Source organism: Rhizobium sp. BK112 (genome assembly GCF_014193215.1).
Lineage (GTDB): Bacteria > Pseudomonadota > Alphaproteobacteria > Rhizobiales > Rhizobiaceae > Rhizobium > Rhizobium anhuiense.
Genome location: NZ_JACHYZ010000012.1, coordinates 32,385 through 147,727, shown reverse-complemented (window position 1 = coordinate 147,727; position 115,343 = coordinate 32,385). Strand labels below are relative to the sequence as shown.

Annotated in this window: 99 protein-coding genes (1 of these 99 only partly in view); 65 read left to right on the top strand and 34 right to left on the bottom strand. The window is 59.9% G+C overall.

Annotation, left to right across the window (positions count from 1 at the left end; all coding sequences use genetic code 11):
- The 11 genes from FHT75_RS28120 to FHT75_RS28070 all read left to right on the top strand — a co-directional run.
- On the top strand, positions 1 to 296 hold the final stretch of the coding sequence (locus tag FHT75_RS28120) for an ABC transporter substrate-binding protein (RefSeq protein WP_063473716.1). Its footprint begins 1,033 nt before the window's first position; the window shows 296 of its 1,329 coding nt (coding positions 1,034-1,329); its start codon lies off the left edge, out of view; it ends in the stop codon at positions 294 to 296.
- Complete coding sequence (locus FHT75_RS28115) at positions 296 to 1,234, top strand: carbohydrate ABC transporter permease (protein ID WP_047619046.1); 939 nt, start codon at positions 296 to 298, stop codon at positions 1,232 to 1,234. The genes FHT75_RS28120 and FHT75_RS28115 overlap by 1 nt, the downstream gene beginning before the upstream one ends.
- Positions 1,234 to 2,049 (top strand): carbohydrate ABC transporter permease, encoded by an 816-nt coding sequence (locus FHT75_RS28110; RefSeq protein WP_027664817.1) that lies wholly within the window; start codon positions 1,234 to 1,236, stop codon positions 2,047 to 2,049. The genes FHT75_RS28115 and FHT75_RS28110 overlap by 1 nt, the downstream gene beginning before the upstream one ends.
- A gap of 18 nt (positions 2,050 to 2,067) precedes the next feature.
- A complete protein-coding gene (locus FHT75_RS28105; protein ID WP_047619043.1) occupies positions 2,068 to 3,054 on the top strand; it encodes a sugar kinase in 987 nt (328 codons plus the stop codon).
- A 305-nt stretch (positions 3,055 to 3,359) separates the two neighbouring features.
- Positions 3,360 to 4,682, top strand: coding sequence for a sn-glycerol-3-phosphate ABC transporter substrate-binding protein UgpB (gene ugpB / locus FHT75_RS28100; protein ID WP_028758677.1), 1,323 nt, complete (start codon positions 3,360 to 3,362; stop codon positions 4,680 to 4,682).
- A 65-nt stretch (positions 4,683 to 4,747) separates the two neighbouring features.
- A complete protein-coding gene (gene ugpA / locus FHT75_RS28095; protein WP_048338469.1) occupies positions 4,748 to 5,632 on the top strand; it encodes a sn-glycerol-3-phosphate ABC transporter permease UgpA in 885 nt (294 codons plus the stop codon).
- Between the two features lie 12 nt (positions 5,633 to 5,644).
- Positions 5,645 to 6,493, top strand: coding sequence for a sn-glycerol-3-phosphate ABC transporter permease UgpE (gene ugpE, locus FHT75_RS28090; RefSeq protein WP_028758675.1), 849 nt, complete (start codon positions 5,645 to 5,647; stop codon positions 6,491 to 6,493).
- A gap of 1 nt (position 6,494) precedes the next feature.
- On the top strand, positions 6,495 to 7,541 hold the full coding sequence (locus FHT75_RS28085; protein WP_047619035.1) for a sn-glycerol-3-phosphate import ATP-binding protein UgpC: 1,047 nt from the start codon (positions 6,495 to 6,497) through the stop codon (positions 7,539 to 7,541).
- Between the two features lie 55 nt (positions 7,542 to 7,596).
- On the top strand, positions 7,597 to 8,346 hold the full coding sequence (locus tag FHT75_RS28080; RefSeq protein WP_047619032.1) for a glycerophosphoryl diester phosphodiesterase: 750 nt from the start codon (positions 7,597 to 7,599) through the stop codon (positions 8,344 to 8,346).
- A 9-nt stretch (positions 8,347 to 8,355) separates the two neighbouring features.
- Positions 8,356 to 9,141: a DeoR/GlpR family DNA-binding transcription regulator gene (locus FHT75_RS28075; protein WP_047619028.1), complete on the top strand. Its 786-nt coding sequence runs from the start codon at positions 8,356 to 8,358 to the stop codon at positions 9,139 to 9,141.
- Positions 9,138 to 9,932 carry an HAD-IIB family hydrolase gene (locus tag FHT75_RS28070; RefSeq protein WP_048338470.1) on the top strand — a complete coding sequence of 265 codons (795 nt, stop codon included), beginning with the start codon at positions 9,138 to 9,140 and terminating at the stop codon, positions 9,930 to 9,932. The genes FHT75_RS28075 and FHT75_RS28070 overlap by 4 nt, the downstream gene beginning before the upstream one ends.
- A gap of 88 nt (positions 9,933 to 10,020) precedes the next feature.
- Here the strand turns inward: FHT75_RS28070 and FHT75_RS28065 are convergent, their stop codons facing one another.
- The 3 genes from FHT75_RS28065 to FHT75_RS28055 all read right to left on the bottom strand — a co-directional run bounded on the left by FHT75_RS28065 (position 10,021) and on the right by FHT75_RS28055 (position 13,147).
- On the bottom strand, positions 10,021 to 10,866 hold the full coding sequence (locus tag FHT75_RS28065; protein ID WP_028758670.1) for a carbohydrate ABC transporter permease: 846 nt from the start codon (positions 10,864 to 10,866) through the stop codon (positions 10,021 to 10,023).
- A 5-nt stretch (positions 10,867 to 10,871) separates the two neighbouring features.
- A complete protein-coding gene (locus tag FHT75_RS28060; protein WP_028758669.1) occupies positions 10,872 to 11,810 on the bottom strand; it encodes a carbohydrate ABC transporter permease in 939 nt (312 codons plus the stop codon).
- Positions 11,811 to 11,899: 89 nt separating this feature from the next.
- Positions 11,900 to 13,147, bottom strand: a complete 1,248-nt coding sequence (locus FHT75_RS28055; protein ID WP_063473714.1) for an ABC transporter substrate-binding protein — start codon at positions 13,145 to 13,147, stop codon at positions 11,900 to 11,902.
- A 545-nt stretch (positions 13,148 to 13,692) separates the two neighbouring features.
- Between FHT75_RS28055 and FHT75_RS28050 the strand changes: the two genes are divergently transcribed.
- Positions 13,693 to 14,727, top strand: a complete 1,035-nt coding sequence (locus FHT75_RS28050) for a LacI family DNA-binding transcriptional regulator (RefSeq protein WP_047619020.1) — start codon at positions 13,693 to 13,695, stop codon at positions 14,725 to 14,727.
- A 37-nt stretch (positions 14,728 to 14,764) separates the two neighbouring features.
- Here FHT75_RS28050 and FHT75_RS28045 read toward each other — a convergent pair whose 3' ends face one another.
- A complete protein-coding gene (locus FHT75_RS28045) occupies positions 14,765 to 15,700 on the bottom strand; it encodes an alpha/beta hydrolase (protein WP_183845293.1) in 936 nt (311 codons plus the stop codon).
- Positions 15,697 to 16,845 carry a Gfo/Idh/MocA family protein gene (locus FHT75_RS28040; protein ID WP_047619015.1) on the bottom strand — a complete coding sequence of 383 codons (1,149 nt, stop codon included), beginning with the start codon at positions 16,843 to 16,845 and terminating at the stop codon, positions 15,697 to 15,699. The genes FHT75_RS28045 and FHT75_RS28040 overlap by 4 nt, the downstream gene beginning before the upstream one ends.
- Positions 16,846 to 17,104: 259 nt before the next feature.
- Between FHT75_RS28040 and FHT75_RS28035 the strand changes: the two genes are divergently transcribed.
- Complete coding sequence (locus FHT75_RS28035) at positions 17,105 to 17,923, top strand: sugar phosphate isomerase/epimerase family protein (protein WP_097596095.1); 819 nt, start codon at positions 17,105 to 17,107, stop codon at positions 17,921 to 17,923.
- A gap of 92 nt (positions 17,924 to 18,015) precedes the next feature.
- On the opposite strand, the gene FHT75_RS28030 is transcribed toward FHT75_RS28035, so the two are convergent.
- Positions 18,016 to 18,777, bottom strand: coding sequence for a DeoR/GlpR family DNA-binding transcription regulator (locus FHT75_RS28030; protein ID WP_028758619.1), 762 nt, complete (start codon positions 18,775 to 18,777; stop codon positions 18,016 to 18,018).
- Positions 18,778 to 19,008: 231 nt separating this feature from the next.
- Here FHT75_RS28030 and FHT75_RS28025 point away from each other — a divergent pair, with 231 nt between their 5' ends.
- From FHT75_RS28025 to FHT75_RS27990, 8 genes are all read left to right on the top strand, one after another.
- Positions 19,009 to 19,809 (top strand): class I fructose-bisphosphate aldolase, encoded by an 801-nt coding sequence (locus tag FHT75_RS28025; protein WP_063473712.1) that lies wholly within the window; start codon positions 19,009 to 19,011, stop codon positions 19,807 to 19,809.
- A gap of 3 nt (positions 19,810 to 19,812) precedes the next feature.
- Entirely contained in the window at positions 19,813 to 20,754 is a 942-nt protein-coding gene (locus FHT75_RS28020) for a PfkB family carbohydrate kinase (protein ID WP_047619006.1), read from the top strand.
- Between the two features lie 322 nt (positions 20,755 to 21,076).
- Positions 21,077 to 22,222, top strand: a complete 1,146-nt coding sequence (locus tag FHT75_RS28015) for an ABC transporter ATP-binding protein (protein ID WP_063473711.1) — start codon at positions 21,077 to 21,079, stop codon at positions 22,220 to 22,222.
- Positions 22,223 to 22,249: 27 nt separating this feature from the next.
- Positions 22,250 to 23,326, top strand: a complete 1,077-nt coding sequence (locus FHT75_RS28010; protein WP_097596094.1) for a Gfo/Idh/MocA family protein — start codon at positions 22,250 to 22,252, stop codon at positions 23,324 to 23,326.
- Positions 23,326 to 24,171 carry a sugar phosphate isomerase/epimerase family protein gene (locus FHT75_RS28005; RefSeq protein ID WP_063473709.1) on the top strand — a complete coding sequence of 282 codons (846 nt, stop codon included), beginning with the start codon at positions 23,326 to 23,328 and terminating at the stop codon, positions 24,169 to 24,171. The genes FHT75_RS28010 and FHT75_RS28005 overlap by 1 nt, the downstream gene beginning before the upstream one ends.
- Positions 24,168 to 24,977, top strand: a complete 810-nt coding sequence (locus FHT75_RS28000; protein WP_097543801.1) for an alpha/beta fold hydrolase — start codon at positions 24,168 to 24,170, stop codon at positions 24,975 to 24,977. The genes FHT75_RS28005 and FHT75_RS28000 overlap by 4 nt, the downstream gene beginning before the upstream one ends.
- 4 nt (positions 24,978 to 24,981) lie before the next feature.
- The gene (locus tag FHT75_RS27995) at positions 24,982 to 25,683 is read left to right on the top strand and encodes a ribulose-phosphate 3-epimerase (protein WP_097596093.1); all 702 of its coding nucleotides are present in this window, start codon (positions 24,982 to 24,984) and stop codon (positions 25,681 to 25,683) included.
- Between the two features lie 14 nt (positions 25,684 to 25,697).
- Positions 25,698 to 26,663 (top strand): ROK family protein, encoded by a 966-nt coding sequence (locus FHT75_RS27990; RefSeq protein WP_097596092.1) that lies wholly within the window; start codon positions 25,698 to 25,700, stop codon positions 26,661 to 26,663.
- Between the two features lie 30 nt (positions 26,664 to 26,693).
- Here the strand turns inward: FHT75_RS27990 and FHT75_RS27985 are convergent, their stop codons facing one another.
- Positions 26,694 to 27,707 carry a substrate-binding domain-containing protein gene (locus FHT75_RS27985; RefSeq protein WP_028758610.1) on the bottom strand — a complete coding sequence of 338 codons (1,014 nt, stop codon included), beginning with the start codon at positions 27,705 to 27,707 and terminating at the stop codon, positions 26,694 to 26,696.
- A 268-nt stretch (positions 27,708 to 27,975) separates the two neighbouring features.
- On the opposite strand from FHT75_RS27985, the gene FHT75_RS27980 reads away from it, so the two are divergent.
- The 6 genes from FHT75_RS27980 to FHT75_RS27955 all read left to right on the top strand — a co-directional run bounded on the left by FHT75_RS27980 (position 27,976) and on the right by FHT75_RS27955 (position 34,210).
- Entirely contained in the window at positions 27,976 to 29,238 is a 1,263-nt protein-coding gene (locus FHT75_RS27980) for an ABC transporter substrate-binding protein (protein WP_097596091.1), read from the top strand.
- Positions 29,239 to 29,307: 69 nt separating this feature from the next.
- The gene (locus FHT75_RS27975) at positions 29,308 to 30,294 is read left to right on the top strand and encodes a carbohydrate ABC transporter permease (RefSeq protein WP_097596090.1); all 987 of its coding nucleotides are present in this window, start codon (positions 29,308 to 29,310) and stop codon (positions 30,292 to 30,294) included.
- The gene (locus FHT75_RS27970) at positions 30,294 to 31,124 is read left to right on the top strand and encodes a carbohydrate ABC transporter permease (protein WP_047618991.1); all 831 of its coding nucleotides are present in this window, start codon (positions 30,294 to 30,296) and stop codon (positions 31,122 to 31,124) included. Before FHT75_RS27975 ends, FHT75_RS27970 begins: the two co-directional genes overlap by 1 nt.
- A gap of 11 nt (positions 31,125 to 31,135) precedes the next feature.
- A complete protein-coding gene (locus tag FHT75_RS27965) occupies positions 31,136 to 32,161 on the top strand; it encodes an ABC transporter ATP-binding protein (protein ID WP_047618987.1) in 1,026 nt (341 codons plus the stop codon).
- Positions 32,162 to 32,225: 64 nt separating this feature from the next.
- Positions 32,226 to 33,011, top strand: coding sequence for a ThuA domain-containing protein (locus tag FHT75_RS27960; protein WP_132575455.1), 786 nt, complete (start codon positions 32,226 to 32,228; stop codon positions 33,009 to 33,011).
- A gap of 161 nt (positions 33,012 to 33,172) precedes the next feature.
- On the top strand, positions 33,173 to 34,210 hold the full coding sequence (locus FHT75_RS27955; RefSeq protein WP_047619775.1) for a Gfo/Idh/MocA family protein: 1,038 nt from the start codon (positions 33,173 to 33,175) through the stop codon (positions 34,208 to 34,210).
- Positions 34,211 to 34,352: 142 nt separating this feature from the next.
- On the opposite strand, the gene FHT75_RS27950 is transcribed toward FHT75_RS27955, so the two are convergent.
- The 5 genes from FHT75_RS27950 to FHT75_RS27930 form a co-directional block, all read right to left on the bottom strand.
- Positions 34,353 to 34,748, bottom strand: coding sequence for a DUF4112 domain-containing protein (locus FHT75_RS27950; RefSeq protein ID WP_028758816.1), 396 nt, complete (start codon positions 34,746 to 34,748; stop codon positions 34,353 to 34,355).
- 171 nt (positions 34,749 to 34,919) lie between these two features.
- Complete coding sequence (locus tag FHT75_RS27945; RefSeq protein WP_097545043.1) at positions 34,920 to 35,993, bottom strand: alcohol dehydrogenase family protein; 1,074 nt, start codon at positions 35,991 to 35,993, stop codon at positions 34,920 to 34,922.
- A 13-nt stretch (positions 35,994 to 36,006) separates the two neighbouring features.
- On the bottom strand, positions 36,007 to 37,386 hold the full coding sequence (locus tag FHT75_RS27940) for an aspartate aminotransferase family protein (protein WP_097596209.1): 1,380 nt from the start codon (positions 37,384 to 37,386) through the stop codon (positions 36,007 to 36,009).
- A gap of 30 nt (positions 37,387 to 37,416) precedes the next feature.
- A complete protein-coding gene (locus FHT75_RS27935; RefSeq protein WP_097596210.1) occupies positions 37,417 to 38,913 on the bottom strand; it encodes an NAD-dependent succinate-semialdehyde dehydrogenase in 1,497 nt (498 codons plus the stop codon).
- 120 nt (positions 38,914 to 39,033) lie between these two features.
- A complete protein-coding gene (locus FHT75_RS27930) occupies positions 39,034 to 39,528 on the bottom strand; it encodes an Lrp/AsnC family transcriptional regulator (RefSeq protein WP_063473700.1) in 495 nt (164 codons plus the stop codon).
- Between the two features lie 101 nt (positions 39,529 to 39,629).
- Here FHT75_RS27930 and FHT75_RS27925 point away from each other — a divergent pair, with 101 nt between their 5' ends.
- The 10 genes from FHT75_RS27925 to doeB all read left to right on the top strand — a co-directional run bounded on the left by FHT75_RS27925 (position 39,630) and on the right by doeB (position 49,309).
- Positions 39,630 to 41,015, top strand: a complete 1,386-nt coding sequence (locus FHT75_RS27925) for a PLP-dependent aminotransferase family protein (RefSeq protein ID WP_063473764.1) — start codon at positions 39,630 to 39,632, stop codon at positions 41,013 to 41,015.
- 122 nt (positions 41,016 to 41,137) lie between these two features.
- Complete coding sequence (gene ehuA / locus FHT75_RS27920) at positions 41,138 to 41,923, top strand: ectoine/hydroxyectoine ABC transporter ATP-binding protein EhuA (RefSeq protein WP_047619687.1); 786 nt, start codon at positions 41,138 to 41,140, stop codon at positions 41,921 to 41,923.
- A 55-nt stretch (positions 41,924 to 41,978) separates the two neighbouring features.
- On the top strand, positions 41,979 to 42,827 hold the full coding sequence (gene ehuB, locus FHT75_RS27915; RefSeq protein WP_047619777.1) for an ectoine/hydroxyectoine ABC transporter substrate-binding protein EhuB: 849 nt from the start codon (positions 41,979 to 41,981) through the stop codon (positions 42,825 to 42,827).
- Between the two features lie 152 nt (positions 42,828 to 42,979).
- Positions 42,980 to 43,639, top strand: a complete 660-nt coding sequence (gene ehuC, locus FHT75_RS27910; RefSeq protein ID WP_047619689.1) for an ectoine/hydroxyectoine ABC transporter permease subunit EhuC — start codon at positions 42,980 to 42,982, stop codon at positions 43,637 to 43,639.
- Positions 43,640 to 43,643: 4 nt separating this feature from the next.
- Positions 43,644 to 44,303 carry an ectoine/hydroxyectoine ABC transporter permease subunit EhuD gene (gene ehuD / locus FHT75_RS27905; protein WP_097545047.1) on the top strand — a complete coding sequence of 220 codons (660 nt, stop codon included), beginning with the start codon at positions 43,644 to 43,646 and terminating at the stop codon, positions 44,301 to 44,303.
- Positions 44,304 to 44,305: 2 nt separating this feature from the next.
- Positions 44,306 to 45,085 carry an ectoine utilization protein EutA gene (eutA, locus tag FHT75_RS27900; RefSeq protein WP_097596211.1) on the top strand — a complete coding sequence of 260 codons (780 nt, stop codon included), beginning with the start codon at positions 44,306 to 44,308 and terminating at the stop codon, positions 45,083 to 45,085.
- 4 nt (positions 45,086 to 45,089) lie between these two features.
- On the top strand, positions 45,090 to 46,091 hold the full coding sequence (gene eutB / locus FHT75_RS27895; protein ID WP_097596212.1) for a hydroxyectoine utilization dehydratase EutB: 1,002 nt from the start codon (positions 45,090 to 45,092) through the stop codon (positions 46,089 to 46,091).
- Positions 46,088 to 47,080, top strand: a complete 993-nt coding sequence (eutC, locus tag FHT75_RS27890) for an ectoine utilization protein EutC (RefSeq protein WP_097596213.1) — start codon at positions 46,088 to 46,090, stop codon at positions 47,078 to 47,080. Before eutB ends, eutC begins: the two co-directional genes overlap by 4 nt.
- A gap of 32 nt (positions 47,081 to 47,112) precedes the next feature.
- The gene (doeA, locus tag FHT75_RS27885) at positions 47,113 to 48,294 is read left to right on the top strand and encodes an ectoine hydrolase DoeA (RefSeq protein ID WP_097596214.1); all 1,182 of its coding nucleotides are present in this window, start codon (positions 47,113 to 47,115) and stop codon (positions 48,292 to 48,294) included.
- A 7-nt stretch (positions 48,295 to 48,301) separates the two neighbouring features.
- On the top strand, positions 48,302 to 49,309 hold the full coding sequence (doeB, locus tag FHT75_RS27880; RefSeq protein ID WP_097596215.1) for a N(2)-acetyl-L-2,4-diaminobutanoate deacetylase DoeB: 1,008 nt from the start codon (positions 48,302 to 48,304) through the stop codon (positions 49,307 to 49,309).
- A gap of 37 nt (positions 49,310 to 49,346) precedes the next feature.
- Here doeB and FHT75_RS27875 read toward each other — a convergent pair whose 3' ends face one another.
- The 9 genes from FHT75_RS27875 to FHT75_RS27830 form a co-directional block, all read right to left on the bottom strand.
- Complete coding sequence (locus tag FHT75_RS27875; RefSeq protein ID WP_097596216.1) at positions 49,347 to 51,164, bottom strand: methyl-accepting chemotaxis protein; 1,818 nt, start codon at positions 51,162 to 51,164, stop codon at positions 49,347 to 49,349.
- A 430-nt stretch (positions 51,165 to 51,594) separates the two neighbouring features.
- The gene (locus FHT75_RS27865) at positions 51,595 to 51,843 is read right to left on the bottom strand and encodes a hypothetical protein (RefSeq protein WP_047619707.1); all 249 of its coding nucleotides are present in this window, start codon (positions 51,841 to 51,843) and stop codon (positions 51,595 to 51,597) included.
- Between the two features lie 188 nt (positions 51,844 to 52,031).
- Complete coding sequence (locus tag FHT75_RS35985; RefSeq protein ID WP_063473691.1) at positions 52,032 to 53,105, bottom strand: DUF5666 domain-containing protein; 1,074 nt, start codon at positions 53,103 to 53,105, stop codon at positions 52,032 to 52,034.
- Positions 53,102 to 53,995: a DUF6502 family protein gene (locus FHT75_RS27855; protein ID WP_063473690.1), complete on the bottom strand. Its 894-nt coding sequence runs from the start codon at positions 53,993 to 53,995 to the stop codon at positions 53,102 to 53,104. Before FHT75_RS27855 ends, FHT75_RS35985 begins: the two co-directional genes overlap by 4 nt.
- Positions 53,996 to 54,148: 153 nt before the next feature.
- Complete coding sequence (locus FHT75_RS27850; protein ID WP_063473689.1) at positions 54,149 to 54,523, bottom strand: hypothetical protein; 375 nt, start codon at positions 54,521 to 54,523, stop codon at positions 54,149 to 54,151.
- Positions 54,524 to 54,533: 10 nt separating this feature from the next.
- Positions 54,534 to 55,580, bottom strand: coding sequence for a flagellar hook-associated family protein (locus tag FHT75_RS27845; RefSeq protein ID WP_063473688.1), 1,047 nt, complete (start codon positions 55,578 to 55,580; stop codon positions 54,534 to 54,536).
- A 2-nt stretch (positions 55,581 to 55,582) separates the two neighbouring features.
- Positions 55,583 to 57,043: a flagellar hook-associated protein FlgK gene (gene flgK / locus FHT75_RS27840; protein WP_047619722.1), complete on the bottom strand. Its 1,461-nt coding sequence runs from the start codon at positions 57,041 to 57,043 to the stop codon at positions 55,583 to 55,585.
- 13 nt (positions 57,044 to 57,056) lie between these two features.
- Positions 57,057 to 58,349: a flagellar hook protein FlgE gene (locus FHT75_RS27835; RefSeq protein WP_183845294.1), complete on the bottom strand. Its 1,293-nt coding sequence runs from the start codon at positions 58,347 to 58,349 to the stop codon at positions 57,057 to 57,059.
- Positions 58,350 to 58,673: 324 nt separating this feature from the next.
- On the bottom strand, positions 58,674 to 59,555 hold the full coding sequence (locus FHT75_RS27830; protein ID WP_063473687.1) for an EF-hand domain-containing protein: 882 nt from the start codon (positions 59,553 to 59,555) through the stop codon (positions 58,674 to 58,676).
- A gap of 163 nt (positions 59,556 to 59,718) precedes the next feature.
- Here FHT75_RS27830 and FHT75_RS27825 point away from each other — a divergent pair, with 163 nt between their 5' ends.
- The 4 genes from FHT75_RS27825 (at position 59,719) to FHT75_RS27810 (ending at position 67,084) form a co-directional block, all read left to right on the top strand.
- On the top strand, positions 59,719 to 60,366 hold the full coding sequence (locus tag FHT75_RS27825) for a TetR/AcrR family transcriptional regulator (RefSeq protein ID WP_063473686.1): 648 nt from the start codon (positions 59,719 to 59,721) through the stop codon (positions 60,364 to 60,366).
- A gap of 208 nt (positions 60,367 to 60,574) precedes the next feature.
- Positions 60,575 to 62,758, top strand: a complete 2,184-nt coding sequence (locus FHT75_RS27820; RefSeq protein WP_063473685.1) for a DUF1217 domain-containing protein — start codon at positions 60,575 to 60,577, stop codon at positions 62,756 to 62,758.
- Positions 62,759 to 62,977: 219 nt separating this feature from the next.
- The gene (locus tag FHT75_RS27815) at positions 62,978 to 64,765 is read left to right on the top strand and encodes a methyl-accepting chemotaxis protein (RefSeq protein ID WP_063473684.1); all 1,788 of its coding nucleotides are present in this window, start codon (positions 62,978 to 62,980) and stop codon (positions 64,763 to 64,765) included.
- A 99-nt stretch (positions 64,766 to 64,864) separates the two neighbouring features.
- The gene (locus FHT75_RS27810) at positions 64,865 to 67,084 is read left to right on the top strand and encodes an EAL domain-containing protein (RefSeq protein WP_183845295.1); all 2,220 of its coding nucleotides are present in this window, start codon (positions 64,865 to 64,867) and stop codon (positions 67,082 to 67,084) included.
- A gap of 87 nt (positions 67,085 to 67,171) precedes the next feature.
- Here the strand turns inward: FHT75_RS27810 and FHT75_RS27805 are convergent, their stop codons facing one another.
- Both FHT75_RS27805 and FHT75_RS27800 read right to left on the bottom strand, forming a co-directional pair.
- Entirely contained in the window at positions 67,172 to 67,609 is a 438-nt protein-coding gene (locus FHT75_RS27805; RefSeq protein ID WP_047619733.1) for a MarR family winged helix-turn-helix transcriptional regulator, read from the bottom strand.
- Positions 67,610 to 67,747: 138 nt separating this feature from the next.
- A complete protein-coding gene (locus FHT75_RS27800; protein WP_063473682.1) occupies positions 67,748 to 69,046 on the bottom strand; it encodes an MFS transporter in 1,299 nt (432 codons plus the stop codon).
- Between the two features lie 335 nt (positions 69,047 to 69,381).
- On the opposite strand from FHT75_RS27800, the gene FHT75_RS27795 reads away from it, so the two are divergent.
- The 5 genes from FHT75_RS27795 to FHT75_RS27775 are packed head-to-tail and all read left to right on the top strand — an operon-like array spanning position 69,382 to position 74,085.
- Entirely contained in the window at positions 69,382 to 69,885 is a 504-nt protein-coding gene (locus tag FHT75_RS27795) for a flavin reductase family protein (protein WP_047619736.1), read from the top strand.
- Positions 69,886 to 69,904: 19 nt separating this feature from the next.
- Positions 69,905 to 71,131 carry an acyl-CoA dehydrogenase family protein gene (locus FHT75_RS27790; RefSeq protein ID WP_052213517.1) on the top strand — a complete coding sequence of 409 codons (1,227 nt, stop codon included), beginning with the start codon at positions 69,905 to 69,907 and terminating at the stop codon, positions 71,129 to 71,131.
- A gap of 23 nt (positions 71,132 to 71,154) precedes the next feature.
- Positions 71,155 to 72,129, top strand: a complete 975-nt coding sequence (tsdA, locus tag FHT75_RS27785; RefSeq protein ID WP_047619739.1) for a gamma-resorcylate decarboxylase — start codon at positions 71,155 to 71,157, stop codon at positions 72,127 to 72,129.
- An 11-nt stretch (positions 72,130 to 72,140) separates the two neighbouring features.
- Positions 72,141 to 73,028 (top strand): intradiol ring-cleavage dioxygenase, encoded by an 888-nt coding sequence (locus FHT75_RS27780; RefSeq protein ID WP_047619783.1) that lies wholly within the window; start codon positions 72,141 to 72,143, stop codon positions 73,026 to 73,028.
- Between the two features lies 1 nt (position 73,029).
- Positions 73,030 to 74,085 carry a maleylacetate reductase gene (locus FHT75_RS27775; protein WP_048338505.1) on the top strand — a complete coding sequence of 352 codons (1,056 nt, stop codon included), beginning with the start codon at positions 73,030 to 73,032 and terminating at the stop codon, positions 74,083 to 74,085.
- Positions 74,086 to 74,218: 133 nt separating this feature from the next.
- Here the strand turns inward: FHT75_RS27775 and FHT75_RS27770 are convergent, their stop codons facing one another.
- Entirely contained in the window at positions 74,219 to 77,194 is a 2,976-nt protein-coding gene (locus tag FHT75_RS27770) for an NAD(P)-dependent oxidoreductase (protein ID WP_047619743.1), read from the bottom strand.
- A gap of 335 nt (positions 77,195 to 77,529) precedes the next feature.
- On the opposite strand from FHT75_RS27770, the gene paoA reads away from it, so the two are divergent.
- The 5 genes from paoA to FHT75_RS27745 are packed head-to-tail and all read left to right on the top strand — an operon-like array spanning position 77,530 to position 82,918.
- Positions 77,530 to 78,177, top strand: a complete 648-nt coding sequence (paoA, locus tag FHT75_RS27765; protein WP_088930320.1) for an aldehyde dehydrogenase iron-sulfur subunit PaoA — start codon at positions 77,530 to 77,532, stop codon at positions 78,175 to 78,177.
- Positions 78,174 to 79,124: an FAD binding domain-containing protein gene (locus FHT75_RS27760; RefSeq protein ID WP_183845296.1), complete on the top strand. Its 951-nt coding sequence runs from the start codon at positions 78,174 to 78,176 to the stop codon at positions 79,122 to 79,124. The genes paoA and FHT75_RS27760 overlap by 4 nt, the downstream gene beginning before the upstream one ends.
- Before the next feature lie 3 nt (positions 79,125 to 79,127).
- Positions 79,128 to 81,326, top strand: a complete 2,199-nt coding sequence (paoC, locus tag FHT75_RS27755) for an aldehyde oxidoreductase molybdenum-binding subunit PaoC (protein WP_063473678.1) — start codon at positions 79,128 to 79,130, stop codon at positions 81,324 to 81,326.
- A gap of 55 nt (positions 81,327 to 81,381) precedes the next feature.
- Positions 81,382 to 82,311: an XdhC family protein gene (locus FHT75_RS27750; protein ID WP_063473677.1), complete on the top strand. Its 930-nt coding sequence runs from the start codon at positions 81,382 to 81,384 to the stop codon at positions 82,309 to 82,311.
- The gene (locus tag FHT75_RS27745) at positions 82,304 to 82,918 is read left to right on the top strand and encodes an NTP transferase domain-containing protein (protein ID WP_063473676.1); all 615 of its coding nucleotides are present in this window, start codon (positions 82,304 to 82,306) and stop codon (positions 82,916 to 82,918) included. Before FHT75_RS27750 ends, FHT75_RS27745 begins: the two co-directional genes overlap by 8 nt.
- A gap of 320 nt (positions 82,919 to 83,238) precedes the next feature.
- Here FHT75_RS27745 and FHT75_RS27740 read toward each other — a convergent pair whose 3' ends face one another.
- From FHT75_RS27740 to FHT75_RS27710, 7 genes are all read right to left on the bottom strand, one after another.
- Positions 83,239 to 84,309: a GDP-L-fucose synthase family protein gene (locus FHT75_RS27740; RefSeq protein WP_047619745.1), complete on the bottom strand. Its 1,071-nt coding sequence runs from the start codon at positions 84,307 to 84,309 to the stop codon at positions 83,239 to 83,241.
- A complete protein-coding gene (gene gmd / locus FHT75_RS27735; protein ID WP_047619747.1) occupies positions 84,302 to 85,405 on the bottom strand; it encodes a GDP-mannose 4,6-dehydratase in 1,104 nt (367 codons plus the stop codon). The genes FHT75_RS27740 and gmd overlap by 8 nt, the downstream gene beginning before the upstream one ends.
- Before the next feature lie 100 nt (positions 85,406 to 85,505).
- Positions 85,506 to 87,710, bottom strand: coding sequence for a GumC family protein (locus FHT75_RS27730; protein ID WP_028757627.1), 2,205 nt, complete (start codon positions 87,708 to 87,710; stop codon positions 85,506 to 85,508).
- Entirely contained in the window at positions 87,707 to 88,849 is a 1,143-nt protein-coding gene (locus FHT75_RS27725) for a glycosyltransferase family 4 protein (protein WP_029868056.1), read from the bottom strand. The genes FHT75_RS27730 and FHT75_RS27725 overlap by 4 nt, the downstream gene beginning before the upstream one ends.
- On the bottom strand, positions 88,843 to 89,943 hold the full coding sequence (locus FHT75_RS27720) for a glycosyltransferase family 4 protein (protein WP_028757677.1): 1,101 nt from the start codon (positions 89,941 to 89,943) through the stop codon (positions 88,843 to 88,845). The genes FHT75_RS27725 and FHT75_RS27720 overlap by 7 nt, the downstream gene beginning before the upstream one ends.
- Entirely contained in the window at positions 89,940 to 90,890 is a 951-nt protein-coding gene (locus tag FHT75_RS27715; protein ID WP_029868055.1) for a glycosyltransferase family 2 protein, read from the bottom strand. The genes FHT75_RS27720 and FHT75_RS27715 overlap by 4 nt, the downstream gene beginning before the upstream one ends.
- A gap of 8 nt (positions 90,891 to 90,898) precedes the next feature.
- On the bottom strand, positions 90,899 to 91,114 hold the full coding sequence (locus tag FHT75_RS27710) for a hypothetical protein (RefSeq protein ID WP_029733089.1): 216 nt from the start codon (positions 91,112 to 91,114) through the stop codon (positions 90,899 to 90,901).
- Between the two features lie 394 nt (positions 91,115 to 91,508).
- On the opposite strand from FHT75_RS27710, the gene FHT75_RS27705 reads away from it, so the two are divergent.
- The 7 genes from FHT75_RS27705 (at position 91,509) to FHT75_RS27675 (ending at position 101,247) form a co-directional block, all read left to right on the top strand.
- The gene (locus tag FHT75_RS27705) at positions 91,509 to 92,828 is read left to right on the top strand and encodes an O-antigen ligase family protein (RefSeq protein WP_029733090.1); all 1,320 of its coding nucleotides are present in this window, start codon (positions 91,509 to 91,511) and stop codon (positions 92,826 to 92,828) included.
- Entirely contained in the window at positions 92,825 to 94,951 is a 2,127-nt protein-coding gene (locus FHT75_RS27700; protein WP_183845297.1) for a right-handed parallel beta-helix repeat-containing protein, read from the top strand. The genes FHT75_RS27705 and FHT75_RS27700 overlap by 4 nt, the downstream gene beginning before the upstream one ends.
- Positions 94,952 to 95,661: 710 nt before the next feature.
- Positions 95,662 to 96,528 carry a WecB/TagA/CpsF family glycosyltransferase gene (locus FHT75_RS27695; protein WP_029733093.1) on the top strand — a complete coding sequence of 289 codons (867 nt, stop codon included), beginning with the start codon at positions 95,662 to 95,664 and terminating at the stop codon, positions 96,526 to 96,528.
- Positions 96,529 to 96,533: 5 nt separating this feature from the next.
- The gene (locus FHT75_RS27690; RefSeq protein WP_029733094.1) at positions 96,534 to 98,027 is read left to right on the top strand and encodes a sugar transferase; all 1,494 of its coding nucleotides are present in this window, start codon (positions 96,534 to 96,536) and stop codon (positions 98,025 to 98,027) included.
- Between the two features lie 46 nt (positions 98,028 to 98,073).
- The gene (locus FHT75_RS27685) at positions 98,074 to 99,126 is read left to right on the top strand and encodes a UDP-glucuronic acid decarboxylase family protein (RefSeq protein WP_029733095.1); all 1,053 of its coding nucleotides are present in this window, start codon (positions 98,074 to 98,076) and stop codon (positions 99,124 to 99,126) included.
- A 56-nt stretch (positions 99,127 to 99,182) separates the two neighbouring features.
- The gene (locus FHT75_RS27680) at positions 99,183 to 100,163 is read left to right on the top strand and encodes a glycosyltransferase family 8 protein (protein ID WP_049813635.1); all 981 of its coding nucleotides are present in this window, start codon (positions 99,183 to 99,185) and stop codon (positions 100,161 to 100,163) included.
- Positions 100,164 to 100,257: 94 nt separating this feature from the next.
- Positions 100,258 to 101,247, top strand: coding sequence for a glycosyltransferase family 2 protein (locus FHT75_RS27675; RefSeq protein ID WP_028757615.1), 990 nt, complete (start codon positions 100,258 to 100,260; stop codon positions 101,245 to 101,247).
- 225 nt (positions 101,248 to 101,472) lie between these two features.
- On the opposite strand, the gene FHT75_RS27670 is transcribed toward FHT75_RS27675, so the two are convergent.
- Positions 101,473 to 102,237, bottom strand: a complete 765-nt coding sequence (locus FHT75_RS27670) for a response regulator transcription factor (RefSeq protein WP_029733098.1) — start codon at positions 102,235 to 102,237, stop codon at positions 101,473 to 101,475.
- Between the two features lie 552 nt (positions 102,238 to 102,789).
- Here FHT75_RS27670 and FHT75_RS27665 point away from each other — a divergent pair.
- Genes FHT75_RS27665 through FHT75_RS27640 form a run of 6 tightly spaced genes read left to right on the top strand, consistent with a single transcriptional unit; the run spans position 102,790 to position 108,321 of the window.
- Positions 102,790 to 103,296 carry an acyltransferase gene (locus FHT75_RS27665; protein WP_029733099.1) on the top strand — a complete coding sequence of 169 codons (507 nt, stop codon included), beginning with the start codon at positions 102,790 to 102,792 and terminating at the stop codon, positions 103,294 to 103,296.
- Entirely contained in the window at positions 103,293 to 104,330 is a 1,038-nt protein-coding gene (locus FHT75_RS27660) for a Gfo/Idh/MocA family protein (protein WP_029733100.1), read from the top strand. Before FHT75_RS27665 ends, FHT75_RS27660 begins: the two co-directional genes overlap by 4 nt.
- Positions 104,327 to 105,430, top strand: coding sequence for a DegT/DnrJ/EryC1/StrS family aminotransferase (locus tag FHT75_RS27655; protein ID WP_183845298.1), 1,104 nt, complete (start codon positions 104,327 to 104,329; stop codon positions 105,428 to 105,430). The genes FHT75_RS27660 and FHT75_RS27655 overlap by 4 nt, the downstream gene beginning before the upstream one ends.
- Complete coding sequence (locus tag FHT75_RS27650; RefSeq protein ID WP_029868053.1) at positions 105,420 to 106,139, top strand: acyltransferase; 720 nt, start codon at positions 105,420 to 105,422, stop codon at positions 106,137 to 106,139. Before FHT75_RS27655 ends, FHT75_RS27650 begins: the two co-directional genes overlap by 11 nt.
- On the top strand, positions 106,136 to 107,107 hold the full coding sequence (locus FHT75_RS27645) for an NAD-dependent epimerase/dehydratase family protein (protein ID WP_029868052.1): 972 nt from the start codon (positions 106,136 to 106,138) through the stop codon (positions 107,105 to 107,107). Before FHT75_RS27650 ends, FHT75_RS27645 begins: the two co-directional genes overlap by 4 nt.
- Positions 107,104 to 108,321: a DegT/DnrJ/EryC1/StrS family aminotransferase gene (locus tag FHT75_RS27640; RefSeq protein WP_029868051.1), complete on the top strand. Its 1,218-nt coding sequence runs from the start codon at positions 107,104 to 107,106 to the stop codon at positions 108,319 to 108,321. Before FHT75_RS27645 ends, FHT75_RS27640 begins: the two co-directional genes overlap by 4 nt.
- 76 nt (positions 108,322 to 108,397) lie before the next feature.
- On the opposite strand, the gene FHT75_RS27635 is transcribed toward FHT75_RS27640, so the two are convergent.
- Entirely contained in the window at positions 108,398 to 109,906 is a 1,509-nt protein-coding gene (locus FHT75_RS27635) for an O-antigen translocase (RefSeq protein WP_063473674.1), read from the bottom strand.
- Between the two features lie 79 nt (positions 109,907 to 109,985).
- A complete protein-coding gene (locus FHT75_RS27630) occupies positions 109,986 to 111,296 on the bottom strand; it encodes a polysaccharide biosynthesis/export family protein (protein ID WP_176707325.1) in 1,311 nt (436 codons plus the stop codon).
- 564 nt (positions 111,297 to 111,860) lie between these two features.
- Here FHT75_RS27630 and FHT75_RS27625 point away from each other — a divergent pair.
- On the top strand, positions 111,861 to 115,343 hold a 3,483-nt coding region (locus FHT75_RS27625), incomplete at its 3' end, for a DUF4082 domain-containing protein (protein WP_246712980.1).

The window sequence follows — 115,343 nt, the reverse complement described above, 5'->3', positions numbered from 1 at the left end:
CGCATGAAATGGGCGCCCGTCTGCTGCAGGCCGGCGCCGGCGTTCCTTTCCGGCAGTCCGTCCTCGAGGATGCGAAGGTTCGCGAAGGCGTCAAGATGCCGGGCGCGTGGCTTGATGCCGTCGTCGGTTCGGGCAAGATCTCGCAGCTCGCGCTGCCGGTCATCATTCCGGTCACCGAGTTCCGCGACATCTATGGCGTCGGTCTCACCAACATGATCGGCGGCGCTGATCCCGAAACCGAACTGAAGGCAGCGACGGCACAGTTCGAACCCGTCCTGGCGAAAAGCGAGGGATAATGGCCTCGGCAAGCATCGAAACGGCCACAGCGGCCAAGGCGTCGAAAGGAAGGAGCAAACCGGATCGGTTTGCTCCCAACTACTGGCCCTTCGTCATCCCGGCGCTCATCGTCATATCGGCCGTGATCGTCTTTCCATGGGTGTTTACCGTGTGGATGAGCGTCAACAGCTGGACGCTCGGCCAAGCGCAGGTCTTTGCGGGGTGGGACAATTATGTGCGCCTCGCCGGCGACGTGCGCTTTTGGGAGTCGCTGTGGCATACGGTGCTCTATACGACGCTCTCCGTAGTGGTTCCCCTTTTTCTGGGAACGCTCGCCGCGCTGATCTTCGATGCTCAATTTCCGCTGCGCGGTCTCATCCGCGGCATATTCGTGATGCCGATGATGGCCACACCCGTCGCCATCGCACTCGTCTGGACGATGATGTTCCATCCGCAGCTCGGCGTTCTCAACTATCTCCTCTCCCTCATCGGCATCGGTCCCCAGGAGTGGATCTACAATCAGAGCAGCGTCATCCCGTCGCTGGTGCTGGTCGAGACCTGGCAATGGACGCCGCTTATCATGCTGATCGTGCTTGGCGGCCTGGCGGCGGTTCCGCGCGAACCTTATGAAAGTGCGGAGATCGATGGCGCCAATGTCTGGCAGAAATTCCGTTATCTGACGCTGCCGATGATCGCGCCTTTCCTGATGATCGCCGTGATCATCCGCAGCATCGATGCAGTGAAAAGTTTCGACATCATCTATGCCATGACCCAAGGCGGCCCCGGCACGGCGTCGGAAACGATCAACATCTATCTCTACAACACCGCTTTCGCCTATTACGATATCGGCTATGGCTCGGCCATGGCGGTTGTCTTCTTCATCCTCATCGTCCTGCTTTCTTTCGTCCTTATGATGCTCAGGCAGCGCGTGAACTGGTCCGACGGGGAGGCACGCTGATGAAGCGCAAGACGCTCGATCGCATCGGACTGCTGTTCGTCGCCCTGGTGATGATCTCGCCGGTCGTCCTGTTCTTCCTCTGGATGATCTCGCTGTCGCTGAAGTATGAAATCGACAACGGCGCCTATCCGCCGATCTTCATCCCGGAGCGCTTGGCCTGGTCGAACTATCTGAAAGTCTTCGAGGAGAACAATTTCTTCCTCTATCTCTGGAATTCGGTGCTGGTGACGGGTGCGGCCACGCTTCTGGCGCTGCTGATCGGCGTGCCCGCCGGATATGGCATCGCCCGGCTGAAGGCGGAGAAGTCCGCGATGGTCATCATGATCGCGCGCATGACACCGGGCCTTTCCTTCCTGATCCCGCTCTTCCTGCTGTTCCAATGGCTGAACCTGCTCGGCACGCTCTTGCCGCAGATCATCATCCATCTCGTGGTCACCGTGCCGATCGTCGTGTGGATCATGATCGGCTATTTCGAGACGACCCCGATGGAGCTGGAAGAGGCTGCAAGCATCGACGGCGCGACACCCTGGCAGGTTTTCCGTCTGGTCGCCTTGCCGATCGCAAGGCCGGGCATCGTCGTCGCCTTCATCCTGTCGGTCATTTTTTCCTGGAACAATTTCGTCTTCGGCATCGTGCTCGCCAGTCGCGAGACGCGCACGCTTCCGGTCGCGGTCTACAACATGCTCTCGTTCGAACAGGTCAGTTGGGGTCCGCTCGCGGCAGCCGCATTGATCGTCACCTTGCCGGTGCTGATCTTGACGGTGTTTGCGCAACGGCAGATCGTGGCAGGCCTGACGGCCGGAGCCGTCAAGTGAGCGGGTGAGACGACGGTTTTGACGACTTCTGCCTTCGACCCGCCTCCCGGTCAGGCGCGCCGCGTTTTGTGCGTCGGCGCGGCGGTTATGGATACGTTGTTTCGTGTGCGCTCGTTACCGACCGGCCAGGGCAAATTTCTGCCCTATGATATGCTGCAGATTGCCGAGGGCATGGCATCGAGCGCCGCCTTTGCCGTTGCCCGGCTTGGCGGCCATGCCAGCCTTTGGGGCGCGGTCGGCGATGACGCCACCGGCGACCGCATCATTGCCGACCTCGGCGAGAGCGGCATAGACACGAGCGGTATGGTGCGTGTGGCAGGCGCCCGCTCGGCCGTCTCGACGATCCTTGTCGATGATCAGGGCGAACGCTTGATCGTGCCTTTCTACGATGCTGGCCTGCACGAGACGGTCAAGCCGGTCACAAAACAGGACATTTCCTCCTTCGACGCAGTGCTGGTCGACGTCCGCTGGCCGAAGCTTGCGCTGCGGACGCTGTTGGCAGCGAGAGAGGCGGGCAAGCCGGCCATTCTCGATGGCGACGTTGCCGGCGATGGCGTGGTCGAGATGCTTGCGCCGGCGGCGAGCCATATCGTGTTCTCGCAACCAGCCGCTGAGCGGCTTGCGGGAACGGCCGACCCGGTGACAGTCGTCGGCCTGCTGAAGCAAAAGTTCGAGCATGCCTTCATCAGCGTCACGGCTGGCGAAAATGGCTGCTTCTGGTTCGATGACGCAACCGGCGAAGTCTGCCATCTTGCCGCTCCAAAGGTGAGAGCGGTCGATACGCTTGCAGCCGGGGATATCTTCCATGGCGCTTTCGTGTTGGCTATCGCGGAAGGCATGCCGATCGAAGAGACGATGCGCCTGTCGTCTATGGCGGCGGCGCTCAAGTGCCAGGTCTTCGGCGGTCGCACCGGCGCGCCGACCAGAGCCGAAGTCTGCAAGGTGCTTCAAGATTGGCGCCCGGCGGTGGCGACGATGAAAGTGATCACACCGGAAGAGTTGTGACAATCCAGGCAGCAACGTCGTTAATGGTGAACGCCATGGAGGTGTTCACTTGATCACGCTTGTGCTGCCACCCAAAGGCGACCAAGCCCATGCCGCCGGGTCACGGCCCTCAATCCCATATCCTCGGCCCGAGAACCGCCCACCTCGAACCTGATGCTGTCGCCAGCATTGCGCCAGTCCGCAGGTGATCGCCGGCCGCAAATGTTCATTTGAACATTTCATTCTTGCAAAGTGAACTTCGCCTGTTACCATCGGGCTCACGTTCGTAGCGGGAGGCTTCGGACCGACAACAAGTGGGAGTGAGGATGAACAAGATCGCTTTTTTCCTGTCCGCAGGATTGACCAGCCTATCGTTATCCGTTCCGGCAATGGCAGCCACGAAGATCCAGTGGTGGCACGCAATGGGCGGCGAGAATGGCGCGAAGCTTGAACAGATCGCCAAGGGGTTCAACGCATCTCAATCTGACTATGAGATCGTTCCGGTATTCAAGGGCACCTATGACGAGACGCTGACGGGCGCCATTGCTGCGTTCCGCGCCAACCAGCAGCCCGCAATCGTACAGGTCTATGAAGTTGGTACCGGCACCATGATGGCAGCACAGGGTGCGGTCTATCCCGTTTACCAGTTGATGAAGGACGAAGGTGAGGCCTGGGACCAGAGCAAATTCATTGCTCCGGTCGTCGGTTACTACTCTGACACCAGCGGCAACGTTCTGTCCTTGCCGTTCAATTCCTCGACGCCGATCCTGTATTACAACAAGGATATCTTCAAGAAAGCAGGGCTTGACCCGGAAACGCCGCCGAAAACATGGGCGGACGTTGAAGCCTTTTCGCGGACGATCATGAAGTCCGGCGCAGCTAAATGCGGTTTCACCAGCGCCTGGATCTCCTGGATCCAGACTGAGAACCTGAATGCCCTGCACGATAAGCCGTATTCTACCAAGGCCAACGGTTTTGGCGGCTTGGACGCAGAATTCACCTTCAACAATGATCTCACGATCCGCCATTGGGGCAATCTGAAGAAGTGGCAGGACGAGGGGCTCTTCAAATTTGGAGGACCTGGCGGCGGCGATAACGCTCCTCCGATGTTCTATTCTCAGGAATGCGCGATGTACATGAATTCGTCCGCCGGTCGGGCAGGGGTCATCAACAACGCAAAGGCTTTCAAGGTCGGTTTTGCGCCGCTTCCCTACTATGACGACGTTATTCCGCAGCCGCTCAACTCGATTATCGGCGGCGCCACTCTCTGGACACTGAAAGGTCGCCCGGAAGAGGAGTACAAAGGTGTCGCGAAGTTCTTCACCTACCTGCAGAAGCCGGAAGTCCAAGCCGATTGGCATCAGTTCTCGGGCTACCTGCCGATAACGGAGGCTGCCTATAAGCTGGGCCAGGATCAGGGCTATTACGAGAAGAACCCCGGAGCAGATATCGGCATCAAGCAACTGACGCGGGTGACACCCACCGACAATTCCAAGGGCATCCGTTTCGGCAACTACGTCCAGGTGCGTGGCATTATCGACGATGAGTTTGCGGCCTTGCTGGGCGGGAAGAAGACGGCGAAGGAAGCAGTTGATTCCGTGGTCGCAAGAGGCAACGAACAGCTTCGCGATTTCCAGTCCGCCAACTAATGGGCTCCGTGACGGGGGCTGGTGAAAGACCGGCCCCCGTTTCCCATCCGTCAGTGTGAGGGCCCATGCAAACCAAACGGACCGTATTTCCCAACAAGCTTTTGCCTTACCTGCTCATCGCTCCCCAAATTTTCGTGACCGTGGTATTTTTCCTTTGGCCTGCGGGAACTGCATTCTGGCAATCTTTCCTGCGTCAGGACGCTTTCGGTTTCAAAACGACCTTCGTCTGGTTTGAAAACTACCGTCGGCTCTTTGCCGATCCGATCTACATCAATGCCTTCGGCCACACGCTCATCTTCGCCATACTCGTGACGGTCCTATCAACGTCGATTGCGCTGCTCCTGGCTGCAGCGGCAATGCGCGTGTTGCGCACCTCTCGAATCTATTCGACCTTGCTCATTTGGCCCTATGCCGTCGCCCCCGCGATCGCCGGCATTCTTTGGTGGTTCATGTTCAATCCGTCGATCGGCATCGTCGCCTATATGTTGCGGGCAATGGGAATCAATTGGAATCATCTGATCAATCCCGACGATGCCATGGTCCTGATCGTGATCGCGGCGACGTGGAAGCAGATTTCCTATAATTTCTTGTTCTTCTTGGCTGCGCTGCAATCCGTCCCACGCTCGCTTCAGGAAGCCGGGGCCATCGACGGAGCCGGTCCGATGAAGCGTTTCTGGACGATCGTGTTCCCGCTGATCTCACCGACGACTTTCTATCTGATCGTCATCAATATCGTCTACGCGATGTTCGACACCTTCGGCATCGTTCATGCAACCACCCAAGGCGGACCGGCGCGCGCGACGGAAATCCTTGTCTACAAAGTCTATTTCGACGGGTTTATCGGGCTGAATTTGGGCTCGTCGGCGGCACAGTCGGTCATTCTCATGGTGATCGTCGTCGCTCTGACGGCCGTCCAATTCCGTTTTATCGAACGCCGCGTACAATATTGAGGAATTCCAAGGATGGTTGAGAATCGCCCCTTCCTAAATTTCCTGGCGCACCTTGTCCTCATCATTGGCGTGACGATCGTGGTGTTTCCGGTCTACGTGGCTTTCATTGCATCAAGCCATGGCCCAAACGACTTCTTGTCAGGCGTCGTGCCGCTGACACCAGGTGGCCACATCATCGAGAACTATTCGACGATGCTCTCATCCGGGATGACGAGCTCCGGGGCGCCGCCGATCGGGCCGATGATGATCAACTCGTTGATCATGGCGGTTGGCGTCGCCGTCGGCAAGATCGTCATCTCGATCCTTTCGGCCTTTGCCATCGTCTATTTCCGGTTTCCGTTCCGGACCCTGGCATTCTGGATGATCTTCATCACCCTGATGTTGCCGGTCGAGGTGCGTATCGTGCCGACCTACAAAGTCGTCGCCGATCTTGGAATGCTGAACAATTACAGCGGCCTCATCATCCCGCTGATCGCCTCGGCAACGGCAACCTTCCTGTTTCGTCAGTTCTTTCTGACCGTCCCTGACGAACTGATGGAGGCCGCCCGCGTCGATGGAGCGGGACCGATGAAGTTCTTCCGGGATATTCTGCTGCCGTTGTCGATCACCAATATCGCGGCGCTCTTCATCATCCTCTTCGTACTCGGCTGGAACCAGTATCTCTGGCCGCTCATCATAACGACCGACCAGAGCTTCTACACAGTCGTGATGGGAATCCAGCGCATGGCAGCGGTTGCCGATGCCGAGCCCCGCTGGAACCTCGTGATGGCAGCGGTCATTCTCGCCGCCCTGCCACCCGTCCTCGTCATCGTCGCCATGCAACGCCTTTTTGTCAAAGGCCTGGTCGAAACGGAGAAATGAAATGGCAACGATCAACATCATCGACGTCAAGAAGAATTATGGTACCGTTCCAGCTGTCAAAGGCATCAACCTATCCGTTGCAGACGGCGAACTCATCGTCCTCGTCGGCCCCTCGGGCTGTGGCAAATCCACCCTGCTTCGCATGATTGCCGGGTTGGAAACGATCAGCGAAGGCCAGGTCGAGATTGCGGGCCGCAATGTCAATAAGGCAGAGCCGGCCGACCGCGATATCGCCATGGTCTTTCAAAACTATGCGCTTTATCCGCATATGACGGTACGCGGAAATCTCGAATATGGTTTGAAAAATCGCGGCACCGAACGGGCCGAAATCAACCGTCGTGTGGCGGAAGCCGCCGAGATCCTCGAAATCGGACCGATGTTGGATCGTAAACCTCGCGAACTCTCCGGCGGGCAGCGCCAGCGGGTTGCGATGGGGCGCGCCATCGTTCGCGAGCCGGCCGCCTTCCTGTTCGATGAGCCGCTGTCCAATCTCGATGCCAAATTGCGCGTGCAGATGCGAGTTGAAATTCGTCGGCTGCAACGGCGTCTCAAGACGACCAGCATCTACGTCACCCATGACCAACTTGAAGCGATGACCCTCGCAGACCGATTGGTCGTCATGAACGGCGGACTTGTCGAACAGGTCGGAACGCCAGTGGCAGTCTACGACCGTCCGGCAAGCTTGTTTGTCGCAGGCTTCATCGGCTCGCCGCCGATGAATCTGGTACCGATCGACGTCCTCAGGGCGGCCGACGGCGCTGGGACCCTGGCATTGCCTGCCGGTACCGACATGGTCGGGCTCCGCCCGGACGCGTTACTTGTTGCCAGGCCGGCAGAGCCTTCCGTCCGTCTCAACGCAACCGTCGAGTTGCTCGAGCCAATCGGGGGAGAAAGCCATCTGCATGTGCGATTGGGGGGGGGCCAGCAGACGGTTGTCCTGACCGTACCGGGTCGTCCGGACTTTGCCGAGAATGCGAATATCGACATCTTTGCACGTGTTGACGCGATGCACCCTTTTAATAGCGATACGGGAAAACGCACAGATTGACTCCAGTTTATTATTTCTCCATCCAACCTTCGAAGAAGACGAAAGAGATGAGACGATGACGACCGTAGAGTCGCGATCCGGGCCGAGACGCGGTGAAGTTCAGGCACATCGAGGCGCTTCTGCCGTTGCGCCTGAAAATACGATTGCTGCCTTTCGAGCGGCCGCGGACCAGGGCGCGGAATGGGTCGAACTCGACGTTGCACTTCTTGCCGACGGTACGCCGGTCGTGATCCACGACGTTTCCATCGACCGCTGTTCCTCGTCAAAGGGAAATCTGGCCAACCTCAACGCGTCGGATCTCGCGAGAATCGACGCTGGCTCGTGGTTCAGCCCAAAATTCAAAGGCGAACCGCTGCCGACGCTGGCCCGTGTCGTTTCCGCCTTGGGCGAACTCGGTCTCAATGCCAACGTCGAGATCAAGCAGCATGCTCATCACAAATCACTCGACCAGTTGGTCAAAGTCGTTGATGAACATTTGAAAGGGCGGGCGGCGCACACCAAGATCATGATCTCGAGCTTTGATGCCGCTGCGCTGAAGGGAATGCACGAAGTCGATCCAAGCTACGAGCTCGCCATGCTGTGGAGCAACCTGCCCGCGGATTGGTTGGATATCCTTCGGTCAATTCCCGCAAAGACCATCCATCTCGACTACAAGGCTCTGAGTGTCGGGTTTCTCGAGGAGGCCGTGCGTCGCGGCATCGCGGTGCGGGCATGGACTTGCAATGATCCCAAGCTGCTCGCGTCTTTCTGGGAGGTGGGTTTGACTGGGGTGATAACAGACGACCCCAGTGTCTACCTCACGTAAGGAGCGGCGATGGGGCAGCGGATCATATCGAGCCGACAACGTGAGATCCTTGCGCTGATCGAAACGGACGGTGTTCAGTACATCGAGGAACTGGCACGTCGGTACGATCTGACGACGCAGACGATCCGTCGCGATATCAATGCATTGTGCGATCTCGGGCACGCGCGCCGCTTCCACGGTGGCGTCGACCTGCCGGTCGAGGGCAGCAACATCTCGCTCAACGCTCGCGCCCAGCTCAACCGAAGGGCCAAGCGGCTTATCGCCAAGCGCGTCGCCGCCGACATAGGGGTCGACGCGACAGTGTTCCTGGGGATCGGCAGCACGGTTCGGTTCGTTGCCGAGGCGCTGCGTGATCACCAGGGCCTGACGGTGATTACCAACAACATCCACGTCGCCTTGAGCCTTTGCGATGCACCGAGTGTCGAGGTGCATTTGACGGGCGGCCTTTTGCGTCACGACGATCGCGACGTGGTGGGCACGGATGTGATCAGGTTCGTCGAAAAATTCTATGCGACTTACGCCGTCGTCGGCGCAGGCGCTCTAAGCCCGCTCAACGGTCTGATGGATTTCAGCTATAGCGAAGCCCAAATCACCAATGCCCTCCTTGAGAATTCACAAACGCAGATTCTGGCTGCAGACGTCAGCAAGTGGACGCGAAACGCTTCCGTGCGTGTGGCGCCATTCAGCAAACTCACCCGCTTTTATACGGATCGGCTGCCTGGCGAAGCGGCCGCCACCAATGCCCTCTCCGAGAGCGGCTTGGACGTGGTGACATGCAGCGAGGATATGGCATGAGCTATGTAGACCTTGCGCCATCAGCTCGTGAGTTACGGGACGTGCGCTACCTGTTCACCGACATCGACGATACCCTGACCACCGAAGGCAAGCTACTTCCGCAAACCTACCAAGCTCTCTGGGATCTCAGCCGGGCAGGCATTGCCGTCGTGCCGGTTACGGGCGGCTCCGCCGGTTGGTGCGAACACATCGTTCGTGCCTGGCCGGTGGCCGCGGTCGTCGGCGAAAGCGGCGCATATTGTGTCACCCGTAGGGACGGCGCAGTCGTCTTCGACTATTGGGAAGATGCCACCCTGCAGGCTGAGCGCCAACGCCTGCATCTCCAGTCAGTGAAAGAGCTGGTTTCGCGAAGGGGCAAGACGTTCAGAATTGCCCACGATCAGGTCTTCCGGCTGGCGGACGTCGCGATCGATATCCAGGGTCACGACCCGCATGAGGTCGAGGATCTCGCGTCCAGCATAAAAGCCATTGGCGGAACGGTTGCGATCAGCTCCATTCACATCAACACGTGGATCGGCAATTACGACAAGCGGTCGATGAGCGAACGCGTCTTAACCGAGATATTCGGTATCGACCCGGCTGAAACTCCCGCCGTTACCGCCTTCGTCGGCGACTCTCGAAACGATGCCCCGATGTTCGGCTTTATCCGCAACTCCTTCGGCGTCAACAATATCATTCCCGTCCTTCCGCAATTGCAGTACGCACCGAAGTGGGTCTCGTTGCAGCCCGCCGGCCTTGGTTTTGCTGATATTGCGAGAACGATCTTGCAAGCAGCAGCCGCAGGTGAATGAACGACGATCGACTTCGTGTCATGGCGGGGTGACGGCTCTAGAGAAATAATTCCGCGAAATCATACTGCGCAGCCGTGGCCACCAGCCGTCAGCTTTTGACCGAGCCGGCGGTCATGCCTGCCAGGAAATAGCGTTGGGCAACCAGGTAGAGTACCAGAAGGGGCAGGGAACCAAGCACGCTCATCGCCATCATCTCGTTCCATTCGAAGGCGTGCTGGCCCATCAGAAGCTGGATACCGATCGGAACGGTTCTGAGATCCATCGATTTCGTCAGCGTTAGCGCGAAGAGGAATTCGTTCCAGGCCAGCAGAAACGTGTAGACCGCCGTGGCGACGATCCCGGGGATGGAGACCGGAACGATGACGCGCCAGAGCGCCGTCCAGCTCGAGCCGCCGTCGACAAGGACGGCCTCGTCCAGCTCTTTCGGCAAGGTATTGAGATAGCCTGTCATTAGCAGGATGGCATAAGGCAGCGTGAAGACCATGTAGGTCAGGATCAGCGCCAGATAGGTATCGAAGATCCTGAAGGCGACCACCATGCCGAAATAGGGGATGAGAAGGGTGATCGGCGGAACGGTCTGGGTGCTGATGATGAAGATGTTCAAAGTGTTCTTGAAGCGGAACTGATAGCGGCTGAATCCGTAGGCGGTCAGGATGGCGATAACCAGGGTCAGGCAGGTGACGACGCCGGCGACGAAGTAGCTGTTGATGAAGAAGCGCACTTTCACCGGATCGTTGAAGATCGTCAGATAGGCGGCCACCGTAAAGTCATCCGGCAGCAGCCGCGGCGGAAGGGCGAAGATTTCCGTATTCGATTTCAGCGAACTGAAAAACATCCAGACGATCGGGAAGGTCGAAAAGACCAGGCCGATCGCCAGGCCGAGATAGGTCAGGATGGTCGGCAATGCCGAGCTTTTGAAGGAACGCTTTGCCATGGCGGTCACCTGCGCTGCTGGTGTTTGATGTAGAAGTAGGTGACGCTCATCGAAATGATGAGGATGATCATCGCGCTCGCCGAAGCCAGGGAAAACTCATACTGGGAGAAGGCGAGCTTGTAGGTGAAAGTCGAGAGCACTTCCGTCGAATAGATCGGACCGCCGCCCGTCGTCATCCATACGAGTGGAAAAACCTGCATCGTCCAGATGAAGTCGAGAAGCGCGATGCTGATGATGATCGGCATCAATTGCGGAATGGTGATGTACCAGAATTTTTCGAGTTCGTTGGCACCGTCGATACCGGCTGCCTCGTAAAGCTCCTTCGAAATGCCCTGGAGGCCGGCGAGCAGGCTGACCATGTAGAGCGGGTAACCCGCCCAGATGTTTGCGAAGGTCAATGCATGAATGGCGGTGCGCGTCGAAGAGAACCACTCGACCTTGAAGTTGATGATATGGAGCGCCATCAGCACGCTGTTGACGACGCCGTTCGGATCGAGCAGCAGGCGCCAGATGATGGCGATGATGACGGCGGTGAACAGCCAGGGCAGGATGAAGAGCACGCGCAGGATGCTGCGAATGAGCGGATCGACGCGGTTGGTGTTCAACAGCAGCGCGAAGGCCAGGCCGATGATGAAATGGAAGACGACGCTCATGATGGTAAAATAAAGCGTCTGGGCGACCGACTGCCAGAAGACCGGATTCTCGAAGATGGTCAGGTAGTTCTGGACGCCTGCGAACGCCGCATCCTTTTTCATGATGGCGCCGTCCATCAGCGAATATTTGAAGACCATCACCATCGGGAACAGCATCAGCAGAACAAGCAGCAGAGTGGCGGGCGACACGTAGAAATACGGCACCAGCTTCCTCAAGGTGCTGTAACGAAGCCATCCTTTTCTTGGCGCTTTGGCGTGCGCAGCGACCAGAGCCGGAGCGGAATGATTCATGAGCTGTGAGTTCCCATTCTGCCGAGATTTGACGACTTGCACCGGCAGCGCAATCTGGCGCTGCCGGTGATTCGTGAAAGCGACGTGCTTTAGAACTTCGCGAGCCAGGCCTTCTGGGTATTGGAAGCCGCGTCCTTGGCCGACTGCCCGCCGTCGAACATCTTCTGAACTTCGACGTTCATGTCGCGCATCAGCTCTTCGGCAACCGGAAGACCGACGAATTCATTGGCAGGATAGCCGCTCTGGAAGATTTTGAAAGCTTCGGCGAAGATCGGGTCCGATGCCACAAAATCCGGCTTGGCGTGGACATTGCCGGGGAAGGCGTTGGCAATCGAAACCAGACGGCCGTTGACGTCTGGGCTCATCAGATATTCCACAAGCTTCCAGGCTTCTTCCTTGTGCTGGCTGCCTTCGCTGATACCGATGCCCCAGGAGGCATAAGGCATGCCGCGCTTGCCGGTGTAGCCGTCAGTGGCCGGCAAGGCGGAGATGCCGAAGTTGAGCTTCGGATTGCGCTCGCGGATGAGGTTCACGTGGGCGAGCGAGTCGACCATCATGCCGACGCGGCCGTTGACGAATTCCTCGACCTTGTCCTGTTCCTTCTTGGCGAAAATGCCGGGCGAAATAACGCCTTCCTTGTTGAGGGACGCGATATAATCGAGCGTGCCGACGACAGCGTCATTTTCGAGATCCGGCTTGCCGTCCTTCAGCATCGAGGCGCCCGAGGCCCAGACCCAGGACATGACGTCGTTCTGGATTCCGCTCGGCGACTGCAGCGACAGCGGCAGGACCCAGCCATACTGGTTCTTCGGCGCATCGGTCATCTTCTTCGCGGCTTCAGCGAATTCCGTGCGTGTGGTCGGCAACTTGTCGACGCCGGATGCCTTGGCGATATCGAGGTTGACGAAGACGGGATAGACGAAGGAAGCGAGCGGGAACATCACGCTCTTGCCATCGACCTTGACGATATCGGTGATCTGGCTCTTGTCGTACTTCGCCTTGTCCATCAGTTCGTCCATGGAGGCGATTGCGCCCTGCTTGGCCAGCCCGTTTACCCAGGCGCCATCCAGGCCCACCACGTCGCTCAGCGTTCCGGAGGCGGCGCCGACGACGATCTGGTCACGCGTCGTGGCATAGGGGCCGCTGACCAGCGTCACCTTGATGCCGGGGTTGGCGGCCTCGAAATCGTTCATGATGCCGCGCAGCGCCCCGGACGGCATTTCGGGTTCCCACCATTGTATGAATTCGATGGTGGTGTCGGCAAACGCCGATGTGGCGCAGAGCGCCCATACCGCCACGGCAGCCCGCATCGTCACGCTGAATTTTCTGATATTCATGTGTGCCTCCCATAGATTTTCAGTTAATCGATCCTCCTCAAGATCGTAGGCAAAGTAGGTTCCCTAAGGCGCCTATCTGTCAATGAAGAACTGCGATCGAGAAAAAATGGGAGGCCCGTATTCATGGCGAGTTCGCACACAACTAATTGAAATATAATAACAAAATTATTCGCTATCGTCCGAATTTTTTCGGAGCATTTGTGTTGCTTGTGACGCTTTTTTTCTTTACTTTCGTAAACAAATGAAAGTCTGCCCAACAAAACGAAAAGCGGAGACGCCCGCCGTCCTCACCGCAAATTTTCGAATTCGGGGCCTGAAACAAGCGTTTTTGCAACCATGCGGCGCGAGCACCTGACGTCGCAAGAGAGGAGAATATTTCGTTTTTCGAAAGAGAGCCGGGTCCGCAGCGAAAAGTCATGCCGGCCTGCCCGTTGATTTTCCCCGATTCCGGAAAACGAAGACCACCCTGTACAAATTGCCGAATGCGTGTGATGCGACATCATTTTCGATTCAGCGCACCGTCGCGCCGCCGATTAAGGAACTGAATGGCCAAGAAAAGTTATAAATCGATGGACGATTTTGCGGCCGCCTCCGGCGTATCGCGTCCGACGCTGTCGAAATATTTCGATGATCCCTCGCAGATCAAGGAAGTGACCCGCAAGCGTATCGAGGCGGCTCTCAAGAAGTCGAACTTCGAGCCGAATCTTTTCGCGCGGCATCTCAATCGCAAGCGGACCAGGAATATCGGGATTCTGGTCCCGACCATGTCGGATCCCTTTTATGTGCAGGTCGTGTCGCTGATCGAGCTGGAGTTGCGCGAAAGGGGATTCTGGCCTGTCCAGATCTCCTCGCACACGCGGCCCGAGCTGGAGGCGGAGGCCGTGCGGACCTTGCTCTCGCTGAAGGTCGCGGGTGCGATCGTGGCGCCGCTGGGCGCCGGTTCGCGGCGTTCCGCGCTGGAAAGACTAAGGGATGCAATCCCCGTCGTTTGCTTCGACAATCCTGCCAGCGGTGACCTTCCCTATGTCGGCAACGACAACGCGCAAAGCATGGCAGCCATTGTGCAATATCTCTGCCGATCCGGTGAGCCGCCGATCTTCCTGGAAATTCCGCATATGACCGAAAATGCCGGCGAGCGGCAGGCGGGCTATCGCGCGACCATGGCGAGGGAAGGGCATTCCCCGCTCGTCATCGATTGCGACGCGCCGCCTTCCTGGGAGTTCGAGCGTCTCGGATACGAGCAGATGCAGAGGATGCTTGCGAATGGCGGACTTCCCGGCAAAACGCTCCTCTGCGCCAACGACCGGTTCGCCTTCGGCGCGATGGCGGCGGCATTCGCCTCGGGACTGAAAATCGGCCGGAACGAGGCTTGCGACGTGCGCATCGCCGGGCACGACGACCACCCGCTGAGCCGATATACCTGCCCGTCGCTGACGACGATGGCCCAGAACGCATCCGAGATCGCCGCGAAATCCGTGGAGCTTTTGCTCGCGCATATCGAGAGCGAGGATGACGGAACGACCCCCGCCACGAACAAGGTGATCCTTGAGGCAACGCTTGTCATGCGCGACTCGGCTTGAGATCCGGTCGGCTTGAGATCCGGCGAGGGTTACGGCCTCAGCGGGTAAGCGCGGGGTCCATGGTGCGCCACGCCATTGCAATGGCCTCAAGCGCCTCTTGCGCCTCCGGAATGGCCCGTCTCTTCGATACGAAGCCATGGATCTGTCCGGGCCAGGTCCGGCTTGTGGCCTGCGCTTCCCGGCTGAGCCGCTCGGCATAGCCTGCCCCTTCGTCGACCAGCACGTCGTGTCCGGCAAGGATCACGAAGGCCGGCGCCACACCGGCCAACGACATCGCGCTGAGCGGCGAAGCCCGCCAGTCCGACCTGCTCGCGGCTTCCGGCAGATAGTGGTCCCGGAACCATTTCATCGCCGCTGCCGTCAGGCCGAAACCCTCTGCGTAACGTGAGTAGCTGTCTGCGGCCTGCAACTGGTCGGTCACCGGATAGATCAGCACCTGGCCGATGACGGCCGGCACCTGTCCGTCCCGCGCCAGGAGGGCAACGACGGCGGCCAGATTGCCGCCGGCGCTATCGCCGCCGACGATAATGCGCGAGGGATCAATACCGAGTGCATCGGCCTGCTCCGTCATCCAAACAAGTGTGGCAGCGCAATCGTCGATCGCGGCCGGAAACGGATGTTCCGGTGCCAGGCGATAATCGGGTGAAACCACGACGGCGCCTGCCATATTGGCAAGCGTCCGGGAGATATCCTCATGGGTTTCCGGCGCGCCGATCACAAAGCCGCCACCATGGAGATAAAGCAGGGCCGGCGCCCCTTGGCGCGGCGCTGCTTGGCCGCGCCATATCTTCACCCTGATGGCGCCCACACGTCTTTCCAACATCTCTGCCACCTCTTCGAGTGGCCACTGGATGCCTGCGAAACTGTCCAGATATTGCTGCCGCGCCTGCGCCGGAGTGCAGCTTTCCACCGCCGTTTCCGGATCGCCAGGCCATGCCAGGGCGCGTTTGGCGGATTCGTCCAGTTGCGTCATGCGAGCAAGCTCCTTGCTTCGTCTTCCCGCAATTCTTTCGGCTGCGCGACGATACCCGCAATGGTCTGCGCGACGCCGGTTTCACCCGCACGCAGGATCGCTTCCATGACTTCGAGCACATGCAGGGCGAGATCGCCCGAAGCGCGTGGCGTGCGGCCTTCGATGATTGCGCGCGCGAGATCGGCAAGGCCAAGCATGCGGTAGTTGGCGCGATCAGGCGCGGCGATCGGCCAGTTGACGGCCCCGAAGAGTTCGCCTGATGTATCCGTTTCCTGCCAGGGAGCGCCACGGCTGGAGAGCGCGACGGAGCCGCCGAAATTGTCGGGGTCGGGCAGGCGCAGCGAGCCTTCGGTACCGTGGAGCTCGATCGGGTGGTTGGAGTGGCGGAAGACGTCCCAGGAGGTGCCGAAGGTGACGGTGGCGCCGCAATCGAATTCCAGCAGCGACAGCACGCTGGTCGGCGTGCCGACCTTGAACGTGGTGCCCTGTTTCGGCCCCTCGGCGGTGATGAGCCGTTCTTCCTGCCCGCTTGTGGCGACCGCCTGCACACGGCGGATCGGCCCCATGAGATTGACCATCATCGTCAGATAGTAAGGCCCCATATCCATGACCGGGCCGGCGCCGGCCTGGTAGTAAAAGCTGGGATCGGGATGCCAGTGCTCCATGCCGCGCCCCATCATGAAGGCCGTTCCCGTCACCGGCTTGCCGATGGCGCCGGCTTCCATCTGCCGCCGGGCATGGCGTCCGGCTGCCCCCAGGAACGTGTCCGGCGCCGAGCCGAGCATAAGGCCCTTGGTGGCGGCCGCATCCACCAGCCGGCGTCCTTCCGCGGCCGTGACGCCGAGCGGCTTCTCGGTGAAGACATGCTTGCCTGCCGACAGCGCCCGCATCGAAACGTCGAAATGCGCAGCCGGGATCGTCAGATTGAGGATGAGGTCGATGTCCTTGTCGTCAATGAGGCTATCGACGTCGGCCGCGCGCAGATTGAATTCCGCCGCGCGGCGCTTGCCGGCGTCGGCGTTAAGATCTGCACAGGCAATGATTTCGACGCCGCGGAACAGCGGCGCGTTGCGCATATAGGCGAGCGAAATGTTGCCGCATCCCACAACGCCGATCCTGAGTTTCATGCCATTGGTCTGTGTCATCGAGGAACCTGATTTTGCCGTTGCGGCTGCGGAGAGTTGAGGGTGCGTTACGTTTTAAGCGCAGGGAATAAATTATATTGACGCACGGTAACATTTGACCGTACGTAATGACAAGACACTGGGGTCGCAATCTCCGAAGAAGAGCCGCCCTTCCGGTTTTCGATCCGCACTCCCTGCGGAAGGGCTTTCGGCCGGCGAGGCGAAATGGCCCGAGGACTTCGGTATCGGCTGTTATCAATAGATAGGTCAGGACCAAGATATGAAAAATGCTGAGCTGCAGATCGGCTGCCAGACATTCACCTGGGAGATGCTCGGCGCAGGCTGGAGCGGCGGCCCGGACGATCTGGTGCGCGCCGTCGCCGATGGCGGATATACCGGCATCGAAATCACCGACACGATGATCGGTCACTACGCGCTCAATCCTGCCGATTTTGCCCGTACTCTGACAGACGCCGGTTTGACGCTGGTTTCCTTTGCCTTCGGCTCCGCCAGCGGCTTCACGGTGGCGGAAAAGATTGCCTCCGATCTCGACACGGCGCGGCGATGGGTCGATTTCGCGGCGAACTTTCCCGGTGCGATGGTCTCGATGGGATCGGCGACGGTCGTTTCGGATGGCCCGCGCGATGAGAAGTTCGCCATTGCGGCCGAGTGCTACAATCGTGCGACCGAGATTGGGCAGTCGGCCGGTGTCGCCGTTGCCGTCCATCCTTCCTCGCACCACAACACGCTCCTCTTCACCCGCGAGGACTATGACCGCCTGTTTGCTCTCTTGGATTCGCGCGCGGGCTGGGTGCCTGATACCGGCCATATCCTGCGTGGCGGCCAGCAGATCGGCGATACGCTGGCGGCCTATTGGGAGCGTATCCGCTACGTGCATCTGAAGGATGTCGACGCCGGTGGCGTCTGGGCGATGCTGGGCGACGGCGTCTGCGACGTGCCTGCCGTGATTTCGGCCGTTCGGGATGCGCCGAAGTTTACCGGCTGGATCGTGGTCGAGGAAGAATCGGACCACGCCGGAACCGATCCCGCCGCGGCGGTTCGCGTGAACCGCGAGACGCTTCGACGTCTCGGATTTTAGCCGGCCTCGTTTTCCCCGCTGTCGGCCTGAACCGTCGATCGGAGCCCAAGTCTCTGCTGGCGTTCTTACGCAGCGAAGAGGTGGACGGCAGGTCACGCGTAGCGGACCTCCACGCCGAGCTTGTCCAGCCGGTGGCGGATGCTGTGCGGCATGTTGCTGTCGGTGATGATCAGATCGACACGCGACAGCGAGAAGGCTTTCGAGGAGGCGCCGATGTCGAATTTGCTCGAATCCGCCACGAGGACGACACGCCGGGCCATGCGAACCAGGTTGCGCTTGGTCCGGGCGATGTCCTCGGAGACGTCGACGACATCGAAGGCCTGATCGATCGCGTGGGCGCCGACAAAGGCCTGGTGGGCGACGAGGCCACCGACCGCCTTGTCGGAGTCCGAAACGATCGTGCTCACGGTGCTCGGAAACACGCGGCCGCCGATCATGTGCACGTCGAGCCCTGGCCGGTACATCAGATGTTGTGCGATGTTCATCGCCGTCGTCGCAACCACGACGTTGTTGACCGGCGGCATCTGCATGGCAACCTGCAGCAGCGTCGAGCCGCTGTCGAAGACGATCGACTGGTTGTCGATGATCTGCCGCGCAGCCATCTGGGCGATACGCCGTTTCGCATCGAAATTGCGCTGCATGCGTTCCTCGAAGGCCGCCGCCGGCGAGTCGGACGGCAGGGCGATCGCGCCGCCATGCGTTTTGATCAGCTGCTTCTTCGCGTCCATGATTTCGAGATCGGAGCGGATCGTCACTTCCGAGACCTCGAAGAATTCAGCCAGCTGGCGGGTGCGTGCCTGACCCACCCGCTGAAGTTCCAGCATGATCTGCTGCCGCCTCTGTTCTGCAAGCATATGTGATCCCGACTGTCGCTTTTTGCGACTATCTGACTTTTGAAAAACGAAAGCATGAGCTCTCAGCTCACGGCTTCTGCTGCAAAACTAGCCGTTGAACGACGAAAATGCACGTCAAAAATTCCCTCGCCACGTAAAAACGAAAGAAATCGAAATATTGAATGTTTGTTTGTTTTCGAGTTAGGTTCTCCAACAATTGAAAAACCAGCCATCACAAAGGGAAGTCTCGCCATGGGTCTCGGAACCAAAGTCCGCCTCGCACGCCTGTTCTCGAACCCCTCGGGTCATTTGTTCGGAGGCGCCGTCGATCATTTTGTCGGTTATGGCAATGTGCGTGAGGGCGGGCTTGCCGACCTGCCGGGCGCGCTCCGGCGCGTCATGGCGGGGGGGCCGGACTACATCAGCATCCAGCCTGGTGCGGCGCGTCACCTCTGGTCGGAATATGCCGGAAAGGCAGCGCTCGTCATTCAGGGCGGTTGCTTCACCGCCGACGACCGCATTCGCCAGCTCATTGCCACCCCGGAGGATGCCGTGCGCTATGGTGCGGACGCTCTGGCGGTCGCCATTCCCGTGCGCGGCGCCACCGAAGGAGAGTATATCCGCTGGCTCACCGATACGGTCAACGCCGCCGCCCGTTTCGAGATGCCGGTCGTCGCCCATGTCTATCCCCGTGATTTCTCCGACGGCGGCAAGATCGTGTTCACGCCGGATGAGATTGCCTATGCGGTGCGCATCGGCTTCGAGGCCGGCGTCGACGTGATCAAGGTCGGCTATACCGGCGATTTCGAGTCCTTCAGGGAGACCGTTGCGACCTGCCCGATTCCGGTGGTGATCGCCGGCGGCCCGAAGACCGATACGCTGCTCGGAGCGCTCGTCCAGACTTCCGAAGCGTTGCGCGCTGGCGCCAAAGGCGCGGTTGTCGGTCGCAACCTTTGGGGTCATGGCGATACGACCATGGCCGCGCGCGCCTTCAAGCTCGTCATTCATAAGGGGATGGCGCCAGAGGACGCGCTGGCGGCGGCCGGTGCTTGAGGCGTGTCGCGCCCTTTCCAGGTTCTGGGCTTCGGCGCCCTGGCAATCGATGACATCATCTATGTCGATCGGGGGCTGACGGCCGGCAAGGGGAAGGTGACGAAACGCGCCACCGACCATGGCGGCAACGTGGCGACGGCCCTTGTTGCCGTCGCCCGGCTGGGCGGGCGCGCCGGCTTCATCGGCTGGCTCGGCGATGAGCCCGCGACTGATGTGGCCGGCAGCGAACTCGAGCGTGACGGCGTCGACATATCGCTGGCTCCCCGCCATGCGGATGCCGCTCCGATCCGCTCCGTGATCACGGTCGGTCCCGACGGCGACCGGTTCATTGCCTATGACGACGATGTGCTGCACGGCACGTCGGATGCGCTGCCCGACGATGTTCTGCTGCAGGCCCCGGTGCTGCTGATCGACGGTTATGCCACGCACTCGGAAAGCGTCGTGGCCCGCGCACGTGCCTTGGGCCTAGCCGTGATTGCCGATATCGAATGGACGGTCGGTGCCACGACGGATCGGATATTGGCTTTCGCTGACCATCTGGTGCTGCCGCTCGCCTTCGGGCAGGAATATACCGGCAAGCGTGATCCGACGATGATCCTGGACAAGCTCTGGTCTGCGGATCGGTCCGCTGTTGTCCTCACTGATGGCGAACGGGGGACCTACCTCCGCCAGAGTGGCGATGCCGTCCGGTGGCATGTGCCGGCTTATCCAGTACAAGCGGTCGATACCACAGGCGCCGGGGACTGTTTTCACGGGGCCTACGCTCTTGCCCTCGCGGAAGGGAAAAGCCCGCTGGATTGCGTTGCCTATGCTACGGCGGCTGCCGCCATTTCCGTGACCGCACGGGGAGGGCGCCGGGGCCTGCCGGACAACCGGACATGCCTGGCATGGATGGCGGCGGAGAATGCGCCGGTGCCGCTCGCTTTGCCCCAATGCCGGGAATGAGCGCGGGGTGCCTGATGTCGACGCTGGCCGATCGGTCGAGTGAAACCTCTCTGGTGGATAATTGATCGCACGGCGAGATCTCAACACCTGCAGCACGGCCATAAAAATTACGCGCGATAAAAAATAAAATCTCGCAACTAAACATCATAAATAGATATATTTTTCAGATATATATACCGAATTATCGGCACTTTCTGGCGAGTCATACCTCGATTCTTTTGTTGACTTTGAGGCGCAGTCCTGAGCCTTCTTGTCGAAAGGATCGGAGACGGCGGGGAGCGCCGTCTGAAGATGTGATCCGACTGGTACGGGAGGACGAGACGTGGCCGTGGTTGTACTGGACAAAATCTGCAAGACCTATGGCAACAGCTACCATGCGATCAAGGATCTGAGCCTGACGATCCATGACGGCGAGTTTCTGATCCTGGTCGGTCCGTCCGGATGCGGAAAATCGACTGCGCTGCGCATGATTGCCGGGCTCGAGGAAATCAGCAGCGGAACCCTGAGCATCGGCGGCCAGGACGTGGTGGATCTCGCGCCCAAGGACCGGGACATTGCCATGGTCTTTCAAAGCTATGCGCTTTACCCGCACATGACCGTGTTCGACAACATCGCTTTCTCGATGAAGCTGGCCGGAAAGAGCAAGGCCGAACGCACCAAGCGCGTGCATGAGATCGCCAAGATCCTGCAGCTGGAAGCCTTGTTGGGCAACAAGCCCGCACAGCTTTCCGGCGGCCAGCGCCAGCGTGTTGCGATGGGCCGCGCCATGGTCCGCGAGCCGGCGGCATTCCTCATGGACGAACCGCTCTCGAACCTCGATGCGAAGCTGCGCGTGCAGATGCGGGCGGAGATCGCCAGCCTGCAGCGACAGCTGGGCGTGACGACGATCTACGTGACGCATGACCAGACCGAAGCGCTGACCATGGGCGATCGGGTCGCGGTGCTGAAGGGCGGCGTGCTTCAGCAGGTGGATACGCCCAAGGCTTTGTATCACCGCCCGGTCAACGCCTTTGTCGCCGGTTTTATCGGCTCGCCATCGATGAACCTGTTCGAGGGGCGTCTGGAAGGCCGGCGAATTCATCTGCCGGGCTTCTCCATTCCCTTGACCGACGGCGCCTTCGAACGCGCGCCCGGTCTTTCCGCCTTCGAGGGAAATTCCGTGATCTTTGGAGTCAGGCCTGAGGATCTCTATGACAGCCGGTTGCCGTCCGGTGCTTCGTATCCGACGATCCCGGTGGTCGTGAAGTCGATCGAGGAGCTCGGCTCCGAGCTGATCGTGCATTTGAAGATCGACGCGGTCCGGATCGACTCGGGCGATCCCGATGCCGTCGAAGACCTGAGCGGGGCCGCCAACGCCGTCGCGCGGTTCGAAGCGGTCAGTGCGGTCGAGACAGGTCAATCGATCGATCTGGCAATCGACCCGGCGAAACTACACTTTTTCCATCCTCAAACGCATATGGCGCTCTGAAGTGACGAGCGAAAGAAGGGCTCATCGATGCCAGCAAAACAGGAACGACGTCTCCGCATCGGCGTATTGGGAGCGGGCCAGATTGCCCAGGCCGCGCACTTCGAGAGCTGCACCAAGGCGGCCAATGCCGACCTCTATGCGATTTGCGACGTTGCCGAGGATCTCCGCGAACGTATGGCAATCACCCACGGAGCGGAAAAAACCTATGACGACTACGACAGGATGCTGGCCGATCCCGACCTCGATGCCGTGATCATCGCCACCGCCGATGCGTTTCACGTCCCGGCCTCCATTCGCGCTCTTCAGGCGGGCAAGCATGTCCTGTGCGAGAAACCCGTCGGTGTCACCATTGAGGAATGCCTTGAACTGAAGGCCGCTGTCGAGACGTCGGGAAAGGTGTTTCAGGTCGGGCACATGAAGCGTTTCGACGCGGGGCTCCAGGCTGCCAAATCCTTCATCCGCGATGAAATGGGCGAGATGGTCGCTCTGAAAGCCTGGTATTGCGACAGCACGCACCGCTATCCGATGACCGATGCGGTCCAGCCCCTGATCGTCACCAGCGCCAATGCGAAAAAGCCCTCGGCCAATCCGAAAGCCGACCTGCGGCGCTACTACATGCTTGCGCACGGCTGCCATCTGATCGACACCGCACGTTATTTCGCCGGCGACATCGTTTCCGTCAACGCGCGCCTGTCCGAGCGCGCGGGCATCTGGTGCTGGTTCGTGGACGTGGAATTTGCCTCCGGCACGCTCGGCCATCTCGATCTCACCGTCCAGGTGCGCATGGACTGGCACGAAGGCTTCCAGATCTATGGCCGAAATGGCAGCATTTTGGGCAAGACTTATAACCCATGGTACTACAAGAGCAGCGAGGTGGACATTTTCCGCGAAGCGGACGGCGCCACCCATCGCGTTCTCGGCGCCGACGGCCATTTCTACCGCCGCCAGGTCGAAGGCTTCGCCCGCACCATTCTGGACGGCGCGGTGATGGAAGGCGCTGACATCGATGATGGCGTGGCATCCGTACGAGCCATGGTCGCCGTCGCGCGTTCGGCCGAAAGCGGCAAGGCGGTTGCGCTGGCTGACGTCACGGGCGGCGTGTGATGAAGCTCGGGATCTTCGCAAAGACCTTCGAGGGAACGGAGCCCTTGACCGTTTTGAATTCGGTCGCTGCGGCCGGGTTCACCTGCACCCAATACAATATGGCCTGTTCTGGCCTTCCGCCGATGCCGGAGATCATCACGCAAGCCCAGGCCCGCTCGGTCGCCGACGCTGCGCTGAGCAGCGGCGTCGAGATCGTTGCCGTTTCCGGCACCTTTAACATGATCCATCCGGATCCCGCCGTGCGCGAGGCCGGCCTTCGCAATCTGGCGACATTGGCCGAGCGTTGCGCCGGCATGTCGACCGACCTGATTACGCTCTGCACCGGCACGCGCGACCCCATCGACCAGTGGAAGGCCCACGCCGACAACGACACGCCGGAGGCGTGGCGGGATCTCCTCGAAGCCATGGAGACGGCCATCGAGATTGCCGAGCGCTATGATGTGGACCTCGGCATCGAGCCCGAGCTTGCCAATGTCGTCAACTCGGCTGAGAAAGCCGATCGGCTGATCACGGCACTGACGAGCCCCCGCATCAAGATCGTGCTCGATCCGGCCAATCTCTTCGAGGTCGCGACGCTGGATGAGCAGCGGCGCATCGTGTCTTCCGCCATCGACCTCCTGGCCGATCGGATCGTCATGGCGCATGCGAAAGACCGCAATCCTGACGGTCGTTTCGCGACCGCCGGCAAGGGTGTCCTCGACTATGGGCATTATCTCGGCCGTCTCAAGGCGATCGGTTTTGACGGCAGTCTCGTCACGCATGGTCTTTCGGCCTCGGAGGCGGCCGGTGTGGCGGCCTTCCTGAAGAATAGCCTCGACGGTAATTCTGCGGAGGCAGGAAGATGAGACGAGGTCAACCGTTCGAAACCAGCGACGGGACCATTCTCAATGTGGATACGGCGGGCGAGGGCGTGTCCGTCATCTTCCAGCATGGCCTATGCGGAGATGCGGCGCAGACCGATGAGGTCTTTCCGCCCGACATGGGTTTCCGCCGGGTGACGATCGAAGCGCGCGGCCACGGCCAGTCCCAAGCCGGCAATCCGGAGCAAATGTCGATCGCGACCTTCTGCGATGATATCGCCGCCTATATCGAGAAAAACCTCGCATGGCCGGTCGTGATCGGCGGCATCTCGATGGGGGCTGCGATCGCCTTGCGGCTCGCAGTCAAACGGCCCGATCTTGTCAAGGCTCTGATCATTGCAAGGCCGGCCTGGCTGACGGCGTCGGCGCCGGAGAATATGGCGCCCAATGCTGAAGTCGGGCGGCTTGTGAAAACTCTGCCGCCGGGCGAGGCAAAGGCCGCATTCCTGGCCGGGCCGGTGGGCCTGCGGCTCGCCGCCGAGGCGCCGGACAATCTGGCCTCGCTTGCCGGTTTTTTCTCCCGCACGCCTTTGGATGTGACCGCCGAACTGCTCACCAGGATCTCAAATGACGGTCCTGATGTGACCGAAGAGGAAGTCCGCGGTCTCACTACGCCGACGCTCGTCATCGGCCATGAGCGGGACAGCATTCATCCTCTCGCCTATGCGCGCGCGCTTGCCGAGCGGATTGCCGGCGCGCGCTTCGCGCAGATCACCCCGAAGACTGAGAGCCGTCCGCAATATGTCGCGGACTTCCGGCTTGCCATGAGCAATTATCTGAAGGAGCTCTGAAACAATGACGACCCCCTCCAGGACCTGGATCGAAGACCTTCCGAAGGATCGCCTGATCGCGGAATTCTCCGTCTGGTCGGCCGATCTCGTGCATTTGGCGGATGATCTCGCGCGTGTCGATCCTCACGTCGACATTCTGCATATCGATGTCGCCGATGGCCATTTCGCGCCGGCCATGTTGTTTTTCCCCGACCTCGTTGCCGGGGTGCGCAAAGTCTCCGCGCGCCCGATCCATGTTCACCTGATGGTCGCCGACAGCATCATCCTGTCGCAGATCGAGCAATTCGCCGATGCGGGCAGCGACCTGATCAGTCTTCACGTTGAAAATGAAAGCGTCGCCGACCAGGCTCTCGATCTTCTCGACCGTCGCGGTGTCGCAGCCGGCATGGTTCTCAAGGTAGATACCCCCGTCGAGCGGGTCGAAAGATATGTTTCCCGGCTGAGTTTCGTGACATTGCTCGGCACGGCGATCGGCGTGAAGGGCCAGGGCCTCGACGAAAAGGCCGGCGCCCGGCTGCAACAGGCCAAGCAGATCATCGCCGGCTGCGGTGCGGCGCATCGGATCGTGCTTGCGGCCGACGGCGGTATTCGCGAGCACACCGTGCCTCTCCTGCGCCAGTCAGGTGCGGAGACGGTCGTTCTCGGCTCCCTGGCTTTCAATGCGCCATCGCTCGACGAGCGTATGGCATGGCTCCGCGCACTCTAACTCATGGTCTTCACATGCAGCAGGTTGCCATTGGAATCGACCTCGGTGGGACGCAGGTCCGCGCTGCCCTTGTCGATGAGCACGGCAGGATTCTGGCGCGCGCAGCCGAACCAACGGATGCGCTGGCGGGCCCCGACCGCGTGCTCGCCCAGATTTGTGGCCTGGCCGATGGACTGCTCGCGGCATCGAACCCGGCTTCGGTGGTGGGCGTCGGAGTATCCGCTCCAGGCCCGCTCGATACGGTCACGGGCGTCGCCACCGATATCCCGACCCTCCCGGGCTTTGTCGACTTTCCGCTGAAGGCGGAGTTGCAGAAGCGGTTCCCGTTTGCAGTCGACCTCGAGAATGATGCTATTGCCGCTGCCATCGGCGAGTGGCAGTTCGGAATTGGCAAGGGATTTGATAATCTCGTCTATGTCACCGTCAGCACCGGCATTGGCGGCGGCGTTATTTCGGACGGTCGCGTGGTGCGCGGCCGCAAGGGCATGGCCGCCCATGTCGGGCACATGTCGGTCGTGCCGAATGGAGAGCTCTGCCCTTGCGGCAACAGGGGCTGCTTCGAGGCCTACGGATCCGGACCGGCTTTTGCACGACGCGCTCAAATAAGGGCGATGGAATCGAGCGGGACGACGATAGGCAGCGATGGCGGTGTCATCGACAGCCGCAGCATCTTCGCAGCCGCGAGAAATGGCGATCGTCTGGCAAATCAACTGGTTGACGAAGAAGCGGAAATTCTCGGCCGAGGCTTCACCAGCCTGATCCACATTTTCAGTCCGGATATCATTGTGATGGGAGGCGGGCTTTCCCACGAGTTCGACCGGCTCCAACCCGGCATTCAAGGCTACATCACACAATCGGCAATGCCGGCATTCAAAGATGTCAAGGTGATGCTGGCAGCATTGGATCAGAACTCGGGCCTCGTCGGCGCAGCGGCTCTGGCGTTTCTGACCGGCAAGGTACCTGCGATCGATCAGCTTTAGAGCCTTTCCGTATCGAGAGGTTGCTCTCCGTCAGGGCGGCGGGGTGGTACTTTCCCTCAGGATCAGTTCGACTGGCCACAATTCGTGAACCTCATCCACGGCACGTCCAGCGATAAGCTGTAGCGTTAGCTCAGCGCATCGCGTGCCCGCGGCACGCATGGACGATCGGGTTGTCGAGAGTGACGGTACCATGCTTTCTGCCGTCAGATAAGGGAAGACGTCGTCATGGGCGATGACCGACACATCCCGACCCACCGTCATCCCAAGCGAACGGACGGCACGGTAGACACCAAGCGCTGTCATCGTGGAACCGGCAACGATGGCGGTCGGCGCATTCGCGCTCTCCAGAAAAGAGCGGGCATGACGAAAGCCGCTCTCGTCGGAGAATTTATCGCAGACCATCAGGTTGGGATCGACGACGAGCCCACGCTCCTGATGGGCAATCCGAAAACCATGTTCGCGATGGATCGAATACGTCTTGCCCCGCAGGCCGTTGATCATGGCAATGCGCCGGTGCCCGAGATCGAACAGGTGTTCGGTGGCTCTACGCACGGCATTTTCATTATCGATATCGAGCCACGCGTGAACGTGCTCGGTCTCCGAGCGGCCGTGAACCAGGAAAGGCAGGCCCAAGCTGTTCAGCAACTCGATCCGCGGGTCCTTGGGGCGCGGCGAATGAATGATCACTGCATCCACTCGGCGACTTTCGACCAGGCGTCGGTAGGCCTGCATTTCGTCGTCATCATTGTGCGCGGTAATAGGCGTGATGAGAATATCGGTATCGGCCGTTTCCAAGCGCTGCGCCATCCCCGATATGAATTCAGCGAAATGGATTTCTCCCGAACGCCCCATCATGACGCCTATCGCCCCGGCTCTCCCGGTCTTTAGCCGCACGGCATTGATATCGGGGCGATAGCCAAGCCGCATTGCTTCGCCCGCAACCCGGGCGCGCGTGGCCTCGCTCACCTCGGGATAGCCGCTGAGCGCACGGCTGACCGTCGTCGGTGAGAGCCCAAGCTGCTTTGCAAATTCACGAAGTTTCATCGAATGTCTTCTTTGTCCCGGCAATCAATGGACGAAGCGTTGGCGATGCGCAACGGGCAAGTGCCAATCCGGCAAAAATTGAAATCGATTTCAATTTCTTGACATTGAATCTTTGCTCGCGAGGTCAAGAAGTACCTCTAATCGCTGTATATATGGCATTTTCCCATCATAATACAACTGAAGATCGACAATCGTAATGGCTTGACGCCTCTGCGGCCTTCTGCAATGGTCTGGTTGCCAAATCGATTTCAATTTCTGGGAGGAGATCATGAAAAAGTTTGCTTTAGCCTTGTCCGCACTCAGCGTCGCCATCGCTGCCGGCTCTGTCTGTGCCGCTGAAATTTCGTTTGCCGCAAATACCACCGGCAAAAACGTCGAATTCCTTCACAAGCAGCTTGCAATTTTTGAGAAGAATACCGGCAATCATGTCAAGCTCGTCACCATGCCGTCATCGAGCAGCGAGCAGTTTTCCCAATATCGCCTGTGGCTTGCTGCTGGAAACAAGGACGTCGATGTTTATCAGACCGATGTCATCTGGGCGCCGCAGCTTGCCGAGCAGTTCGTCGATCTGAAGGAGGCAGCCAAGGACGTGGTCGGCCAGTTCTTCCCGTCGATCATCGCGTCTCAGACTGTCAATGGCCGGCTTGTGGCGTTGCCGTTGTTTACCGATGCTCCGGCGCTGTTTTACCGAAAGGACCTGCTAGAGAAATATGGAAAACAGCCGCCGAAGACTTGGGACGAGATGGCTGCGACAGCCAAAGAGGTTCAGGATAAAGAACGCCAGGCCGGACAGAAGGACCTCTGGGGCTACGTCTTCCAGGGCAATTCCTACGAAGGGCTGACCTGCAACGGACTGGAATGGGTGAAGTCGTCCGGCGGCGGCCAGATCGTCGAGCCGGACGGGACCATCTCGATCAATAACGAGAAGGCGGCAGCAGCGCTCGAGCGGGCCAAGGGCTGGATCGGCACGATCTCGCCGCCAGGGGTGCTCGCATATCAGGAAGAAGAATCGCGCGGCGTCTGGCAGACCGGCAACGCCGTCTTCATGCGCAACTGGCCGTATGCCTATTCTCTCGGAAACGGTGCCGACAGCGCGGTGAAGGGCAAGTTCGACGTGATGACGCTACCGGTTGCGGCCGTCGGCGATAAGCCGTCTTCGACACTCGGCGGCTGGAACCTGGCGGTTTCGAAATATTCCGAAAAGCAGGACGCAGCCATCGCGCTCGTAAAATTCCTGGCGTCGAAGGACGTTCAAAAGGCACGTGCCATCGAACTGTCCAATTTGCCGACCCTGACGGATCTTTATGACGACAAGGATGTTGCTGCCGCGCAGCCCTTCATGCCGAACTGGAAACCCATTTTCCAGGACGCGGTGCCACGCCCTTCGGCGACGGCCAAGGTGAAATACAACGAGGTGTCCTCGAAGTTCTGGACTGCAGTGCACAATACCTTGTCAGGCAGCGGCTCAGCTGCCGAGAACCTCGAGCTTCTCGAAGCCGACCTAACGACCCTCAAGGGCGACGCTTGGTGAGTATTCCGACCGGCGGCTGTCAGGCCGCCGGTCCGGTCTTCGGACGAGCTAGCGAGGGATAGTCGTTGCATGAGCGAAATCGTAGTTCCACAAGCAGTCAAGCCCAGGGTTTCCCATTTCAGATCCTCCACGGAGCTGCGGTCCGAGCGCATCCGATCGGCATGGATGTTTCTGGCGCCGACGCTGTTGATCTTGGCAATCGTCGCTGGCTGGCCGCTGTTCAGAACGATCTATTTCAGTTTTACGAATGCGTCGCTGAACGACCTTGGCGATGCGCAGTTCGTCGGCTTTGACAATTATTTGTCGTGGGTGACGCTGAAGAGCGGAAGGACCGTCTATCGCGGACTGCTTGCCGATCCGGTCTGGTGGAACGCCGTCTGGAACACTGCCAAGTTTACCGTCCTTTCGGTGGTAATCGAGACCGTGCTCGGACTGATCGTCGCCTTGGTGCTGAACGCACGGTTCGTCGGGCGTGGGATCGTACGGGCCGCAATCCTCATTCCTTGGGCGATCCCAACCATCGTCTCAGCAAAGATGTGGGCCTGGATGCTCAATGATCAGTTCGGCATCCTGAACGATATTTTGCTCGGCTTCGGTCTTATCAGTGAGAAGATTGCCTGGACCGCCAATCCGGAAACGGCGATGATCGCAGTGCTGATCGTCGATGTCTGGAAGACGACGCCCTTCATGGCGCTTCTGATTCTTGCGGGACTACAGATGGTTCCGGGAGACATTTATGAGGCTGCCAAGATCGACGGCGTCAATCCGGTCAAGGTTTTCTGGCGTCTGACGCTGCCGCTGATCCGACCGGCAATCATGGTTGCCGTGATCTTCCGGATGCTGGATGCGATGCGCATCTTCGACCTGATCTATGTTCTGACGCCCAACAATGCGCAGACGAAGACCATGTCGGTCATGGCGCGCGAGAACCTGTTCGACTTCGACAAGTTCGCCTACGGCGCCACCGCGTCAACGGTGCTTTTCCTCATCATTGCCTCCGTAACCGTCCTTTATATCTGGCTCGGTCGCGTCAAGCTCGGCGGGGAGGAACGTTGATGCTGCTTTCGATCGTCAAGAATACGCTTTTCTACCTGCTCGTCACAATCATCGTCATCATTGCGGTATTTCCGTTCTACTATGCGATCCTCACGAGCCTGAAGACCGGCACGGCCCTTTTCAAAGTCGATTATTGGCCGACCTCGATCTCCTTCGGCAACTACACGTCCGTGATGGGCCAGGGCGGTTTCGTCCGCAGTCTGGCGAATTCCGCGATGATCGCCTGCGTCGTGGTTTCAGCATCGCTGCTACTTTCGATCACCGCTTCGTTCGCTTTGGCCCGGGTACACTTCCGCGGGCGGGCACTGTTGATGTTGACCATCCTCTCGGTGTCGATGTTTCCGCAGATTGCCGTTCTTGCGGGCCTCTTCGAACTCATCCGCTGGATCGGCATCTTCAACACGCCCTTCGCGCTGATCTTTTCCTACATGATCTTCACGCTCCCCTTCACCGTCTGGGTGCTGACGACCTTCATGCGCGAATTGCCGATCGAGATCGAAGAGGCGGCGATCGTCGATGGCGCTTCACCTTGGGTCATCATCACCCAGGTGTTCATGCCGTTGATGTGGCCGGCGCTGGTGACGACCGGACTGCTCGCCTTCATCACCGCCTGGAACGAGTTTCTTTTTGCGCTGACGTTCACATCGTCGGATACGCAGCGAACCGTCCCGGTTGCGATCGCCCTGCTTTCGGGCAACAGCGAATTCGAGATCCCCTGGGGCAACATCATGGCGGCTTCAGTGATCGTCACCGTGCCGGTTGTCGTGCTTGTTTTGATATTCCAGCGCCGGATCATTTCGGGGCTGACCGCCGGCGGCGTCAAGGGTTGAGGGAGTAGGACATGGCAGAAATCCGACTGGAGAATATCCGCAAGAGCTTCGGCGCTTTCGAGGTGATCAAAGGCGTGACGATGGACATCCGCCGGGGCGAGTTCATGGTGTTCGTGGGGCCGTCGGGATGTGGCAAGTCCACGCTGCTGCGGCTTATCTCCGGGCTCGAGGACATCACCTCGGGAACCCTCTCCTTCGACAACAAGACGGTGAACCAGCACGCGCCGTCGAAGAGAGGGATCGCCATGGTGTTCCAGTCCTACGCGCTCTACCCGCATATGACGGTCTTCGACAACATGGCTTTCGGCATGAAACTTTCCGGGAGCACCAGAGGCGAATGCCGCCAGCGTGTCGAACAGGCCGCCGGTATGCTGCAGCTCTCACCCTACTTAGACCGCTTGCCGCGACAGCTTTCCGGCGGGCAGCGTCAGCGCGTCGCAATCGGCCGGGCGATCGTACGCGATCCCAAGGTCTTTCTCTTCGACGAGCCGCTGTCCAACCTCGATGCGGCGCTTCGAGTCGCGACGAGGCTGGAAATTGCGAAGCTTCATCGCAGCATGAACAACACGACGATGGTCTATGTGACCCATGACCAGGTCGAGGCCATGACACTCGCCGATCGGATCTGCGTGCTGAGGGACGGCGTCGTCGAGCAGATCGGCACGCCGCTGGAACTTTACGAAAGCCCAAATTCGGTCTTCGTTGCCGGCTTCATCGGTTCGCCGAAAATGAATTTCCTCTCGGGCGAACTGGCGCAAGCCTATGATAGCCATACGATTGGCGTGCGCGCCGAGCATGTTCGCATCACGCCCGAGTCGCCCGTTTGGAGCGGCACGGTCATCCATTCAGAAATCCTCGGCTCCGATAGCTTCGTCTATGTGGATATCGGGGCGGATGAGCCGCTCATCGTGCGGGAAGCCGGAGTCTCCCGCCATGCGCCCGGCCAAACGCTTGGCCTTACGCCGCTTGCCGGCCACATCCACCGTTTCGACCGGTCGGGCCGTTCGCTTGAGCGAGCCTCCATTCGGGCTGCCTGATGTTCCCAAGGTCGATGTTCTTCCCAGGACTCGATCCGTTTTTTAACTATAAGGAGAGAACGACGTGACCATTCGCACCGTTGTGTGGGGAGAGAATATCCACGAGAATACCAATGCCATCGTCCGGGGCATCTATCCCGAAGGCATGCACACGACGATCGCCAACGCGCTGAATACCGACCCCAGCATCTCGGCGACGACGGCGACGCTGCAGGAGCCGGAACACGGCCTCAGCGAAGCCCGCCTTGCCGAAACCGATGTCTTGACCTGGTGGGGCCACAAGGATCACGGCGCCGTCTCCGATGTCGTCGTCGAGCGTGTCGCCAAGCGCGTCTGGGAAGGCATGGGGCTGCTCGTGCTGCATTCCGGCCATTTCTCCAAGATCTTCAAGCGGCTGATGGGCACACCCTGCGCGCTGAAATGGCGCGAGGCGGGTGAGCGCGAGCGTCTGTGGACGATCAATCAGCGCCATCCGATCGCCGCCGGCATCGGCGAACATTTTGAACTCGAGAACGAAGAAATGTACGGCGAGCAGTTTTCGGTGCCGGAACCGCTCGAAACGGTGTTCATCTCCTGGTTCCAGGGCGGCGAAGTGTTCCGCTCGGGCCTGACCTGGCGCCGTGGCGCCGGCAACATCTTCTATTTCCGCCCCGGCCACGAGACCTATCCGACCTATCACGACGTCAATGTCCAGAAGGTGCTGATCAACGGCGTGAAGTGGGCCTATAACCCTGAGGGCTCGTTGACGGGTATCACCGACGCTCCAAATGTGCCGGTAGAAAAAGCACTGGAGCCGATCGTCGAACGCGGCCCGAAACTACACCAAGCCGGCGAAGCCGGTTACCGCTGAGGACCTGAAACACCTTCCTTGGGCGCGGACGCCACGCGTGCGTTCGGCCCGGGAAAACGCTGAGCTGACAGCCGTCGCTCACCATTTGGCAAGACCATCTGGCGCTCGTGAAAGACGACGGTTTGGTGCTGATGATTTCGATAAACGACTATGAGGACAAAATGCGCTTGATCATTCTCGGAACCGGAGGATGGGCAAACACCCATGCCATGAATTTTTCCGAAATCGCCGACGTAAAAATTGTTGCTGCTGTCGATACGGACGAGGTCCGGCTGCGGGCCTTTGCGCTCAGGCATGATATCCCACTTACTTTCACGTCACTTGATGACGCCCTTGCCTGGGGAGAGTTTGACGCCGTGACCAATGTCACGCCGGATCGCGCGCATTATTCCACGACAATGAAGATACTCGGCGCCGGCAAGCATGTCCTCTGCGAGAAGCCGCTGGCGGTTAACTACCGCGAAGCTAAAGAGATGGCCGACGCTGCTGCTGCGTCCGGCAAGGTTGCGATGGTAAACCTTACCTATCGCAATGTTGCGCCGCTGCAAGCAGCGCGCAAGATGGTGCTGGACGGACGCCTCGGCGCGATCCGCCACTTCGAAGCGTCCTATCTCCAGAGCTGGCTGGTCTCAAAGGCGTGGGGCGACTGGACCAAGGAATCGCAATGGCTGTGGCGGCTGTCGACAAAGCACGGATCCAATGGCGTGCTGGGCGATGTCGGTATTCATATTCTCGACTTCGCGGTTTTTGCCGCCGGAAGTGACGTCAAGGCAGCCGCATCGCATCTCAAGGTGTTCGACAAGAGCCCCGGAAATCGGATCGGGGAGTACGAGCTCGATGCAAATGACAGTTTCCTGATGATGGCTGAACTCGAAAACGGTGCCGCCGGTGTCATCCACGCAACGCGCTGGGCGACTGGTCATCTGAACGAATTGCGCCTGCGCCTGCATGGAGACAAGGGCGCGCTGGAGGTGGTGCACACGCCGGAAGGTTCGACGCTCAGGGCCTGTGAAGGTCCCGATGCCGACAAGGCAATCTGGCGTAAGATCGAGGTCGAACCGGTCATCACCAATTTCCAGCGATTTGCAAATGCCGTGCAAAAGGGGCAGCCGGATGAGCCTGGTTTCGGCCACGCCGCCAAGCTGCAATTCGTTCTTGATCACGCAGTGAAGACGGCAGGCGTTCTGGCTGAACTGTAAGCGAAGGCGCCGAGCTAGTGCCCACTTTTGCTGGTTGCTCGTCGTCTTAAGGCGACAGCACCGGCTGCGCGGCCTCGTTGGAACCAGCGCCGACAGCTCGCACAAATTCCTCGAAGGGGAAGTTGCAAAGGGACGTCGGCCGTCAGACTCGCCGGTTAAGCTCGTCTTCGCTAATCCCAAAGTGGTCGAGGATGATACCCACGTTTCGGCGATGAGACTTGAAATAGACGTCGAAGAGATCGCCGATCAGGGGAACCGTTCCGCCGGCGGCGTCGATCCCCAGATTGACGGCCATACGGGCGAGCTTATGGGTGGGAATACCGAGGCGTCTCGCCTCATCGATGATGAAAAGGCCGATCAGGGATCCGGCAATGTCGCCGACGGCCGGGATAAGGCCGAGAATTGAGTCCGCGCCGATACGCACGCCGATGACAGGCAATCGGACTGCGGTATCCATCAGCCGCGCTATGCTGACAGCGCGCCGAATTCGTCCAAGTTCGATAGACGTCAGGTGTTTCGCGCTGGCGGAAGCTGGCATCAGCAGCCTTTTGGCGCGCGCGATCGCTCCGCCCCCTCGAGTGGGGGCGTGGGAGCGATTTGGTCGCATCGCCGCGAAATAGTCCGACGCAACGAAGGGCCGGCGCCATCATGATTTTCCATTGCCGTGAAACGCTGCAAACCCGATAAGGTTCGCCCGCGAAAGCAAGGATCATCTCTCGTCGGGAACCACGACCAGTTTGCCGACGAAGTTCTTCGCCATGAAATCGGTCTGCGCGCGATGGAATTCCGACAGTGGATAGACGCCGCCGACGAGAGGCCGGATTTTCCGGCTTTCGATATAGCCGACGATCCGACGGAAGTCGGCGCGGCTGCCCTGGCTCGAGCCATGCAGTTCCAGCTGCTTCAGATACATGGTCCGCAAATCGAGCTGGACGACCGGGCCGGCGATGGCGCCAGCCGTCGAGTAGCGGCCTTCTGGACGCAGGATCTTCAGCAGGTCGTTGAACAGCGGTCCGCCGACGAGATCGGCGACCACATCGATCGGCTGGCCGTGGCTGGCGGCATGGACGGCTTCGACCAGGTCGCCCTTGCCGCGGGTCACCACCGCCTCGGCGCCGATATCGAGCATCGCCGCCTCCTTGCCGGGACCTGCGACGGCGATCGGGATCGCGCCGCGAGCGCGCGCGAGCTGGATGATCGCCGAGCCGACGCCGCCTGAAGCGCCGGTCACGAGCACGCTTTCGCCGGCCGACAGCCTTGCCCGTTCCAGCATGCGCTCGCCAGTCAGATAGGCGCAGCAGAAAGTGGCGAGTTCGATGTCGGTCAGATCGGTTGCGACGACATGGGCATTCTCAGCCGGCAGCGCCATATATTCGGCATAACCGCCGTCGCGGCCATGGCCCATGTAATCGATGTCGGCGAGGCTGTCGTCGTCCCGGTTGTAGATCGAAAAGTCGACCATGACGCGTTCACCGATACGTTTGGGATCAACGCCGGCGCCGACGGCGACGATATGACCGACCGTATCGGTGCCCTGGATGCGTGGAAACGTCAGCGTGTTGCCTTGCCTGCGCCACGTGGAGACCGCCGATGGATCGTCCTCTGTGCCGTAGGCGCCCTGGCGGACCCAGACGTCGGTATTGTTCATGCCGCAGGCCGTGACACGGATCAGAACCTCGCCATCGGCGGGCGTCGGGACGGGCACGTCCCTGTCATAGACGAGCTTGTCCAGACCGCCATGGTCGGTGAGCAAGACGGCTGCCATCTTTTCGGGGATCGTCATACCGATCTGCTCCTCAGATATTCTTGAAGACAGTTTCGATGGCGTCCGCTGCGGCCTTGACCACAATGTCGGCCTCCTCGCGCGTCAGGCAAAGCGGCGGGGCGAAGCCGAGGATATCGCCTTGCGGCATGGCGCGGCCGATGACGCCGCGTTCGAGCAGGGCGGATGCGACCTGAGGGCCGATCTTGCGGCCGGCATCGAAGAACGTGCTGTCGTCCTTGTCCTCGACGAATTCGATGGCCGCCATCAGCCCGTCACCGCGGACTTCGCCGACGTTGCGGTGGCCGCCGACCGCCTTTTCCAGTTCCGAACGGAAATAGGCGCCGGTCGTGCCGGCATTCTCGACAATGCCGAGTTCGTCGATCAGTTCGAGATTGGCAATGCCTGCCGCAGCACAGATCGGATGGGCGGAATAGGTCCAGCCGTGACCGATCGCCCCCAGTTGATCGGACCCCTGTATCAGGACTTGCCACATCTTGTTCGAGACGATCGTGCCCGAAAGGGGAGCGTAGGCCGAGGTCAGCCCCTTGGCGATGGTGATCAGGTCCGGCTTCATGCCGTAATGGTCCGAGCCGAACATCGTGCCGAGACGGCCGAAGCCGGTGACCACTTCATCCGCGACGAGCAGGATGTCATATTTGTCGAGCACGGCCTGGATCTTCTGCCAGTAGCCGTTCGGCGGCGGCACGATGCCGCCGGTGCCGAGGATGGGTTCGCCGATGAAGGCGGCGATCGTTTCCGGACCCTCGGCGATGATCATCTCCTCGAGCTTGTCGGCGCAATATTGCGAGAACTGCTCTTCGCTCATCGACCGGTCAGGGCGGCGGAAATAATAGGGCGCTTCGGTGTGCAGCACCGGTGCGCGCGGCAGGTCGAAGGCGTTGTGAAAGAGCGCCAGGCCGGTGAGGCTGCCGGTCATGACGCCGGAGCCGTGATAACCGCGCCAACGCGAGATGATCTTCTTCTTGTCCGGACGGCCGAGGATGTTGTTGTAGTACCAGATGAGCTTGATGTTGGTTTCGTTGGCATCCGAGCCCGACAGACCGAAATAGACGCGGCTCATGCCGGCGGGCGCGCGGTCGATGATCATCTTCGACAGCGTAATCGAAGCTTCCGTGCCGTGGCCGACATAGGCGTGGTAATAGGCGAGGTTCTTCGCCTGCTCGGCGATCGCGTCGGCGATCTTCTGGCGGCCGTAGCCGACATTGACGCAATAAAGGCCGGCAAAGGCGTCGAGGCTTTTGCGGCCCGTCGTGTCGGTGATGTAGACGCCTTCGCCGCCGGCGATGACACGGGTCGGCGTCTCGCCGCGGGCATGCGCGCCCATATGGGTCGATGGGTGGAAGAAATGATCGCGGTCCCAGGCGTTGAGTTCGTTGCTTCTGTCGAGCATGTCGTAGCCTCTTTCTTGAAATGGAGCGGCTCAGGCGGCCGTGTCGATGCAGAGATATTTGAGCTCGGTGAAGGCCTCGAGCCCGTGGCGGGAGCCCTCGCGGCCGAGGCCGGACTGCTTCCAGCCGCCGAAGGGAATGGGCCCGCCGGTGATCTTGACGCGGTTGATCGCCACCATGCCGTATTCCAGCGCGCGGCCGAGCCGCAGCTGGCGGGCGCCATTTTCCGTGACGGCATAGGCGACGAGACCATATTCGGTATCGTTGGCGCGGGCGATGACCTCTTCCTCCGTGTCGAAGGTGGCAACCGCCGCCACCGGCCCGAAGGTCTCCTCGCGCATGACCAGCGCATCCGCCGGCACATCGGTCAGCAGCGTCGGCTCGTAAAAGAGCCGGCCCGTCTTGTGGCGTTTGCCGCCGGTGACCAGCTGTGCGCCACGCGCCAGCGCGTCGGAGACCTGCTCCTCGACCTTGGCGACGGCGCGTTCATGCATCAGCGGCCCGATCTCGGCGCCATCCTCGAGCCCCGCACCGAGCTTCAGTTCGGCAATGCGGTCTGCAAAGGCTTTGGTGAAGGCATCGGCGATGCGCCGCTGGACGAAAATGCGGTTGGCGGCGAGGCAATCCTGGCCTGACGTGGCAAACTTGGCGTTGACGGCGATCTCGACCGCCTTTGATATGTCGGCGTCATCGAAGATGATCAGCGGGGCGTGGCCGCCGAGTTCCATCACCAGCCGCTTCAGGGTCGGCGCGCACTGGGCGGCGATCAGACGTCCGATGCCGGTGGAGCCAGTGAAGCTCATGGCACGCAGGCGGATGTCGGCGCACATCCGCCCGACGATCGTTGCGGCGTGGCCGGTGACGACATTGAAGACGCCGGCCGGAATACCGGCGCGTTCGCCGAGCTCGGCAAGGGCAAGTGCTGAAAGCGGCGTCTCGGAGGAGGGGTGAGCAACGACCGTGCAACCGGCGGCGAGCGCGGCCGCAGCCTTTCGGGTGAGCATGGCAGAGGGAAAATTCCAGGGCGTGACGATGCCGACGACGCCGAGCGCCTCGCGGCGAACGATCATTTCCGCGTCGGGCAGGTGGCTGGTGACGCTCTCGGCGTTCAGCCGCTTGCCTTCCTCGGCATACCATTCGACGAAGGAGGCGGCGTAATCGATCTCGCCGCGTGATTCCGCGAGCGGTTTGCCCTGTTCGAGCGTCATGATCAGGGCCAGATCCTCCCTGGCCGCGAGCATCAGCTCAAACCATTTGCGCAGGATCGCCGCGCGGCTCTGCGGCAGCATTGCGCGCCAGGCGGCGAAAGCTTGCGACGCTGCATCGATTGCCACCGCCGTCTCGTTTGCGCCAAGGCTTGCCACCCAGGCCAGCGTCGCCGACGAGGCGGGATCGGTGACCTCGAAGCTTTTCCCTGATTTGCCGGCGACCCATCGGCCGCCGACATAGGCCAGATCGCGCAGGAGATGACGGTCTGCGAGCCGAGCCAGCGCGTCATGGTAGGCGGGGCGGGCAAAAACAGCGCTCATGTCCAATCTCCTCGTGGCGGTTGACGTCAGTCTTCCACGGGAGCTGGCGAGAGATTGTCTGTTGGCGGATGCAAAAAGAGAGAGATGGTCTAAAGAACGGCGGCCTGGCAGAGAGATTGTCTACGACGCGGTCTCTTCGCCGGCCGCAGTGAACGAAGAGACCGGAAGGACTGTTTCGTCCTTCACCGTCTTGGTGACGATGTAGGTGAAGTAGCGGTCGATGCCGAGTTCGCGGTCGAGAAGCCCGTCGACCAGCCGCTGATAGGCGTCGATATCGGGTGCGATGATCTTCAAGATGTAATCGACGCCGCCGCCGACCGACCAGCAGGCGACGATCTCCGGGGTTGCGCTGATGGCGCGTTCGAAGCGTTCGAAATCCGCCTGGCGATGATTGGCGAGCGTCACTTCCATCATCACGCTGGCGACCGGCGCGATGCGCCGCGGAGCGATGCGTGCGTGATAACCGGTGATAACACCGGCCTTTTCGAGTTTGCGCAACCGCATCCAGCAGGGCGTCGGCGACAGTCCGGCCTTTTCGGCCAGCGCCAGCTTGGTGATGCGGCCGTCGCGCTGGACGGCGTCGAGAATGCGCAGGTCGATGGCGTCGAGCTTCATGGTGCTTTCTTTAGAAAGAAATCATTTCAAACGCAGGGAAAAGACAATGGAAGCGCATTTTGGCATTGTCAATTGAACTGATTTTCAGCAGTGTTGAAATCATGACAAAGTGGCGCCCCGATCCCTCGCAACTCCGCCGGCCGGCCTATCTCTCGATTGCCGAACAGATCGCAAACGCGATCACTGACGGCAAGCTCTCCGACGGCACGCAATTGCCGCCGCACCGCAAGATGGCGGATGATCTGCATCTCTCGGTGCAGACGGTCAGCCGCGCCTATGACGAGCTGATCCGCCGGGGGCTGATATCAGGCGAGATTGGACGCGGCAGCTTCGTCCAGACGCGCCCGCGCGAGCCGGAACCGCCCTACCTGCCGGAACGGCTGGGCGAGCTGATCGATCTGTCGATCCTGAAACCGGTCTGCGAGCAGATCCATCTGGAAAGGCTGCGGCAGGCCTTCGGCTGGCTTTCGGAAAACCTGCCCTCCAGTTCGGCCCTTTCCTTCAGGCCGAACATGGTGTTTCCGCGCCACCGTACCGTCGCCACGGAATGGCTGGCGCGCTGCGGGCTGGAGATATCGCCGCTGAACATCAGCCTGACGAACGGTGCGACGTCGGGCATGACGGTGGCGCTGATGAGCGTTGCCCCGCCCGGCTCGACGATTGCGACCGAAGCGATCAGCCACCATACGCTGGTTCCGCTCGCCACCTATCTCGGTCTGCATCTCGAAGGGCTGGCGATCGATGAGGAGGGCATGATCCCCGAGGCGCTGGATGAAGCCTGTCGGAAGGGACCGATCCGGGCAATTTTCCTGCAGCCCTCGGTGATCAATCCGATGGCGGCGCTGATGAGCGCGGAGCGCAGGCAGGCGCTCGCCACCGTCGCCGCCAAACATGATATCGCAATCATCGAAAACGACATTCTCGGCCCGATGGTCGAGAACCGCGCGCCGCCGATGGCAGCCTTTGCGCCGGAACGGACACTGTACGTCACGAGTTTCACCAAGATCACCGTTCCGGGTCTGCGGATCGGCTATCTCACCGCGCCCGACCGCTATGTCGCCGCCGTCGCCAACCGGCATCTCGTGTCCAACTGGATGGCGACGCCTGCCATGGCCGAGATCGCCACCCGCTGGGTCAGCGACGGCACGGCAATGGAACTCGTCAACTGGCAGCGCCGTGCCCTTTTGAGCCGGCACGCGATCGCGGCGGAGATGTTGGCCGGGCTTCCCTACCGGGCGCATCCGCAAAGCCTGCACGTCTGGCTGCCGCTCTCCGGCAATCATACGGAGGACGGGTTCGTATCGCAGGCAAGGCTGCGCGGGGTGGCGATCGCGCCCGGCAAATCCTTCCATACCACCGATCAGGGCTGGACGCCGGCTGTGCGCATCTCGCTTGGTTCGACGACGGAAAGCGAGTTGCGGACCGGGCTTGGGATCGTCGCCTCATTGGCGCAAGGCAATCCGGAAGAGCTGCTGCTTGCGATCTGACGCAACTGCCTTGCGTTTGGGCATTCGCAGAATAATTGTCATGATATTATTTTACGAATTGACATGATTTTGATGGACGGTCATCGTTAGGACATTGCTTGTCTCAACAGGGAGAGACATGAATGCTTCCGCCCATCATCCGCATCGACAACATCGTCAAAAAATACGGCCCACTGACCGTACTCGACGGCCTGTCGATGAATGTCATGCCGGGCGAGAAGCTGGCGCTGATCGGGCCGTCGGGCTCCGGCAAGACGACGATCCTGCGCATTCTGATGACGCTGGAGACGATCAGCGGCGGCCATATCGAGGTCGACGGCGAACAGCTCTACCATATGCCCGGCAGCAGTGGGCTGGTGCCGGCCGATGAGCGGCATCTGCACCGCATGCGCGAAAAGATCGGCATGGTCTTTCAACATTTCAATCTGTTCCCGCACAAATGCGTGCTCGACAATGTGACGCTGGCGCCGATGCTGACCAAGGGCATCAAGCGGCCGCAGGCCGAAAAACGGGCTATGGAGCTTCTCGACATGGTCGGCCTGGCCGACAAGGCGAGAAGTGTCCCGGCGCAGCTTTCCGGCGGGCAGAAGCAGCGCGTTGCCATTGCCCGAGCGCTGGCGCTGTCGCCGAAGATCATGCTGTTCGACGAGGTGACCTCGGCGCTCGACCCGGAGCTGGTCGAGGAGGTGCTGAACGTCATGCGGCGGCTGGCGTCCGAGACCGATATGACCATGCTTCTCGTCACCCATGAAATGGGCTTTGCCCATGATTTCGCCGACCGTGTCCTGTTCTTCGACCGCGGCAAGATCGTCGAGGAAGGCAAGCCGGGCGACATCTTTCGCAATCCGACGCAGGAGAGGACGCAGACCTTCCTGCGCAAGATCATTGCGGCGGGGCACCGCGTCTGAGCTCAGACATTGCCCGCAAGAACAAACTCAAGGAAAATCAGAGGAGTTGGGAACGATGAAAGCAGGATATTTTTTGAGCGCCGCCAGCCTGTCGGTGCTTCTGGTTGCAGCAGCTGCCCCGGCCTCGGCTGCCGATGACAAGCTCGAGCAGCTGAAGGAGCAGGGCTTTGCGCGTATTGCCATTGCCAACGAACCGCCGTTCACCGCCGTCGGCGCCGATGGCAAGGTGTCCGGCGCCGCACCCGATGTGGCGCGCGCCATCTTCGAAAAGCTCGGCGTCAAGGAAGTCGTCGCCTCGATTTCGGAATATGGCGCGATGATCCCCGGCCTGCAGGCCGGCCGCCACGATGCGATCACCGCGGGCCTCTTCATGAAGCCCGAGCGTTGCGCCGCCGTCGCCTATTCCGAACCGATCCTCTGCGACGCCGAAGCTTTCGCTCTCAAGAAGGGCAATCCGCTGAAACTGACCAGCTACAAGGACATCGCCGACAATCCGGACGCCAAGATCGGCGCGCCGGGCGGCGGGACCGAGGAGAAGCTGGCGCTTGAGGCCGGCGTGCCGCGCGACCGCGTCATCGTTGTTCCGGATGGCCAGAGCGGCATCAAGATGCTGCAGGACGGCCGCATCGACGTCTACTCGCTGCCGGTCCTGTCGATCCATGACCTGATGGCCAAGGCGAACGATCCGAACCTCGAAACCGTCGCTCCGGTCGTCAATGCGCCGGTCTATTGCGATGGCGCTGCATTCCGCAAGCAGGACGTCGCCCTGCGCGACGCCTTCGACGTCGAGCTGAAGAAGCTGAAGGAATCGGGCGAATTCGCCAAGATCATCGAGCCCTACGGCTTCTCGGCCAAGGCCGCGATGTCGACGAGCCGCGAAAAGCTCTGCGCCGCGGCGAAGTAATCGTGGCAGCCGGCCATGCCATCGGCATGGCCGGGTTGTCCCCGAACGATCTCCTAAAGCGTGTTGCGCTTTAGGTCCTTGTTTTTACGCATGTCGTCATCGCAAAACCGCTGCACAGTTTTGCGCGGCATGCTCTAGGAAGTGAGTTGCCGATGTCGGTATGGTCCGGCTATCTGACACTGATCCTTGAGGGCGCCCTGGTGACGCTCGAACTGACGGTCATGGGGTCTGCGCTGGCACTGGTGATGGCCTTCCTGGCGGGCCTCGGCCGGCTGTCGCGCTTCTTCGCCGTGCGGGCTCTGGCGACGGCCTATATCGAATTCTTCCGCGGCACCTCGATCTTCGTCCAGCTTTTCTGGGTCTATTTTGTGCTGCCTTTTGCGGGTTTGACCCTGACGCCGCTGCAGGCGGGCGTGCTGGCGCTCGGGCTGAATGTCGGTGCCTATGCGGCGGAGGTGGTGCGCGGCGCCGTCAAGGCCGTCGGGCGCGAACAGTCGGAAGCCTGCATCGCGCTCAACCTGTCGCGATACCAGCGCATGCGCCACGTCATCCTGCCGCAGGCGCTGCCGCTGATGCTGCCGACCTTCTGCAACAATGCGATCGAACTTCTCAAAGGCACGGCCGTCGTGTCGCTGATCTCGCTGACGGATATGACGTTCCAGGCGCAGGTGGTGCGGGCGCAGACCGGCAATACGCTGGTGCCCTTCGCGACGATCCTCATCCTCTATTTTCTCATGGCCTCGGCGATCTCCGCGACGATGCGCTGGCTGGAGCGGCGTATGGCGCGCAGCCTCGACGGCATAAGGACCTGATCGGATGGAATGGGATTGGGACTTCGTCTGGCAGATCATGCCGACCCTTCTCGAAGGGTTCCAGATCACCATTCTCGCGACCATCCTCGGCGCTGCCGTCGCGATGATCGTCGGCCTGGCTCTTGCGATTGCCCGGCGATCACCGGTCGCCGGCGTGTCCCGCACGGTCGGCTTCGTCTCGGAATTCATCCGCGGCACGCCGCTGCTGGTGCAGCTCTATTTCATCTTCTACGTGCTGCCCGATATCGGCATTCGGCTGGCGCCGCTGGTCGCAGGCGTCATCGGTATGGGCATTCACTATGCGACCTATACCGCCGAGGTCTATCGCGCCGGCATCGAGAATGTGCCGCGCGGACAATGGGAGGCGGCCAAGGCCACAAATCTGACGACGCGCCAGGCATGGATCCACGTGGTCCTGCCGCAGGCGATCCCGCCGATGATCCCGGCACTCGCCAATTATTTCATCGCCATGTTCAAGGAGACGCCGCTGCTTTCGGCGATCACCGTGCTCGAACTGATGAACCAGGCCAAGAGCATCGCCAACAGCAACTACCGCTACATCGAACCGATGACGCTGGTCGGCGTCTTCTTCCTCGTCATCAGCCTGATCTCCGTAGTGGGATTGCGCTGGCTTGAGGAACGCTACGCCAGGATGGATGACTGACCATGACCGTAGAGATTGAGATCATCCCTGCCGGCAGGCTGCCGCGACTGGAGAATCGGCCGCTGGAAAAGCGCATCGGCCTGATCATCCTCGCGACCGACCACACGACGGAAGTCGACTTCCAGCGCATGGTCGCCAGCGATCGCCTCGGCGTCTATGTCAGCCGCATCCACTACGCCAATCCGGTCACGGCCGAAAACCTCCTGAGGATGCAGCCGTTGCTGACGCAAGGCGCGGCACTGATCCTGCCGGACGAGGCGCTCGATGCCATCGTCTATTCCTGCACCTCCGCCTCGGTGGTGATCGGCGATCGCAACATCGAGGCGGCGATCCATGCGGCCAAGCCCGGGATTCCCGTCGTGACGCCGACGGCGGCCGCCGTGAAAGGTCTGAAAGCGCTTGGCGCCAGACGGATCTCGGTGCTGACGCCCTATACGGTCGAGACCAGTCGGCCGATGGCGGACTATTTTTCGGATCTCGGTTTTGCGATTGACCGCTTCACCTGTCTCGGCCTGACCGATGATCGCGAGATGGCGCGGATCGCACCGGAGGAGATCCTTGCCTTTGCGCGCCAGGCGCTGGCGCCGCAATCGGACGCGCTGTTCATCTCCTGTACGGCGGTGCGCGCAGCCCAGGTCGCTGCCCGCATCGAAAGTGAGACCGGCAAGCCGGTGGTGACCAGCAATCTGGCGACGGCCTGGTCCTGTCTGAGGCTTTGCGGCGATGATCGGGCGCGGCCCGAACTCGGTCAGTTGATGACCAAGTCCTATTGGGAAGGCTGAGATCATGGTGAGCACCTTGCCCGTTTCGCTGGAGGACATCCGTGCGGCGGCGCGACGGATTGCCGGCCGCGTGACCACCACTCCGATGGTGCAGTCCGCGTCGCTTGGCGAATTGGCCGGCGTGCCAGTGCATCTCAAGCTCGAACATCATCAGACGACCGGCAGCTTCAAGCTCCGTGGGGCGACCAATGCGGTGCTGTCCTTGTCGCCGGCGCAGCGCTTACGTGGCGTCGTCGCAGCCTCGACCGGAAATCACGGCCGTGCGCTTGCCTATGCGGCAAAGGCCGAAGGTGCCGTTGCGACCATCTGCATGTCGCGGCTGGTGCCGGAGAACAAGGTTTCGGAGATCCGCCGTCTCGGCGCCGATGTCCGCATCGTCGGCGTATCGCAGGACGAGGCGCAGCAGGAAGTCGACCGGTTGGTCCGCGAGGAAGGGTTGGTGATGGTGCCGCCCTTCGACCATCCCGATGTCGTGGCCGGGCAGGGGACGCTGGGGCTTGAAATCATCGACGACTTGCCGGAGGCGGCGAGCGTGCTGGTGCCGCTCTCGGGCGGCGGCCTTGCGGCGGGGCTTGCGGCCGCGGTCAAAGCCATCAGTCCGACGACCAAAGTGATCGGCCTGACGATGGAGAAGGGTGCCGCGATGAAGGCAAGCCTCGATGCCGGGCAGCCGGTGCAGGTCGAGGAAGTGGCGAGCCTTGCCGACTCGCTCGGCGGCGGCATTGGTCTCGACAACCGCGTCACCTTTGCCATGTGCCGCGAACTTCTCGACGACGTCATCCTGCTGACCGAGACGGAAATCGCCGCCGGCATGCGCCATGCCTATGCCTGCGAACGCCAGGTCGTCGAAGGCGCGGGCGCGGTCGGTATCGCCGCGCTGCTTGCCGGAAAAATCAGGGGCGGCGGTCCCATCGTCGCGATCTTGTCCGGGGCGAATGTCGACATGGAGCAGCACCTGCGGGTGATCAACGGGACGCAGCCGCTCTACGGCGAGGAGGGGCCATGAGCCGGATGATCATTCTGACGGAAACGGAACTGAGGAAAGTCATCGGGCTTGACCGAGATGCGGTCGCCTGCATCGAGGAGGCTTTCGCAGCGCTTGCGACCAAGGCCGTCGCCATGCCCCCGATCCTGCGGCTCGACATTCCGGAATATCGGGGCGAAGTCGATGTGAAGACGGCCTATGTGCCCGGCATCGAGGGCTTCGCGATCAAGATCAGCCCCGGTTTCTTCGACAACCCCCAGATCGGCCTGCCGAGCACCAACGGCATGATGGTGCTGCTGTCGAGCCGGACCGGACTGGTGCAGGCACTGCTGCTGGACAACGGCTATCTCACCGACGTGCGCACCGCAGCAGCCGGCGCTGTCGCGGCGAAACATCTGTCGCGCCAAAATGCGTCCGTGGCCACGATCTTCGGCGCCGGTATGCAGGCGCGGCTGCAGCTCGAAGCGCTGACGCTGGTGCGGCCGATCCGCGAAGCAAGGATATGGGCGCGCGATGCCGCCAAGGCGCAAGCCACGGCTGCGGAATTGGCCGGAAAACTCGGCTTTCCCGTCATCGCGACATCGGACGCCAGGGGAGCAGTGACCGGCGCCGACCTCATCGTCACCACCACGCCGTCGGAAATGCCGATCATCAAGGCGGGGTGGCTGGAACCCGGACAGCATCTGACGGCGATGGGCTCGGATGCCGAACACAAGAACGAGATCGATCCGGCCGCCATCGCCGCTGCCGGCCTCTACGTCGCCGACAGCCTGAAGCAAACGCGGCGCCTCGGCGAGCTGCATCACGCAATCGATGCCGGCCTGGTCGCGGCCGATGCGGTCTTCACCGAACTCGGCCAGATCGTCGCCGGCCGGGCGCCGGGGCGGACGGATAACGACCAGATCACCATTGCGGACCTGACCGGGACCGGCATTCAGGACACCGCCATCGCCACCCTCGCCTTTGCCCGAGCCGGCGCGGCGAAGGCCGGGACCACGTTCGAAAGCTGACCGGCGCGGCGCCGGAAAAGAAGGGAAGAGACATGACCCAGCCCAACCTCAAATTCTCGCTCGGCGAATATGCCGCGCGGCTGGAAAAGACACGGCGTGCCATGGAAGCGAAGGGCGTCGACCTGCTGATCGTCAGCGACCCGTCGAACATGGCCTGGCTCACCGGCTATGATGGCTGGTCCTTCTATGTGCACCAGGCGGTGATCGTGCCGCCACAGGGAGAGCCGATCTGGTTCGGCCGCGGCCAGGATGCCAACGGCGCCAAGTTCACCGCCTATCTGAAGCATGACAACATCATTGGCTATCCCGATCACTATGTGCAATCGACCGAACGCCATCCGATGGATTATCTCTCGGGCATCCTCACCGAACGCGGCTTCGGCAAGCTGACGATCGGCGTCGAGATGGACAATTACTGGTTCTCGGCGGCGGCCTTCGCGGCGCTGCAGAAGCACCTGCCGAATGCGCGCTTCGTCGATACGACCGCCCTCGTCAACTGGCAGCGCGCGGTCAAGAGCGAGACCGAAATCAAGTATATGCGCAATGCCGCCCGCATCGTCGAGGCGATGCATGCCCGCATCTTCGACAAGATCGAGGTCGGCATGCGCAAATGCGATCTGGTCGCGGAAATCTATGATGCCGGCACCCGCGGCGTCGACGGCATCGGCGGCGATTATCCGGCGATCGTGCCGCTGCTGCCGTCCGGCGTCGAAGCATCCGCACCGCATCTGACCTGGGACGACCGGCCGATGAAGACGGGCGAGGGCACCTTCTTCGAGATTGCCGGCTGCTACAACCGCTATCACCTGCCGCTGTCGCGCACCGTCTTCCTCGGCAAGCCGACGCAGGCCTTTCTCGATGCCGAAAAGGCGACGCTGGAGGGCATGGAGGCCGGTCTTGCGGTCGCCAGACCCGGCAATAGCTGCGAGGATATCGCCAACGCCTTCTTCGCGGTGCTGAAAAAATACGGCATCGTCAAGGACAACCGCACCGGTTATCCGATTGGCCTTTCCTATCCGCCGGACTGGGGCGAGCGCACCATGAGCCTGCGACCGGGCGACCGGACGGAACTGAAGCCCGGCATGACCTTCCATTTCATGACCGGCCTCTGGCTCGACGACATGGGATTCGAGACGACCGAGAGCATCCTCATCACCGAGAGCGGTGTCGAGTGCTTCGCGAACGTGCCGCGCAGGCTGATGGTCAAGGATTGAGGCTGCGATGACAGAGATTGGCTTGCGACCGTCACCGATCAGCGCGACGGTCAATTTCGCCGCCGAGGGCGTCCAGCACGGCTTCCTGCGGCTGCCCTACAGCCGCGACGATTCCGCCTGGGGATCGGTGATGGTGCCGATAACGGTCATCAGGAACGGCAAGGGGCCAACGGCTCTTCTGACCGGCGGCAATCACGGCGACGAGTATGAAGGACCGATCACACTCTTCGATCTTGCCCGCACGCTGAAAGCTGAGGAGGTGAGCGGCACTGTCATCATCGTGCCGGCCATGAATTATCCGGCATTCCAGGCGGGAACCAGGACCTCGCCGATCGACAGGGGCAACATGAACCGCAGCTTCCCGGGCCGGCCGGACGGCACGGTGACGGAGAAGATTGCCGACTATTTCCAGCGGGTGCTTCTGCCGATGGCGGATCTCGTCCTCGACTTCCATTCCGGCGGCAAGACGCTCGATTTTCTGCCGTTCTGCGCGGCCCACATCCTGGCGAACAAGCAACAGGAGAAAAAGGCCTTCGAATTGGTGACGGCCTTTGCGGCCCCCTATTCGATGAAGATGCTTGAGATCGATGCGGTCGGCATGTACGACACCGCCGCCGAGGAGATGGGCAAGGTCTTCATCACCACGGAACTCGGCGGCGGCGGCACCGCCACGGCCAAAAGTGCGGCGATTGCCAAACGCGGCACCATCAACGTGCTGCGCCATGCGGGGATCGTCGCGGGCGCCGTCGAGACCGGCCCGACGAGCTGGCTCGATATGCCGGACGGCCGCTGTTTCTCTTTCGCAGAGGAGGGCGGGTTGATCGAGCCTGTCATTGACCTCGGTGAAGCCGTGGCCGAAGACGCCGTCGTCGCGCGCATCCATCCGATCGGCCGGACCGGAATGGCGCCCCGCGAGATCCGCGCCGGCATGAACGGCATTCTCTGTGCCCGGCATTTCCCGGGGCTGGTCAAAGCAGGCGACTGCGTTGCCGTCGTGGCGATCGTTACGGACTGAGGTGGGAAGGGCGGCCCTTCCCTTTGCCGCGGACGCGTCAGGCCGCTTTCTGCGATCTTGACGGGCTGGCGGCCGCGTCGATCTGAAAGCGGCTGACGACCCCTTCCAATGTCTGCGTCTGGCTGCCGAGCGCCCGGCAGGCCGAGGCGGTTTCGACGGCCATGGCGGCGTTGCGTTGGGTGACCTGATCCAGAGCGTTGACGGAGGCGTTGATCTCGCCGATCGCCACCGCCTGCTCGGAGGACACCGAGACGATGCGGGCGATCAGACCGGCAACCTGCTCGACCTGTCCTTCGATTTCCAGAAGCGCCTTGCCGGTGCGGTTGACGAGCTGCACCCCGGTGGAGACCTGAGACGAGGAGGTGGAAATCAGCGCTCTGATCTCCTTGGCGGCGTTGGCCGAGCGCATGGCGAGTTCGCGCACTTCCTGGGCAACGACGGCGAAACCCTTGCCCGCTTCGCCCGCGCGGGCCGCCTCGACCCCGGCATTGAGCGCCAGAAGATTGGTCTGGAAGGCGATTTCATCGATGACATTGACGATGTCGCCGATCTGGGAGGACGAACCTTCGATCCGTTCCATGGCGGCGATCGCTTCGCGAACGACGGCCGCCGAATGTTCGGCGCTGGTGCGGGTCTCGGTCATCATGCCGGTTGCCTTGCCGGCATGGTCGGAGGCGTCTTTCGCCTTGGCATTCATCTCGTCGAGCGCGGCTGTGGCCTCTTCGAGCATCGCGGCCTGCTGTTCCGTGCGCAAGGCAAGGCTGTCGGCGGCATCGGTGATGCCGGACGAGGAACTGCCCACTTGCTTGGAGGTCTGGGCGATCTCGGCCATCGAAGCGCAAAGCGCATCCATGCTGTCGTTGAACTTTGCGCGCAAAGTTTCGTAGGCCGTGGCGAAGGGCGTCGTGATGCGGCAATCGAGATTGCCGTTCGATAGCTGTTCCAGGCCGTATGTCAGTTGGGCGATCACCGTTTCGCGGATCTGTTCCTCAGCGGCCTTTTCGGCCAGCTGGCTGCGCTCGCGCTCGAATTCCGCGTCGCGAAGTGCGGTCTCGCGCTTCTGCGCGTCCTGCCGTTCGAGCGCATTGCGGCGGAATACCGCGACGGCCTTGGACATGGCGCCGATCTCGTCGGAACGGTTGGCATAGGGAACTTCGGTCGAAAAATCGCCTTCGGCGAGGTTGCCCATATAGGCCTTCATACCGTCGAGCGGCACGATGGCGCGACGGCGCAGGAGATAGAGGCCGATCAGCAGCAGGCCGAACGAGCCGAAACCCGCAGCACCGGCATAGATCGTCCAGGTGACGATTTCCGAAGCGGCATTGCGCTCCTCGCCCTTCAGGAAGGCGTCGGAATTGGCAACGAGTTTCTCGACCGCATCCTGATGCGAATGGAAGGCAACGCGCAACTGTTCGATCGCACCATGCGCCTTGTCTTCATCCTTGGCATTCAAGGCGGGGATGATCTCGCGGTTCATCACCCCCCAGAATGCATCGCCCTTGGCGATGACATCGTTTTCAAGCTCGTCCTTCAACGCCTGCGGCAGCCGGGTGGTTTTCCAATAGGCGCGGCGGTCGTCGTAAGCGGCCTTGAGATTGGCGATCTTGGCAAGATTGGTGTCTGTTAGTTCGGGAAATTTGCTCGCCTCGAAGGAGAGCATGTAGGATTCGACCACGAACAGCGGCGGCGGTAGAATATCGGCAATCAAATCCTTGCCGTAGACGACCTGCTCGTAAACCGGACCGTTGACCTTCAGCCGTTCGAGCGCCGATTGCTGCAATCCGATCGACATGAAAAGACCTACTGAAACGGCGACGCCGAACGCCACCAGACTGCGAGCGATGGTGAATGCCAAGACTGTCTCCAAATAACTTTTGGCCTCTCTACTTCGAGAGACCTGATCTACGTACGGCATTATTTGGCAAGAACACTGAAATATGGTTAATTCTTATGAGGTCGGAGCTTAGCCAGCTCTTTCAGGTCTGGGGCAACCGTCCAAAATTGGGTTGATAGGTTGAAGCGGTGGTATCAAACCATCACCAGCCATCATGATGGCTCAAGGCGACATCACCTTCATCGCGAAGGAGATCAGCTTGGCTGCCCTCAGCTTTCCGTACGAAGTGCAAAAAGCATGTGATCTTGCTCGCCGTGAAAACGGCTCGATAGCCGCCATAGCCGAGCGGACCGAAGCCCAAGGATTTCCTATCGCGGCGCCGGGGTTATCGCGGATAGCGTTGTCAAGCGGTTAGCTTCTGAATGGGTCGATCGACGCGCCGGTAAGCCTTTCAGGCCAATCGCATGAGCATTTCATTCAGGTCGCTGATCTGGCGGAGCAGTTCGACCAACTTGTCCGTATCATCTTGGCTGAGCCGGCCCGTTCCGGCGCTGCTCTGCCAAAGATGTTGAAATTGTTGGCTCGTCTGGCGCGCGCTGCTCATGATTTCGATGATTTGCGCGCGGTTTTCCCAGGTTGCAACGACGGTCGATTCGTTCATTTCCATCGACACGTCCGGTTCGCGTTCCAGCAAAAGCAATTCCTGATTCCTCTTGGCGACGGCGGGTTGGTTCGGCAGTCAGCAGCGATTGAAAATCAAACGATTGTCTGTCGGGTGTGGGGCGAACCCGATAGACAATCGGCAAGTCCTTCTTGGGAACCCAAATCAGGAATCGCAAGAGCAATAAATGGGAAATTTTCCCATATGTCAATCTGATTGATGGCGCGTTAGCGCGGAACTGGAGGATCCGTAGGCGGTGGACCGCGGCGCAAGGGGTCTTGCGGCGGCGGACCCCGCCTGTTCGGATCAGGATAATCTCCGCCAGGCCCGCCTCTGCCGAAAGACGGATGGCCACGCTCTGGCCCGTCTGGAGGACCATCCGGCGGGCGAGGACCAAAGCCGTCTGGGCCTTGCCTGTCCGCAAAGCCCGTCATTCTGCTTGAATCGCGAACGGTGACGTCGACAAATCCATGGCCATCGGGAGACATTCGCATCGAGCCGTAAGGCGCTGAGCCCCCAGGTCCTGCGCCAGCTCCGCCCTTTTCTGCGGGTTTGAAGGTCTCGACGTTGACGACACCTCGTTTCAGACCCGGCACCACAGGTTCGGCCTGAATGCGTATAATGACCGATCGATTGGCGTCCGTCCTGAGACGCACGACGGTTTGCTTGCCGACCAAATGTGCTTGCGCCTGCCCAAGCGAAAGGCCGCCGAGCAAGACGCGATTGCCGCTCCTTACGGGGACACCGCGAACATGGGCGCCATCGGAAACGGCGCGATGCTCGATGCGTCTGGCAATGATGGTGCCATCCGGTTTGCGGATGCCGAACACGGCGACCCGCTTGCCCTTTCGCAAGCCCTTCGTGACCAAACCGGTCGTGTCGACGGTTTGCGACAGGATGGTCATCCCGGTCTTACCCATCTCGTCGATGCGGCCCTGGACCTCGCTGACGATCGCGATGCGGGCAGCACGCTTTCCTGCCATCAGCACCCGGACGACATGACCGACCTTCATCGCGCTTGCAGGCGCGCGTCGTCCATCGATGTCGATCGGCGTCGTCGCACTGAACGGTATGTGGATGTTGTTGACGATGATGCTGCCAAAACCCTGGATGGTCCCGACGATGCCGGTTCCACCGATACCGTGGTCTTCGTTCTCTCCACCTCCAATGGAAAGACCGGAGCCTCCGATGCCATGATCGCCGGTGCCCGTCGGCTGCGCGGCTGTCATCGCTGGCATCAGAACCTGGAGCGCTATTCCGCCCAAGAGAAACTGTCTTCTCGAGATCGTTGACGGGCTCATGCGTCAGTCTCCGTCTCGGAAGCGGCTGCTGCCGGAGGAACTGCGTCACCCTCCTCGGTCATGACATAGACGCCCGTGATCCAGCGGCTGTTGCCGCCGGGATCGTCCTTGATGGCCTGATGGGCGATCTTGTTGAGCTTCAGGAGCAGCGCCATCCCTTCCTTGCGCCCAATCTCGTCGAGCCGGGCTGCCAGCGCTGGAGATATCCCGTCATAATGAACGGCGCGTTCGAAATAGGGAGGAGGGTCGTTCATCAGATTCATGACCGATGCCTGGACGTGGTCACGAAGGTTGCGGGTAAAATAATGCCGGCGGGCTTCGTCCCCGGCATTCGGGACGATCGATGAGAGGTTGAGCTGGATCCAACCGTTCTGATCGACAACGACAATGTCTCTGTCCAGCCAGTCGTCCAGGATCGAGCGAGGATGGACGTCCTTGGTGATGTCGCCCACCAGGCTTTCGAATGACGGACCGCCGTCGCTGGATGTGCGGGGCAGGGCGCTCGGCCTATCCTCCGCATCGCAATAGAGCGGATCGGCAAGCCATCTCGCAAGAATGCGGCTCGTCTGCGAAACACTCACGGTGAGAAAGGATGCCGTCAGGGCCTGTCCACGCAGCCGGTTGACGTCCTTGCGGTGGATGCCGGTCAGAAGCGAGATACGGCTATCCGTCTGCTGTTTGTTCGGCAGCGTAAATTCGTTCTCCGCAACCTCGATATAGAGGCGGCGAAGAATGGCCGAAAAAGCAGTGAAGTTGAAGCCGGAGGCGAGAGCGAGTTTGACCAGCGGGCGAAGCACGCGGACGAGCATGGCCTGCAAGGTCTCTTCGGAGAATGGAAGCTTCGCGCGCGGCTTTGACATCAACAATACACTCGGTCCCTGAAAGACCATTGCCGGCAGACTTCGACAGTCGCCCTCCATCTCCCTATGGCAAAGTCCAGACTGCCGCAACGGACAAGCCACATGCAAGACCAGCCTATGCCATGCTCCCGGGCGGCGCGGCCGTTGTCACGCCGCCTTCGAGACGAGATTTAGCGTGGTCCGTTAATGAGTTACCGGATGCGGCTCGGGTGAAAGCACCGCGCCATGGCGCCAGTCGATCAGCCGGTCGATACGTGCAATCTTGTGGAAAACCTCGAAGACATCGAATGACGCGCCTTTCTCGATATGGCCGGCCAAGAGCTCGCAAAGCTCGAATATTTCGGGCGGCGTGCCGGTCATCTCGACGCCGTCATCGGTGAAAACGCCTGATCGCGGCCATGCCCGCGGCTGTTGTTCGTCGAGTTTGCAGCCGACGAAAGGGATTGTATCGATGATGCCGGCAGCGAGCGCGAAGGCGGCTTCCGTCACGATTTCGGAGCAATCCGTGCTCGGCTGTTTGCTTAAGGCTGGTATCTGCAAGCGCTTGAACTCCTTCATGTCAGATCCGTCAGAGGTAATTGACCAAACTCAGGCCCTGGAGTTTCGAGACGAGCGTATAGGCCGTTTCCAGTTGCGTTTGCAGTTGGTTGACGAGTGTCGACGCCTCATAGACATCCACGCCCTGGAGATCGACGAGCTTTCCCTGAAGCAGGGTTGATTGAGCGTCGAGGGCGTCATTTGCCTTTTCGACCCGCTCCTGCGAGAGGCCGAGCTCGCTTTGCTGCGTGACGATGCCGGCCGTTGCCTGCGCCGCATAAGCGATAGCCTTGGATGCAACGGTGCTCTGCGCATCGGATGCGAGATCCTGACCGAAGAGGGACGACACGACGACGGATGCAAGCGCGAGATAACGCATGCCTTCCGAATTCGCGTTGGTGGACGAGGTGATGGTTTCCGATCCGCTGATCCGGCTTGTCATGTCGGTGCTCGAGGCAGTCGACCAGCCGTCTGCAGAGTCCGTCCAGGCGCTCTCGGAAAACATCGGCTCGACCGTGTCGGTGATGAATGTGCCGATTTCCTCGCCCGTCAGCTCGTTCACGTCTTTTCCGAGGCCGGTTGCATAGTCGCTCAGCGCCGTCACGATCGTATCCGAGACCGTGGAAGTTTGGTCGGTCAGGGGCTGGCTGTCGAGGTTTGTCCCGCCAAACAGGAACTCGCCGTTGACGGCCGTATTCGCCGTCGAGATCAGTTGCGAGACCGTGGAGCTCGCTGTCTGCAAGGCGACGGCGATACTCGTCGTATCCTGGCTCGCCTGAAGCGCGGTCAGGTTCGAAACCAGGCTGTCGCCGGCATCCTTGAGGTTTGAAAGGGCCGTCTGCGACGCGTCCATGCGCAATGCGACGACGGAATTGCTCGTTTGAAACGACGCGGCCTGGTTGATGGCGCTGGTGAAGTTGAGCGACTTTGCAGCGCCGGCACCAAGGGCCGTACCGATATCGCTGTAGGTTCCCGTCGTTGCCTCTGTCGAAGCGCTCTGCAGCTTGGACTGGGACTGGCTGATGGTCAGCTTGAGAACGTTTTGCATCGCCGATGATGAGACAAAAGATGCTTTCATGACTAGCTCGCTATGTCGAGGAGCGACTTGAACATGTCGTCGATGACGTTCAGGATTTTCGTCGCCGCTTTGTAGGATTGTTCGATGTCGAGAAGCAGCGTCAGCTCCTCGTCGAGGTTCACGCCCGCTTCATTGGAATAAGCCTCGTCGGAGCGCGACAGGGCCGCCGAAGTGGTTTCGGAGGCCGTCGTCGCATCGCTGCGATATTGCTCGAGCCAGCCGATGGAGGCGCTGGCATAGTCCGTCAGGCTTTGCGTCGTGGAGAGGCCGGCATCGGAAGAGAAGGAGCGCTGTTCCGTCAATGCCTCGTACAGGGCGTCGAGATTGTCCGAGAAGCCGCTGTCTCCCGACGTGTTGAGATCGGTGATGCCGCTGATCGTTCCATCGCGCAGCTTCGTCGCATCGCCGCCGTCGCTCGTGACGACGGCTGTATTGACCGAGATGGTGGACGCGATCCCGGTGATATCGTCGGTGTCGGACGGCGTTGTCCCGGTTGCGCCCGATGCTGTCGTCCACACGAAAAGTCCGGGTGCGCTCGTGCTGCCGTCGGTTTCGGAGAAGATCTGGACGAGCGATTTGGCGATCTCGTCGAGCTGGGCCTGGAAGGTCGGGGCGACCTCGTCGCGAAGCTGCAGCAATGACTGCAGGCTGCCCGAGGCAGTGGTCGTCGATCCTTCGCCGGCGTCGAGCGCAACCCCGTCTATGTAGACGGAATTGCCCTCCGTTCCCGCGACATAGGTTGCTGTCGAGGTGAATGAGACGGTGCGCGGTACAGTCTCGAACAGCACGGTGCCATCCGAGGTGTAGAGCGCCATGTCGTTATTGCTGCGGACGACGGAATTGACGCCGACGATCGAGGAGATCTGCTTCAAGAGCTTTTCGCGCTCGTCGAGCGCCGAGGATGTATCCGCGCCGGTCGATGTCGCCAGTTTGACTGCGTTGTTTGCCGTCTCGAACTGCGACAGCAGCGTATTCAGCGTCGAGACCTGCGTGGCGATTTCCGCGTCGGCGTCGGTTCTGATCGACTGAACGCCGTCGCTTGCGGTATTCAGCGAATTGGCAAGATCCTGCGCGGCGGTGACGGCCGATTGTGCCGCGGTCGTGCTGCTCGGCGAGGTGCCGAACGTCTGGAGCGCCTGCTGGAATGCCGCGAGATAAGTGCTTGGCGAGGTCTCGTAGTCATTGCCGCCCACCAGCGACTTCAAGCTTTCAAGGCCGGTCAGAAGCGTTTGCTGGGCGCTGTCCTTGGAATTCGTCTGCAGGTACTGAGACAGAAGCGCGGTTTCCTGCGCCCGGCTGATGCTGACGACCTGCGCGCCGGAAAGGGATGTCGTGATCGACGCTTCCCGTCTCACATAGTCGGAGTTTCCTGCATTGGCGATGTTCGTCGAGACGACGCTGCTTTGCTGGCCGGTATTGTTGAAGATGCTTTGTGCGCTGTTTAAGGCGGAGGTGAGCGACATGCCGACGCCCTCCCTATCGTTTCAGATTGACGAGGACATCCATGATATCGGAGCCGGTCTGGAACACCTTCGAATTGGCGGTATAGCTGCGCTGCGCTTCGATCATCTCCGTCAGTTCGCCGGCGAGATCGACGTTCGAGCTTTCGAGAGCGCCGGACTGGATGGAGCCGAGGCCGTTGGTCTGCGGGAAGCCGGTTACCGTCACGCCGGACATTCCGTTGGCGGTGTAGACGTTGCCGCTGAGCAGCGTCAGATTGTCGGGGCTTGCGACCGTCGCGAGAGGAATCTGGTAGAGAGACTTCGTCGTGCCGTTGGCATAGGAGACCGACACCACACCATCCGTGCCGATCGAGACCGCACTCACAGCGCTCGCGGCCTGGCCGTCGGCCGAGCCCGTCGCCGAGAAGTCGGAGGCGAGCTGGGTGAAATCCGAATAGTCCATGGTGATCGTCTGTGCCGTCGTCGGATCGACGATATCCGTGTCGGTCGCCGAGGTGAGCTGTCCGTCGGCGTCGAAGGAGAGCGTCGCGACGCTGACGGCGTCGGAGGAGTAGGGGAAGGACGTCGTGCCGCCGGTGGTTGCGTCGGCATTGCGATAAACCGCGACCTCCCAGGCGCTTCCGGTGACCGCGCCGCTTGAATCCGTCGTCACACCGGTTTTGGTGAAATAGTAGTCGTATTGGACGGTAGCGCCGAGGCTGTCATAGGCAACCAGCGACATTTTCTGCGTGTCGTCGGTGACATCAGACGTGTTGGCGCTCGGCAAAGTCGTCGTATCGGTAACGACGGTCGCTTCGGAGTTCAGGTTGCCGCTGAAATAGGCGCTGCTCGAGGCAACTGCGCTCAATCCCGACTGGGACACGTTGACCGGCACCAGGCCGTCAAAACCGTTGACGACCACCGCCGGCACGCCGGAATCATAGGAATATCCCATCAGCGTGTAGCCGGCGCCGTTGACGAGATTGCCGTCGCTGTCGACAGAGAAGTCGCCGGCCCGGGTGAGCACCGGCGTGCCGTCGGCACCTTGCACGATGAAGAACCCGTCTCCCGAGATCGCCAGGTCGTAATCGGAGGTCGTGTAGGAGATGTCCCCCTGTTCGGAAATCGCCTGGCGCACGGATGTCTGAACGCCACCGGAATTGTAATTGCCCGACGAAGACGGCAGGACCAGCGACGAGAAGGACGTGGAAACGGCCTTGTAGCCGGTGGTGTTGGCATTGGCGATATTGTCGGAAACCGTGCTGAGCCGGTTTGCCTGGGCGCTCATGCCGGAGACGGCGGTTTTCATGCTTCCAAAAATGCTCATGGCTCGATCCTTTAAGGTTTGGGAACATGCCATGTGACGAAAGGCTTCCAGAGCCCGGATGGCGGGCGCACGACATCGCTGGCGCCGTGCAAAAGCCGACACCGGTCGATGATCTGATTGTCTGGACTGACCCCGTGATGGCGATAGGCGCTTCGGCTCATCCGCGCGCTGGTTATCCGTGCGCCTGTGACGGCGCACACTTCAACATTTCCATATTTCGGAAGCGACCCGACTGAAGGCTCTGCCGGCTCAACTGCCGGGTCGCTTTAAAACCGTCTCAGTGCAGATCCTCCAGCGACCGCAATGGCGACGGCTTAACGACCGTCAGCTCGTGGACTGTGCAGACAATGAACCGGTGCCCGACGTGTCGAGCAGACTAAAGAGCTGGCTCGCCTGGCTTTCGGTGACGTCGTCCGGCTTACCCGCCATGAATTCGTCCAGTGTCACGAGCCCGTCTCCATCCGTATCGAGATCGGAGAGCAGGGATGCAAACTGGTCATCGTCATCGTCACTGGACGACGGCGGCGGTCCTTCGGGACGTTCCGACTGCTGAGCGGACATGGCCTCGGTCAGCGTATCGACCGATAGCGAGCCGGCACCTTCGCTGTCGAAGCTGTCGAACAGCGTGCCGGCCTGCTCCTCGCTCACATCGGACGGCCGACCTGCAACGAATTCGGCTTTGCTTACCTGCCCGTCGCCGTCGGTATCGAGATCGGAGAGCAGGGATGCAAGATCGTCATCGTCGGAAGGTGGCGGGGGTGGCGGCCCCTCGGCACGTTCCGACTGCTGGGCGGACATGGCTTCGGTCAGCGCATCGACCGATAGCGAGCCGGCACCTTCGCTGTCGAAGCTGTCGAACAGCGTGCCGGCTTGATCCTCCGACACATCGGACGGCCGGGCTGCGACGAACTCGGCCTTGCTGACGTAGCCGTCGCCGTCGCTGTCCAGCTGCGCAACGTCCATGTCTGCGCCGCCGTCCTGCTGCTCGCTGGAAGCGGACTGATCGGCGAGGCCGTTCATCGTCAGCGACATCAACTGCGACATGAGTTTCTCAGCGCTGTTGGCCGCGTCTTCGCTGAGCTGCTGGGTTGTGGTTGATTTTTTTGCCGAAACCGTATTACAGGATAGGACGTCCTGGGACGCTGACGTCGAACTCTTGCTATAGGAATAGGAAGACATTGACGTTGCGGCGGAAATGGTCGTCATAAGCGCTCCATCGCTAGAGGGTGGGGATGCAACGCATTACAGAACTGATGAGTTCTCTAAATCGAAATTACTAATGCCACAACCGAAAAAATCGTCCCTCAGAAATCGTAGTCTCCTTTCTGCGGGCGTCGGCTTGTGCTTCGATGAGGCGGTCTAGATCATCATGGATGTTGCCGACGATCCCGCAGATGAGCCGCGCAAACGGGGCCGGCCGAAAGTCTCCAGCGATGATGACAAGCGCGTGCATATCGTCGAGATTGCCCGCCGCGTTTTTGTAAAATACGGCTACGCCGGAAGCACGACCGCGGTCGTCGCCACCGAGGCGGGTGTTTCGAAACAGACGCTCTACAAGCTGTTTCAGAGCAAGGAAGAGCTGTTTGCCGCCGTGGTCGGTGCTCATCGGCGCATGATGCTCGACCTGCCACGGCCTCCAGAAGATCTCTCGATCGCCGAGAGCCTTGAACGCATCTTCATGATCGACATGGATGAGGACAAGGATGCCGATCGTGCCGGTTTCCTGCAACTCGTCTTTCGCGAAGCGGGGCAGTTTCCCGAACTCGTCGACATTCTGCAGCGCGAAGGCATGCGTGCCAGCCGGCAGCAGCTTGCCGACTGGCTGAGCGACCGCAGGGCCGAAGGCAGGCTGTCGCTTGATGATCCGACCAGCGGAGCCCGCATGCTGATGGATATGATCTTCGGTGGCATGGGGCCGCCGGAAGGGCGTGCTCAGGCCTGGCCCGACCGGGCGGCACTGCTTGCCCATCTCCGGCGCTGCATTGCAATCTTTGCCGCGGGCGTCGGCGCCGCGTGACCCGATAAAGCCGCGATCCCTCGGCTTTCGACGTCCTGTTGCATTTTCGAAGAATTATAGTACCATGTGGTTCTATTAAATTGATTCGGCCGCATGAATGCGGTCCGTCAGCGCCATGAACGGCGGCAACATCTCAGCAAACATGAAAAGTTTCAACCGTGGCGGCCGGCAGGCTTTCGCGCGCGCATGCTCATGAAAGGGACAGGCGTTGGTTTCCACCTATGTGAGCTACCTCTCGGTCGCCAGAAATCTGAGCGCCAGTCTCTCGAGTGTGGCTTCACAGGCAACGGTTTCCCGCGACAGTGACTACTACAAGGAAAACATCGACAAGGTCACGACGGTCGATGAATTCATGGGCGATTACAAACTCTACTCCTATGCCATGAAGGCATACGGGCTAGAGGACATGACCTATGCCAAGGCCTTCATGAAGAAGGTGCTGGAAAGCGACCTCAGCGATTCATCGAGTTTCGCCAACACTTTGAGCGATAGCCGCTATGCCGAATTCGCCGCCGCCTTCAAATTCGGGGGCGAGACGAAGACGGCGCAGTCAGACGTGCAGCGGGACAATCTGCTCGATGCCTATGAGGAATCCTTCGACACCGAGGCGGACGACATCACGGATGAGACGGATTATTTCGAAGAGAATATCTCGTCGATCACCTCGGTCGATGATTTCCTGTCGAGCTCCAGACTGAAGAACTATGCGCTTACGGCCTTCGGCCTCAGCACCGAATACACGTCCAGCAGCTTCCTGAAGCAGGTTTTGACGAGCGATCTGGATGATGCCGACAGTTTCGTCAACCAGCTCGGCGACGACGTCTATGTCAGCCTGGCAAAGGCCTTCAACTTCAACGAGGATGGCTCGACCGACGGCGATGTGATGTCGGAAGACCAGATCTCGCTGGTGACGAGTGGCTATGCGGTGGCCTCGTCGACGATCGCGTCCACGGAAACCGGGGAGGCCTACGACACCTATTTCGCTGCTGAAATTGGCAACATCACCTCCGTCGACCAATTGATGAGCGACGACAAGCTGGTCGGCTATCTCAGGATTGCCTACGGTCTTTCCGACGACGAATCCGACAGCTACATTTCGGCGGCCCTGAAAAGCGCCGACATCGCCGAAGCGATCGGCTTGTCCGACCTGCACGAGGCCTTCAATTTCGACGAGGACGGCGCGCTTGCCGATGGCGACACCGCCCAGACCTCGGACCAGACCGCCACGACCACGGCAGCCTTCGATGAAAATTATGAAGTGCTGGTCGCCAATACCAGCACGGAAGACGCCACCGACAACTATACGACGCGCATCGCCAGCGTCACCTCGATCGATGATTTCCTCGTGTCGAATGCCGATGACGACGATGACGACAACGACGATCTCCCCGAACTGTGGGAAATGGCGTTGCGCGCCTATGATATAGACCCCGACAGCGTTTCGAGAAGCGAGGTCCGGAAAATTCTCGAAAGCGATCCCACGGACTCGAAAAGCTATGTCAACAGCCTGAAGGACGACCGGTTCGTAGCCTTTCGCAAAGCATTCAACTTCGACGACAATGGCGACGTCACCGTTCCCTTGCAGGCCATGTCGGAATCCGTCGTCGACGACTACGCCGCCTATTACAAGCAGAACAAGATCCGATACCTTGAAGGCGACGAGCTGACCGAGGCGACCGACGCGGCGAATGACGAGATCACCTATTTTCGCGAGCAGATGGCGACGATCACGACGGCCAGCGAATTCCTGGCCGACGATCGCCTGGTTAGCTTCGCGCTTGAGGCGAAGGGGCTCGATCCGGACGATGTCACGTCGGACGAACTGAAGAAGATGTTCTCTTCCGATCTCGACGACGAAGATAGTTATGTCAACAAGCAGGACGACAATCGTTTCGCCGAACTCGTCGGCTCGTTCAATTTCGATCAGGACGGCAATATTTCCGCCGATCCGACCGGGACCGTGCAGCAGCGCGGCGACGTGCTGGAAACGATCGACTCCTATGTCAGGCTGACGCTCGAAGACGATCAGGGCGACAGCAACACCGGCGTGCGCCTTGCCCTCTATTTCGAACGCAAGGCGCCGGAGATCTCGAACGCCTATGATATTCTGGGCGACAGCGCGCTCTTCGAGTTCTTTACGACGACCTTCAACCTGTCCAGTTACGTCTCGAATATGGACGTCGAGAAGCAAGCCGAGATGGTCAACAATTTCATCGACATGGAGGATCTGTCGGATCCTGACAAAGTCGACGATCTGATCCAACGCTTCACCGCCATGTATGACATGGCCAACGGTACGGGCACCACGTCGTCAGCCCTTTCGATCCTGACCGGCTCGTCGACAATAAGCGCTGACACGCTGCTTGCGGTGGCGCAGTTGAAAAGCAGCTGAGCGGCCCGCAGTGCGCCGTTCCCGGGGAGGCTGCATCGCTGCCCGCGGCAGGGCGGGCCGCCGGCTGTCTTTGCCCCCGGATGCGCCTGATGAATGCAGCGCTGGTTGAAAATAAATTATACTGCACGTCACATTCATAATTAAATCCCCGTTAATGAGCATGAGCGAATATTCGCAAAATGGCTGGATCGACAGCGATGAATCTAGGAGGATTTGCGAGTGAATATTCTTGATCGTGGTGCAAATGCTGTCGCTGTTCTGGCGGCTCTATCGAATTCGCAAGCCATGATCGAGTTTGATTTGTCGGGCAAAATCCTCACCGCAAACGAAAACTTCTGCAGGGCGCTTGGTTACGAGTTGAGGGAGATCGTCGGAAAACATCACAGCATGTTTGTCGAAACTGCCTATGCATCCTCGGCAGAATACAAGGCTTTCTGGACGAAGCTGTCAGCAGGAAAATTCGATCAACGACAGTATAAACGGCTCGGCAAAGGCGGGCGCGAGGTCTGGATCGAAGCGTCCTACAATCCGGTGTTCCGTCGCGGGAAGCCGGTCAAGGTCATCAAGATTGCAACCGATATCACCGCGCAGAAGCTGATATCTGCCGAGCATGCGGGCAAGATCGACGCATTGTCCCGGGCTCAGGCGATCATCGAATTCACGCCGGCCGGCGAAATCCTGACCGCAAACGACAATTTCCTGACCGCTCTTGGTTATTCGCTTGCCGAAATCCAGGGCAAGCATCACTCGATGTTCTGCGAAGGCGACTATTCCAAGTCGGAGGCCTACAAGGAATTCTGGCGGAAACTTGCGGGCGGCCAACTGGTTGCCGACGAATTCATGCGTGTGGGCAAGGGCGGACGGAAGGTTTACATCCAGGCTTCCTATAATCCGATCTTCGACCTGAACGGCAAAGTGTTCAAAGTCGTGAAGTTCGCAACCGATGTCACTGCGCGTGTCGAGAATGTCGAACAGCTCGCCCGTTGCCTGACGAATTTTGCAGATGGCGACCTGTCGCAGACGATCCAGAAGCCTTTCATTCCTTCGCTGGAACGGCTGCGCACCGACTTCAACAGCGCTTCGGAAAAGTTGAAGGACGCGATGGCAACGGTGGCCGAAAATGCCAAGGCGATCTCGGCCGGTTCCAACGAAATCCGCACCGCCGCCGACGACCTGGCAAAGCGTACCGAGCAGCAAGCGGCATCCGTCGAAGAGACGGCGGCCGCCCTTGAGGAAATCACGACGACGGTCAAGGATTCGAGCCGCCGCGCCGAGGAGGCCGGTCAACTCGTCTCCCGCACCAAAGACCATGCGGAACATTCCGGCCAGGTGGTTCGTGATGCGATCGGAGCGATGGACCAGATCGAAACCTCGTCGCGCGAAATTTCCAATATCATCGGCGTCATCGATGAGATTGCCTTCCAGACGAACCTCTTGGCGCTCAATGCCGGCGTAGAGGCGGCACGGGCAGGGGAGGCCGGCAAGGGTTTTGCGGTCGTTGCTCAGGAGGTCCGGGAGTTGGCGCAGCGGTCGGCGAAAGCTGCAAAGGAGATAAAGAGCCTGATTACAGCCTCCGGTTCTCACGTCGCAAAGGGCGTCGCCCTCGTCACGAATGCCGGATCCGCGCTTCAGGAAATCGCCAGTCAGGTTCACGACATCAACACCAATGTCACGGCGATCGTGGAGGCGGCGCGCGAGCAATCGACGGCGCTCGGCGAGATCAACCAGGCCATCAACACCGTCGACCAGGGAACGCAGCAGAATGCCGCGATGGTCGAGGAACAGACGGCTGCGAGCCATGGCCTCGCACGCGAGGCCGCCGCACTTTTCAAGCTTCTTGAACAGTTCCGTTTCGACGATGCTCCGAGATCGAGACTTTCATCCACGCAGGCGGATCGTCATGTGCCCGCACCGACGGCTTTGAAAGTTGTTCGTACCTCGCCCGCCGCGTCCGTCCAGCGCGGGTCGGCGGCCGCCGCGCTGAAGTCTGATTGGGAAGAATTCTGATCAACCCAGAAAATTGCTGTCGGCGGCAAGTTCGTCCGCTTCCATGATCCATGAAGGGTCTCACTCCGCGTCACGCAGCACTGCGAGGAGTAAGGTCGCATGTCCCTTACCGAAGATGAAAGATTGAACCTTCTCCACGAGGCAAGCATTCTCGATACACCGCCGACGACAGAGTTCGACGCTATCGTTCGTCTGGCCTGCAATATATTCAACATGCCGATGGCATTGGTTTCGTTCGTCGACGAGCAGCGGCAGTGGTTCAAGGCCCAGCAAGGCTTCACTTTGAAAGAGACGTCACGCGAGCATTCCTTTTGCGGACATGTTGTGGAAACAGGGTTGCCGCTCGTCGTTGAAGATGCCGGGAAAGATTCCCGCTTTTGGGAAAACACATTCGTGAACGAGTGTTCCGTCCAATTCTACGCGGGCGTTCCGCTTTTGGAAGGGGAGACCTGCTACGGCAGTTTTTGTGTCCTCGATACGAAGACCCGCCGTTTCGGCGATCGGGATATCGAACAGCTCCGTAACTTGGCAAGCGTCATCGTGGGCCTGATTCGGGAGCATCGTCAGCAAAGCCAGCTGAAAGAGCAGCAACGTGAACCGGAGTTGAAGCAGGCTCGGTTCGAACAGACCGAGCGCTCTGCCAAAGTCGGTGGCTTTGAGATGGATCTCAACACCGGTACGATCATCTGGTCGGACCAGATTTATCGCACTGTCGGATTGCCGGTCGGTAAACGAATGACCTCGGAGGAGGTGATCGGCTGCTATGCTCCGGAAGAGCGCGACGGCGTCAGTCGCAGGATTCGCGGTCTCCTGAATGGCTCGGAGATCGGCGTTGACAAAGAGTATCGCATCATAACGCCAGAAGGCGAAGAACGATGGATTCGCGTGGTCAGCGATATCGAACACCTGCACGGTGAGCCAAAACGTTTGTTCGGCATCGTTCAGGATGTTTCCGAAAAAGTGCGCTACGAGCAACGCTTGCTGCAGGCGGCAAATGCCGATCCCCTGACCGGGCTTGCCAACCGGGCGGCATACAATGCTCACATGGCGAGGCTCACAGCGACGGATGCCGCCTCCATTGGTTTGCTGCTGGTCGACGTCGATCGCCTGAAGCAGGTGAACGATATCCTGGGCCATGCGACCGGTGACCTGCTGCTGAAAGGCGTGGCATCTCGTCTGGACGAGCGCTTGGGAAAGCGCGGAAAGGTCTTTCGCCTCGGCGGCGACGAATTCTCGGTTGTTCTGGACGCACCCGCAAACGCGCGGGTAATGCGTTCACTCGCGCGACACCTGATTGAATATATCGGCCGCCCTCTGGAGGTCGCGGGATCAACGATAAATCCCACGATAACCGTGGGAGGCGCGATTTCGGAAGGTGAAATGGATGCGGCGACGCTTTCGCAAAACGCAGACTTCGCCCTGTATCACGCCAAGGAAACACGGCGTGGAAGCTACGTTCAATATGAGCCCAGCCTGCGTTCGAGGATAGCCCATCGCATTCAGATCGTCCGAGAGGTGGAGTTGGCGCTTACCGAGCATCGAATGGTGCCGCATTATCAGCCAATCGTGAGCTGCGCCGACGGTCAGGTATGGGCGTTTGAAGCGCTGGTGAGAATGCAACGTCCCGATGGATCAGTCGTATCGGCGGCGCAATTTCATGAAGCCTTCACGGACTCGAGTGTTTCCCATCACATTACGACATGCATGCTCGATCATGTCGCGACCGATATCTGCAAATGGATGGACCGGGGGCTGAGTTTCGGACGGGTTGGCATCAATGTCAGCGCCTCTGATTTCATGAGGGGTGACCTGGAAAGCCGCATCGTTGGTGCGTTCGCGTCGAGAGGCATTCCGCTCGATAAGCTCGTGCTCGAAGTGACGGAAACCGTCTTCCTGCAGGGCTTGGAAGACACTGTTGCAACAACGCTGCAACGTTTGCGGAAAAGAGGCTTGGCCGTGGCGCTCGATGATTTCGGGACGGGCTATGCATCGCTGACACATTTGCGGAGCCTGCCCGTCGATATCATCAAAATCGACAAGAGCTTCATCGACACCATGCTCGTGGATGAATCGAGCCTCGCAATCGTAGAACTGGTGCTCAACCTGGCGCGGAAGCTCGACATGAAGGTCACGGCGGAGGGCGTCGAAAGCCATCGGCAGGCGATGTGCTTGCTGGAAATGGGCTGCACCACCCTCCAGGGCTATTTGTTTAACAAGCCGATGGACCGCGAACACGTGGGCAGCTACCTATCTGCATCAAAACCACATTGTACGGAGAATTCAGGAGAATCGCGGACGGGTCTGCTGCTCTTCGGATAGTCATCAAGATGGCGTGTCGAAGGTGGTGCGGGGCCTTCCCCGCGCTCCTTTGCGCCATCGGGACGGGCCTGCGTCCACATCAGCAGATCAGCGTGCTTCGAGCTTGTCCAGGTTGGTATGGATGATCTTCAGCGCCGATTTCAGCCAGGCCACCTCCGCCTCGCTGAACGTCTCGACGCCGACCGCCTCGAATTCTGCTGCGAGCGGCATCAATTTCTGCACCAGCGCATCGCCCGAGGGGGTCAGCGCAATCGAAACCGTGCGGCCGTCGTCGGGCCGGGTGCGCGACACCAGTTCTTTCTTCTTCATCACAGTGACCAGGCGCGACAGGGTGGAGAGCTCGACCGTAACCATGGGGCTCAGATCTGTCAGCCTTTGCGGTCCCTCCTGCTTCAGGATCGCAAGGACGCGGTACATGGGCAAGGTAACGTCAAAATCGTGCAGCCGCTCCGAAAAAAGCTCCCCCATGCGCACGCCGACGCGATTGAGAAGGTAGGGAAAGGATCCGGTAAATCGATAGGACATTTTCGCTCACAACTATTGCATCCGCACTGAATAGCCTTAGGCGAGAGCATGTGCAATCAAAAGTCGCGTTCGTCAGGACAAATGAAAGCCGGCCTCATCGAGGCCGGCCATGGTCGCGGGCGTGCTTGCCTTAGCTAGTCAGTGCACGACGACGTCTCCCTTTTCGGTCGTGCCATGGAGGAAGGTGAGGGCCGTCAAAGCGCAGCCGACCACGGCCGCTATGGCGAAGATGTAGAAGTTCCACTCCGGTGCGAGCCCCCGCTGCAGCACTGCGCCGCCGATCAGCGGCCCGGCCATGCCACCAAGGCGGCCGACCGCGAGCGAAAATCCGAGCCCGGTTCCGCGGATCTGGACTGGATAGAAGCGGCCAACCAGAACATTCGAGAGGATCTGGGTGCCGATCGTTCCAGCGCCGGCAAGAGCGACAAGCGCGTACATGAAAACACCCTGCTTCAGTGTGAGCATGTAGATCGCCCCAGCGCCGATGGCGAACAGCACGGCGACAGTCATCTTCACATGGCCCCTATCGGCAATCCGGCCGGCAATGACGATACCGATGGCGGCGCCGACATTGAGCATGATTGCAAACAGCAGCGCCGAACTGATGTCGTAGCCCATTTTGTTCATGATGGTCGGCAGCCAGTTCACCATGCCGAAAGTCAGCAACAGAGAGCAGAAGTGAATCGCCCAGGCATTCAGCGTCAGCGCAAGCCGCCCTTCCGCAAACAGCGCCCGTACGCCCTGTTTTTCCGAAGTTGTCGGCTGGTGCGGAACCCGTTCCAGGCTAAAGCTGTCGCAAACCGCGTCGGCCTCGGCGCGGCGGCCCTTGGCGGCGAGCCAGTCGGGCGATTCGGGCAGTGATTTGATCAGGAACGGCAGTGCCAGCAAAGGCGCGCCGCCAATGATCATCAGGGGGCGCCAGCCGTAATGCTCAAGAAGAAGCATGCCGAGAATGCCGGAAAGGATGCCGCCCAGCAGATAGCCCATGAAGGACAGGGAGTTGGCCAGCGCCTTCCGTTTGGCGGGCGAAAATTCGAGAATGAGCGCGGTTACGGTCGGCAGAAGTGCGCCGAGCCCGAGCCCGCTCAGGAAACGCGTGGCTGCGAAGACCGGGAAGTTCGGAGCAAGCCCGCTGGCGATCATCATGAAGGAAAAACTGGCGAGGCTGCCGAGAACGACTTTTTTCCGGCCGATGCGATCGGCGAGCGTCCCGGCGATTGCCGCACCCAGCAGCATGCCGAACAGGGTCAAGGCGGCGGCACGGCCGACGAGGGATGGATCCAGCGCCCATTCCGCCTGTTTGAGTAGCGCTGGTGCGATTACCCCATAGACGACCAGGTCATAGCCGTCGAACAATATCATGAAGCCGCACATGGCAATGACACTTGCCGTCGTTTTGGTCTGCGCCACCATGGCGCTCATTTCCTGCGAAGACATGGCTCCTCCTCCGTGATCTCGCTTTGAAAAAGGCTTCAGCTGTCCTGGAGCCTAGAAAATCAAAGATTACCTCCGTCGTCATCGGGCTTCTGAACGGCGCGCTAGGCACGCTGCCCGATAATCCTCTCCCACCCGATGCGTAAGACAATAGAATATTGCAAATGCAAATATTGCAATAGAAAATATGGTGCGATCAAAATTATCTTCGGCAGGCGGTGGGAACGCATCTGCAGGTTATCCAATCGCAGCTCTCGTCATCACGAACGGAAAATTATTTGCGTTGACAATAATTGCAAATGCAAATAATTGATGGAAATCGGAATGGGAGAGAGATCATGCAGATTTTATCCGATGGAGTGGTCGGCGCGAATTTTCGTGCCGCAATGCGCAAATTTCCAGCGACAGTGACCGTGATCACGGCGGTGAAGGACGGTGTCGACCATGGCATGACGGTCACGGCGGTCACCTCCGTTTCCATGGATCCGCCCTCGCTTGTGGTCTGTCTCAACAACAGGACCCTGCTGCACGAAATGCTGCTTTGTCAGCCGGATTTCGCGGTGAATGTCCTCAGTCACGCGCAGCGGCCGCTGTCTGAGGCATTCGCCGGCAAAGTCGAGCCGCATGCGCGCTTCGGACTGGCGAACTGGCGGCGGCACGAAGCCGGAATGCAGCTCCTCGACGGCGCCAACGCCAATGTCGTCTGCCGCCGCATGGCTGCCGTGCCCTATGGCACTCACACACTTTTCATCGGGCAGGTCGTTCACGCGACCGTCGACCCCAACACCATACCGCTCATCTACGAGGACGCCCGCTACTGCGTCTCGCAGCCGGCGGCTTGATCCCGCCAAGGAGGAGAATATGAAGCTTGAGATCATCGAAGGCGGTGCCGATAATATCGCACGCCCCATTCGCGGCGCTGTACTGAAGGACCGCATCCTGCCGCTCCTGCCGGCCTTCAAGGACCGTGCGCAGGCAACCGAAAAGGCACGCCGGGTACCGGCGGAAAACATCGCAGCTCTTCGCGCTGCCGGTTATTTCGATGCGGTCAAGCCGGCCGCTTATGGTGGCGCGCCCGGGCCTTTCGCCGATCTCGTCGACGCCAATCTCGAACTGGCCTCGGCCTGTGCCTCGACCGGCTGGGTCGCGGGTCTTCTTGCAGCCCATCAATGGCTGCTCGCAATGTTTCCGAAGGCCGCGCAGGATGACGTCTGGGGCAAAAATCCGGATGCGCTTCTCTGCGGCTCCTATGCGCCCGCCTCCTTGGCCGAGGCCACCGAAGACGGTTATCGGCTGAACGGCCGCTGGGCTTTTGCCAGCGGCTGCGAGAATGCCGACTGGTCGCTCTGCGCCGCCGTCCTGCCCGCTGAAGGTGCCAGCAAGCCGGTTCCGGCCTTCCTGCTGGTGCCTGCGACGCAGTATGAAATCGAAGACACATGGGATGTCGCGGGACTGGCGGGCACCGGCTCCAAGACCCTCATTCTCGCCAATGTCGTTGTGCCGAAGCATCGCGTGCTCACTTTCCCGGAGGCCACCAGCGGCCGGACGCCGGGCGCCGGCCTCTATGCCGACAAGGGCCTTTTCAACATGCCGCTTCTCACCGGCATTCCGTCCTGCCTCGCTTCCGCCGCTGTCGGCGCCGCGAAAGGCGCGTTGGAAAGCTATGTCGCATCAACAGGTAGCCGTGTGACCCGGGGGGCGGTCGCGGGCGGCAACAGCCGCATGGCAGAATTTGCGACAATCCAGCTCAGGGTGGCGGATGCCGCTGCCAGTGTCGACGCAGCCCGCGAGATCCTGCTCCGGGATGTGGCGCGCGCCGAGGAGCTGGCGGGTTCAGGACGAGAATTCACCATCGAGGACAGATTGCTCAGCCGGCGCGGCCAGTCCTTTGCCGTCACCCTGGCGCTCCGGGCCGTCGAAGCCCTGAACGCTTCCACCGGCGGACTTGGCCTCAACATGGACAATCCGGTTCAGCGCGCCTGGCGCGACGCCAACGCCGTCGGCCGTCATATCAGCATGAACTGGGACGCCGTCGGCACGATGGTCGGCCAGCACATGCTCGGCCTCGAGCCCAAGGGTCAATATTAAAACGAGAAAGTTGGAGGAGAAACATGCAAGGCAAGATCGCGCTCGAAGAGCATTTCGCCATTCCCGAGACGCTGATGGATTCGGCGGGTTTCGTCCCGGGAGACTACTGGACAGAGCTTCAGTCCCGATTGCTCGACATTCAGGACAAACGACTGAAGCTGATGGATGCGCACGGGATCGAGACCATGATCCTGTCGCTCAACGCACCGGCCGTCCAGGCAATCGCCGAAACCGGACGGGCCATAGATATTGCCCGCCGCGCCAACGATGCGCTGGCCGAAGAATGCGCCAAACGTCCCGACCGCTTTCGCGCCTTTGCGGCCCTGCCGCTCCAGGATCCCGAGGCCGCCGCACGGGAGCTGGAACGGTGCGTGAAGGACATGGGCTTCGTCGGAGCCCTGGTCAACGGCTTCAGCCAGCGCGCCGATACCAATGCGCTGCTCTATTACGACCTGCCGCAATATCGCGGCTTCTGGGCGACGGTCGCCGCGCTCGATGTGCCCTTCTATCTGCACCCGCGCAATCCGCTGGCTGAGGACAGCCGCATCTATGAGGGCCACCCCTGGCTGATGGGGCCGACCTGGGCCTTCGCCCAGGAGACGGCGGTCCACGCGTTGCGCCTCATGGGATCGGGACTTTTCGACGAACACCCGAACCTCCGTATCATCCTCGGCCATATGGGCGAAGGTCTGCCCTACATGATGTGGCGCATCGACAATCGTAACGCCTGGGTCAAGGTGCCGCCGAAATATCCGGCCAAACGCCGCATCGCCGACTATTTCAACGAGAATTTCTACATCACGACTTCAGGCAATTTCCGCACCCAGACGCTGATCGATGCCATGCTGGAAATCGGCGCCGACCGGATCCTGTTTTCGACCGATTGGCCGTTCGAGAATATCGATCATGCCGCCGATTGGTTCGACACCACGACGATTGCGGAGGCGGACAGGGTGAAAATCGGCCGGACAAATGCCAAACTGCTCTTCGGCATTTGATGGAGGGTGAGATGGCTGCGACGAAGTACCCGCTTTTCACCGAAGAAAACTCGGTCGAGGCCGTCAATGCGCGCATGGGCGGGGATATCGATCCCCGCCTGCGTGAGATCATGTCGGTTCTCGTGCGGCATCTCCATGCTGCAGTGAAAGAGATCGAGCCGACTCATGAGGAATGGCTGACGGCGATCGACTTTCTCACCAGAACTGGCCAGATGTGCAATGAATGGCGGCAGGAATACATTCTGCTCTCAGATGTGCTGGGTGTTTCGATGCTGGTCGATGCGATCAACCATCGCCGGCCTTCCGGCGCGACGGAAAACACCATTCTCGGTCCGTTCTACGTGCCGGAAGCACCGCGTTATGCACGGGGAGCGAATATCTGCCTCGACGGCAAGGGCGAGCCGCTCGTGGTCGGCGGCTTCGTCAGGGATACCGCTGGCAATCCGATCGAGCACGCATTGATCGACGTCTGGCAGACCAATGACGACGGCTTCTATGACGTCCAGCAAAAGGGCACGCAGCCGGACTGGAACCTGCGTGGTGTCTTCACGACGGACGGCGAGGGCAGCTATCGGTTCCGCTCCGTCAAGCCGCGCTATTATCCCATCCCCGACGACGGGCCGGTGGGCAAGCTTCTGGGCCGCCTGGGCCGGCATCCGAACCGCGCGGCGCATATCCATTTCATCGTCAGCGCCGAGGGGTATGATCCCGTTGTCACCCATATCTTCCCCCCTGATTGCCAATATCTGGATCAGGATGCGGTGTTCGGAGTGAAGGAGAGTCTCATCGCCGATTTCCGGACGCAGCAGGAGGACGCCGTGGGCGAGGACGAGGGCCTCAAGGCGCCTTATTGGCAGGTGGACTGGGATTTCGTGCTGACAAAAAGGGCTGAGATCTGAGATGGAGGACTTCGTCTATACCGGATTGGCAACGCGCGTGATTTTCGGCACCGGCACGCTCAAACAGCTTGCCGATGAGGCCAAGCGGCTCGGCATGTCCCGGCCGCTGGTCCTCTCCACGCCGCATCAGGTGAGCGAAGCGGAAAGAGTGGCGGGCCTGATCGGACCCCAGGCCGCGGTCTTTTCCGGCGCCGTCATGCATACTCCCGTCGAGGTGACGATGGAGGCGATGAAGGTCGCTGCGGAAGCCGGCGCCGACGGCGTGATCGCGATTGGCGGCGGCTCGACCACCGGTCTTTCCAAAGCGATCGCGCTTCGCACGGATTTGCCGCAGCTCATCGTGCCCACGACCTATGCAGGGTCGGAAATGACACCCATTCTCGGACAGACCGAAAATGGCAGCAAGACAACGCTTCGGGACAATCGCGTGCTGCCGGAAACGGTGATCTATGATGTCTCGCTGACATTGGGGCTGCCAGTGGGTCTATCTGCGGTCAGCGGCCTCAACGCGATCGCGCATGCGGTTGAAGCGCTCTATGCTCGCGACCGCAATCCGGTGACCGATCTGATGGCAGAGGACGGGATCCGCGCCCTGGCGCGGGCATTGCCGCGTATCGGCCGCGATGGCCTGGATGTGGAGGCCCGCTCGGATGCTCTCTACGGCGCATGGCTCTGCGGCATCAGCCTGGGTTGCGTCGGCATGGCGCTCCATCACAAGCTTTGCCACACGCTGGGCGGCATGTTCGACCTGCCGCATGCCGAAACCCACAGCGTGATCCTGCCTTACGTGATGCGGTATAATATGCAGGCCGCTCCCGATGCGGCCCAGAAGGTCGCGCGGGCACTCCGAGCGGACAATGCCGCAACCGGGCTTCGCAACCTCGCACAGGAGATCGGGGCACCCCTGTCACTTGCGCAGATCGGAATGCCGGCCGAAGGCATAGGGACGGCGGCCATCGAGGCAACTTCCAATCCCTATTGGAACCCGGCGCCCGTCACCGAACCGGCCATTCGCGCGCTGTTGACGGACGCATTCGACGGCGTTTGGCCCGACTGACTGTTTTCGGGCTGCGCGATAGCTGTCGATCCTCAAATGTGGAGCGTCAAAGGACCGAAATCATGCCGCCATGGCAACACGGCGGCATCAGAGCGACATCAAAGACCGGCGGCGCTGGTTGGCCGCCAGCAAGTTAGTCCTCCGCCGGACCGTAGAGCCCGAGTTGGTCGAGCAGCGCCCGCTGCCGGTCGGCGCTTTCGACGAGCAGGGCGGTGTAGCGATCGATGAGCCGGCTGCGATGGCAGGGATCCGAAACGGCCGAGAGCCCGCCCAGGATCGCCGCGACCTTCATCGAGGTCTGCTGCAACTCGTTGAGGATCTCCGTCTTGCCGCCGGCCTCCGCGACTGCCTGCTTCGTTACCCGGCCGATGCCTGCCGGCGTGCGGCTGCCGGCCGACACGTAACCCTCCGGCAGGTCGCCCTTGAGATTGGTGACCGATTTGAAGCGGATGACGTCGAAGATCTGGTCGACCGCCTGCTTGGCGCCGTTCACCCGTGAGGGATGGTCGGTGTCGGCGGCGGCGTGCGGCAGCAGTTCCAGCTTGCCCTTATGGCGCTCTTCGAGTGGCAGGTAAGGAAGTATCGGCCCGCTGAGCTTGCCGGTCGCGGCGTCCTTGAAGAGGTCGGCGTCGATCGCCGCATGAGCAATCTTGCCCGACGACAGGGCCTCGTCGAGCGCGGCGACATCGACGACCTCGCCCCGATCGTAGTTGACCAGCACCGCGCCATCCTTCATAGCGCCGAGCACCTTCGCATCGACAGTGCCGGCGTTGGAATAGACGCCGGTTGACCCGTCCAGGCGGCCGAGACCGATATGGACGGAGAGTATGTCGGCGCCGCTCGCCGCTTCAACCGGAGTCTTGGCGTAGTCGAAGCCTTCCGCCTCAATCCAGCGCTGGTGATGCTGGCGGGCGTAGATCGCCACCTTCATGCCGAAAGCCTTGGCGAGCTTGGCGACTTCGCGGCCGATATTGCCATAGCCGAGAATGGCGATTTTCCGGCCTTCGAGCTTGGCGGTCGGAAAATCCTTGAGCTGGCGGCCTGTATCGAAGTCGCCCCCGGCGACCATCCGATGCAGCCTGTCGACCGGCAGATCGGGCACGACCTTCAGGATCGCCTTGATCGCCATCTGAGCGGTCGCCCGGCTGTTGATGCCCGGCGTATTCATCAGCGGCGCGTTGCCGCCCTCGCCATTGCCGCCACCCCAGGAGGCCGAGCCCATATTGCCGGTGCCTGCACCGATGCGCACGCCGCCGAGCGGAAATACGGAGGCTTTTGGGATGAAGGTCGCGGCTGCGATCAGCGCGTCGTACTGGCCCCTGTCGGTTTGCGGCAGGATCTCTGCCTCCGTGCTCAGGTTTGGCTGATAGAAGAAATGGACGCGGCCCTTCTCGAGCGTCGATCGGTCGCCCAGCGCCCCGAGGTGGAAGACGCCACCCTTTTCCTCGATATATGCCTTGATCTCGCTGTGATCCGGCTGCCCCCCGGCGTCGAAGCGCAGGCCGACCAGGTCGGCGATCAGCACGGTATAGGCGCGCGCCGGATCCTCCTTGCGGGCCGCTGCACCAGCGCCGGCAGGCGCCTCGAACGTGACGCCCTCCTTCGCCAATTCCTCTTCGAGAACGACGATCTTGGCGCGCAGATAGGCGTATTGCAGATTCTCCAGCAGTGCGACGACATCTTCCGGCTCGCGGATGCCGCCAACCCAGGCGCGGTAGTCGCCGGGTGTACCCGGGAAAGCATTGACGTAGCGGGCCGCGTCGAGGCCGGGCTCGTATTCGCCGTTCGGATGGGTCATGCCCTCATAGCCGAGCAGTTGTTTCGATCGCGCGATGATGCGGGCATGGATGTCGGCATCGGCGATGCCGTCATCCTCGACCTTCAGAAGCGTCACCGCCGCGCCGCGGCGCTCGGCATCGGTGACGGTTAGCGACAGAAGCGGATGCGACTTGACCCAGTCGTCGATCACGTTGCGATTGGCGGCAGAGCGGCGATTGAGCTCGACGACGGAGCCGACCCGGGCCTCCGACTGCAACAGGCCGAAGGTGGTCTCGGCAAAAGCGAGCGCGCTGTAGGTGTTGATGACGCCGCCGAGCATGCGGTCTTCGGCAGCATCGTAGAACGGCCCTGCATCGACGGAGCGCTTCGCCGAAAACGGCCGCCTCGGATCGATCGGCGGTGCGATCTTCAACTGGCGTGGGATCGCCCAGGCCGGATCCTGCTGGTTCTTCTCGATCAATGCCAAAGCATGCGGCGTGAAGGAGGCGACGAAATAGCCGGAAACCCCGCCGATCGCCTTCTGGAAGGGCATGAACAGGCAGCACTTCGCCATGACGGCGCTGACCAGTTCGGGCTCCCACGGCATGGCGCCGAGCATCGAGGTGGCATCGAACACCGCATGGCGATTTGCCGGATCGCCGTCGAGCCAGTTCAAAAGTTCGCGGATCTCACGGCTGGTATAGGCATTGGCGCCGGTCGTTTCGTGACCGACGCCGACGAAGATCGAAACGCCTAGGGCTGACAGCTCCGCTGCCGTCGGGATCACGCCTTCGGAGGCGGCAAAATGAATGCGGCTCTCGCAGCCCTTTTCGGCGAAGCGCTGCATCTCGATCAACTGCGTGGCCCAAGACTGGCGGAAGAAACCGGCGGCCCTGGAGGGATCGCTCTCTGGCCGCGGCGTATCGACATAGACATGCTGGGTCGCGTCGTTGGCGTTCATCAGATGCTGGATGCAGACCGTATAGCCGCTGTGGCCGCCGCCGAGTCCCACTGCCATGCGGTTCGTCTTCGGAAAGCCGAAATAGCGATGGATCGCCCGCATCATGTCGGTCAGGATTTTGTCTGCGGGATAGCCGCGATGCATGCTCCGGGAAATCTCGGCGGTCGTAAAGCCGCCGATGTCGTTACCCCTGTCATCGAACTTGCGATAGGTCTTCTCGATCCACGCGTCGAAGGCCGCGCTCCGAAGACGGCTGTCCACTTCGTCGGTGGTCGCATCCGTGATCGGACCGACGCCGAAGAACGGGTTGGAAGGCCGCTTCGGTGCGCCCGATCCGGTCAATTCGAGCGCCTTCAGTCGCTGTTCCTGCATCTGCGCGATATTCATCATTGTTTGCCTATCTGTGCTTGAGGCGGGGCATGGTGCCGATAATGAAGCGAACGCCTGGGAAAGATGATGGCATATGCGTCGAACAGCAGGCGGAATGCGTCATCCATACGCCTGCGTGACGTAATGCGACGAATAAGGGCGAGGGCATGGTCGGTAACCCCGCAAATCACATTCGAAGCTGATTTGAAGATAATGGACTGGGCTTTGGGTGACTATGGCTCACGCATTCATGAACCAGATTGATAACCGTATGCAACGGAAAGGGCCTAATCAAAGGACGGAGTTGCACTACCTCTGCTGACGGCGTCGACCCGCGCCTATGTCCAACGAGCAAGGTGGAACAGTTCATGCCAAGCCAGACACAACTGGAACTTTCCCGTCGAGATTTGCTTATCTCGTCGGCCGCAACGGTCGCGGTCACCGGAGCCGTCACTCCCGCGGCGGCACAGTCCCCAGGAAATGAAATGGCGCATACATCGAAAGTTTCCTTCACGGTCAACGGCGAAAGACGTGATCTTGAGGTCGACAACAGAACTTCGCTGCTCGATGCGCTGCGCGAGCACCTGCATCTCACAGGCACGAAAAAGGGATGCGATCACGGTCAATGCGGCGCCTGCACCGTCATGGTCGACGGCCACCGGATCAACTCCTGTCTGACGTTGGCGGTCATGCACGAAGGCGATCGGATCACTACCATCGAAGGTCTCGGCCAACCCGGAAATCTTCATCCGATGCAGGTTGCGTTCGTGAAGCATGACGGGTTTCAGTGCGGCTACTGCACGCCAGGACAGATCTGTTCCTCCGTGGCGGTGCTCGAGGAGATCAAGGCCAACATACCAAGCCACGTCACCGGCGACCTTACGGCACAGGCGGTCGTCACTCCCGTCGAGATCCGCGAACGCATGAGCGGCAATATCTGTCGATGCGGCGCCTACTCCAACATTCTCGATGCCATTTCGGAAGTCGCGGGGATAAAAGCATGAGAGCCTTCACCTATGAACGCGCCTCGTCGGTCGAGGCCGCGGCCAAGGCGGTCGCCTCCAATGCCGAAACAAAATTCATCGCCGGCGGCACCAACCTCCTCGACCTGATGAAGCTCGAGATCGAGACACCGACGCATCTGATCGACATCAACGGTCTCGGCCTCGACAGGATCGAATCCACCCCTGAGGGCGGGCTGCGCATCGGAGCCTTGGTCCGCAACACCGACCTTGCCGCCCATGAGACCGTTCGCCGTGACTATGGCTTGCTCTCCAGGGCGCTCGTTGCGGGCGCCTCCGGGCAGTTGCGCAACAAGGCGACGACGGCCGGCAACCTCCTGCAGCGCACGCGCTGTCCCTATTTTTATGACCCGAACCAGCCGTGCAACAAGCGGCAGCCGGGCAGCGGCTGTTCCGCTATCGGCGGTTTCAGCCGTCAGCATGCGGTGGTCGGCGTGAGCGAGAGCTGTATCGCCACGCATCCGAGCGACATGGCCATCGCGATGCGGGCGCTCGATGCCGTCATCGAGACGGTAAAGGCGGACGGCAGCCGCCGCTCGGTACCTATTGCCGACTTTCATCGGCTGCCCGGCGACACGCCTGATATCGAGACTGTTCTCGAGCGTGGCGAATTCATCACCGCGGTCCTGCTGCCGCCGCCGATCGGCGGCAAGCACATCTATCGCAAGGTCCGCGACCGCGCCTCCTATGCCTTCGCGCTGGTCTCGGTCGGCGCCGTTATCCAGTCGGACGGCACAGGACGCATCGCCGTCGGTGGCGTCGCTCACAAGCCGTGGCGCATCAAGGCAGCTGAAGCTGAATTGCCGAAAGGTGCGCGGGCGGCGGCGGGCGTTCTTCTTGCCGATGCCCATCCTACAGAACAGAACCGTTTCAAGGTCGACCTGGTCGAGCGCACGCTCGGCGCGGTCATCGCCGAAGCAAGGGGGTGAGCCATGCAGTTCGACACACCAGCGACAACCAACCCGATCGACAATCTGAAGGTCGTCGGCCAGCCGATCCACCGCATCGACGGTCAGCTCAAGACGACCGGCCGGGCGATGTACGCCTATGAGTGGCATGACCCGAACATGCGCTACGCCTATGGCTATCCCGTCGGCTCCGCCATCGCCAAGGGCCGCATCACGTCGATGGATGTCTCCGCCGCCAAGAGGTCTCCCGGGGTGCTTGCTGTCGTGACGACGCTCGACATCGGCGAGCGGAAGAAGGGCAAGTTCAACACCGCCAAGCTTTTCGGCGGCGACGAGGTTCAGCACTATCACCAGGCAATCGCGGTCGTCGTCGCCGAAACCTTCGAACAGGCGCGCGCCGCAGCCGCGCTGGTCAAGGTCGACTATGCCGAGGAAAAGGGTGTATTCGACCTCGGTGAGGCAAAGGTCTCAGCGGTCAAGCCGGATGAATCGCAGCAGCCCGATACCGCGACCGGCGATTTCGAGACTGCCTTCAGCGCAGCTCCCGTCACTCTGGACGAGACTTACACCACGCCCGACCAATCGCATGCGATGATGGAGCCGCATGCATCGATCGCCGCCTGGAACGGCGATGAGGTGACGGTCTGGACATCAAGCCAGATGATCGATTGGTGGCGGTCCGATCTTGCAACGACACTCGACATCGACAAGGAGAAGATCCACCTGATGTCGCCCTTCATCGGCGGCGGCTTCGGTGGCAAGCTGTTTCTGCGGGCGGATGCCGTGCTTGCCGTTGTCGGCGCGCGTGCGATTGGACGCCCCGTCAAGGTTGCCTTGCCGCGCCCGTTCATGATGAACAACACGACCCACCGGCCGGCGACGATCCAGCGAATTCGCATTGGAACCGAGCGTGACGGCAAGATAACCGCCATTGCCCACGAAAGCTGGTCCGGGGACCTTCCCGGCGGAGGCCTGGAGACCGCCGTCAACCAGACCCGTCTTCTCTACGCCGGCGCGAACCGGATGACGGCGATGCGGCTGGCGACGCTTCACCTCCCCGAGGGCAACGCCATGCGCGCTCCCGGCGAGGCGCCGGGACTGATGGCGCTCGAAATCGCCATCGACGAGATTGCCGAAAAAGTTGGTATGGATCCTGTTCAGTTCCGGATCGTCAACGACACGCAGATCGATCCCGAGAAACCGCAGCGGCCTTTTTCCCAGCGCAATCTCATCGGCTGTCTCAGGCTCGGTGCGGAGCGGTTTGGTTGGAGTGAACGGGGAAGGCCGGGTTCCAAACGGGACGGCAACTGGCTGGTCGGCATGGGTGTTGCCGCTGCCTTCCGCAACAACCTCGTGCTTCCCTCCGGCGCTCGGGTAAAGCTCGACCGGGAAGGCGTCGTGACGGTTGAAACCGACATGACCGACATCGGGACGGGCAGCTATACGATCATCGCGCAGACGGCCGCCGAAATGATGGGGGTTACGATCGACAAGGTCGCTGTCCAATTGGGCGACTCGCGTTTTCCTGTTTCGGCGGGCTCCGGCGGACAGTTCGGCGCCAATTCTTCCACCTCGGGCGTCTACGCAGCCTGTGTCAAGCTGCGTGAGGCCGTCGCCAAAAAGCTCGGCTTCAACTCAGGAGACATCGTCTTCGAGAATGGAGAGGTCCGCTCGGGCGATCGTTCAGTGCCTCTTGCCGAGGCCACCGGTCCAGATGGTCTTGTCGGCGAGGACACGATCACATGGGGCGATCTCACCGACACGCATCAGCAATCGACGTTCGGAGCGCATTTCGTGGAGGTTGGCGTCGACATCGCCACCGGTGAAAGCCGCATTCGCAGGATGCTCGCAGTCTGCGCGGCGGGCCGCATCCTCAACCCGATCACCGCCCGCAGCCAGGTCATCGGCGCAATGACGATGGGGGCCGGCGGAGCGCTCTCCGAGGAACTCGTGGTCGATACCCGTCGCGGCTTCTTCGTCAACCACGATCTCGCCAGCTACGAAGTGGCGGTGCATGCCGATATTCCGCACCAGGAGGTGATCTTCATGGACGAGACCGATCCGATGTCGTCGCCGATGAAAGCCAAGGGCGTCGGCGAGCTTGGCCTTTGCGGCGTCGCGGCAGCGATCGCCAACGCCGTCTACAACGCGACCGGCGTGAGGGTCCGGCATTATCCGCTCACGCTCGACAAGCTGATCGGCGGCCTGCCGGACGTGGCCTGATGATTTCGACGGCGGTCTCGAAGTGGGCTCGCCGTCGCTTCCTGTAGGATTGTCCATGAATCAGATAATCGCGCCGATAATGGCGCCAATTCCCGTCAGAGCCTCGTCCAGCGACGATCCTGCGGAACTGCTTCGCTTCGCAATAGACGCCCATGGTGTTGGTGCGGCAGTACTCGCCACCCTGGTCGAAATCCGGGGCGGGGCCGCGCGCGCGCTCGGCGCGCATGTGGCGGTTGCCGCAGACGGGCGCTTCTGCGGCTATGTCTCCGGCGGATGCGTCGAAGCCGCAGTCGCTTCCGAAGCGCTTCTGGCAATGGCGGAAGGACACGACCGCACGGTGAAGTTCGGCGAAGGCTCGCCCTTCTTCGACATCGTCCTTCCTTGCGGCGGAGGAATCTCCGTTGCGATCCATGTTCTAAGGGAAGTGGGCGCTTTGCAGCATGTTCTGGATCGTCTTCGACGAAGGCAGGCCGCCGGCCTTGTATATTCGCCGGCGCGGCAGACGATCGAACCGGTCGGCCCACCGCCACGGGCATGCTGGCTTGGGCGAGAATTCGTGGGCGTCTATCGTCCGCGCACCCGCGTCGTTCTTTCCGGGCAGACGATCGACGCACAGGCCGTCGCGCGACTGGCCGAGGCTTCCAGCTACGACGTAATCGTCCGGGAGCAGGGCGAGAAGGGCAGGGTCGCAGCCGACACCATCGATCCTTTCACGGCCGTTGTACTCCTGCATCATGACCTCGACGCCGAAGCCGCCATTCTCGAGACCGCGCTTGCCTCGCCCGGCTTCTACATCGGCGCGCTCGGGAGCACCCGGACGCATCGCCGGCGCATCGAGCGGCTGACGGCCATGGCTTTCGCAGAGGACGACATCCGCCGTATCAAAGCGCCGATCGGACTGTTCGGCCCGACACGGGATGCAACGTCGCTGGCGCTATCGGTGCTGGCGGATATCGCTGCGGCAAGACTGGTGGCTTTTGCTTAAGGCGTCGGTGGCGATCGTCATTCTCGCCGCCGGCCGGGCAAGCCGGATGGGCGAGGGCGGAAAACACAAGCTGCTGGCCGAGTTCGACGGCGTTTCGCTCGTGCGGCGGACAGCATTGACCGCGTTCGGGTCGGACGCAGCCTCTGTCGTCGTTGTCACGGGCCATCGCCGGCGCGAGATCGAGGCCGCGCTCGCTGGGATTGATCTCACTCTCGTCGATAATCCCGATTATGCGGATGGCATGGCGAGCTCGCTCGTCGCGGGGGTGTCATCAAGGCACGCTCACAGTGCCGACGGCATTCTCGTCATGCTGGCCGATATGCCCGGCATTTCGACCGCCCACCTCGATGCCTTGATTGTCGCCTTTCGCAATGCGGGCGGCCAAGCCGTCGTGCGCGCCGTCTCGCGCGGCAAGCCCGGCAATCCTGTCATTCTGCCGCGTTCTCTCCATCCCGCGATCCTGCGACTTGAAGGCGACGTCGGTGCGCGCGGTATCATCGCCACGTCAGGCCTGCCCGTGCTCGATGTCGAAGTTGGCGACGCAGCTTGCCTCGACGTCGACACGCCGGACGATATCGGGGCTGCCGGCGGCACGATAAAGAACTAAAGCGCGGGGATCTGCTCCGGGCAGCTGAACGGCGCGGCTGTGGCCAGGCCTGCCGACTTTACCGCAGCGAGTGTCGTCCGACAGTCGAGCCGAAGGCAATCTCGCGGATCGATCCGACGTGGGACTATCTGCGCAATAGCGCGACCAGCGATATCGGCATCTCAACCGCGAAAAAATCCATCACCGCACCGATAATCACAGCCCACACGACGATCAGGAAAATGAGCGCTGCGATCCTGATTTCTACTGGTTGCACTATTCGTTCCGCCCCAGCATATGCCTCCCCCGAGACAAAACCTTGTTATCCCTCGCCAAATCCGCTAGCGCGAGGGATGATGTGCGACCGTGGAGAGCGTGGGCGCGTGCAGCGCCGAAGTCTTGGCTTTCTCAAAGCTGATGTCGCTTTGACCGATCAAGTCGCCGGACGCAGCGCCGTTGCTGCGTTCGAGATAATGGCCAGCAAGGAAGGAGCGGTAGGCGTCTGCGATACCCTCCTGCAGGCCGATCTTAGGAGACCAGCCGAGCGCGCGAAGCTTGTCGACGTTCAAGAGTTTACGTGGCGTGCCATCTGGCTTGGTGAGATCGCACGTGATCTTGCCTTCGAAACCGACGACCTTGGAGACGAGATATCCCAATTCGAGGATGGTAATGTCTTCGCCAGAACCCACGTTCACATGACTTTCGGCGGAATAGGTCTTCATGAGATGGACGCAGGCGTCGGCGCAATCGTCAACATGCAGGAATTCGCGCCGCGGCGTGCCAGTACCCCAGATGCATATCTCTTGCTGCTGGTTGATCTTGGCCTCATGCGCCTTGCGTATGAGCGCCGGCATGACATGGCTTGACCCCAAGTCAAAATTGTCCTCTGGACCATAAAGATTGGTAGGCATGCCCGAGATGAAATCTCTACCGTGCTGGTTGCGATAGGCCTGGCAGAGTTTCAATCCGGCAATTTTGGCGATCGCATACCACTCATTCGTGGGCTCGAGCGATCCTGTCAGAAGTGAGTCCTCAACGATCGGCTGATCGGCGAATTTCGGATAGATGCAGGACGATCCCAGAAACATCAGTTTTTCGACCTGAGCCTTATGGGCTGCATGGATGATGTTCGCCTGGAGAATCAAGTTGTCGTAAAGGAAGTCGGCCGGATAGGTGGCGTTCGCGAGAATGCCGCCGACCCTCGCAGCAGCCAGGAAGACAGCGTCGGGACGATTCTTACTCATCCAGGTCTCCACCTGCTCTTGCCGTCTGAGATCGACCTCGGCGCGGGTGGCCGTCAAAATCTCGCAGCCCTCGGAAGCGAGACGCCGCACGATCGCAGAGCCCACCATGCCGCGGTGGCCCGCGACATAGACCCTTTTTCCGGCAAGGCCGTAGATCACCTCAGGCATAGGCAAAACCTTTCGTGACACCGACCGACGGGACATTTCGTGCCATGACTTTCAAATCTTCGCGAACCATCTCCGTCACCAGCTGATCAAGACTGGTCTCATGTTTCCAGCCAAGCTTTGTGTGCGCCTTCGTCGGATCGCCAATCAGAAGATCAACCTCAGTCGGACGGAAGTAAGCTGGATCGATCTCCACCACACACTGGCCCGAGGTCTTGTCGTATCCCTTTTCTTCAACCCCGTTCCCACGCCAATCAATCGGCATGCCCACCTTGGCAAAGGCCTTGTCGACAAAGGAACGAACCGAGTGCGTTTCGCCGGTCGCAAGCACATAGTCCTCCGGTTCGTCCTGTTGCAGCATCAGCCACATGCCGCGAACATATTCTCGTGCGTGTCCCCAGTCGCGCTTGGCATCCAAATTGCCGAGATAGAGCCTTTCCTGCAGTCCAAGATGGATCGCGGCCGCCGCCCGGGTGATTTTACGCGTCACGAATGTTTCGCCGCGGATCGGGCTTTCATGATTGAACAGAATGCCGTTCGAGGCGTGCATGCCGTATGCCTCGCGATAATTGACCACTATCCAATAGGCGTAGAGCTTGGCCGCCGCGTAGGGTGATCGAGGGTAGAACGGTGTCGTTTCACTCTGCGGGACTTCCTGGACTTTGCCGTAGAGTTCTGAGGTGGACGCTTGATAGAAGCGGGTCTTCTTGGTCAACCCCAGGAGTCGAATAGCTTCAAGTAGCCGAAGGGTGCCGGTTCCATCGGCGTTGGCCGTATATTCCGGCGTCTCGAAAGAGACTTGAACGTGGCTCTGTGCGGCGAGATTATAGATCTCGTCCGGCTGCGTTTCCTGAACGACACGGATGAGATTCGTTGAATCCGTCATGTCCCCGAAATGCAGAATAAACCGAGGATTCTCGACATGGGGATCCTCGTATAGATGCTCGATGCGGCTGGTGTTGAAGGACGATGAGCGTCGCTTGAGGCCGTGAACAATATAGCCCTTCTCCAAGAGCAACTCGGCCAAATACGCACCGTCTTGGCCTGTTATGCCGGTAATTAGCGCGACTTTTCGGTTCTTTGTCATTCCCATATCCATGGTTGCCCTCCAACTCGAATACCAATGCAGAAGTATATGATGCTGTTCATGTCGTACGGTATCACAAAAATGAAAGCGCATCTCCTAATATATTAAGTATTCATGCCTTGAAGCTATAGTATTTCATCAAAGATTTCGAAAATAATTCCGAGTCACTGAAATTATAAAGCGCGTGGTTTTTGGGATTTACATTGTTGATTGCGACAACAATTTCCGAGTTTCGCGAGCTTTTCATTTGCTGCAGGCTGAACTCGACCGCGCGGCGGCTCGTCTTTCCCCATCTAACAACTGCCAGTGTTCTTTCCGCCAGGGCGGTCAAATGCACGGTATCTGTCGAGGCGAGCACAGGCGCGCTGTCGAAGATGACAATCTGGCCGGCCGCGCCCGCCATCTCGATGATTTCTGCCAGGCCGTTCGAACGGACGCGCCGCTGAAGACTGAATTTGCCAGATGGAATGAAATCGATACCGCTTGGGTGGCGGTAGACGATGTCGCGGACATCGGCCCGACCATTCAGGAATTCGTTCAGTCCGTGCACTAGACCCGACCTGAAAAACGAATTGAGTTTTCCCCGTTTGAGGTCGCCGTCAACCAGCAGCACCGGAATTGCGGCGGCGGCAAGTTCGATAGCCAGCGATCTCGCGACCAGCGATTTGCCTTCTCCGCTGTGAGCCGACGTAACGACGATACTGTTCGGCAACTTGCCGCCATTGGACTGCTTGAGTGAAAGCACCACGGTACGGATTGCTTCGTCAAACATCGGGACCGGCATATGTTCGAACATCGTTTTCGAATTTTCCCACCGCGCCAGACGCGGGATAAGTCCAGCCGGTATCGTACGCGCCATCGCAGCTATCTGGTCGAAACTCCGGACCGTCCGGTCCGACATTTCGATCACGAAAGCGGCCGTTACGGCTCCCGAGATTGCGGCCAGGAGGGCGCCCACCAGATAGAAAAGCCGTCCACGTCCCTGTGACGCGAGCGGCACTGAAGCCGGTGACAAAACTTCCAATTCCGCCCCCGGCAGCATGGCCTTCGCGGCGAGGTCGCGGCGCTGGTCCTCAAGCTTGTCGAGTGCCGTTTGTTCCTTGTCGGCGATATGCTGCAGCCGCGTCAATTCCGTCTGCACCATGGCATCGCGTGTGCGTTTTTCATGAGCCTCAGCCAAGATGGATTGTATTGCCTCCGCTTCGTGATCGAGTGCGGCGAGCTTGGCACGCATTGTTCGGAGATATTGCTTGGTCGCAAGGTTGAGATCGGCACGGGATTGCTCGATCTTCCCACGCAGATCCACCACGGCCTCGGCATTGCCGTCATATGTCTGAAGAAGACGGGCGAGATCTTGCTCCTGTGCGCGAAGATCGCGTTGTTTTGTGGCAATGTTGTCGGGGACGGCGATATTCTCCGCGGCGACCGAAGCGTTATCCGTTGCTTCCAGCGTGGATATCGTCGCCTTTACCTCAAGCCGGCTTTCTTCGATTTTCCCTTCGCGGCCAGTGACTTCTATGAGTGACTTGATCCGTTCATCCTGAGCATCCTCTTTCGAGACGACGTCCATCGATTCTTGATAGTTGCGCGCAGCTTCGCGAGCAATATCCGCGCGGGCCTGCTGTTCGGTGATGCGCTGTCGGATCCATTCTTGCGCTGAATCCAGGCGGCCACTGACACTGAACTTCCGTTCATCGAGGTAAACGCTGATGACCCGGTTCGGGACTGCGGCGGCGAGTTGAGGATCATAGGAAGTGAAGCTGACCTGGATAACGTCACTCTTATCTTCGTGCCACACGCCGAGCGCCCTATAATATTCCGGGATGATGGCGTCGACGCTGTCCCGTGACGGCGAGGTGGGTTTTTCCGTGTCGAACAGGCCGCGCAACTTTGCCCGGATACTGTCAACGAGCGAGACCTCGCGCAGCGCTGGATTGAATTCCGGCCGCAGGTTAAACCGCAGTTCGCGGACGACTCGCTCTGCGATGCTTCTGGATAGAAGCCGCTCAGTCTCCGATTTTGCGTCAAGTAGATCACTGCGGCTGCTGTCGTCGGCACCAAGTGATGTTGCGAGAGGCTGGTGGACGATCAATCGGGCCCAGGCCTGATACGTGGGCTTCAACCCAGCGATAATAATTACCGTGGGCGTCATCAGCAGCACGGTTATCGCGATGATCATGATCATTCTTCGCCGGACGAGACGGAAGGCGGATGCCAGATCGAAGTTGTCCGCCTTGGTCTCCACCTGAAAGCGAGGGTCATAGCGCATCGGCGAGATGGGAAGGTTGCGGTCCGGCGGAACAGTGGAAATCGTCATCGTGCGCCAACCATTGCTTGAGGTTTCGCGGAAACGGTTTCGTAGAGGTTCTCGAGCGATCGCATATAGGCCATCATGCTGAAATGGTTGAGATAATGCGCGCGCCCCTGGACCGAGAGGCGGATGCAGATTTCCGGATCGGACACCAGCTTCGCCAGGGCTGCAGCCAAGGCATCCTGGTCTCCGACTGGGACGAAGATGCCGGTTTCGCCGTCGGTAATGACTTCGTCATGGGCCCCAACACGCGTGGTGACGACGGCGAGGCCGTGGGACAGCCCTTCGAGCACGGCCATTGCCAGACCTTCGGCGTGCGAAGGCAAGACCAGGATATCTGCATGCGCACACAGGGCTCGCGCCTCTCCGGCGTCAAGCCAGCCGGGCATCTGTACCAGGTTTGAAAGCGCCATGGCGTCAGCCTGACGGCGATATTCCTCGACAGGTCCGTCGCCTGCCAGTACAGCCCGCCACTGGAGTTCTTTCATGATCGGGTGGCTCAGGGCCAACAGAAGCTCCGTGACCCCCTTGCGTTCGCTCAGCCGGCCAAGGAATACGATCAACGGCGTCTGACCGACGCGAATATCGTGCGCCCCGGGATCGGGGACGCAATTGTGAGCAACGACCGCGCGGCGCTCGTCAACGCCCAAAAGTGTCGTCAGCGTCATGCGATCGCGCCGGCCGAGCGCGACAACGCAATCGGCATTCTGAAACATCCGACGGATGAGCCGTTGTTGGCGCGGCGAGCGTTTCTCGAAGTCGCCGGCGTAGTCGTAGTCGTGCAGGTGCAATATGTGGCAGCACCCGAACAAACGGGCAGCCTCGGTCAGGACCAGCTTTCGGGAGGTGCTGCCGCGGCCGGCGATATGGATATGGTGAATGCGGGTTGGTGCAACAATCCGGTCCTTTGCCATCGTCAGGATGGCCCCGAGCAGCCGTGCGGGTGACGTCACCTTGGACCATCGAGCCCCTCTGGTATCGGTGACGAAATGTTTCGTGCCGGTCTCTTTGGCTGTCTCTGTGATATAGCCGACCAGCCTGCCAATGCCGCCGCCGTTCTCACAGCCGCCCGGAACATAGTGGCGGACGCTAGCCGCGCTCCGTGCCGCCACTCGAATTCTGTCCGTGAGGGCCTCTGTCAGCATGACCCGACCACCTCCCGATAAACGGCCGCAGCCTGGGCGCCGACGCGTTCAGGCGAATTCGGCCCTTTGGCCCATTCGAGTGCATTGGCACCGAAATTGTTTCTAAGCTCGCCGTTGTCTGCCAATGTCCTGATAGCTGCCGCGAGCTCTTTGGCATCCCCGGGAGGGACCACCATTCCCAACCCATTGGGCTGAACAGTGCCCCGCAACTCGCCGACATCCGTCACGATGACCGGTTTGCCAAATGCGGCGGCAAGGTTGAGCACACCGCTTTGGGATGCTTCCGTATAGGGAAGCACGACGATGTCGGCGTCCAGGAAAAGCTGGGCGACCTCTGCATCCTCGATAAAACGATTGCGAATATCGTAGCGGCCGGCATCCCCCATGAGCGGCTGGAATATCATCGGATTGTCGCCACGGCCTGCGACAGTGATGCGCAGGTTGGGAAGTGCGTCCTTGAGCATCGCCTCGGCCCGGACCAGATGTTCCAAGCCCTTGTAGGCAAAAATCCGTCCGAAGAGCAGGACGCGTATAGTTCCATCCGCTTCGCGCGGCGCCATCTTCTGTTGCCGGGCGAGTTCCGCATAGCGAAGGATGGAAGGATGCGACAGGACATGGACGCAGTCCGGCGATTTTGAATATCGATCGAGGACCAACCGCTTCAGTCCCTCGCCGTGGACGACAAGATGTCCGGATTGTTTCACCATCAATTCGGGGGCCCAGCCGGGCAGCGTTCGCGTATCGGAATCGCCGGGATGGATTTGCACGTCATGAACGGTGGTCACGAGCGGGATCGGGCGCCAGAACGGCACGGCGAGGTTCAGCCAAAGTGTAGAATTGCTGAGGAGATGAATGAGGTTCGGCCGTTCCCGCCGGATCAGACGCGTAAGCTGGTACAGAAACCAGGGATTGGAGAGAGAACGGTGTCTCGGCCAGTCCAGAAGGTGCAGGTCGACAGCCGGATCGATGGAAGAGGCGAGATGTGCATAGCGCCGGCGCGGTACGGCAAGCACAACGTTTAGGTGTTGGGCAACGCCGCTGGCAAATGAGATAGTATAGTCTTCCAGTTCGGAAACTAACAGCAGCGCCTTCATTTTGCTGCCTCCGACAAGCCGACGTCCAGACCGAGCCGTGACAGGCCGCGCACCGAGCGCAAACTATCGCGCGTCCGCCTGAGAAGGTTTGGTTCGCCGGCAAAGAAGAGGCCCTCGACGGCAAGCTTGAACCGGGTGCGCGCATCGGCTCCCTGCAGCTTTGCCGACGCGATGCGATAGGGATAGTGATCCGTCAGATGTAGTCTTGCCGGCAGTTGATGGGTCGAGAGAAACAGGTTCGTCGCTTCAACGGTATGCTGCCAGTGCGTCATCCGCCTCCTCAGCGTGCTCGCATCCTCGGTCGAGCGATACCAGTTGTTATTGTGGATGCGGTAGAATCCAAGCGGATCCGGCAGGGCAATGACGTCCCCCAGAAACGGGTAGATGCCCACGAGCCAGGCGTCGGCTGATATGCGGAATTGTTCGGGAATGCTGCCCGCAGCATTCCATGCGCTACGTCGTACAGCGATGGCTGACGTCATCGGAAAAGGCCACCAACCAGCCGATCTGGTGAGCAGCGCCGACAACGCGCCCGAACACAGGCTTCGAGGGATCGGCTTGGAAGTCGGCGTGCCATCGACAAGCGTTGGCTGCAGCCGGTGATAGACGAGCGATGCCTGAGGGTTGGCGCGGAATGCCGCAGCCGTCGCCGACAGCTTGCTCGGCGCCCACCAGTCGTCGGCATCCAGAAAACAGAGGATCTCGCCCATGCTTGATCCCACAGCGACGTTGATCGCAGCGGCCTGTCCTGCGTTCTCCTGGAAGATCACCTTCACTCGGCTGCCATACGCTTCCAGAACGGACCGCGACTGGTCGGTGGAACCGTCATCGACGACGATTATCTCGACGTTGCGGGCGTCTTGGCTCAACACGCTGTCTATCGCCCGCCCAACGAAGCGAGCGTAGTTGTAATTATTGATGAGGACACTGAGGGCCGGCCGTTCCATGACGCGTCTCAGACGGGTTGCGGCGATGCACCGCCGTACAGCAGCGCAAAGTTGCTTGAGAGGTCGACCTTTAAGCAGCCATCGAGGTTTGGAGCCTCGGCGATGGTGATATCCATAATAGCTTGTCGGCCGAACAGCATCTCGCGCAGAACCGGTGAGGTCGCCGCGACGAATAGAGCGCCCGTCGTGTTGCATAGAGAACTAGGATCATGACGCAGGAACATAGTAATCCTAAACCTTCCAGGCTTCGACTGCAGAGAGAGCCTCTGTCAGAATTGTTGCCTCATTCCAGTAGAACCGCGGCTTACCCGCCACGCTTCACAAGACACTCATCGCCACGGTACCGGCGAACGGACATGCGCAACACCTGCTCTTAAGGGCAATCCGCGGACATGAAGACCCGTCTTTTGGGTAAAGACCGGCTGAAAGCTTACGCCCAACACCGTCTTTGGGTGGAGCGAAGGTGCATTAGGCGTAGCCCGCCCTTCACTAGGACAGATTGACTGCGGCTGTGGCTGAATGATTGCTTGAGAGCAGCGCAGCGCGGAGGCCGACACCTGTTTTTTGATCTGCCGCGATCAACAGTCGCTTGTCTTTTCAAGTCAGTCGGGACGGACAATGAGAGTAGATAGCCTCGGAACTCCCAGCGGACCAACCATCAGTTGGCGGGCCATAGAATGCTGGGGTGCCGGCATATCTCTTTTTTTTCAGGCAGGCGCCCTTCTGCCGCTTATCCTGGCAGATGCGGACGGAACGCTCAGCGAATCTGCCAAATCTATACTGCGTCTTCCTTGCTTTCCGGTATATGTCTTTACAATCGTGATCCTGATACGCAATTTTCCGCAATTTCTAACAGCGCTCAGGCGAAATCTGATTGTTCCCTCGATCCTTATCCTGCCGTTTTTGTCTACCCTGTGGTCAATAGGGCCTCAAACGACCTTGAGGCGCGCAATCGGTCTTTTGTTTTGCGTGCTTCTTTCCTATGTGCTCGCGATACGTTTCACCCCAAGGCAGCTGCTGTTCCTGTTATTTGTGACCCTCGGAGCCTGTATCGTCCTCAGTGTGGTGATGTCAGTGGTGTCACCAAGCCTCGCCAGTATGCCGGATGGCACTATGCGGGGCATTTTCATTCACAAGAATGTCCTGGGCTGGTACGCGTCTCTGATGATCTTGGCGGCGACGGCTGTGCTGATCGACGGGACGCTCGGCCTGCGGCGAACCGCGTTCATCCTGTTGGCCGCGGGTGTGATCTGCCTTGCAAGCTCCGGATCGATGACCGCGATCATTGCAACGTCAGTGGCGTATTGCCTGATCGGCTTTTATACCCTCCTGAAAAGAAGCAGCAGCATTGGCCGCGTGGTCGTCGTCCTGCTTTTCGTCCAGCTGTCGCTCGGCATTCTGATTTCGCTTCACGAATTCCTGGTTCCGGCCCTTGAAGCGCTCGGCAAGGACGCGACTCTAACCGGTCGGGTGCCATTGTGGGAGCTGGTTGATCGCGAAATATCCGATCGTTGGATGGTTGGCTACGGTTACCAGGCATTCTGGACAACCGTGAACCCCGAAGCGACGCGCATGTGGTTGAAGATCGGATGGGCGGCACCCCACGCGCATAATGGATACCGCGATATCTTGTTGAGCTTTGGAATAATGGGAATGATTCCGTTTGTTCTGTTGCTTCTCCATGCAATCCGCCAAGGCGCGACCCTTCACTGCAATGATCCGCACTACGGGTGGCTCTGGCTCAATGTTTTTACGATCATGATTCTGGTGATGAATCTGACCGAGAGTATTTTTTTCACTCAGAATGACGCCATCTTCATCCTGTTTACCGCAGCCATCATCATGTTTTCGCTATATGCGCCCGTCGTTTCGATCAGCCGTGCGCCACCTTGGCAGGCGCCCTCGCGCGGCCTTGCGAGCGGGTTGCAGATATCATGAGGCGGCGCTTTGGACTGACGCTGAGCATGTTACCTGTCATGCTGTTTCCGCAGTCCGGCAATCCGGCTCCGGTCGGGACAGAGATAGATGCGCCCGAGCGCTTGCAGATGCTCGTCAGGGAGGCGACTTGCGCGGAAGCTTCGCCGACTTTGTCCGCCAAGTTGAATGGGACTTCATTAAGCGAGGTATTGAGCAGCAGCACCGGGGCACGGACGATATTTTACGTTTCTCCCGACGGCAAAGACAGCTGGAGTGGCCTCCTTCCGACCGCAGATCAGCAGGGCGGCGACGGCCCTTTCGCCAGCATTGAAAGAGCCCGTGATGCTGCCCGTGAGAAGGGCGGCAACAACACAATCGCGCTGGGTAAAGGCGATTACTACCTTGCTCAGCCGATCGTCTTTGACTCCCGCGATAAGGGCTTGATCGTCACGGCAAGATGCAATGAAGCGCCGATTTTGCATGGGGGGCAACGCGTGTTCAACTGGACGCAGCAGGCCGATGGTCGCTGGACGGCGCCGCTGAAATTGCCACCGGATGAGGGGGTCGGTGACCTTTTCGTCAATGGGATACGCCAAACTCGGGCTCGATTTCCCGACGCTCCCGCTGATGGCGATCCACGCAAAGGATGGTTGTTTGCCGCAAAGTGCCAGCCTGCCATCGACGTGCGGGAGGGAAACACGCGCTTTTGTTTCCATGCCGGCGACCTTCCGCCAGTGGGTGATACAAGTGGACTGGTCGTGGACATCGTTGGAGGGTATCAACCCGGAAGCCAGTGGGGCAATGATACGCTCCCAGTTGTATCGATCGATGGCGCCGGCCGAACTGTCCATACCAAAGGCACAGACTATTTCTTTACCGCAGAAGGCAGCCGCTATTTCCTAACCGGAGCCAAGGCCTTGCTCGATGCTCCCGGAGAGTGGTGGTACGATCTTGTTGCGGGCCAGCTTCATTATATCCCCGTCGATCAGTCGTTACCCAGTTCCGTAGTCGTTGCGGGCATTTTGCCGACCTTGTTCAAATTGGATGGGGCCAATGGGATGGTTGTATCAGGGCTCGAGTTTAGAGACGGCGCTCCTGAAGGCAGCGGCAAGTTCTATACGGAAACCAGAGGATTTGGCGCCATACGGATCGAACACGCTGACGGCGTCAAGATTCTCGGCAACAGCATCGAAAATGTCGGCGTCGGGGTCCATGTGACGGAAAGCAAGGATGCGTTGATTGCCGGCAATGTGATTGCCGATGTGGCTGGCAACGGGATTTACGTCGGCACAAATTATGGCACGTTCGGCAAGTCGAACGGCTCCAGAATCCTTTCGAACCACATCCATGACATCGGAAAGGTTTACATTGAAACCGCAGGAATATGGTTCCAGGCGGCTGACAATGTCAGGATCGCCAACAATCTGATCGAAAACACGGCGCAGTTCGGAATCGCCGGCGGTTCGCTATGGGGTTCCAACGACGCCGTCTATAACGCTGTCATCGAGCACAACGTGATCCATAACGCCAACCAGCAGACGGCAGATGGCGGCGCCATCAAGATGATGGGGGAGCAAGCCGACTCTCTCAACAGCGTCATCCGCTCCAATCTGGTGACCGGGACCGGTCATCTCATGAACAGGGTCGATGGAACGTTCTGGCCTCCCGGATACGAGAATACCAGCGAATGGCCGTCTCCTATCAGCTGGGCGATCTATACGGATGGGAAGGCGAGCGGACTGCGTATCGAGGGAAATACGCTCTCGGGCAACATCGCGGCGATCGGTATCAATGGCGGTTGGAGCAACCTGGTGGCGGGAAACGTCATCACACACGGATCGGGCGCGGCTTTTCGGGTCGATGAGGGTACCGGCAAGGGTTGGCGTCCGCCATGGGCACGCCCCAATCGCATTGAGGAGAATGTTGTATTTGTCGACAGTGACAGTGGCATTGTGGCCTATGTCAACGCTCCCGATCTTGGGCTTGGATTTGTGCAATTCGCGCGCAACCGCTACAGCGGTAACTTGAACGACAAGAGCTTCAGGGTCCATCCGGAGATCATGCTTTCGGGGGAATTCGGCGGCCTAGGAGATCTTCAGAAGGCTGGAGAGGACACCGGAAGCGTAGTCGCGCCGCCCGAGTAACAAAAGGCGCCGCGACGAGGGGTGTTATGCGGCGATAGAGTCCGCAGCTATGGCGACCTATAACGCCCTTCAACCACGGCGTGCCCGCGCTGTGCGAGGCTTGCGGGTATAGCGCATGCAGGCATGCGCATCAAAATCGGGGACCTAGAGATCTGGTAGGGTGAGGCAGGTTTCCCATAGTGGGCGGGGCAATATTATTGGCAGCGAGCTGTCTCAGCATCTCTGCACTGAGCGTTCCGCGAACGTCAAGATCGCGATTGCAGCCTTCCCGGCATAGGGGTCAGGAATTCCCTGATGACTATAACCATACGGCACATCGCCGCTGGAACTTAGATCTGTCCGCAGCTGGTTGGTTGTGTCGGACGTCTCCGAACGCTCGCCGGCCGGGGTCTTCATCTCGCCTATCGGGTTGAGCATGTCTCTCTTCCCGACTTTGTTCGCGCTCAAACCTCACGAGCGTTGATCACGCTAGAGTGAATAGCTTCTGCGGCTCTGCGCGGGTCGAAGCGCCATTTCGGGCCAACGGTCATCAAAAAGAGCAATATGGCAAGCGGTGGGGTACATGGACTTACTTCGAATATTGTACGTCGTCGCGGCATAAGACGTAAATATGAAATCTCTTCTACGTCCAATAGCTGGAGCGGCAAGTATGGAGGCAATCGGCCTGCCGGGATATTCTGATGACAGTTTCGATCGCGAAAGCGTAGGTCATGGGAAATCAATCAGCAGGCAGCAGCCAAACTTCAGTTCTTCATCCAAAGGGTTCCCTAGAATGGACGAATGTCCTTGGTGTTCGCGTTTCGGCAGTCAATCTCAAAAGCGCGACGGGATTTATTCAAGAAGCGATCGAAGACGGCAGAAAGGAATATGTGTGCGTTCGCGACGCACACGGCATCGTCCGCTGCCAAGATGATCCCGAGCTCCGGTCGATCCACAACCGGGCGTTCCTCGTAACCCCCGACGGCATGCCGCTTGTTTGGGCGCTGAGACATGCTGGTCATGTGGAAAGCGACAGGGTCTATGGACCGGATCTGATGTTATCCGTCTTCGATGCCGGCAGCTCCAAGGGCTTGCGCCATTTCCTTTATGGCGCAACGGCCGAAACACTCGAGCAACTGCAGGCGCGCCTTCTGGCAAAATTTCCGCAAGCACGGATCGTCGGCTTCTATGCGCCACCTTTTCGCAACCTGTCGACGCGGGAGGAAACGGATATTGCTGACCGGCTCAATCGGTCGGGTGCCGATATCATCTGGGTCGGGCTGAGCAGTCCCAAGCAGGAACTCTGGATGGCGCGCATGCGCGATCGTCTGGAAGCATCGATGCTCATCGGTGTCGGAGCCGCATTCGATTTCCACGCCGGCCTCAAGCGGCAGGCTCCAAGGTTCATTCAAAGAAGCGGCTTCGAATGGGCGTTTCGGCTCTTGTGCGAGCCGCGACGGCTGTGGCGGCGCTATGCGCTCGTCGTGCCGACCTTCATCTCACTGACGGCATTCCAGAGACTGGGGCTTCGGAAGTTTCCAATCGAAGACAAGGTTTTTGGATCAAGCGTGCCAAAAGCGGCAGCTGTAAAGGTGTAGCCATCATGTCCCTATTTGCTTCGTCAGCAATGAGACCAGGTCCGTCGAAGGCATCCACATCAAATGACATGACGTCGCGGGCGATTCCGGCAGGTTCCGTGCCGCCCATAGCAGCTAAGACCGCCGATCCCTTTGCACAGGCAGCGTTGAATATATCAGTCGCACTAGGGCGCCAGCTTGCTCGGCTTGCAACATCGTCTTTCCTGGTCGCCGGCGACATTGCAAGCTATTTGATTGCCTACTTTGTTCTCCTGTCCGTTCTCCCCATGGGTTCGGAGGGCACAATGGTGGAGCGTACGTTCACGATCGCAGCATTCGCTGCGATGATCCTTTACGCGTCGGCCGGCCTCTATCCTGGATATCGGTTGCATGACCACGAACATCTCCGGCGGCGCACCATAGCTGCCGTCAAGGTGGCTGTCCTGACGGCATTCGGAGCAATTGTCCTGCCGGAGGGGGAACGACTGCTGCTTGCCGTTATTGGGTTCCTCGCTCTCGGGCTGATTGTCCAGCCACTTGCGCATTGGCTTGCACGAGGCCTGTGCCGGAGACTTGGAATCTGGGGGGAGCGCGCGGTTGTCATAGGGGCGCGCAACCTTACTCCCGCGCTTGTGGCACATTTCGAGGACCACTGGCAGTATGGTATCAGGCCGGAGCCCTTTTCCCCCGATACTTTGGAGGCATTGCCCGATGGCGGGCCATCCATTGCCGTGATTGCCGGCGACACAGGCTCGCTTGGACCCGACTTGGCGGCGATGCGTCGGAAGTTCGTGGAAGTCATTTTGCTGTCCGACACGCCGAGCCTCAAGGTAAGCGGATTGCGACCTGCAGATGTCGGCGGAGAGATCGGCATTCGCCTCACCACTGGTGGGAGTTGGGTCAACTCGGATCTGGTTCGCCGAATCCTCGATCTCGCGATCGCCATCCCTGCAACGATCGTGGTTGCACCATTCATCGCGTTCGCAGCGGCCGCAGTCTATGCCATCGATCCAGGTCCCGTCTTCTTCCGGCATACAAGGGAAGGGCGGTCCGGCAAGCCGGTGCACGTCCTGAAATTAAGGACGATGTACCAAGATGCAGAACAGCGCCTTGAAGCATTATTCCGAGACAACCCCAGCATGCGCGCCGAGTGGTTGAGCCACTTCAAGCTCAAGGACGATCCGCGCATCCTTCCGGTCATCGGACATATGCTGCGCTCTTCGAGCATCGACGAGCTCCCGCAATTGGCAAACATCATTGCGGGCGAGATGGCCTTCGTGGGACCACGCCCGTTTCCCGAGTACCACCTTTCGGCGATGGACGGCGAATTTCGGGCCAAACGCCGTTCCGTCACGCCGGGGCTGACGGGTCTCTGGCAAATATCCGAGCGAAGCAATGCGGATATCGAGCTGCAGCAGCAACTCGATGAGTTCTACATCGACAACCGGTCCTTGTGGTTCGACTTGCACATCCTTCTGAGCACAATTCCTGCGGTCTTAAAGGGCAAGGGAGCTTGCTGACCTGTTCCTCGTCCTTCGGCAATCATCACAACAACGGAGCACACCAATGCACGGACAAAAGCGAATTATGGTAACCGGCGGCACCGGGTTTCTGGGGTCATTCCTGTGCGAAAGGCTTTTGCGAGAGGGCAATGATGTCCTCTGCGTGGACAATTACTACACCGGTTCGCGCGACAATGTGCTGCATCTTCTTGACGATCCTCGCTTTGAGGTGCTCCGTCATGACATTACCTTCCCGCTCTATGTGGAGGTCGACGAGATCTACAATCTCGCCTGTCCGGCATCTCCGGTTCACTATCAGCACGACCCCGTGCAGACCGTGAAGACCAATGTGCACGGGGCCATCAATATGCTCGGCCTGGCAAAACGCACCAAGGCGAAGATCTTCCAGGCATCCACGAGCGAAGTCTATGGCGATCCGGCAGTCCACCCTCAGCCCGAGGAGTATCGAGGCAGCGTCAATCCCATAGGGCCGCGCGCATGTTATGACGAAGGCAAACGGTGTGCCGAAACATTGTTCTTCGATTACCATCGCCAATATGGCGTGGAGATCCGCGTGGCACGGATCTTCAATACATACGGGCCTCGCATGCAAACCAATGATGGCCGCGTCGTCTCCAATTTCATCGTTCAGGCGCTTCAAAACGAGCCGATCACCATCTTCGGCAACGGTAAGCAAACGCGCTCCTTCTGCTATGTAGACGATCTGATTGAGGGCTTTATCCGCCTGATGGGGGCGCCGGCCGGCGTTACGGGTCCGATCAATCTCGGTAATCCAGGAGAATTCCAGGTCCGGGAACTGGCCGAAATGGTCATCGAGATGACGGGATCGAAATCAAGCATTGTTTACAAGCCTCTGCCGATTGACGATCCGACGCAGCGCAAGCCCGACATCACCCACGCAAAGCAGGACCTGGGCTGGCAGCCGACCGTAAACCTGCGACAGGGGCTTGAGAAAACGATCGCGTATTTCGAGTGGAAGCTGTCTGGCGGAACCAAGAGCACGCTTGGCGTCCAGTCCTCGCGAATGGCCTACACCCATCTGCCTACCCCGGCCGTCGGCCTTCCCGTTCAGGAAGCCGTACCAATCGGGCCGTGAACAGAAAGATCGATCATTGCAAGCTCGTGTTCTTTCGATGGGATGGTGCCGGAAACATGAATGTGCATAGCATACCAACAGGAGCCGCCCTTGCGGGTGCAAAACAGCGGTTGGGGCCCATCGTCTTTGCAGTCGATGCGGCCTACGCCGTTCCCTTGGCGACCGCCCTTAGATCGATCGCCGAGAATAACCAAAGCGCATGGCCCTTGAATATCCATGTCATTCATGAGGGAATAGGCGAAGAAACAAAGCGACTGATCTTTGACTCTCTGCCCGCAAATTCTGCAGTCATTCAGTGGCATCCCATCGCCACATTGTCCTTCGCAAATGGATTTTCCACTCGCCCTGGCGTATCGAGGATGACCTTCGCAAGGATCCTTCTGCCGCAGTTCCTTCCGCAGACCTGCAATCGGGCTCTGTATCTGGATGGCGACATCCTGGTCCTGACTGCGCTTGAACAGTTGTGGAATATCGATCTCGGCGAGGCAGTGATCGGCGCCGTACCGGATTACTGGCTGGACAATGTTGTAAGCATCGGACCAAGTGCGACAGGCGGCCCTCGGGTCGAACGTTATTTCAACGCCGGCATTCTTCTCATCGACCTTGAAAAATGGCGAAACGAGCGAATAACGGAACGTTCGCTGGAGTATCTCGACCGCTTTCCGACGACGGAATATTCGGATCAGGACGCCCTTAACTTTGCCTGCGACGGAAAGTGGAAGATCCTGAACCGCGCCTGGAATTTTCAGTTCGAGCCAACGCAGGCGATCGCCCGCATCGCGCTCGAGCAGAAGCTCGCGATCGTTCATTTCGTGACCAACGTGAAGCCCTGGAAATCAGGAAGCTTGAGCCCGAACGTCGCCTTCTACGATGCATTTCGGTCCCGGACCCGTTTTGCGCTTACCCGGTGGGAGCGCGCTCGGAGTGGCTTGAAGCGTGTAGGCTCGCGGCTGCTTGCCCGATCCTCCTTGTTGAGAGCTGCATGGTCCTGCACGAAATCAGCGATGCGGGCACACGCATCGACGTCGCGCCAATGAATCGGGAGCGACGAACGCGTCAGAGCGAAACGAAGCCGGGTTCGGGTTCCATGAAATACTCCCGAACGTAACGATTGCCTGCGGAGGATTAAGTTTGCAACGCGTTGATGTCGTCATTCCCTGCTACAACTACGCTCATTTCCTTGAGGAATGTGTTGGAAGTGTTCTGTCACAGGCAGGCGTCGATGTACGCGTGCTTATTCTGGATGACTGCTCGCCAGACAATACGCCGGAAGTCGGAAAGGCTCTGGCATCCCGGGACAAACGGGTCACCTATCGGCGGCACACGGCAAACAAGGGCCACATCGCCACCTATAATGGCGGAATCGAGTGGGCGGGCGGCGACTTATTCCTGCTTCTCTCCGCGGATGATTATCTCTTGCCGGGCGCGCTGGGTCGCGCTTCGGAGTTGATGCGCAATCATCCGAATGTGGGGTTCACCTTCGGGAACGCGCTCATAGCTGAGCCGAGCGGCGTCAGTAAGCGCGTCGATCCTCTCGGGGACAATGGTGTGGCTCCCATGCAGGTCTTGTCGGGCCCGCAATTCATACGGTTGAGTGGAGCAAACAACCTGGTTCCGACACCGACGGCCGTCATCAGAACGACGCTGCAAAAACAGGTCGGCGGCTATCATAAGGAACTGCCGCATACCGGTGATATGGAGATGTGGCTGCGGCTCGCATCACATGCCGGAGTGGGCTACATCAACCAAGACCAAGCCGTATACCGCAGACATGCTTCGAACATGTCGCTACAATACTATGGACAAAGTATTCTTCCCGACCTCCGGCAAAGAAAACAGGCTTTCGATATTCTGTTTCGTCAAGGCGCGGAAAGCCTCAGGAAAGATGAGAAACTCAGACGTTTTCTTGCCAGGGATCTCGGGAAAGAGGCGCTTCGGCTGGCAGGCATGGCATTCAATAATTTCGATATTGCCACAGCCATGGCTATTCAGCGCTTTGCTCTCGAAGTTTCGCCCGAAGTGCGAAATTCATTGCCCTGGATCAAATTGGTCTGCAAGCAAACAATCGGGCCAAAATACTGGTACGCCCTGAATTCTATCGGGCGACGCGTTGCAGGATGAATGGGCAGGACGGGGCCGTTCATCCGCAAGTACGCAAACAACAGTCAGGTGGTCGAGCGCTCGATCGCTATTATGCCAAGATCGCGGGAGACGGGATGGAGACGAACCCCGGCATCAAAAAACCCGGTGACGCATTCGCGCCATCGGGTTTTTTGAGCAAGACCGTGGTTCCAAGATACGAAGAGGTTTGCCTCAACAACGATCAGTACAACGCCTTATCCACGCTCATGCCGGAATACTGGTTTGGAACAAGTCGTTGAGCTTGAACACGACTTCCGTCCTGTTCGTTGCTTTGACCTTTTTCATAATGTTACGAACATGCACCTTTACAGTGCTTTCTCGCAGATTGAGCTCATAGGCGATAATTTTATTCGCCTTTCCGCGTCGGAGCGCTTCAACGACTTCCACCTGACGATCCGTGAATATGCCGGCTAGCGGGCGCGCGGTCGAATTGCTCGAGTCCAGCAAGTGACGCATGGCGAACAGGGCGCTTGCAGGTACAAAAATTCCTCCCGCCACCGACAGCGCGATCAGCTCCATGCACACACTGACGCTGACCGAGGCGGGTATGAACCCCTTGGCTCCGTACTCGAGCGCCCTGACGATTTGGCCGAAATCGTCGCTATCGGCCAATACGATGAGTGGCGTTGATGCAAATTCCGACGAGAGCTTCCGGATTTGCTCCGAAACGGCCGGTTCATCGATCTTTTTGCCGCCGACGTTCAAGAGGATTGCCGAAAGCGGAGGATAGTCGTCCCGCTTCTGCTTCCACTCCTCAATTGATCCAAATGCCAGAATCTGCAAATCCGTCTTTTGGGCAGCCATGCATTGCGCCAAGCATTGCCGATCGAGTTCACGATTATCGAGAATGACAAGCGAATGCGTTTGTCTTGTCGACAAGGCAAGTGCCGTCGAATTACTTTCTATCGTAAGGGGAAAGGCTAGGTTCTCCTGCCTGGAGTCTAAATTCGGTATAAGTGCTGAATTCACAGCTTCACCCTCCCCTAACACGTTTACGCTCTCACTACGGCTTCGAGTACCAACCCCTCTCAATACGGGGGTTTAGGAAACTCTAAAGTAGGAATCGAATACCACAATTCGCGGAACGTTACAGTAGCTAATATAGGCTAAGTAGCGCACAACTACCATCGTAAGGCGGAAATAGAATGATAAATCTAGGGTAGACTTATATATTACTAGGAGGTTTGTAGAATAGTCTGCGCCGTTACACCGCATTTTGGGCGGGCCACTAAATGCATGGAAACAATCGTCGTCTCCGGCATGGGTCCGGTAACGGGTGTGGGAGGTGGCCCCACCACCAATGTCGGTCGATGCGTGAATAAGGGCGTAAGTCGTCATAAGTAGATACGCCTTTAGGTGAATAACCTTAAACGTTTTGTTTCTTTACTCAGATGAAGAAAACAATTCTCTTTGAAGTGAAGAGAAGTATTTGTCCTGTCGGTATGAAACCTTGGGTGCAATCAAGCGATTGTTGTTTCAACTGAGAATCTGGGCTTGTTCAGGAGTAGGGGTTTTGCAGGGATGATTGCATCAAACGTCAAGCTGGGTGACGGCAGCATCATCCACCATCCAGATCTGGTGAATCTATACGGCTGCACGATCGGCGCAGGAACGCGCATCGGCACCTTCGTCGAGATTCAGAAGAACGTCATCGTCGGAAAAGACTGCAAGATCTCCAGCCATTCCTTCCTCTGCGAGGGCGTGACGCTGGAGGACGGCGTGTTCATAGGCCACGGGGTGATGTTTACGAACGACATGTACCCGCGCGCCGTCAATCCGGATGGCAGCCTGCAGACGGAGGCCGATTGGATCCTCATCCCGACGTTGGTCAAGCGCTACGCATCGATCGGCAGCAACGCCACCATTCTGCCTGGCGTGACCATCGGAGAGGCTGCCCAGGTCGGCGCCGGTGCGGTTGTAACAAAGGACGTGCCTGATGGCGCCATTGTCGCGGGCGTTCCAGCCAGGGTGATCGGTCGCGTCAATGACGGGGCAGTCGACATGTATGCGTTGGGAGGAATGAAATGATCGGCATCGCTGTTGTCGGGTATGGGTATTGGGGTCCGAATCTGGTTCGTAACATCTCGGAAGCGGCCGGCGCGCATCTCGTTTCAGTTTGTGATCTGAATGTCGAACGGTTGGCGGCTGTTAAAAGCCGGTATCCAGCAGTAACGATCACCGACAAGTTCGAGGAAGTTCTGCGCGATCCAAAGGTGGATGCAATCGCCATCGCAACGCCGGTCTCGACCCATTTCAAGCTCGCAATGCAGGCGATGATGGCCGGAAAGCATGTCTTCGTCGAAAAGCCGATGGCATCGACGACGGAGGAAGCCGCACGGATGGTCGAAGAAGCGGCGCGCAGACGCCTCGTGCTGGCCGTGGATCATACCTTCGTCCACACCGGCGCCGTCCGCAAGATGTGCGAACTCGTCGAGAGCGGCTTGGGCGACATGTATTATTACGACTCGGTCCGGGTCAATCTGGGGCTCTTCCAGCACGATGTCAGCGTTATCTGGGACCTCGCGGTGCATGATCTCTCTATCCTGGACCATGTTGTGCAGGAAAGGCCGGTGGCGGTTTCGGCGACGGGCATGAGCCATGTGCTCGGCGAGCCTGAGAACATCGCCTATCTGACGCTCTTCTTCGAAAGCAAGCTGATCGCCCACATCCACGTCAATTGGCTGGCGCCGGTCAAGGTGCGCCGCACCCTGATCGGCGGCAGCAACAAGATGGTCGTCTACGACGATCTGGAGCCCAGCGAAAAGATCAAGGTTTACGACAAGGGCATCACGCTGAACCCAAATTCTCAGGCCTACGGCGAGAAGGTGCATCAGATGATGGTCGGGTACCGCAGCGGCGACATGTGGGCGCCCAAGCTCGATATGACCGAGGCATTAAAACGCGAACTGGATCAGTTCGTCGAGTGCATCGAGCAAAATTCGCGGCCCATTACGGATGGCCAAGCCGGGCTGCGGGTCGTTCGCATCCTTGAAGCCGCAAGCCGGTCGCTCGCCCAGCGCGGTCGTATCATCGAGCTCGAAGAGGCGAGGCGCATTGCATGATCCCGTTCCTCGATCTCAAAGCACAATATCAATCCATCAAGAGCGAAATCGACACCGCCGTCCTCGGTGTCCTGGCCTCGGGGCAATACATATTGGGCGAGGAGGTCGCCCGCCTCGAGCAGGAATTCGCGGACTATTGCAACGTCAAACATGCGATAGCCGTCAACACCGGGACGAGTGCCCTGCATCTGTCGCTTCTCGCGGCAGGCGTCGGCCCCGGCGATGAAGTCATCACCGTGCCATTTACCTTCGTCGCGACCGTATCGGCGATCTGCTACGCAGGTGCACGACCGGTATTCGTCGATGTCGAGCCCGTGACGCTGACGATGGATCCGGCGCAACTCGAGGCTAAGATTACGGCCCGAACCAAGGCCATTATTCCCGTCCATCTCTACGGTCAGATGGCCGATATGGACGCGATCAAAGCGATTGCCGACCACTACCGGATCCCGGTCATCGAGGACGCCTGCCAGGCGCACGGAGCGCAATACAAAGGCGCGCGCGCCGGCAGTATCGGCACATCCGGCTGCTTCAGCTTCTATCCCGGCAAAAATCTCGGCGCCTGCGGCGAGGGGGGTATCGTCGTCACCAACAGCGACGATCAGGCCAAGACGATGCGGATGCTGCGCGACTGGGGTCAGGAACAGCGCTATCACCATCTGCTGAAGGGCTTCAACTACCGCATGGATGCCATTCAAGGTGCGATCCTGCGCATCAAGCTCCGGCATCTCGAAGCCTGGACCGAAGCGCGGCGCGCCCATGGACGCCGCTACTCGTTGCTGCTTGGCGGTTCGGCGAATTTGAGGACTCCTGTCGAAATCTCCGACCGGCGCCACGTCTATCACGTCTATGCTATCAGAAGCCGCGATCGTGACCAGCTTCAGCGCGTATTGAGCGCGGAGGGCATTCAGTCCGGGCTGCACTATCCGATCCCAGTGCATCTGCAGAAGGCCAATGCCGACCTTGGTTACAAGGCCGGCGATTTCCCAAACTCGGAAGCCGCCGCACGGGAGGTCCTCTCGCTGCCGATCTATCCGGAGATGCCGGCGTGGCACGTCGACCAGGTGGCCGCCGCGCTGGAGAACGCCTATGTCAGTTGATCGTGCGGGCGAGGCCCGGATCGTGCAGGCGGTCCACGGCCGTCATGAAAGGCCGGCGGACCCTGCCTATCAGGCCGGGCTGGCCGAAGAACTGAGGCAGTCATACGGGCGCGCCGGCCTGATTGAGCTCTACGGTCGTTTCGCGGCCGGTGACGGTGTCATCGATACTCTGATGCGAAAAGCCATCTGGCAAGCCATCGCGCGGAGCTGTGGCACAGGATTGCAAGTTGCAGGCGGTGCCGGTTTCAAACATCCCGAGACGTTCGACATCGGCAATGGGGTGTTCATCGGGGCTCAGGCCTATATCCAGGGTCGTTTCGACGGCCGGTGCAAGATCGGCGATAATGTCTGGATCGGGCCGATGGCCTATTTCGACGCTCGCGATCTCGTGATCGAGGATTCTGTCGGGTGGGGACCTGGCGCCAAGGTGCTTGGCTCGACCCACACGGCACTGCCCTTGGATGTGCCGATCATTCGCACGGATCTTGAAATCAAGCCGGTACGCATCTGCGCAGAGGCCGATATCGGAACGAACGCGACCATTCTTCCCGGCGTGACCATCGGGAAGGGGGCGATCATTGGAGCGGGGGCAATTGTCGTTTCCGACGTCGAACCGTTCTCGGTCGCCGCAGGTGTACCTGCGAAATTCATACGTTGGCGTTCGGATAATGATCCGATGACGAACATGTCGCGTGAGGGAAGATCATGAGAGACAAACGGGTGCTCATTACCGGCGGGGCCGGTCTGATCGGCTCGCATATTGCCGATCTTGTCGCATTGGAAAAACCTCGCGAGATCATCGTCCTCGACAATTTCGTGCGCGGGCGCCGGGACAATCTCAGCTCGGCGATAACAAGCGCGCCTGTTAAGATCATCGACGGGGATATCCGCGACAGAGCGCTTCTGGCAAAAGTCTTTGAAGGCGTCGACATCGTCTTTCATCAGGCCGCCATCCGCATCACGCAATGCGCCGAAGAGCCTCGACTGGCTTTCGATGTCCTTGCGGAGGGGACGTTCAACGTTCTCGAAACCGCCGTCAAGGCGGGCGTATCGAAAGTAGTTGCTGCCTCTTCCGCCTCCGTTCTGGGGCTTGCCGAGAGTTTTCCAACGACCGAAGAGCACCATCCGTACAATAACCGGACGATCTACGGCGCGGCGAAAACATTCAACGAGGGGCTGCTGCGTAGTTTTGCGGAGATGTACGGCCTGCGCTATGTCGCGCTCCGTTATTTCAACGTCTATGGGCCGCGCATGGACGTTTACGGCGCCTATACGGAAGTTCTGATCCGTTGGATGGAACGCCTGGTGGCCGGGATGCCGCCCCTCATCTATGGGGATGGTAGCCAGACGATGGACTTCGTCGATGCACGCGACATCGCCCGGGCAAACATTCTGGCCGCGAAAAGCGATGTCACGGACGAAGTGTTCAACGTCGCGAGCGGCAAGGAAATAAGTCTACTGGAACTCGCGAAGATGCTGAGCGACATCATGGGTTCCTCACTCGAACCGCAGCACAAAGAGGCCCGCACGGTCAACGGCGTGACCCGTCGCCTTGCCGATATCAGCAAGGCCGAACGGCTCCTCGGCTTCAAGGCGGAGATCTCCATGGAGCAAGGGCTTCGCGATCTCGTTGCCTGGTGGCAAAAGCAGACAAGCGCAGGAGGGCAGGCTGCATGAGCTCATCTCAATCCATAATTCCGGTTGCCAAACCCGTCCTCGGGGAAGAAGAGGCTGAGGCTGCGCGCCGCGTTATTCTGTCGGGATGGGTGACGCAGGGGCCGGAAGTCGCGGCTTTCGAGCGTGAATTCGCTGCCTTTGTGGGCGCCGCGCATGCTTGCGCCATGTCCAATTGCACGACCGCGTTGCATCTGGCCCTGAAGGCTGTTGGCATATCCGCCGGCGATGAAGTCGTCACAGTCAGCCATTCGTTCATCGCAACGGCGAACGCGATTCGATACTGTGATGCAGTGCCGGTATTCGTCGACATCGAAGCGGATGGTTACAACATCGACCCCAGCCTGATCGAAACAGCAATCACGCCTCGCACCAGGGCAATTCTCTGCGTGCATCAGCTCGGCATGCCTTGCGATCTCCGCGCCATCGTGGAGATCGGCAAGCGCCACTCGATACCGGTTATCGAAGATGCAGCCTGTGCGTCCGGAAGCGAAATCCTGTGGGACGGTCGTTGGGAAAAGATCGGCAAAGCGCATGGCGACATTGCCTGCTTCTCCTTCCACCCCAGGAAGGTCGTCACGACAGGCGATGGCGGCATGTTGACGACGGCCAATCCCGAATATGACCGGAAGTTCCGGCTCTGGCGCCAGCATGGCATGAGCGTCACCGATGCCGTTCGTCACGGCTCCAAACAAGTCATCTTCGAAGACTATGATGAGTTGGGCTACAACTACCGGATGACCGATCTTCAGGCGGCCGTCGGACGCGAGCAATTGCGGCGGCTGCCGGAATTGGTTGCCCAGCGCAGGCTGCTTGCCGAGCAATATTGCGAGCGTCTGTCGACGATTGTAGGGCTTTCGCTGCCGGCCGAGCCGCGCTGGGCTCGCAGCAATTGGCAGAGCTTCTGTGTGAGGTTGCCCGATACGGTCGACCAGCGGGCCGTCATGCAGACCCTGCTCGATCAGGGTATCTCGACTCGGCGTGGTGTGATGAACATTCATCTGGAGGGAGCCTATTCCGGTGAGACCTCCCACCGCGTTGCCACGAGCCTGACGCGAAGCGTATCTGCGCAGCAGCAAACGATAATCCTGCCGCTTTATGCCCAGATGACCGTGTCTGACATGGACCGGGTCGTCGAGGCATTGCGCGCAGCCCTTGCGGAAGCGACCGTCGGAGCCGCCAGCGTGCAACGTGCCATGGATGTCGCTGTCGCCTGAACCCGCATTTGCCTGAGGTAAAAACAATCTGCATAACGAAACAATGCGCGCATCTCCGGATACGCGCATTGTTTCGTTATGCAGATTTCGTGATCCATCCGCGGATGGTTGCGGGCACGGACTCCGGCGGAAGCAGGTCGATCAGCATGCGCAGCGAGTAGAGCCCGCAGAGAGCGACGGCGACGAAGCCAATCACCGTCGCCGGCCATAGCGGCAAAATCGAGAACATCAGGAATACCAGTCCCGATGCGGGCAAGAAAAGCAGCCCGTGTCTGCGATTGGCGGCGGACCAGCGAAAACCGGTCAGCTTCCGCACGATCACATAGATCAGCATGCTGTGCCAGACATAGAGGCCGAAAAACGCCATACCGGCTCCCTGCGTGCCGAGCAGCGATACGAAGAGCCAGGCAAGCCCCACATGCACGACCGCCGCCGCAACCTCCGTCCAGAAGAAAATCGCCTGGGTACGCTTTGCCACGACTATGAAACCCATCGGCCAGGAAATAATCCGCAGCATCATTCCAAGGCAGATCCAGCGCAGAAGATCGACTGCCCCCTGAAATTCCGCCGAATAGAACAGGCTCATCATGAGCGGCGCAAGCGTCAGGGTGGCGAGCAGGCCGGGGCCAGCGAGCAGCATGCTGATTTCCGCCTGTTCATTGACCAGCCGATTGCATTCGGCATTGTTGTCGGCCGCCGCGGTCAGGCGCGGATAAAAATCCGTTCCCATCGCCTGCAGGATGAAGCCGGCATAGAGACCGCCAAGGCCCCAGGCCGCCTGGTACAATCCAGCCGCCATGACACCGCCCTCCTTCAGCACGATGAGGCGGATGGCATAAGCCGCGCCGAAGGTCAGAAGCCCGCTTGCCATGAAGACGAAGCCGAGCCTGAGCAGTGCCGACACTTCCCGACCGAACTGGCGCGTGGGCATTGGCGAGGGATGCGGGCAGATCCGCCGGCTGTACCACCAGGTCGGAAGGATTGAGGCAGCCGCAATGACCACGAGGGACGGTGCGATCGCCTGCAGGCCGAACAGATAGATCAGCGGGATGCTGACAGCTGTGCCGATAAGCCCGGCAAGCACGTTGATACGGGCAAGATCGGCAATGCCGCGCAGGCCCTGGATCAATGCAGTCTGCCCTGCGGAGACCAGTCGAAAGAAGATTGCCAGCGACAGCAGTGCAATGCCACCGGCATGCTGGTAGCCGCCGAAAGTGAAATTTGAAACCGGGAATGCCAATGCGGCGAGAAGGAGCGCACCAAACAATCCGAGCACCATCGATATGCGTCTCAGCACTGTTGCTGATCGTGCGATCATTTCTGCGTCATCGGTGCCCGCAGCTTCGGCAATCTGGCGCACGCCGCTGCTGCCCACGCCAAGCCCGGCAATCGCCTGCGCGATATCGAGGATCGATCCATAGAGGCCCATCAGTCCCATGCCTTCCGGCCCGAGCAGAACAGCCATGGCTTTGTTTCTGATAATGCTGAGTGCGACATTGACGAGCGAAGAGCCGCCCATCAGCATCGTCGATTTGAGGATCTGGGTGTAGGTCTGGCTGCTGGGTGGGGTCATGCGCAAAGTCATCGGATGCCCATGCCCGTTATCCGGTGCCGGCGTTCAATCGCCCGCCGCAGGGCCAATTGCGGCACATGCCTTTCGCGTATCACCGGCTTACCTGACTGATATTGGCCTCTGTCTGAACAGGCAGCGCAGCGGCGTCTTCGGACGGCGCATCCGTGATACGGGGCTTGGCTACCCTGACCACGTCGCCCGGCGCCAATTCCGTCGTTTCGGATGCCTGGAATTGATTGACTTGTCCCTTGTCCCGCCGGCTCACGATGAAGGTCAGCGGGAGTTCTTCATCGCGGTTATTCACGTTTATGCCGGTCGACAGCTCTCCGAGAAGCAGTTGTTGCGTGGTGTCGCGCTTCAATTTGAGCTGATCGAGAGTGGCCTTTTCCGCCTGCACCTCGGAAGCGATCTCGCTCCGACGAGTGTCGGAAAGTCCCTCGAGATTGCGCGTCGTCTCGTTGATCGCCTGGCGGCCCCGCATGATGGCGGTGACCAGGTCGAGCCGGTCGGAGCGATAGTTGGTGAGCAATCGTTCCAGATCCATCTGTCGTGAGGTGATCGTGAGGCCCTTCTGGACAAGCGTCTTCACGCTCGTCAGTTGCTCCTCGACCGACTGGATATTGTCATCCGAGCCTTTCAGCTTTTCTTCCAGTGTATCGATTTCCGCATTCAAGAGATTGCGCAATTCGACGAGGGCCACCGACTGCTTGTCGAGCGCGCTTGCACGGGCCTGAAAAATGACCCGCTCCTCCTGGTGGATACTCTCGGCATACTGCCGATCGGCAGCGGGCGGCGGATCGAAGACGATCTCCTTCGCGCCGGCCATCTCCGCTTGCAGCCGCGCGAGCTTTGCCGAACTGCGTAGCAGCGAATGGTCGATTTCTCGTAGCTCGCCGGCAAGCTTGATCGTCTCCGTTTGCTGCTGTGCCGCAGCCCGCAACGGGCCGCCGCTCATGGCCAGGGATTGCAGGACGCTGAGGCCGGAGTGAAACTTGTATTCTCCCGGTGCCATCACGTCTCCGACGACGTAAATGGCCGGATAGTCGAGAACGTCGATGGTCACCGCAGGTGTCTGGGCCAAACCCATCTTTGCCTGAAGGCGCTTGCCAATCTCGCTGGTCAGGCTGGCACTGTCCAGATTTCCAACCGGCAGCGACCCTAGAAAGGGCAGGGAGACTTCACCTGCCTCCGAAACCGTATATTCGCCGCCAATCGCATCCCATCGCTCAAACTGGCCCTTGGACGGCATCCATTGGACGACCGTCAGGCGGATTTTCGTTTGTGGAGCCAAAGGGGCGCTATCGGCGAGAGCCGGCGATGCAGCTCCGGCAAGAAAGACCAGTGCACTGATGACAAACGTTGCTCGAAAGAACAGGTGAGGGACGCGGTGCGATAGATTCATGTACATGTCTCGCCTTCAAAACATCCTTCAACGGACGCTGGTCCGATGCCTTAAGCGCTGTTCGAACGCCGGACGCCAAGCCCGAAACCACATCGCTAGTGTGCAGTGTGGCGAAGCCTTGAGGAAGGTGGAGGTCGTTTACTTTGCCTAATCACAATTGATAGGGTGAGGAGGGTGCATAAGCCTAAATCGAGCAGAAGCACATATCTTCTGCGCGACACAGAGGCATCGCCTCGAAAAATCAACGGGCCCAGCGGCTTATGCTATCGCACGAACGGTCCGGTGCGTGGTCTCCTGCTTGGGAGGCCAGCATGAGCGCCACCATGCGGCGATGGTGAAGCCACCGCCGCGGCTTCGAGCCTTGCACAGGAAGGGCGAATCTTCGCGACCTCACGCGTCCCATCCATCACGTGGGCGACGCAACACGGCCGTTTGCCCAAAGGATGCCGCATGTAGAGCGAAAGGCGTAGGATATACCCTCTCATTTTTCGGCTATAATTCAGGGTCTCGTATCAAACGATCCTCATAGATTCGATCCTGAAAATCACGCGAGAGGTGCCCGCCATGTATCGCAACGCTCGCCGCTGGAGCTCGCGCTCCCTCCTGTTGGATTCGCTGGTTCCCCGATGGTTGGCCGTCGGCGGAGAGGGAAAGCCGCGCAAGCCTGCCGAAAGGCGCGAGGATAGTGCTCAACTTGCGACATCCGTGCAAACCGCGGATGGAAGCAAGCATGATGGAACGCTTGTCGACAATCCCGACAACAACGTGGAGCTCAATGAGCATGACGTTGGACGGAGAGAGGGCGTGATCGGCGACGCGGACGGTCGAGCTGATATCCCCCGCGCGCAGCCGCCCATGGCCAACACTGTCGCGACAAATCTCGAAACGGGGGGGCGAAGCGCTGATACTGCCGCGTCACGGTTGCCCGCCTACACGCTTGGTTTTGCGCGTTTCGAGCGGGACGCGAACGGAGTTGCATTCGGGGCCGCATCGCCCTTTTATCGCACCTATGCTGGAATGAGCTCCATAGGCGACGATCCTCTGGCTCCGTATCTGCCGCAAAGCCCTGCACCGACGGTTTCCGGGCAGGGTTCTGCTGCGGTGGCGGCTGAGCGTGCGCACTCGGGCAAGGTCGTCATTCTCGAATCGAGCCCGTCAGCGCAGGCGACAGCCCAGCATGCCGGCGCTAATTCGCTGGCATTTGGCATGCCCTTTGGTGTGTGCGGATGCGGCTACTTTACCTCCCCCACGCGGATTCTCGATTGGGCGCATGGCGGCGCCTTGCTTCAACAGGACGGTCAATTGTCGGGAACCAAGCTGACCGAGGGCCCGGACTATGTGCAGAAGATCAAACGGGCCATAGGCGCCTCGGTCAGCGATCCGCTTCTCGACCGTGATTTGTCCCCGCTCTCGGGCTGGCGCGGGACCGCAACGTGGACGGATTCGACGATCTTGAACGGATCGTTGCCCGGTGGCGGAGAAATCGGAACGGGCACGTCCACATCCAAGGGTATCGGCATCCTTTCCGGCTCGGTGACAACGCCACCTTCTACACAGCGGTCGTTGGCAACGCAAAATCTGGCGGCCGCGGCGGCGGCGGCCAGCAACGCGATCGTGCTGGAAAACCAGAAGCAGGGTAACCCGGAGAGTGAGTGGGGCATCGACGGTGCCGGTAGCTCCAACATCGAGGGGTTTGCGACCGACATCAGCGTCGACAACGGCAAGACGGTCAGCTTCAAGATCAATACCAATTCCACCAATTATCGGATCGACATCTATCGGCTCGGCTATTATGGCGGCATGGGCGCGCGCAAGGTCGCGACCATGCAGCATACCGGTTTGCAGACGCAGCCCAATCCGTTGCGCAACGCCTCGACCGGCACGGTGGATGTCGGCAACTGGGCAGTCTCGGCGTCGTGGACCGTACCCAATGATGCCGTCTCGGGCGTCTACATCGCCAAGCTCGTGCGACAGGATGGCACCTTTGGCGAAAATCAAATCCCGTTCATCGTGCGGGATGACGACAGCCACAGCGACATCGTCTTCCAGACTGCAGACGAGACATGGCAAGCTTATAACGGCTGGGGTGGCGCTAACTTCTATGGCGGCAATGGTCCGGCGACAGGCCAGGGGGCGGGTCGTGCCTATGCGGTCAGCTACAACAGGCCGATTGCGACCCGCGGCGGGGTCGGCACCTATGCCGGTCCGCAGGACTATCTGTTCGGCGCCGAATATGCAGGCATCTACTGGCTGGAACAGAACGGCTATGACGTCTCCTACCTGTCGGGTGTCGACGTCGACCGTTATGGCAGCCTGTTGCTCAATCACAAAACCTATGTTGATGCCGGGCACGACGAATACTGGTCTGGACAGCAGCGAACCAATGTCGAAGCCGCGCGCGATGCGGGCGTCAACCTGATGTTCTGGAGCGGCAACGAGGTTTATTGGCGCACCCGTTGGGGCAATGCCTACAGCGCCGACGGCACGCCCTATCGCACACTGATCTCCTATAAGGAGACCTGGTCGCCCACCGCCAGCATCGACCCTTCCAACGAATGGACGGGCACATTCCGGGATCCGCGTCTCAGCCCACCTGCTATCGGCGGCGGAAACCCGGAAAACTCGCTGACCGGACAGTTGTTTAAGGTCGACGATGTCGGCAGCAATCTCCAGGCGATCACTATTCCCTATGACGACGCCAATCTGCGTTTCTGGCGCAATACCAGCGTCGCCAATCTTCAGCCTGGCCAGACGGCGACGCTCACCAAGAACTATCTTGGTTACGAATGGGACGAAGCTGTAGACAACGGCTTTGATCCGGCCGGCCTCGTGAAGCTGTCGTCGACGACGCTTCCGGTCAGCACTTACTTGCTCGATTACGGAAACACGACCGGCAATGCGACCTCGACCCACAATCTGACGCTCTATCGCGCGCCCAGCGGTGCATTGGTGTTCGGCGCCGGCACGGTCTACTGGACATGGGGCCTGAGCGACAACCACGATCTCACGGCGACGCCGACGGACCCGCGCGTGCAGCAGGCAATGGTCAACTTGCTTGCCGATATGGGCATTCAGCCCGGGACGCTGCAATCCGGGCTCGTCGCGGCAACCGCTTCGTCGGACAATGTTGCACCGACTTCCATCATCACGGCGCCGTCAACGGCGACCGTTGGCTCCGCAGTCACGATTACAGGTACCGCCACCGATACGGGCGGCGGGGTCATCGCCGGCGTCGAGGTTTCTACGGACAACGGGGCAAGCTGGCATCCGGCGACGGGCGATGAGAACTGGACTTATACCTGGTCGCCGCAGACAGCGGGCACATACACCATCCGATCTCGCGCCGTCGACGATAACATCAACCTGGAAACACCCTCGGCGGGACGCACGGTCACCGTCAGCGGGCCGAGTTACACCTCTCTCTTCGGCGCGGCGACGCCGGCGGTCGTCAACACCAACGATAGCTCAGCCGTTGAACTCGGCGTCAAATTCCAGACCTCCGTGGCAGGCACCGTCACCGGCATTCGTTTCTACAAGGGCGACCTGGATACTGGCACGCATACCGGTTCATTATGGTCGAGCACCGGCACGCGGCTTGCGACCCTCACCTTCACGAATGAGTCAGCCAGCGGTTGGCAGACTGCCTATTTCACCAGCCCGGTGTCACTGACAGTCGGACAAACCTATACGGCGTCTTATCACACGAATAGCGGTCATTATTCCACGACCACCGGCTACTTCACCTCGAACGTAACGAGCGGGTCGCTCACGGCGCCGGCCAGCGGCAACGGCGTCTACCGCTATGGCAGCAACAGCCTATTCCCCACGAGCACGTTCCAGTCGACGAACTATTGGGTCGATGTGATGTTTACCACGCCGAGTTCGAACACGACGCCGACGGCGGTTGCCGATGCGGGTGATGCGACGGAGAAGGGTGGTGTCGCCAATGGTTCGGGTGGTGTGGTTGCCAGCGGCAACGTGCTGACCAACGACACCGATCCGGATGCCGGTGATACCAAGACGGTCACGGCCGTCGTTTTCGGCGCG

Excerpts from the sequence above, each read along its gene's own strand:
- FHT75_RS28115 (WP_047619046.1), top strand. The coding sequence starts at position 296 with ATGGCCTCGGCAAGCATCGAAACGGCCACAGCGGCCAAGGCGTCGAAA.
- FHT75_RS28110 (WP_027664817.1), top strand. The coding sequence starts at position 1,234 with ATGAAGCGCAAGACGCTCGATCGCATCGGACTGCTGTTCGTCGCCCTG.
- ugpB (WP_028758677.1), top strand. The coding sequence starts at position 3,360 with ATGAACAAGATCGCTTTTTTCCTGTCCGCAGGATTGACCAGCCTATCG.
- ugpA (WP_048338469.1), top strand. The coding sequence starts at position 4,748 with ATGCAAACCAAACGGACCGTATTTCCCAACAAGCTTTTGCCTTACCTG.
- ugpE (WP_028758675.1), top strand. The coding sequence starts at position 5,645 with ATGGTTGAGAATCGCCCCTTCCTAAATTTCCTGGCGCACCTTGTCCTC.
- FHT75_RS28085 (WP_047619035.1), top strand. The coding sequence starts at position 6,495 with ATGGCAACGATCAACATCATCGACGTCAAGAAGAATTATGGTACCGTT.
- FHT75_RS28080 (WP_047619032.1), top strand. The coding sequence starts at position 7,597 with ATGACGACCGTAGAGTCGCGATCCGGGCCGAGACGCGGTGAAGTTCAG.
- FHT75_RS28075 (WP_047619028.1), top strand. The coding sequence starts at position 8,356 with ATGGGGCAGCGGATCATATCGAGCCGACAACGTGAGATCCTTGCGCTG.
- FHT75_RS28070 (WP_048338470.1), top strand. The coding sequence starts at position 9,138 with ATGAGCTATGTAGACCTTGCGCCATCAGCTCGTGAGTTACGGGACGTG.
- FHT75_RS28065 (WP_028758670.1), bottom strand. The coding sequence starts at position 10,866 with ATGGCAAAGCGTTCCTTCAAAAGCTCGGCATTGCCGACCATCCTGACC.
- FHT75_RS28060 (WP_028758669.1), bottom strand. The coding sequence starts at position 11,810 with ATGAATCATTCCGCTCCGGCTCTGGTCGCTGCGCACGCCAAAGCGCCA.
- FHT75_RS28055 (WP_063473714.1), bottom strand. The coding sequence starts at position 13,147 with ATGAATATCAGAAAATTCAGCGTGACGATGCGGGCTGCCGTGGCGGTA.
- FHT75_RS28050 (WP_047619020.1), top strand. The coding sequence starts at position 13,693 with ATGGCCAAGAAAAGTTATAAATCGATGGACGATTTTGCGGCCGCCTCC.
- FHT75_RS28045 (WP_183845293.1), bottom strand. The coding sequence starts at position 15,700 with ATGACGCAACTGGACGAATCCGCCAAACGCGCCCTGGCATGGCCTGGC.
- FHT75_RS28040 (WP_047619015.1), bottom strand. The coding sequence starts at position 16,845 with ATGACACAGACCAATGGCATGAAACTCAGGATCGGCGTTGTGGGATGC.
- FHT75_RS28035 (WP_097596095.1), top strand. The coding sequence starts at position 17,105 with ATGAAAAATGCTGAGCTGCAGATCGGCTGCCAGACATTCACCTGGGAG.
- FHT75_RS28030 (WP_028758619.1), bottom strand. The coding sequence starts at position 18,777 with ATGCTTGCAGAACAGAGGCGGCAGCAGATCATGCTGGAACTTCAGCGG.
- FHT75_RS28025 (WP_063473712.1), top strand. The coding sequence starts at position 19,009 with ATGGGTCTCGGAACCAAAGTCCGCCTCGCACGCCTGTTCTCGAACCCC.
- FHT75_RS28010 (WP_097596094.1), top strand. The coding sequence starts at position 22,250 with ATGCCAGCAAAACAGGAACGACGTCTCCGCATCGGCGTATTGGGAGCG.
- FHT75_RS28005 (WP_063473709.1), top strand. The coding sequence starts at position 23,326 with ATGAAGCTCGGGATCTTCGCAAAGACCTTCGAGGGAACGGAGCCCTTG.
- FHT75_RS28000 (WP_097543801.1), top strand. The coding sequence starts at position 24,168 with ATGAGACGAGGTCAACCGTTCGAAACCAGCGACGGGACCATTCTCAAT.
- FHT75_RS27995 (WP_097596093.1), top strand. The coding sequence starts at position 24,982 with ATGACGACCCCCTCCAGGACCTGGATCGAAGACCTTCCGAAGGATCGC.
- FHT75_RS27990 (WP_097596092.1), top strand. The coding sequence starts at position 25,698 with ATGCAGCAGGTTGCCATTGGAATCGACCTCGGTGGGACGCAGGTCCGC.
- FHT75_RS27985 (WP_028758610.1), bottom strand. The coding sequence starts at position 27,707 with ATGAAACTTCGTGAATTTGCAAAGCAGCTTGGGCTCTCACCGACGACG.
- FHT75_RS27980 (WP_097596091.1), top strand. The coding sequence starts at position 27,976 with ATGAAAAAGTTTGCTTTAGCCTTGTCCGCACTCAGCGTCGCCATCGCT.
- FHT75_RS27975 (WP_097596090.1), top strand. The coding sequence starts at position 29,308 with ATGAGCGAAATCGTAGTTCCACAAGCAGTCAAGCCCAGGGTTTCCCAT.
- FHT75_RS27970 (WP_047618991.1), top strand. The coding sequence starts at position 30,294 with ATGCTGCTTTCGATCGTCAAGAATACGCTTTTCTACCTGCTCGTCACA.
- FHT75_RS27965 (WP_047618987.1), top strand. The coding sequence starts at position 31,136 with ATGGCAGAAATCCGACTGGAGAATATCCGCAAGAGCTTCGGCGCTTTC.
- FHT75_RS27955 (WP_047619775.1), top strand. The coding sequence starts at position 33,173 with ATGCGCTTGATCATTCTCGGAACCGGAGGATGGGCAAACACCCATGCC.
- FHT75_RS27950 (WP_028758816.1), bottom strand. The coding sequence starts at position 34,748 with ATGCCAGCTTCCGCCAGCGCGAAACACCTGACGTCTATCGAACTTGGA.
- FHT75_RS27945 (WP_097545043.1), bottom strand. The coding sequence starts at position 35,993 with ATGACGATCCCCGAAAAGATGGCAGCCGTCTTGCTCACCGACCATGGC.
- FHT75_RS27940 (WP_097596209.1), bottom strand. The coding sequence starts at position 37,386 with ATGCTCGACAGAAGCAACGAACTCAACGCCTGGGACCGCGATCATTTC.
- FHT75_RS27935 (WP_097596210.1), bottom strand. The coding sequence starts at position 38,913 with ATGAGCGCTGTTTTTGCCCGCCCCGCCTACCATGACGCGCTGGCTCGG.
- FHT75_RS27930 (WP_063473700.1), bottom strand. The coding sequence starts at position 39,528 with ATGAAGCTCGACGCCATCGACCTGCGCATTCTCGACGCCGTCCAGCGC.
- FHT75_RS27925 (WP_063473764.1), top strand. The coding sequence starts at position 39,630 with ATGACAAAGTGGCGCCCCGATCCCTCGCAACTCCGCCGGCCGGCCTAT.
- ehuA (WP_047619687.1), top strand. The coding sequence starts at position 41,138 with ATGCTTCCGCCCATCATCCGCATCGACAACATCGTCAAAAAATACGGC.
- ehuB (WP_047619777.1), top strand. The coding sequence starts at position 41,979 with ATGAAAGCAGGATATTTTTTGAGCGCCGCCAGCCTGTCGGTGCTTCTG.
- ehuC (WP_047619689.1), top strand. The coding sequence starts at position 42,980 with ATGTCGGTATGGTCCGGCTATCTGACACTGATCCTTGAGGGCGCCCTG.
- ehuD (WP_097545047.1), top strand. The coding sequence starts at position 43,644 with ATGGAATGGGATTGGGACTTCGTCTGGCAGATCATGCCGACCCTTCTC.
- eutA (WP_097596211.1), top strand. The coding sequence starts at position 44,306 with ATGACCGTAGAGATTGAGATCATCCCTGCCGGCAGGCTGCCGCGACTG.
- eutB (WP_097596212.1), top strand. The coding sequence starts at position 45,090 with ATGGTGAGCACCTTGCCCGTTTCGCTGGAGGACATCCGTGCGGCGGCG.
- eutC (WP_097596213.1), top strand. The coding sequence starts at position 46,088 with ATGAGCCGGATGATCATTCTGACGGAAACGGAACTGAGGAAAGTCATC.
- doeA (WP_097596214.1), top strand. The coding sequence starts at position 47,113 with ATGACCCAGCCCAACCTCAAATTCTCGCTCGGCGAATATGCCGCGCGG.
- doeB (WP_097596215.1), top strand. The coding sequence starts at position 48,302 with ATGACAGAGATTGGCTTGCGACCGTCACCGATCAGCGCGACGGTCAAT.
- FHT75_RS35985 (WP_063473691.1), bottom strand. The coding sequence starts at position 53,105 with ATGAGCCCGTCAACGATCTCGAGAAGACAGTTTCTCTTGGGCGGAATA.
- FHT75_RS27855 (WP_063473690.1), bottom strand. The coding sequence starts at position 53,995 with ATGGTCTTTCAGGGACCGAGTGTATTGTTGATGTCAAAGCCGCGCGCG.
- FHT75_RS27850 (WP_063473689.1), bottom strand. The coding sequence starts at position 54,523 with ATGAAGGAGTTCAAGCGCTTGCAGATACCAGCCTTAAGCAAACAGCCG.
- FHT75_RS27845 (WP_063473688.1), bottom strand. The coding sequence starts at position 55,580 with ATGAAAGCATCTTTTGTCTCATCATCGGCGATGCAAAACGTTCTCAAG.
- flgK (WP_047619722.1), bottom strand. The coding sequence starts at position 57,043 with ATGTCGCTCACCTCCGCCTTAAACAGCGCACAAAGCATCTTCAACAAT.
- FHT75_RS27835 (WP_183845294.1), bottom strand. The coding sequence starts at position 58,349 with ATGAGCATTTTTGGAAGCATGAAAACCGCCGTCTCCGGCATGAGCGCC.
- FHT75_RS27830 (WP_063473687.1), bottom strand. The coding sequence starts at position 59,555 with ATGACGACCATTTCCGCCGCAACGTCAATGTCTTCCTATTCCTATAGC.
- FHT75_RS27825 (WP_063473686.1), top strand. The coding sequence starts at position 59,719 with ATGGATGTTGCCGACGATCCCGCAGATGAGCCGCGCAAACGGGGCCGG.
- FHT75_RS27810 (WP_183845295.1), top strand. The coding sequence starts at position 64,865 with ATGTCCCTTACCGAAGATGAAAGATTGAACCTTCTCCACGAGGCAAGC.
- FHT75_RS27805 (WP_047619733.1), bottom strand. The coding sequence starts at position 67,609 with ATGTCCTATCGATTTACCGGATCCTTTCCCTACCTTCTCAATCGCGTC.
- FHT75_RS27800 (WP_063473682.1), bottom strand. The coding sequence starts at position 69,046 with ATGTCTTCGCAGGAAATGAGCGCCATGGTGGCGCAGACCAAAACGACG.
- FHT75_RS27795 (WP_047619736.1), top strand. The coding sequence starts at position 69,382 with ATGCAGATTTTATCCGATGGAGTGGTCGGCGCGAATTTTCGTGCCGCA.
- FHT75_RS27790 (WP_052213517.1), top strand. The coding sequence starts at position 69,905 with ATGAAGCTTGAGATCATCGAAGGCGGTGCCGATAATATCGCACGCCCC.
- tsdA (WP_047619739.1), top strand. The coding sequence starts at position 71,155 with ATGCAAGGCAAGATCGCGCTCGAAGAGCATTTCGCCATTCCCGAGACG.
- FHT75_RS27780 (WP_047619783.1), top strand. The coding sequence starts at position 72,141 with ATGGCTGCGACGAAGTACCCGCTTTTCACCGAAGAAAACTCGGTCGAG.
- FHT75_RS27775 (WP_048338505.1), top strand. The coding sequence starts at position 73,030 with ATGGAGGACTTCGTCTATACCGGATTGGCAACGCGCGTGATTTTCGGC.
- FHT75_RS27770 (WP_047619743.1), bottom strand. The coding sequence starts at position 77,194 with ATGATGAATATCGCGCAGATGCAGGAACAGCGACTGAAGGCGCTCGAA.
- FHT75_RS27760 (WP_183845296.1), top strand. The coding sequence starts at position 78,174 with ATGAGAGCCTTCACCTATGAACGCGCCTCGTCGGTCGAGGCCGCGGCC.
- paoC (WP_063473678.1), top strand. The coding sequence starts at position 79,128 with ATGCAGTTCGACACACCAGCGACAACCAACCCGATCGACAATCTGAAG.
- FHT75_RS27750 (WP_063473677.1), top strand. The coding sequence starts at position 81,382 with ATGAATCAGATAATCGCGCCGATAATGGCGCCAATTCCCGTCAGAGCC.
- FHT75_RS27740 (WP_047619745.1), bottom strand. The coding sequence starts at position 84,309 with ATGCCTGAGGTGATCTACGGCCTTGCCGGAAAAAGGGTCTATGTCGCG.
- gmd (WP_047619747.1), bottom strand. The coding sequence starts at position 85,405 with ATGGATATGGGAATGACAAAGAACCGAAAAGTCGCGCTAATTACCGGC.
- FHT75_RS27730 (WP_028757627.1), bottom strand. The coding sequence starts at position 87,710 with ATGACGATTTCCACTGTTCCGCCGGACCGCAACCTTCCCATCTCGCCG.
- FHT75_RS27725 (WP_029868056.1), bottom strand. The coding sequence starts at position 88,849 with ATGCTGACAGAGGCCCTCACGGACAGAATTCGAGTGGCGGCACGGAGC.
- FHT75_RS27720 (WP_028757677.1), bottom strand. The coding sequence starts at position 89,943 with ATGAAGGCGCTGCTGTTAGTTTCCGAACTGGAAGACTATACTATCTCA.
- FHT75_RS27715 (WP_029868055.1), bottom strand. The coding sequence starts at position 90,890 with ATGGAACGGCCGGCCCTCAGTGTCCTCATCAATAATTACAACTACGCT.
- FHT75_RS27710 (WP_029733089.1), bottom strand. The coding sequence starts at position 91,114 with ATGTTCCTGCGTCATGATCCTAGTTCTCTATGCAACACGACGGGCGCT.
- FHT75_RS27705 (WP_029733090.1), top strand. The coding sequence starts at position 91,509 with ATGAGAGTAGATAGCCTCGGAACTCCCAGCGGACCAACCATCAGTTGG.
- FHT75_RS27700 (WP_183845297.1), top strand. The coding sequence starts at position 92,825 with ATGAGGCGGCGCTTTGGACTGACGCTGAGCATGTTACCTGTCATGCTG.
- FHT75_RS27695 (WP_029733093.1), top strand. The coding sequence starts at position 95,662 with ATGGGAAATCAATCAGCAGGCAGCAGCCAAACTTCAGTTCTTCATCCA.
- FHT75_RS27690 (WP_029733094.1), top strand. The coding sequence starts at position 96,534 with ATGTCCCTATTTGCTTCGTCAGCAATGAGACCAGGTCCGTCGAAGGCA.
- FHT75_RS27685 (WP_029733095.1), top strand. The coding sequence starts at position 98,074 with ATGCACGGACAAAAGCGAATTATGGTAACCGGCGGCACCGGGTTTCTG.
- FHT75_RS27680 (WP_049813635.1), top strand. The coding sequence starts at position 99,183 with ATGAATGTGCATAGCATACCAACAGGAGCCGCCCTTGCGGGTGCAAAA.
- FHT75_RS27665 (WP_029733099.1), top strand. The coding sequence starts at position 102,790 with ATGATTGCATCAAACGTCAAGCTGGGTGACGGCAGCATCATCCACCAT.
- FHT75_RS27660 (WP_029733100.1), top strand. The coding sequence starts at position 103,293 with ATGATCGGCATCGCTGTTGTCGGGTATGGGTATTGGGGTCCGAATCTG.
- FHT75_RS27655 (WP_183845298.1), top strand. The coding sequence starts at position 104,327 with ATGATCCCGTTCCTCGATCTCAAAGCACAATATCAATCCATCAAGAGC.
- FHT75_RS27650 (WP_029868053.1), top strand. The coding sequence starts at position 105,420 with ATGTCAGTTGATCGTGCGGGCGAGGCCCGGATCGTGCAGGCGGTCCAC.
- FHT75_RS27645 (WP_029868052.1), top strand. The coding sequence starts at position 106,136 with ATGAGAGACAAACGGGTGCTCATTACCGGCGGGGCCGGTCTGATCGGC.
- FHT75_RS27640 (WP_029868051.1), top strand. The coding sequence starts at position 107,104 with ATGAGCTCATCTCAATCCATAATTCCGGTTGCCAAACCCGTCCTCGGG.
- FHT75_RS27635 (WP_063473674.1), bottom strand. The coding sequence starts at position 109,906 with ATGACTTTGCGCATGACCCCACCCAGCAGCCAGACCTACACCCAGATC.
- FHT75_RS27630 (WP_176707325.1), bottom strand. The coding sequence starts at position 111,296 with ATGAATCTATCGCACCGCGTCCCTCACCTGTTCTTTCGAGCAACGTTT.